At 61.3% G+C, this 115,343-nt stretch carries 91 protein-coding genes, 1 tRNA gene and 2 riboswitches (1 of these 94 running past the window's edge); of the genes, 65 read left to right on the top strand and 27 right to left on the bottom strand.

Annotated features, from left to right (window positions below):
- Positions 1 to 119: 119 nt before the first annotated feature.
- Positions 120 to 1,118, bottom strand: coding sequence for a YwiC-like family protein (locus bcor_RS04745; protein ID WP_158332630.1), 999 nt, complete (start codon positions 1,116 to 1,118; stop codon positions 120 to 122).
- Positions 1,119 to 1,243: 125 nt separating this feature from the next.
- Here bcor_RS04745 and bcor_RS04740 point away from each other — a divergent pair, with 125 nt between their 5' ends.
- From bcor_RS04740 to gmk, 10 genes are all read left to right on the top strand, one after another.
- A complete protein-coding gene (locus bcor_RS04740; protein WP_033497989.1) occupies positions 1,244 to 1,597 on the top strand; it encodes a DUF488 domain-containing protein in 354 nt (117 codons plus the stop codon).
- A gap of 343 nt (positions 1,598 to 1,940) precedes the next feature.
- Positions 1,941 to 2,312, top strand: a complete 372-nt coding sequence (gene rpsL, locus bcor_RS04735) for a 30S ribosomal protein S12 (protein WP_033490416.1) — start codon at positions 1,941 to 1,943, stop codon at positions 2,310 to 2,312.
- Positions 2,313 to 2,315: 3 nt separating this feature from the next.
- Positions 2,316 to 2,786: a 30S ribosomal protein S7 gene (rpsG, locus tag bcor_RS04730; RefSeq protein ID WP_033490414.1), complete on the top strand. Its 471-nt coding sequence runs from the start codon at positions 2,316 to 2,318 to the stop codon at positions 2,784 to 2,786.
- Between the two features lie 26 nt (positions 2,787 to 2,812).
- The gene (fusA, locus tag bcor_RS04725; RefSeq protein ID WP_033490412.1) at positions 2,813 to 4,939 is read left to right on the top strand and encodes an elongation factor G; all 2,127 of its coding nucleotides are present in this window, start codon (positions 2,813 to 2,815) and stop codon (positions 4,937 to 4,939) included.
- 191 nt (positions 4,940 to 5,130) lie between these two features.
- Entirely contained in the window at positions 5,131 to 6,330 is a 1,200-nt protein-coding gene (gene tuf / locus bcor_RS04720; protein ID WP_033490410.1) for an elongation factor Tu, read from the top strand.
- Positions 6,331 to 6,610: 280 nt separating this feature from the next.
- Positions 6,611 to 7,174 (top strand): elongation factor P, encoded by a 564-nt coding sequence (gene efp / locus bcor_RS04715; protein ID WP_033490946.1) that lies wholly within the window; start codon positions 6,611 to 6,613, stop codon positions 7,172 to 7,174.
- Positions 7,175 to 7,187: 13 nt separating this feature from the next.
- Entirely contained in the window at positions 7,188 to 7,883 is a 696-nt protein-coding gene (gene nusB, locus bcor_RS07665) for a transcription antitermination factor NusB (protein WP_081870355.1), read from the top strand.
- A 247-nt stretch (positions 7,884 to 8,130) separates the two neighbouring features.
- Positions 8,131 to 9,360: a glutamine-hydrolyzing carbamoyl-phosphate synthase small subunit gene (carA, locus tag bcor_RS04705; RefSeq protein ID WP_051875683.1), complete on the top strand. Its 1,230-nt coding sequence runs from the start codon at positions 8,131 to 8,133 to the stop codon at positions 9,358 to 9,360.
- The gene (carB, locus tag bcor_RS04700; RefSeq protein WP_033497990.1) at positions 9,353 to 12,733 is read left to right on the top strand and encodes a carbamoyl-phosphate synthase large subunit; all 3,381 of its coding nucleotides are present in this window, start codon (positions 9,353 to 9,355) and stop codon (positions 12,731 to 12,733) included. Before carA ends, carB begins: the two co-directional genes overlap by 8 nt.
- A 189-nt stretch (positions 12,734 to 12,922) precedes the next feature.
- Positions 12,923 to 13,564 carry a guanylate kinase gene (gene gmk, locus bcor_RS04695; protein WP_033497991.1) on the top strand — a complete coding sequence of 214 codons (642 nt, stop codon included), beginning with the start codon at positions 12,923 to 12,925 and terminating at the stop codon, positions 13,562 to 13,564.
- A gap of 145 nt (positions 13,565 to 13,709) precedes the next feature.
- On the opposite strand, the gene ilvD is transcribed toward gmk, so the two are convergent.
- A complete protein-coding gene (ilvD, locus tag bcor_RS04690; RefSeq protein WP_033497992.1) occupies positions 13,710 to 15,569 on the bottom strand; it encodes a dihydroxy-acid dehydratase in 1,860 nt (619 codons plus the stop codon).
- 166 nt (positions 15,570 to 15,735) lie between these two features.
- On the opposite strand from ilvD, the gene rpoZ reads away from it, so the two are divergent.
- From rpoZ to bcor_RS04640, 10 genes are all read left to right on the top strand, one after another.
- Positions 15,736 to 16,020, top strand: a complete 285-nt coding sequence (gene rpoZ, locus bcor_RS04685) for a DNA-directed RNA polymerase subunit omega (protein ID WP_033490402.1) — start codon at positions 15,736 to 15,738, stop codon at positions 16,018 to 16,020.
- Between the two features lie 98 nt (positions 16,021 to 16,118).
- Positions 16,119 to 17,339, top strand: coding sequence for a methionine adenosyltransferase (gene metK / locus bcor_RS04680; protein WP_033497994.1), 1,221 nt, complete (start codon positions 16,119 to 16,121; stop codon positions 17,337 to 17,339).
- 244 nt (positions 17,340 to 17,583) lie between these two features.
- Positions 17,584 to 19,887: a primosomal protein N' family DNA-binding protein gene (locus bcor_RS04675; protein WP_033497996.1), complete on the top strand. Its 2,304-nt coding sequence runs from the start codon at positions 17,584 to 17,586 to the stop codon at positions 19,885 to 19,887.
- 70 nt (positions 19,888 to 19,957) lie between these two features.
- Positions 19,958 to 20,662: an HAD family hydrolase gene (locus tag bcor_RS04670; RefSeq protein WP_033497998.1), complete on the top strand. Its 705-nt coding sequence runs from the start codon at positions 19,958 to 19,960 to the stop codon at positions 20,660 to 20,662.
- A gap of 72 nt (positions 20,663 to 20,734) precedes the next feature.
- Positions 20,735 to 21,706 carry a methionyl-tRNA formyltransferase gene (gene fmt / locus bcor_RS04665; RefSeq protein ID WP_033498084.1) on the top strand — a complete coding sequence of 324 codons (972 nt, stop codon included), beginning with the start codon at positions 20,735 to 20,737 and terminating at the stop codon, positions 21,704 to 21,706.
- A gap of 175 nt (positions 21,707 to 21,881) precedes the next feature.
- Positions 21,882 to 23,465: a proteasome ATPase gene (gene arc, locus bcor_RS04660; protein ID WP_420796646.1), complete on the top strand. Its 1,584-nt coding sequence runs from the start codon at positions 21,882 to 21,884 to the stop codon at positions 23,463 to 23,465.
- The gene (gene dop / locus bcor_RS04655; protein WP_033498000.1) at positions 23,462 to 25,057 is read left to right on the top strand and encodes a depupylase/deamidase Dop; all 1,596 of its coding nucleotides are present in this window, start codon (positions 23,462 to 23,464) and stop codon (positions 25,055 to 25,057) included. The genes arc and dop overlap by 4 nt, the downstream gene beginning before the upstream one ends.
- A 78-nt stretch (positions 25,058 to 25,135) precedes the next feature.
- Complete coding sequence (locus tag bcor_RS04650) at positions 25,136 to 25,972, top strand: inositol monophosphatase family protein (RefSeq protein ID WP_033498001.1); 837 nt, start codon at positions 25,136 to 25,138, stop codon at positions 25,970 to 25,972.
- Between the two features lie 79 nt (positions 25,973 to 26,051).
- Positions 26,052 to 26,249, top strand: a complete 198-nt coding sequence (locus tag bcor_RS04645) for a ubiquitin-like protein Pup (RefSeq protein ID WP_033498003.1) — start codon at positions 26,052 to 26,054, stop codon at positions 26,247 to 26,249.
- Between the two features lie 4 nt (positions 26,250 to 26,253).
- The gene (locus bcor_RS04640) at positions 26,254 to 27,675 is read left to right on the top strand and encodes a proteasome accessory factor PafA2 family protein (RefSeq protein ID WP_051875682.1); all 1,422 of its coding nucleotides are present in this window, start codon (positions 26,254 to 26,256) and stop codon (positions 27,673 to 27,675) included.
- Positions 27,676 to 27,829: 154 nt separating this feature from the next.
- On the opposite strand, the gene bcor_RS04635 is transcribed toward bcor_RS04640, so the two are convergent.
- From bcor_RS04635 to bcor_RS04580, 12 genes are all read right to left on the bottom strand, one after another.
- Positions 27,830 to 28,114: an HU family DNA-binding protein gene (locus tag bcor_RS04635; RefSeq protein ID WP_033490389.1), complete on the bottom strand. Its 285-nt coding sequence runs from the start codon at positions 28,112 to 28,114 to the stop codon at positions 27,830 to 27,832.
- Positions 28,115 to 28,344: 230 nt separating this feature from the next.
- On the bottom strand, positions 28,345 to 30,741 hold the full coding sequence (locus tag bcor_RS04630; protein WP_238548538.1) for a lysylphosphatidylglycerol synthase transmembrane domain-containing protein: 2,397 nt from the start codon (positions 30,739 to 30,741) through the stop codon (positions 28,345 to 28,347).
- Between the two features lie 74 nt (positions 30,742 to 30,815).
- Positions 30,816 to 32,261 carry an adenylosuccinate lyase gene (gene purB, locus bcor_RS04625; RefSeq protein WP_033498092.1) on the bottom strand — a complete coding sequence of 482 codons (1,446 nt, stop codon included), beginning with the start codon at positions 32,259 to 32,261 and terminating at the stop codon, positions 30,816 to 30,818.
- A 73-nt stretch (positions 32,262 to 32,334) separates the two neighbouring features.
- Positions 32,335 to 33,759, bottom strand: coding sequence for a PGAP1-like alpha/beta domain-containing protein (locus tag bcor_RS04620; RefSeq protein ID WP_051875680.1), 1,425 nt, complete (start codon positions 33,757 to 33,759; stop codon positions 32,335 to 32,337).
- Positions 33,756 to 33,977, bottom strand: a complete 222-nt coding sequence (locus bcor_RS04615; RefSeq protein WP_146208236.1) for a hypothetical protein — start codon at positions 33,975 to 33,977, stop codon at positions 33,756 to 33,758. The genes bcor_RS04620 and bcor_RS04615 overlap by 4 nt, the downstream gene beginning before the upstream one ends.
- 265 nt (positions 33,978 to 34,242) lie before the next feature.
- On the bottom strand, positions 34,243 to 34,818 hold the full coding sequence (locus bcor_RS04610) for a DUF6466 family protein (RefSeq protein WP_033490386.1): 576 nt from the start codon (positions 34,816 to 34,818) through the stop codon (positions 34,243 to 34,245).
- Entirely contained in the window at positions 34,815 to 35,855 is a 1,041-nt protein-coding gene (locus tag bcor_RS04605; protein ID WP_033498095.1) for a vWA domain-containing protein, read from the bottom strand. Before bcor_RS04605 ends, bcor_RS04610 begins: the two co-directional genes overlap by 4 nt.
- 5 nt (positions 35,856 to 35,860) lie before the next feature.
- Entirely contained in the window at positions 35,861 to 36,952 is a 1,092-nt protein-coding gene (locus tag bcor_RS04600; RefSeq protein WP_033490384.1) for a VWA domain-containing protein, read from the bottom strand.
- A complete protein-coding gene (locus tag bcor_RS04595; RefSeq protein ID WP_148303962.1) occupies positions 36,952 to 37,425 on the bottom strand; it encodes a hypothetical protein in 474 nt (157 codons plus the stop codon). The genes bcor_RS04600 and bcor_RS04595 overlap by 1 nt, the downstream gene beginning before the upstream one ends.
- Before the next feature lie 53 nt (positions 37,426 to 37,478).
- Positions 37,479 to 38,444, bottom strand: a complete 966-nt coding sequence (locus bcor_RS04590) for a DUF58 domain-containing protein (protein WP_033498007.1) — start codon at positions 38,442 to 38,444, stop codon at positions 37,479 to 37,481.
- Complete coding sequence (locus tag bcor_RS04585) at positions 38,441 to 39,514, bottom strand: AAA family ATPase (RefSeq protein WP_033490381.1); 1,074 nt, start codon at positions 39,512 to 39,514, stop codon at positions 38,441 to 38,443. Before bcor_RS04585 ends, bcor_RS04590 begins: the two co-directional genes overlap by 4 nt.
- Positions 39,515 to 39,590: 76 nt before the next feature.
- Entirely contained in the window at positions 39,591 to 40,379 is a 789-nt protein-coding gene (locus bcor_RS04580; protein ID WP_081870353.1) for a uracil-DNA glycosylase, read from the bottom strand.
- A 120-nt stretch (positions 40,380 to 40,499) separates the two neighbouring features.
- On the opposite strand from bcor_RS04580, the gene bcor_RS04575 reads away from it, so the two are divergent.
- From bcor_RS04575 to groL, 3 genes are all read left to right on the top strand, one after another.
- Positions 40,500 to 41,126 (top strand): LytR C-terminal domain-containing protein, encoded by a 627-nt coding sequence (locus bcor_RS04575; RefSeq protein WP_051875678.1) that lies wholly within the window; start codon positions 40,500 to 40,502, stop codon positions 41,124 to 41,126.
- Positions 41,127 to 41,304: 178 nt separating this feature from the next.
- On the top strand, positions 41,305 to 41,508 hold the full coding sequence (locus tag bcor_RS04570) for a cold-shock protein (protein WP_033490377.1): 204 nt from the start codon (positions 41,305 to 41,307) through the stop codon (positions 41,506 to 41,508).
- 271 nt (positions 41,509 to 41,779) lie between these two features.
- Positions 41,780 to 43,396, top strand: coding sequence for a chaperonin GroEL (gene groL, locus bcor_RS04565; protein WP_033490376.1), 1,617 nt, complete (start codon positions 41,780 to 41,782; stop codon positions 43,394 to 43,396).
- A gap of 140 nt (positions 43,397 to 43,536) precedes the next feature.
- On the opposite strand, the gene bcor_RS04560 is transcribed toward groL, so the two are convergent.
- Complete coding sequence (locus bcor_RS04560; protein WP_033498012.1) at positions 43,537 to 43,830, bottom strand: WXG100 family type VII secretion target; 294 nt, start codon at positions 43,828 to 43,830, stop codon at positions 43,537 to 43,539.
- A gap of 71 nt (positions 43,831 to 43,901) precedes the next feature.
- Here bcor_RS04560 and bcor_RS07265 point away from each other — a divergent pair, with 71 nt between their 5' ends.
- The 6 genes from bcor_RS07265 to bcor_RS04530 all read left to right on the top strand — a co-directional run bounded on the left by bcor_RS07265 (position 43,902) and on the right by bcor_RS04530 (position 51,983).
- On the top strand, positions 43,902 to 44,819 hold the full coding sequence (locus bcor_RS07265; RefSeq protein ID WP_051875677.1) for a TPM domain-containing protein: 918 nt from the start codon (positions 43,902 to 43,904) through the stop codon (positions 44,817 to 44,819).
- Positions 44,820 to 44,898: 79 nt separating this feature from the next.
- Positions 44,899 to 45,654 carry a response regulator transcription factor gene (locus tag bcor_RS04550; protein ID WP_033498014.1) on the top strand — a complete coding sequence of 252 codons (756 nt, stop codon included), beginning with the start codon at positions 44,899 to 44,901 and terminating at the stop codon, positions 45,652 to 45,654.
- An 18-nt stretch (positions 45,655 to 45,672) separates the two neighbouring features.
- Positions 45,673 to 47,643, top strand: a complete 1,971-nt coding sequence (locus bcor_RS04545) for a sensor histidine kinase (protein ID WP_081870352.1) — start codon at positions 45,673 to 45,675, stop codon at positions 47,641 to 47,643.
- 96 nt (positions 47,644 to 47,739) lie between these two features.
- On the top strand, positions 47,740 to 48,129 hold the full coding sequence (locus bcor_RS04540) for a cold-shock protein (protein ID WP_033498016.1): 390 nt from the start codon (positions 47,740 to 47,742) through the stop codon (positions 48,127 to 48,129).
- Between the two features lie 70 nt (positions 48,130 to 48,199).
- Entirely contained in the window at positions 48,200 to 49,201 is a 1,002-nt protein-coding gene (locus tag bcor_RS04535; RefSeq protein WP_033498018.1) for a DUF3027 domain-containing protein, read from the top strand.
- 136 nt (positions 49,202 to 49,337) lie between these two features.
- The gene (locus bcor_RS04530; protein ID WP_033490370.1) at positions 49,338 to 51,983 is read left to right on the top strand and encodes an ATP-dependent Clp protease ATP-binding subunit; all 2,646 of its coding nucleotides are present in this window, start codon (positions 49,338 to 49,340) and stop codon (positions 51,981 to 51,983) included.
- A 105-nt stretch (positions 51,984 to 52,088) separates the two neighbouring features.
- Here bcor_RS04530 and bcor_RS04525 read toward each other — a convergent pair whose 3' ends face one another.
- Positions 52,089 to 54,593 carry an energy-coupling factor transporter ATPase gene (locus tag bcor_RS04525; protein ID WP_051875676.1) on the bottom strand — a complete coding sequence of 835 codons (2,505 nt, stop codon included), beginning with the start codon at positions 54,591 to 54,593 and terminating at the stop codon, positions 52,089 to 52,091.
- Positions 54,594 to 54,643: 50 nt separating this feature from the next.
- Positions 54,644 to 55,276 (bottom strand): ECF transporter S component, encoded by a 633-nt coding sequence (locus bcor_RS04520; RefSeq protein ID WP_033498020.1) that lies wholly within the window; start codon positions 55,274 to 55,276, stop codon positions 54,644 to 54,646.
- Positions 55,261 to 55,395, bottom strand: a riboswitch (FMN riboswitch). It overlaps the preceding gene by 16 nt.
- Before the next feature lie 156 nt (positions 55,396 to 55,551).
- Here bcor_RS04520 and bcor_RS04515 point away from each other — a divergent pair.
- On the top strand, positions 55,552 to 56,550 hold the full coding sequence (locus tag bcor_RS04515; protein ID WP_033498022.1) for a glycosyltransferase: 999 nt from the start codon (positions 55,552 to 55,554) through the stop codon (positions 56,548 to 56,550).
- Between the two features lie 29 nt (positions 56,551 to 56,579).
- Here the strand turns inward: bcor_RS04515 and bcor_RS04510 are convergent, their stop codons facing one another.
- Both bcor_RS04510 and bcor_RS04505 read right to left on the bottom strand, forming a co-directional pair.
- Positions 56,580 to 57,350 (bottom strand): histidine phosphatase family protein, encoded by a 771-nt coding sequence (locus tag bcor_RS04510; protein ID WP_033498024.1) that lies wholly within the window; start codon positions 57,348 to 57,350, stop codon positions 56,580 to 56,582.
- Positions 57,351 to 57,405: 55 nt separating this feature from the next.
- Positions 57,406 to 58,185, bottom strand: coding sequence for a nitroreductase family protein (locus bcor_RS04505; protein ID WP_033498107.1), 780 nt, complete (start codon positions 58,183 to 58,185; stop codon positions 57,406 to 57,408).
- A 160-nt stretch (positions 58,186 to 58,345) separates the two neighbouring features.
- On the opposite strand from bcor_RS04505, the gene ppgK reads away from it, so the two are divergent.
- The 4 genes from ppgK to bcor_RS04485 all read left to right on the top strand — a co-directional run bounded on the left by ppgK (position 58,346) and on the right by bcor_RS04485 (position 64,212).
- Positions 58,346 to 59,116, top strand: a complete 771-nt coding sequence (gene ppgK, locus bcor_RS04500; RefSeq protein ID WP_033490366.1) for a polyphosphate--glucose phosphotransferase — start codon at positions 58,346 to 58,348, stop codon at positions 59,114 to 59,116.
- 26 nt (positions 59,117 to 59,142) lie between these two features.
- Positions 59,143 to 60,441, top strand: a complete 1,299-nt coding sequence (locus bcor_RS04495; RefSeq protein WP_033498109.1) for a pyridoxal phosphate-dependent aminotransferase — start codon at positions 59,143 to 59,145, stop codon at positions 60,439 to 60,441.
- A gap of 143 nt (positions 60,442 to 60,584) precedes the next feature.
- Positions 60,585 to 61,907: an MFS transporter gene (locus bcor_RS04490; protein WP_033498026.1), complete on the top strand. Its 1,323-nt coding sequence runs from the start codon at positions 60,585 to 60,587 to the stop codon at positions 61,905 to 61,907.
- 49 nt (positions 61,908 to 61,956) lie between these two features.
- Complete coding sequence (locus bcor_RS04485) at positions 61,957 to 64,212, top strand: exo-alpha-(1->6)-L-arabinopyranosidase (RefSeq protein ID WP_033498028.1); 2,256 nt, start codon at positions 61,957 to 61,959, stop codon at positions 64,210 to 64,212.
- 130 nt (positions 64,213 to 64,342) lie between these two features.
- Here the strand turns inward: bcor_RS04485 and bcor_RS04480 are convergent, their stop codons facing one another.
- Positions 64,343 to 66,169 (bottom strand): hypothetical protein, encoded by a 1,827-nt coding sequence (locus bcor_RS04480; RefSeq protein ID WP_148303960.1) that lies wholly within the window; start codon positions 66,167 to 66,169, stop codon positions 64,343 to 64,345.
- 150 nt (positions 66,170 to 66,319) lie between these two features.
- Here bcor_RS04480 and bcor_RS07500 point away from each other — a divergent pair, with 150 nt between their 5' ends.
- The 4 genes from bcor_RS07500 to bcor_RS04465 all read left to right on the top strand — a co-directional run bounded on the left by bcor_RS07500 (position 66,320) and on the right by bcor_RS04465 (position 74,073).
- Positions 66,320 to 66,625, top strand: coding sequence for a hypothetical protein (locus tag bcor_RS07500; protein WP_148303959.1), 306 nt, complete (start codon positions 66,320 to 66,322; stop codon positions 66,623 to 66,625).
- Positions 66,626 to 66,711: 86 nt separating this feature from the next.
- Entirely contained in the window at positions 66,712 to 70,224 is a 3,513-nt protein-coding gene (locus bcor_RS04475) for a tetratricopeptide repeat protein (RefSeq protein WP_179943873.1), read from the top strand.
- Positions 70,217 to 72,814, top strand: coding sequence for an NAD-dependent DNA ligase LigA (gene ligA / locus bcor_RS04470; protein ID WP_033498030.1), 2,598 nt, complete (start codon positions 70,217 to 70,219; stop codon positions 72,812 to 72,814). The genes bcor_RS04475 and ligA overlap by 8 nt, the downstream gene beginning before the upstream one ends.
- Before the next feature lie 71 nt (positions 72,815 to 72,885).
- Entirely contained in the window at positions 72,886 to 74,073 is a 1,188-nt protein-coding gene (locus tag bcor_RS04465) for an Mrp/NBP35 family ATP-binding protein (protein ID WP_081870416.1), read from the top strand.
- A gap of 121 nt (positions 74,074 to 74,194) precedes the next feature.
- Here bcor_RS04465 and bcor_RS04460 read toward each other — a convergent pair whose 3' ends face one another.
- The 5 genes from bcor_RS04460 to bcor_RS04440 form a co-directional block, all read right to left on the bottom strand.
- A complete protein-coding gene (locus bcor_RS04460) occupies positions 74,195 to 75,520 on the bottom strand; it encodes an MFS transporter (protein WP_033498032.1) in 1,326 nt (441 codons plus the stop codon).
- Positions 75,521 to 75,694: 174 nt separating this feature from the next.
- Positions 75,695 to 77,131: a type I glutamate--ammonia ligase gene (gene glnA, locus bcor_RS04455; protein WP_033490355.1), complete on the bottom strand. Its 1,437-nt coding sequence runs from the start codon at positions 77,129 to 77,131 to the stop codon at positions 75,695 to 75,697.
- Between the two features lie 190 nt (positions 77,132 to 77,321).
- Complete coding sequence (locus tag bcor_RS04450) at positions 77,322 to 78,053, bottom strand: DUF4191 domain-containing protein (RefSeq protein WP_033498034.1); 732 nt, start codon at positions 78,051 to 78,053, stop codon at positions 77,322 to 77,324.
- A 37-nt stretch (positions 78,054 to 78,090) separates the two neighbouring features.
- Entirely contained in the window at positions 78,091 to 79,578 is a 1,488-nt protein-coding gene (locus bcor_RS04445) for a dihydrolipoyl dehydrogenase family protein (RefSeq protein WP_081870349.1), read from the bottom strand.
- Positions 79,579 to 79,767: 189 nt separating this feature from the next.
- Positions 79,768 to 80,406 (bottom strand): DUF3043 domain-containing protein, encoded by a 639-nt coding sequence (locus tag bcor_RS04440; protein WP_033498036.1) that lies wholly within the window; start codon positions 80,404 to 80,406, stop codon positions 79,768 to 79,770.
- 53 nt (positions 80,407 to 80,459) lie between these two features.
- Here bcor_RS04440 and bcor_RS04435 point away from each other — a divergent pair, with 53 nt between their 5' ends.
- The 3 genes from bcor_RS04435 to bcor_RS04425 all read left to right on the top strand — a co-directional run bounded on the left by bcor_RS04435 (position 80,460) and on the right by bcor_RS04425 (position 85,305).
- Positions 80,460 to 81,827, top strand: coding sequence for a dipeptidase (locus bcor_RS04435; RefSeq protein ID WP_033498039.1), 1,368 nt, complete (start codon positions 80,460 to 80,462; stop codon positions 81,825 to 81,827).
- Between the two features lie 19 nt (positions 81,828 to 81,846).
- A riboswitch (TPP riboswitch) is annotated at positions 81,847 to 81,965 on the top strand.
- A gap of 50 nt (positions 81,966 to 82,015) precedes the next feature.
- On the top strand, positions 82,016 to 82,702 hold the full coding sequence (locus bcor_RS04430; RefSeq protein WP_081870348.1) for an ECF transporter S component: 687 nt from the start codon (positions 82,016 to 82,018) through the stop codon (positions 82,700 to 82,702).
- Positions 82,699 to 85,305: an ATP-binding cassette domain-containing protein gene (locus tag bcor_RS04425; RefSeq protein WP_148303958.1), complete on the top strand. Its 2,607-nt coding sequence runs from the start codon at positions 82,699 to 82,701 to the stop codon at positions 85,303 to 85,305. The genes bcor_RS04430 and bcor_RS04425 overlap by 4 nt, the downstream gene beginning before the upstream one ends.
- A 185-nt stretch (positions 85,306 to 85,490) precedes the next feature.
- Here bcor_RS04425 and bcor_RS04420 read toward each other — a convergent pair whose 3' ends face one another.
- Entirely contained in the window at positions 85,491 to 86,111 is a 621-nt protein-coding gene (locus tag bcor_RS04420; RefSeq protein ID WP_033490347.1) for a superoxide dismutase, read from the bottom strand.
- A 181-nt stretch (positions 86,112 to 86,292) separates the two neighbouring features.
- On the opposite strand from bcor_RS04420, the gene bcor_RS04415 reads away from it, so the two are divergent.
- From bcor_RS04415 to bcor_RS04300, 24 genes are all read left to right on the top strand, one after another.
- Complete coding sequence (locus bcor_RS04415; RefSeq protein ID WP_033498041.1) at positions 86,293 to 87,231, top strand: TrmH family RNA methyltransferase; 939 nt, start codon at positions 86,293 to 86,295, stop codon at positions 87,229 to 87,231.
- Between the two features lie 59 nt (positions 87,232 to 87,290).
- Complete coding sequence (gene pheS, locus bcor_RS04410) at positions 87,291 to 88,355, top strand: phenylalanine--tRNA ligase subunit alpha (RefSeq protein WP_033498119.1); 1,065 nt, start codon at positions 87,291 to 87,293, stop codon at positions 88,353 to 88,355.
- Positions 88,356 to 88,361: 6 nt separating this feature from the next.
- Positions 88,362 to 90,968: a phenylalanine--tRNA ligase subunit beta gene (gene pheT, locus bcor_RS04405; RefSeq protein ID WP_148303957.1), complete on the top strand. Its 2,607-nt coding sequence runs from the start codon at positions 88,362 to 88,364 to the stop codon at positions 90,966 to 90,968.
- Between the two features lie 24 nt (positions 90,969 to 90,992).
- A complete protein-coding gene (locus bcor_RS04400; RefSeq protein ID WP_051875674.1) occupies positions 90,993 to 91,634 on the top strand; it encodes an MFS transporter in 642 nt (213 codons plus the stop codon).
- Positions 91,635 to 91,825: 191 nt separating this feature from the next.
- The gene (argC, locus tag bcor_RS04395) at positions 91,826 to 92,902 is read left to right on the top strand and encodes an N-acetyl-gamma-glutamyl-phosphate reductase (RefSeq protein ID WP_033498043.1); all 1,077 of its coding nucleotides are present in this window, start codon (positions 91,826 to 91,828) and stop codon (positions 92,900 to 92,902) included.
- Positions 92,899 to 94,068 carry a bifunctional glutamate N-acetyltransferase/amino-acid acetyltransferase ArgJ gene (gene argJ, locus bcor_RS04390; protein WP_033498045.1) on the top strand — a complete coding sequence of 390 codons (1,170 nt, stop codon included), beginning with the start codon at positions 92,899 to 92,901 and terminating at the stop codon, positions 94,066 to 94,068. The genes argC and argJ overlap by 4 nt, the downstream gene beginning before the upstream one ends.
- Positions 94,069 to 94,118: 50 nt before the next feature.
- Positions 94,119 to 95,075, top strand: a complete 957-nt coding sequence (argB, locus tag bcor_RS04385; protein WP_033498046.1) for an acetylglutamate kinase — start codon at positions 94,119 to 94,121, stop codon at positions 95,073 to 95,075.
- Entirely contained in the window at positions 95,056 to 96,375 is a 1,320-nt protein-coding gene (locus bcor_RS04380) for an acetylornithine transaminase (RefSeq protein WP_081870347.1), read from the top strand. Before argB ends, bcor_RS04380 begins: the two co-directional genes overlap by 20 nt.
- 102 nt (positions 96,376 to 96,477) lie before the next feature.
- On the top strand, positions 96,478 to 97,455 hold the full coding sequence (gene argF, locus bcor_RS04375; protein WP_033498047.1) for an ornithine carbamoyltransferase: 978 nt from the start codon (positions 96,478 to 96,480) through the stop codon (positions 97,453 to 97,455).
- Positions 97,452 to 97,985, top strand: coding sequence for an arginine repressor (locus bcor_RS04370; protein WP_033490335.1), 534 nt, complete (start codon positions 97,452 to 97,454; stop codon positions 97,983 to 97,985). Before argF ends, bcor_RS04370 begins: the two co-directional genes overlap by 4 nt.
- 111 nt (positions 97,986 to 98,096) lie before the next feature.
- Positions 98,097 to 99,335 carry an argininosuccinate synthase gene (locus tag bcor_RS04365; protein ID WP_033490304.1) on the top strand — a complete coding sequence of 413 codons (1,239 nt, stop codon included), beginning with the start codon at positions 98,097 to 98,099 and terminating at the stop codon, positions 99,333 to 99,335.
- Between the two features lie 77 nt (positions 99,336 to 99,412).
- A complete protein-coding gene (argH, locus tag bcor_RS04360) occupies positions 99,413 to 100,903 on the top strand; it encodes an argininosuccinate lyase (RefSeq protein ID WP_051875673.1) in 1,491 nt (496 codons plus the stop codon).
- Positions 100,904 to 101,025: 122 nt separating this feature from the next.
- Positions 101,026 to 101,760, top strand: a complete 735-nt coding sequence (locus tag bcor_RS04355) for a GDSL-type esterase/lipase family protein (RefSeq protein WP_033498048.1) — start codon at positions 101,026 to 101,028, stop codon at positions 101,758 to 101,760.
- A gap of 133 nt (positions 101,761 to 101,893) precedes the next feature.
- On the top strand, positions 101,894 to 103,225 hold the full coding sequence (gene tyrS, locus bcor_RS04350) for a tyrosine--tRNA ligase (RefSeq protein WP_033498049.1): 1,332 nt from the start codon (positions 101,894 to 101,896) through the stop codon (positions 103,223 to 103,225).
- 15 nt (positions 103,226 to 103,240) lie between these two features.
- Positions 103,241 to 105,367, top strand: coding sequence for a tetratricopeptide repeat protein (locus tag bcor_RS07660; protein ID WP_051875672.1), 2,127 nt, complete (start codon positions 103,241 to 103,243; stop codon positions 105,365 to 105,367).
- Positions 105,368 to 105,370: 3 nt separating this feature from the next.
- Positions 105,371 to 106,447, top strand: coding sequence for an HAD-IIA family hydrolase (locus bcor_RS04340; RefSeq protein WP_033498051.1), 1,077 nt, complete (start codon positions 105,371 to 105,373; stop codon positions 106,445 to 106,447).
- Positions 106,448 to 106,451: 4 nt separating this feature from the next.
- On the top strand, positions 106,452 to 106,715 hold the full coding sequence (locus bcor_RS04335; protein WP_148303956.1) for a hypothetical protein: 264 nt from the start codon (positions 106,452 to 106,454) through the stop codon (positions 106,713 to 106,715).
- Between the two features lie 13 nt (positions 106,716 to 106,728).
- A complete protein-coding gene (locus bcor_RS04330) occupies positions 106,729 to 107,511 on the top strand; it encodes a TlyA family RNA methyltransferase (RefSeq protein WP_051875806.1) in 783 nt (260 codons plus the stop codon).
- A gap of 122 nt (positions 107,512 to 107,633) precedes the next feature.
- On the top strand, positions 107,634 to 108,662 hold the full coding sequence (locus tag bcor_RS04325) for a LacI family DNA-binding transcriptional regulator (RefSeq protein ID WP_033498055.1): 1,029 nt from the start codon (positions 107,634 to 107,636) through the stop codon (positions 108,660 to 108,662).
- Positions 108,663 to 108,800: 138 nt separating this feature from the next.
- Positions 108,801 to 110,117, top strand: coding sequence for an ABC transporter substrate-binding protein (locus bcor_RS04320; protein WP_033498057.1), 1,317 nt, complete (start codon positions 108,801 to 108,803; stop codon positions 110,115 to 110,117).
- Positions 110,118 to 110,277: 160 nt separating this feature from the next.
- Complete coding sequence (locus tag bcor_RS04315) at positions 110,278 to 111,246, top strand: carbohydrate ABC transporter permease (protein WP_045921369.1); 969 nt, start codon at positions 110,278 to 110,280, stop codon at positions 111,244 to 111,246.
- Positions 111,247 to 111,249: 3 nt separating this feature from the next.
- Positions 111,250 to 112,107: a carbohydrate ABC transporter permease gene (locus bcor_RS04310; protein WP_033490290.1), complete on the top strand. Its 858-nt coding sequence runs from the start codon at positions 111,250 to 111,252 to the stop codon at positions 112,105 to 112,107.
- A 1-nt stretch (position 112,108) separates the two neighbouring features.
- Positions 112,109 to 114,529, top strand: a complete 2,421-nt coding sequence (gene yicI / locus bcor_RS04305) for an alpha-xylosidase (protein ID WP_033498505.1) — start codon at positions 112,109 to 112,111, stop codon at positions 114,527 to 114,529.
- A gap of 124 nt (positions 114,530 to 114,653) precedes the next feature.
- Positions 114,654 to 114,730 (top strand) — tRNA-Arg (locus bcor_RS04300).
- 327 nt (positions 114,731 to 115,057) lie between these two features.
- Here bcor_RS04300 and bcor_RS04295 read toward each other — a convergent pair.
- Positions 115,058 to 115,343: the end of a hypothetical protein gene (locus bcor_RS04295; RefSeq protein WP_033498506.1), read on the bottom strand. The gene runs 293 nt beyond the window's last position; only the last 286 of its 579 coding nucleotides appear in the window; its start codon lies beyond the right edge, outside the window; the stop codon is at positions 115,058 to 115,060.

Here is a 115,343-nt window from a genome sequence, read left to right as displayed (position 1 = left end):
GGTGTGTTTGCCGTGAAGGAGCCATACAACAGTTCTACCCTCGCATGAGTATTTCGCCGGGGTAGGGGGGCGCGTCAAGGAAAAGTGGCACCACGGTGGGATGGGATGCCACCCTGGTATTAAAGGAACAGCCCCACTCCTTGAAGGGTGGATGTGATTGGCCCGGCAGTTCCGATGGTCACCAGGAAGACCACGAGACTGGCGATGCTCTCGACCATGCCTACCTGCTTGATGGGGATACGGTGCCTCCTGGCGATTGCAGGCAGTGCCGCGGCGCGAATCACCAGGATGAGCGCCGCGAATAGGGGCCAGAATCCGACTTCCGGCAGGACTAGCGCGGCACCGATTGTCAGCATCAGATTCCATACCACGGAGGCCACCGTGCACCATAGGTGCTTGCGCTCGCGAACCAGGGACTTCACATAAAGCACCGATCCGAACTCGGTATAGGCGAAGATAAGCGTAGCCACCAGACCAACCGGGGGAAATGCCTGTGCTGGGAAGAGTCCTTCGCTGAAGCAGTTGACGGCTGGATTCGGTGGGCAGCCGAAGTATACGTCAGGGGAGTGGGTCGCCTGTGACTGGGGGCCGGACCCGAGCGAGTAGGCAATCAGGCATAGTGTGCAGGCGGCGATGATGGATACCAGGTTGTTCCACCATGACCGCTCCACACGTCTCCAGGCGGCCAGGAAGGTCAGGGCCGCCAGGACCATATATAAAGGAACCCATCGCAAAAGACCGGGTGTGGTAACCAGCAGGGCAAGGCCGAAAACGGCGGTCACGGCTGCATAGGCGGCAACGGGAGGCAGGAAGCGCTTGGACATACGGGAGGTCAGCCACCGTGCGGTGGTGAATTCCGTGCAATAGCAGAGGACCCATGCAAGAAGCAGGAGGAGGTTACGCCAGGAGACGCCTCCCATGAGTGTTCCTGCCAGTGGCGGCATAAGAGCCATGGCCCAGGCACCAGGCTGGTTCGGAATCCACCGGCGGAGCGTATTCGAACGGGTGCCGCTTGGTTTCCGGTCGGACTGTGGGGGCTTGGCAATCGTAGTCCCTCCAACGGCACTCGCATGACTACTGTTGTCGCTTGCAGTGTCTTTTTCCGGTCCCTGGTTCATGGTCTCCACCATATGCCTTCGCGGGATTCCGAACAAGGAAAAGCCTCGCTAAACGCTTCCTTACGAACCGACTGCCACCTAGTCTGGAATCGTCATCAACCAGTCGATTCGGGAGGTGCACAGCAATGGGCGAGGTAAGAATCAAGCGGGTCTACGAAGAGTCGGACAAGGAGGATGGGGTCAGGATCCTGGTGGACCGTCTCTGGCCGCGAGGGGTCAGCAAAGAAGCCGCGGCCCTGGACGGCTGGCTCAAGGATGTGGCACCGAGCCCTGCCCTGCGTACATGGTGGAAGCATGATCCGAAGCGATTCCGGGAGTTCGCCGACCGATACCGTTCCGAGTTGGATGGGAATCCGGCAGTTGCCGACCTTCTGGCCATTGTCAGAGGGAATGACCGTACTTCACTGATTTATGCCGCCAAAGACCCTCTGGTCAACCATGCTTTGGTTCTGCGTGACTATCTCACCGGGATTTTATAGGACAAAGGGTTACCCAGGTCGTCCTGTATGTTTGACCGATACCATGCCGATTCAAGAGACAGCCGCGTAAACCGGCCGGGGACAAGGGGAGCGGGATTGTCCCACGTGATGGTATACTGATAACTTGTGTGTGCCGGCAGCATGCCTTATGTCACAGGTGTGTGGCCGGGATATCCCCAAGTCCGTGGATTGCAGACAGTAATGTCCTGCAGGAGGGCAAGGGGCCATCGGGCCGGTGGACAGTGGCTGATTTCTCCCGTCTGTTCGGGTGACTGTGGCTGCAGTGTGGCGGCCTCACAGAGGAACGAACAAGAGTGACACCTACTGAATCGGAGAGAATCAGTTGCCAACAATTGAACAGCTCGTCCGCAAAGGACGGAAGGCCAAGCCTCGCAAGTCGAAGACCTTGGCACTGAAGGGCAGCCCGCTGCGTCGTGGCGTCTGCACCCGTGTGTACACCACCACACCCAAGAAGCCGAATTCGGCACTGCGCAAGGTGGCCCGTGTCCGCCTGAGCTCCGGCGTTGAGGTCAGCGCCTACATTCCTGGTGAGGGTCACAACCTCCAGGAGCACTCCATCGTGCTGGTGCGCGGCGGTCGTGTGAAGGATCTGCCCGGCGTGCGTTACCACATCGTGCGCGGTGCGCTGGATACCCAGGGAGTCAAGGATCGCAAGCAGGGACGTTCCCTGTACGGAGCAAAGAAGGCCAAGTAAACCATGTCACGTAAAGGACCAGCCAAAAAGCATCAGCTCCTGCCCGATCCCATCTACGGTTCGACCGTGGTGGCCCAGCTGATCAACAAGATTCTGCTTGACGGCAAGAAGTCCATCGCCGAGGACATCGTCTACACGGCCCTGGAGCAGGTCAAGGAAAAGACCGACCAGGAGCCTGTGGCGGTGCTCAAGCGCGCCCTGGACAACATCCGTCCCAGCCTGGAGGTTCGCAGCCGTCGTGTCGGTGGCGCCACCTACCAGGTCCCCGTTGAGGTCAAGCCCAACCGTGCGAACACGCTCTCCCTGCGCTGGCTGACCGATTACAGCCGGGCCCGTCGTGAGAAGACCATGTCCGAGCGTCTTGCCAACGAGATTCTCGATGCTTCCAACGGTCTGGGCGCAGCGGTCAAGCGTCGCGAGGATACCCACAAGATGGCCGAGGCCAACAAGGCCTTCGCCCACTATCGCTGGTAATCAGAAGAGAGCGAGAACACAGGATTATGGCACAAGACGTGCTCACGGACCTGACCAAGGTCCGCAACATCGGCATCATGGCCCACATCGATGCCGGCAAGACAACGACGACGGAGCGTATCCTCTACTACACCGGCGTCAACTACAAGATCGGTGAGACCCACGACGGTGCCTCCACCATGGACTGGATGGACCAGGAGAAGGAACGTGGCATCACGATCACCTCCGCCGCCATCACGGCCTTCTGGAACCGTCAGTCGCACGACACCAAGGACACTTTCCAGATCAACATCATCGATACCCCCGGCCACGTGGACTTTACGGCCGAGGTGGAGCGCTCTCTGCGCGTCCTCGATGGTGCCGTCGCCGTCTTCGATGGCAAGGAGGGCGTCGAGCCCCAGTCCGAGACGGTCTGGCGTCAGGCCGACAAGTACGGCGTGCCCCGCATCTGCTTCATCAACAAGATGGACAAGCTGGGTGCCGACTTCTACTACTCGGTCGACACCATCAAGGACAAGCTGGGTGTCAAGCCCCTCGTCATGCAGCTCCCGATCGGTGCCGAGAACGATTTCCATGGCGTGGTCGACCTGATTCGCATGGTCGCCTACTACTGGAAGGACGAGGCCGATCTGGGTGCCAAGTACGACACCATCGACATCCCCGACGATCTCAAGGACAAGGCCGAGCAGTACCGGACCGAGCTCATTGAGGCCGTCGCCGAGTCCGACGAGGCGCTCCTGGAGAAGTACCTGGGTGGCGAAGAGATCTCCGAGGAGGAGATTCGCAAGGCCGTTCGTAAGATGACGATCGACCAGACCGCCTTCCCGGTCTTCTGCGGCTCCGCCTTCAAGGACAAGGGTGTGCAGCCCATGCTGGATGCCGTTGTCGACTTCCTGCCCAGCCCCGAGGACATTCCCGCCATCAAGGGCTACAAGGTTGGCGACGAGTCTGTTGAGATGGACCGCAAGCCCAGCGTGAACGAGCCCTTCTCGGCTCTGGCCTTCAAGGTTGCGACCCACCCCTTCTACGGCAAGCTGATCTATGTCCGGGTCTACTCCGGCAGGATCGCCCAGGGCGACACCATCCTGGATTCCACCAAGGGCAAGAAGGAACGCGTCGGCAAGCTCTTCCAGATGCACTCCAACAAGGAGAATCCGGTCGACGAGGCCATCGCCGGCAACATCTACGCCTTCGTCGGTCTCAAGAGCGTCACCACCGGTGACACCCTGTGCGACGAGAAGGAGCCGGTGGTGCTGGAGTCCATGACCTTCCCCGATCCCGTGATCGAGGTGGCCGTGGAGCCCAAGACCAAGGCCGACCAGGAGAAGATGGGCGTCGCCCTCCAGAAGCTCTCCGAGGAGGATCCCACCTTCCAGGTCAAGACCGATGAGGAGTCGGGCCAGACCCTGATTTCCGGCATGGGCGAGCTCCAGCTCGACATCCTGGTTGACCGCATGCGTCGTGAGTTCCATGTGGAGTGCAACGTGGGCAAGCCCCAGGTCGCCTACCGTGAGACCATCCGCAAGCCCGTCATGAACCAGGAGTACACCCACAAGAAGCAGACCGGTGGTTCCGGTCAGTTCGCAAAGGTGCTCATGAACTTCGAGCCCCTGGACACCACCGAGGGCGAAACCTACGTCTTCGACAACAAGGTCACCGGCGGCCACATCACCAAGGAGTTCATCCCCTCGGTTGATGCTGGCGTGCAGGAGGCCATGGAGTCGGGCGTTCTGGCAGGCTTCCCGGTTGTGGGCGTCAAGGCGACCCTGACCGATGGTCAGATCCACGAGGTCGACTCCTCGGAGATGGCCTTCAAGATCGCCGGATCCATGTGCTTCAAGGAGGCCGCTCCCAAGGCCAAGCCCGTGATCCTCGAACCCATCATGGCTGTCGAGGTCCGTACCCCCGAGGAGTACATGGGCGACGTCATGGGCGACATCAACTCCCGCCGTGGCTCCATCCAGTCCATGACCGACGCCACCGGCGTCAAGGTCATCGATGCCAAGGTGCCCCTGTCGGAGATGTTCGGGTACATCGGCGATCTCAGGTCCAAGACCCAGGGMCGCGCCATGTTCACCATGCAGATGGACTCCTATGCTGAGGTCCCCAAGGCCGTCAGCGACGAGATCATCAAGGCCCAGCGCGGCGAGTGATTCGTCAGGTCCGCCGACACGGCGGACCGCACCGTCAGGCGTTTTCTGTCACCAGTCAGCGCTACACTCTTGTAGCGCTGACTGGGCGGAGGGCATAACTGGCAAAGAACCCAATTACCCAGTAATATGTAGCGAGTGCTCTGTGCGTGGTTCGTGCAGGCAAACTACGAACGTCCAGGAGGACAAACACAATGGCAAAGGAAAAGTACGAGCGGACTAAGCCGCACGTTAACATCGGCACCATCGGCCACGTCGATCACGGTAAGACCACCCTGACCGCGGCCATCTCCAAGGTGCTGCACGAGGAGTTCCCTGATGTGAACCCCGAGTACGATTTCGCCGCAATCGATGCTGCTCCGGAGGAGAAGGAGCGCGGCATCACCATCAACATTGCGCACATCGAGTACCAGACCGAGAAGCGTCACTATGCCCACGTCGACTGCCCCGGCCACGCTGACTTCGTCAAGAACATGATCACCGGTGCCGCCCAGATGGATGGCGCCATCCTCGTGGTCGCCGCCACCGACGGCCCCATGGCACAGACCCGTGAGCACGTTCTGCTGGCCCGCCAGGTCGGCGTGCCGAAGATCCTGGTTGCACTGAACAAGTGCGACATGGTCGAGGACGACGAGCTGATCGAGCTGGTCGAGGAAGAGGTCCGCGACCTGCTCGACGAGAACGGCTTCGATCGTGATTGCCCCGTCATCCGCACCTCCGCCTACGGCGCCCTGCACGATGATGCCCCCGATCACGACAAGTGGGTTCAGACCGTCAAGGATCTGATGGATGCCGTCGACGACTACATCCCCACCCCTGTCCACGACCTGGACAAGCCCTTCCTGATGCCCGTCGAGGATGTCTTCACCATCTCCGGCCGTGGCACCGTGGTGACCGGCCGTGTCGAGCGCGGCAAGCTGCCCGTGAACTCCACCGTGGAGATCGTCGGCATCCGCGACACCCAGTCCACCACCGTCACCTCCATCGAGACCTTCCACAAGCAGATGGATGAGGCCGAGGCTGGCGACAACACCGGTCTGCTCCTGCGCGGCATCGGTCGCGAGGACGTCGAGCGTGGTCAGGTTCTGGCCGCCCCCGGCAGCGTGACCCCTCACCACAAGTTCGAGGGCGAGGTCTACGTGCTGACCAAGGACGAGGGTGGACGCCACTCGCCGTTCTTCTCCAACTACCGTCCTCAGTTCTACTTCCGCACCACCGACGTGACGGGTGTCATCACCCTGCCCGATGGTGTCGAGATGGTCCAGCCTGGCGATCACGCCACCTTCACCGTCGAGCTGATTCAGCCCGTCGCCATGGAGGAGGGTCTGACCTTCGCTGTTCGTGAAGGCGGCCACACCGTTGGTTCAGGTCGAGTGACCAAGATCATCGACTAGTAGCTGTACTCGGGCGGGATTGATTCCCATCCGAAACTGAAGGGTCCGGTGCGCTTCGGCGTTCCGGACCCTTTGCCTTGCTTAGCCGGTCGTACGCGGACTGCCGATAGGGGAGATTGCCCCGAAGGTTCGTGTGTTCATGCACCGTGGCATAATAGGCGAGGATTCAACGCGAGCAGGTCATCCCCATGGGAGGGCCGTTTGGGAGCTGGAGGAACGGGCCGAGCGTCGGCCCTTGCGGATTCCCGCCCCAGTCATTCATGAGATAGGTGGTATCAAGGTGGCACAGACTTCAAACGACATCAAGAACGGATCGGTCATCAACCTGGACGGCAAGCTCTGGACCGTCATCAAGTTCCAGCATGTCAAGCCCGGCAAGGGTCCGGCCTTCGTTCGCACGACCATCAAGGATGTTCTTTCGGGCAAGATCGTCGACCGTACCTTCAATGCCGGTATGAAGATGGAATTCGAGACGGTGGACAACAGGACCATGCAGTTCTCCTACCGTGATGGAGACGCTTTCGTCTTCATGGATATGAACACCTACGATCAGGTCAACATCCCCGCCAGCCTGGTCGGGGACCAGGAGAACTACCTGCTTGAGGGCACGGACTGCATCATCAGCTTCCATGACGGGAACCCCCTTTCCGTGGAATTGCCGGCCTCCGTGGTCCTGACCGTGACCGAGACGGAGCCTGGTGTGCAGGGCAACCGCTCCAATGCCGGTACCAAGCCCGCCACGGTCGAGACCGGAGCCGAAATCCAGGTTCCCCTCTTCGTCGGGCAGGGTGAGAAGGTCAAGGTGGATACCCGCGACGGTTCCTACCTGGGCCGCGAGAACTGAGCCGTACGAATAGATGGCACGTTCCACAGCCCGTAAGCGGGCGCTGAACACCCTGTACGAAGCGGATGAGAAGGGACAGGATATCCTGTCCCTGCTCGATGAGCGCATAGCCCATCCAGGGGCCCAGACACCCCTGCCCGATTACGCCATCCAGATTGTCCGCGGCGTTGCCGAGCACAAGAGGAGTATCGACGCCACCCTTGATCGTCACTCGACCAGGTGGCCCCTGGGCCGGATGCATGTCATCGACAGGAATCTCCTGCGTATCGCGGCCTGGGAGATGCTCTACAACCCTGAGGTGCCCGACAAGGTGGCGATAGACGAAGCGCTTTCCCTGGCGAAGAGCCTGTCGGACTCTGATGCCCCATCCTTCATACATGGCCTGCTCAGCGCGGTTCAGCAGGAAAAGGATGAGGAAGCCGAGCATGAGGAAGCCGAGACGGTCCGTCGCCAGGAGGCTTCCAGGATTGCCGACCTGGCACTTGCCGAGGCCGACAAGGCAGAACAGGAAACCTCCCGGATAGATGCCGAAGACACCCATGAGTCCGAACATCAGATTGATGGTTCGGCGGGTAAGGGTGATGGCTTCGACCCAGATGTTACGACGAACGAGGACGAGAACAATGGTCTTCAGGGTGAGGAAGTTTCCCTTGCCGATCTGACTTTGACCATGCCGGAAGAACTATATGGTGAGTCTTCCGACCAATAGACCATCGTGATGTGACATGGCTCGCCGATACTGAAAGCGCGGCGGCCTGGCGGATACAGCCGGGCCGTCGCGCGTTCCTGTTTGTATGACGTGTCTGCGGCCGTCCGTTTCGGCCCGTCAAATGGTGGGGAACCACAGCGGATGCGGAAGTGGAAAAGGATCTCTGCTGGGTGATTCGGATGCGTGGTTGTTATCCACGGGTCTGACTAGTGTGGTTTCGAATATCCACGGTAATCAAGGGGGTTCGGTGAACCTGAAGGACACCAACGCCATCACCTCCGATAGCCGTTTTTCCAATCGGGCCTTGCTCATCCTTGAGGATGGGGAAGTGTACCTGGGGAGAAGCTTCGGAGCGGTGGGCACTACCATAGGTGAAATTGTTTTCTCGACCGGGATGACGGGGTATCAGGAAACCCTGACGGATCCCAGCTATGCTCGGCAGATCGTCGTACAGACCTTCCCCCACATCGGCAATACCGGTGTCAACGACCAGGACGGGGAGTCGGACAGGATCTGGGTGGCTGGATACGCGGTCCGGGAACCCAGCCCCAACGTCAGCAACTGGCGGGCCCGGGGCAGTCTCCATGACCAACTGGTCGATCAGGGCATCGTCGGTATCAGTCACATAGACACTCGCCGGCTCGTGCGGCACTTGCGTTCTGCAGGTGTTATGCGGGCCGGCATTTTTTCAGGCCCGGACATCATGCTCAACGATGGCGGCATGCCCAGAACCATGCAGGAACTCCTCGATGAGGTCCGTTCGGCCCCCCAGATGAGTGGGTCCCACCTGACCGGCGAGGTCAGCACGGATGGATCCTATATCGTCGAACCGGTCGGAGACCATGAGGGGAAAGAGCCCGTCTGCACGGTGGCGGCGGTGGATTTGGGAATCAAGTCCATGACACCTTACCGGCTGGCTGAGCGTGGGTGCAGGGTCCACGTGCTTCCCGTAGATGCCACCATCGAGGAGATACGGGCCCTGGGGCCTGACGGGGTCTTCTTCTCCAACGGTCCAGGCGACCCTTCGACCGCAAACGAAGAGGTGTCGCTCCTCAGACAGGTCCTGGATGCCGGGCTGCCCTTCTTCGGGATCTGCCTCGGCAATCAGCTCCTGGGGCGTGCTCTGGGATTCGATACCTACAAGCTCAAATTCGGTCATCGTGGCATCAACCAGCCGGTCATGGACCTGACGACCGGCAAGGTGGAGATAACCGCCCACAACCACGGATTCGCCGTGGATGCCCCCAAGGGCGAGCCGGTTCCGGCCCCTTACGGAGACGGTCGTTATGGTCGCGTCCGCGTCTCTCACATCGACCTGAACGATGATGTGGTGGAAGGACTGGAGTGCCTTGACATTCCGGCCTTCTCGGTCCAATACCATCCGGAGGCGGCGGCTGGGCCGCACGATGCCTCCTACCTGTTCGACCGGTTTGTCGATCTGATGCGGAACGCCAAGGGAGGGAAGGCACATGCCTAAGCGGCAGGACATCCATTCGGTCATGGTCATCGGCTCCGGCCCCATTGTCATCGGTCAGGCTGCCGAATTCGATTACTCGGGAACCCAGGCTTGCCGGGTCCTCAGGGAGGAGGGAATCAGGGTAATCCTGGTCAACTCCAACCCAGCCACCATCATGACGGATCCCGAGATGGCCGATGCCACCTACATCGAGCCCATCTCCGTTCCCTTCCTGGAGCGCATCATCGCCAAGGAGAAGCCCGATGCCATCCTGCCCACGCTGGGCGGGCAGACGGCCCTGAACGCTGCTGAAGCCCTGGGCAAGGCCGGTGTGTTGGAGAAGTACGACGTTGAGCTGATCGGTGCCTCCCTTGAGGCCATCGACAGGGGAGAAGACAGGGAGCTCTTCAAGAAGGTCGTGGACGAGGCCGGTGCCGAGTCCGCCAGGTCCCGAATCATCCACACCCTGGATGAGGCTGATGCCGTGGCCGACGAACTCGGCTACCCCCTGGTGGTGCGTCCCTCCTTCACCATGGGTGGTCTGGGATCCGGCATCGCACATGACCAGGAGGAGCTTCACCGAATTGCCGGTGCAGGCATCCACTATTCGCCCACCGATGAGGTCCTGCTTGAGGAGGGCATCGAGGGGTGGAAGGAGTATGAGCTGGAGCTCATGCGCGACCGCAATGACAATGTGGTCGTGGTCTGCCCCATCGAGAACGTCGACCCGGTCGGTGTTCATACGGGTGACTCCATCACCGTGGCTCCTGCTTTCACCCTGACGGACCGCGAGTATCAGAAGATGCGTGACATCGGCATCGCCATCATCCGCGGTGTGGGTGTCGATACCGGTGGCTGCAACATCCAGTTCGCCGTCAATCCCGACAATGGGCGCATCATCGTCATCGAGATGAACCCCCGTGTTTCGCGGTCCTCGGCCCTGGCCTCCAAGGCGACCGGGTTCCCCATCGCCAAGATTGCGACCAAGTTGGCCCTGGGCTATACCCTGGACGAAATCGAGAACGACATCACCAGGTCGACCCCGGCCTCCTTCGAGCCGACCATCGACTACGTGGTGACCAAGATTCCGCGCTTTGCCTTCGAGAAGTTCCCCGGTGCAGACACCACCCTGACCACCTCCATGAAGTCTGTGGGCGAGGCCATGGCCCTGGCCGGCAACTTCCAGGAATCCCTGGGTAAGGCCATGCGGTCCATCGACAAGCGGCATATGACCTTCGACTGGGACGGTCCACGCCCCGACCAGGCCGAGGTGGACCGCCTCCTTGAGCTCATGCACACTCCCACGGAGCATCGCTATCTGCAGATCCAGCGGGCGCTCTGGGGTGGGGCCAGCATAGATCAGATATTCGAGGCCACCAAGATCGACCGCTGGTTCCTGGAGCAGTTCAGCCTGATCAACCAGCTCGCCATGGAGATCCGTGGCAGTGAGTTCCTCGATGATGATCTCCTGCGCCGGGCCAAGCAGGCAGGGCTGAGCGACCTGCAGATATCCCATCTGCGTGGTCTGGGAGACCAGGGGGAGTCCGTCATCCGCGAGTTGCGCGGTGCCTTCGGCATCCACCCGGTCTATAAGACCGTCGACACCTGCGCGGCCGAGTTCGATGCGGCGACCCCCTACTACTACTCCTGCTATGCCGATGAGTCCGAGCTGAGGCCCAGGGACCGTGAGGCGGTCATCATCCTGGGTTCCGGTCCGAACAGGATTGGACAGGGCATCGAATTCGACTACACCTGCGTCCACGCGGTCCAGGAGCTGGGCAAGGACTATGACACCATCATGGTCAATTGCAACCCCGAGACCGTCTCCACCGACTACGACATGTCCGACAGGCTCTACTTCGAGCCCCTGACCTTCGAGGATGTACTGGAGATATACCAGGCCGAAAAGAAGATGGGCCCGGTCAAGGGCGTCATCGTCCAGCTGGGCGGCCAGACCCCGCTCTCCCTGGCGGCCAGGCTGAAGGCTGCTGGTGTGCCCATCCTGGGCACCAGTCCCGAGTCGATCGACCTTGCGGAGAACCGCGAGCTCTTCGGCGAGGTTCTGAAGAAGGAACACCTGAACGCACCCAGGTATGGCACGGCCCTCTCCCTGGAGGAGGCCCAGGAAGCGGCCCATGGCATCGGATATCCGGTACTGGTCAGACCCTCCTATGTGCTGGGAGGCAGAGGCATGGAGATCGTCTATGACGATGCCCAGCTGGAGAAATATGTTGATAGGGCCCTACAGGAAGCCAAGGCCGATACGGTCGTCTCCGGCCGCCTGCCCTCGCCCCTCCTGATCGACAAGTTCCTTCAGGACGCCATCGAGGTTGACGTCGACGCCCTATATGACGGCAGCGATCTGTATATCGGCGGCATCATGGAGCACGTGGAGGAGGCCGGGGTCCATTCCGGTGATGCGGCTTGCACCCTGCCCCCGTCCACGCTCTCCGACGACCAGATCGAGCGACTTCGCCAGGCCACCAAGGCCATTGCCGAGGGCTGTGGGGTCCGGGGCCTGATCAACGTGCAGTACGCCTTCATGGCCAACACCCTCTACGTCATCGAGGCCAATCCCCGAGCCTCCCGCACCGTCCCCTTCGCTTCCAAGGCCACCGGCACCGCCCTGGCCAAGGCGGCGGCCCGGATCATGGTGGGGGAGACCATAGCGCAGCAGCGGGCCAACGGTCTCCTCCTACCCGTCCAGGACGGGGGTACGGTCCGGGTCGGGCAGCCGGTGGCGGTCAAGGAATCGGTCCTGCCCTTCAAGCGCTTCAGAACACCGGTCGGTAGGACGGTTGACATCCTCCTGGGGCCCGAGATGCGTTCCACCGGTGAGGTCATGGGCTTCGACAGGGACTTCCCCCACGCCTTCGCCAAGAGCCAGTCGGCTGCTTACGAGGGCGGTCTGCCCACCTCCGGGGTGGTCTTCCTCTCGGTCAATGATTCGGACAAACGCCAGCTGCCCATGCTGGCCGCCCGACTCCAGGAACAGGGCTTCACCATCTGCGCCACCGAGGGAACGGCATCCGTCCTGCGCAGGTACGGGATTGATGTGGCCGTGGTGGACAAGATCACCGCAGGTTCTGCCGACCAGGCATCCGGCCCCGGTGAGGATGATGGTGTCAGGCGCATGGGAGGAAACCCCGTACAGCTGATTGAGGAGGGGCGGATTGACATGATTCTCAACACCCCGAGTTCCAGGGATTCCCGCTCCGACGGTTATCTGATACGAGTCTCGGCCATCGCGGCGGATATTCCCCAGTTCACGACCATCACCGAGTTCTCTGCCGCCTTGATGGCCATCGATGCCGTCAAGACGGGCGACTACGAGGTGCTGAGCATCCAGGAACACGCCCAGCGTCTTTTGGAGCTGGAAGGTCTGGGCCGGTAGGCCGGAGCCTGGTCATAGGACCGGAACCGAACCGGTTGGTCGTCCTGCACCGATGAGGTAGGGGCAGGCCCGGATGATTGGTTTGCCACGGGGACCGGGAACGGATGGGCAGTGCCCCGATCCGTTCCCGGTCCCCGCTATTCTGGCTGTGTAGGTGCTCATCAGGGCCGTCTGCGGAAAGGAAGATTCATGTCAGCTAGCAGTGACGCCGTCAGGGAATCAGATCAAGGGATTCTCACCCAGGGCAAGGGGCGTAGGAGGCTGATTGTCCTGACCGGTCCGACGGCGGTCGGCAAGGGGACCGTAGAGGCGGCACTGCGCGCGGCACACCCGCAGATATGGGTTTCGGTCTCGGCCACGACCCGCGCACCCCGCCCGGGTGAGAGCAACGGTATTACCTACTGGTTCATGGATGAAGAGGAGTTCGCCCGGAAGGACAAGGCCGGCGAGTTCCTTGAAAGTGCCCTGGTGCATGGCATGTCGCACTACGCCACCCCGCTCAAGCCTGTTCTGGAGCATATGGAGGCAGGGGTGCCCACCGTTCTCGAAATCGACCTCCAGGGGGCGCAGCGGGTACGTCAACGCGCCGAGGAGCTGGGTCTGGATGTGGTCTATGTCTTCCTGGCCCCGCCCACCTTCGACGATCTGGTCATTCGACTGAACAAGCGGGGGACCGAAAACGAGGAGCAGCGTAAAAAGCGTCTGGAGACCGCCAAGGTCGAGCTGGCGGCAAAGGACCAGTTCGATGAGGTCGTCGTCAATGACTCCGTGGAGAAGGCCTCCGATGCGCTCTGGCAGATTATCAGTCGGGAGTATGACCTCCCGGCCTGATATGCGGTGATCCGCAGTCAGGGGCGCAAGGTTCCCGACCGTCTGCCCGGCCTGCGCGGTCCCCGCTCTCCGAGAGCGATATTGCAAGTGCCGCACTGGTTTCCGAATACCGGTGTGGCACTTGCAATATCGGGTTACTGTGCAATCACTCCAACCCGGAGAGCCTGTTAATCAGTTCGGGGTCCCTGGTGGCACCCTTGTCGGCGGACCTGGCGAAGGCCGCGTATGCCTTGAGGGCCAGGGAGACCTTCCTGTCGCGGTGGGCCACATAGCCGTCACCGGCCTCCACCTCCGCGCGTCGTTGGTTCATCTCCTCATCGGTCAGCTCCACGTCCACCCGCCGGTTGGGGATGTCTATGCTGATCATGTCACCGGTGCGGATCAGGGCGATGGGTCCCTTGTTCGCCGCCTCGGGGGCGATGTGCCCGATGGAAAGACCCGAGGAGCCGCCGGAGTACCGCCCGTCGGTCAGAAGCGCCACATCCTTGCCGATACCCTTGCCTTTGACGAAGGAGGTCGGGTAGAGCATCTCCTGCATACCGGGTCCACCCTTGGGACCCTCGTAGCGGATGACCAGGGCCTGGCCCTTCTTCAGGGTGCCGTTCAGAATGACTTCGACGGCCTGCTCCTGGGACTCCACCACCAGGGCCGGCCCGCGGAAGTTCCATATCTCCTTTGGAACACCGGCGGTCTTGACCACACACCCGTCGGGTGCCAGATTGCCCCGGAGAATGGCCAGACCACCCTCCGTTACCGCAGGGTGTTCCAGGTCGTGGATGGCTCCGTGGACCCTGTCCGTATCCAGATCGTCCCATTCCTTGGACTGGTTGAAGGGCTCGGGGGAGGTGATGTGCCCGGGTGCCGCGTGGTAGAGCTCCTTGGCCTCATCCAGGCAGGTGGGGCGCATGATGTCCCACTCTCCGAGTTTGGATTCCAGGTCGGGGTAGTCGATGGAATGGGTGTTCCTGTGCAGGGCGCCGCCCCGGTCGAGCTCGCCCAGGATGCCGCAGATGCCCCCGGCCCTGTGGACATCGGATATCTCCCAGTCGCCTGACGGCGATGCCTTGCAGATGCAGGGGACCGTATGGGAGATGCGCTCGATGTCGTCGAGGGTGAAGTCCACGTCGGCGGATTGGGCCGCGGCCAGAATGTGCAGGACCGTGTTGGTGGACCCTCCCATGGCCACATCCATGGTCATGGCGTTCTCGAAGGCCTCCTTGGTGGCGATGGCCCGGGGGAGTACCGATTCGTCGTCCTCCTGGTAGTACCGGTTGGCGATTTCGACCACCATCCTGCCGGCCTTTTCGAAGAGCATCTTCCTGGCTGTGTGGGAAGCCAGGGTGGTGCCGTTGCCGGGCAGGGCCAGGCCCATCGCCTCGGTCAGGCAGTTCATGGAATTGGCGGTGAACATCCCTGCACAGGAGCCGCATGTTGGGCAGACGGACTTCTCCAGGGCCAGGATCCCCTCGTCGTCGACGGCGTCGTCGGCCGAAGCGTACATGACGTCGATCAGGTCGGTGTTCTCCTTGACCGTTCCATCAGGCATGACCGTTCGGCCGGATTCCATGGGGCCTCCGGAGACGAAAACCGTTGGTATGTTAAGCCGCAGTGCCGCCATGAGCATGCCAGGAGTGATCTTGTCGCAGTTGGAGATGCAGATCAGGGCATCGGCACAGTGGGCGTTGACCGAGTACTCGACGGCGTCCGCGATGATGTCCCGGGAGGGAAGGGAGTACAACATGCCGGTGTGGCCCATGGCGATGCCGTCATCGACGGCTATGGTGTTGAACTCCCGGGGAATGCCACCCGCTGCCTGAACGGCCTTGGAGACCAGTCGGCCCACCTTGTTCAGGTGGACGTGGCCGGGAACGAACTCCGAGAAGGAATTGGCGATGGCCACGATGGGCTTGCCGAAGTCCTCACCCTTGACGCCGGCGGCACGATAGAGAGCACGGGCGCCCGCGAACTCACGTTCCTTCATCAACTTGGCTGATCTCATCTGCATATTCTTATTCAAGTGACCGGGCCAGGACCGTGCCGGAGCATGGCCGCATAGTGGAATACGGCAATCTTCGTCCGGATGTGAACACTCATTCCGAATATCCAACCTGAGCGGTAGAATCGTGACCGATTGAACGGTTGTTCATCCACTTGAATTGGAGTATGAACTTATGGCATTTGGCACCGAGCCCCATCCACAGGGATTTGCGAATCCTCCCATCGACGATCTGATGCAGCACGCCGATTCGAAGTACGCCCTGTCCATCTTTGCGGCCAAGCGCGCCCGCCAGATCAATTCCTACTTCACCCAGCTCAACGAGGGCCTGCTGCAGAACGTCGGCCCCCTGGTCGAATACCAGAACCAGGAAAAGCCCCTCTCCATCGCCTTCCGTGAGATCGATGAAGGACTGCTGGAGGAGACCCTGGGCGAGGATGATCTGAGCGAAGGCAACTGAGTCTGCCCTTATACACCGGTATATACGGGGAAGGCTCGGGAATCGAAGCGTCCCACGGCTGAGTCGGTCGTTCACGCAGAAAGCAAGAGGTGGTTGTAATGGCAGAGCGACGGTTGATTTCGGCTGAATCCGTGACGGAGGGGCATCCCGACAAGGTATGCGATCAGATTTCGGATGCCATCCTCGACGATCTGATAGCTCAGGACCCCCACTCCCATGTTGCTGTGGAGACTTCTGCCGCGACCGGGCTTTTCCTGATTTTCGGAGAGGTCTCCTCGCAGGGCTATACCGACATTCAGAGCCAGGTTCGTTCGGTCCTGCGTCGGATCGGATACACCTCCTCTGAAATTGGTCTGGACGCCGACTCCTGCGGTGTCACCGTATCCTTGAGTGAGCAGAGCCAGGAAATCAACCAGGGCGTGGCCCGTCTGAGCGGAACCCAGGAGAGCGCGGCCACCCGTGAGGAGCGGTACGAGTCCCAGGGGGCGGGCGATCAGGGCGTCATGTTCGGATACGCCTGCGACGAGACCGACACCTTGATGCCCCTCCCAATTTATCTGGCTCATAAACTGTCCTACCGCCTGTCCCAGGTTCGCAAGGAGGATATCGTCCCCCACCTACGTCCCGATGGGAAGACCCAGGTCACCATCGAATATGACGAGAACGACCGACCGGTTCGCGTCGACACGGTTCTCATCTCGACCCAGCACGACCCCGAGGTTGACCATGACTGGTTGCTGGACCAGCTTGTGGAGCATGTCATCACCCCTGTCCTTGACGAGGTGTGTGGTGATTCCATCGAACACCAGGGATACCGCATCCTGGTCAACCCTACCGGTTCCTTCATTCTGGGCGGCCCTGCCGCTGACGCTGGTCTGACCGGTCGCAAGATTATCGTCGATACCTATGGTGGGGCTGCCCATCATGGTGGCGGAGCCTTCTCGGGCAAGGATCCGAGCAAGGTCGACCGTTCCGCGGCCTATGCGGCTCGCTGGGTAGCCAAGAACATCGTTGCCGCCGGTCTGGCTCATCGCGTCGAGGTCCAGGTGGCCTACGCCATCGGGGTGGCTGATCCGGTGAGCGTCAACGTTGAGACATACGGCACCGAGGAGGGGGTGACCCGCGAGCGGATTCAGCAGGCCGTCCGCACGGTCTTCGACCTGAGGCCCGCCGCCATCATCGATGAGCTTGACCTCCTCCGTCCCATCTATTCAAAGACCGCGGCCTATGGGCACTTCGGACGTAACGATCCCGATTTCACCTGGGAGCGGACCGACAAGGTCGATGAACTCAAGGCCGCCGTCGGCATGGACAGGTAAGGACCACAAGGAATCCACGGACCACGATGCACTCCTGGAGGAACCTGGGGCGGTCGTGGTTCTTTCATATCAGGGTCTGGTGTAGTCGATGAGGGAGCGGGGGCAGGCCCTTCCCGGTAGGTGCCGATTCCGCATCAGGATTTTTGGAGGCACGAATAAGCGTCGGTGCGGATATCCTGGAGGCAGGCCGCCCACCGGGTCATGAACCCGGCATTATAAGAAGCACGTTAGGAGGTCGGAGCCGATGAGTGAGGCTGATGCCCAACAGCTTGTCCTGGATGGTCTTGCCCAGGGGAAGCCGCGCAAGCCACGCGTTGCAAGGCGCCGAACCCCTGCCGGCCAGGATCCGGTGGCCCAGGTGGTCCTGAACGTCCAGGCAACCCACTTGGGGGGCACCTTTGACTATCTCGTCGACCAGGATCAGGACAAGGGTGCACAACCTGGGTCCCTGGTCAGGGTCCGCTTTGGACGTCAACTGATCAACGGGGTGATCTGGGGGCGGCAGTCGACCAGTGAGGTTCCCGAGTCGTCCCTTCGCTACCTGGAGCGTGTCATCACCCCCCACGCCCTGGTCTCGGACTCCATGCGGGAAGACATCACCCTGATAGCGCGGGCCTATGGGGGTACAGAGGCCAATATCCTCCGCCTGGCCGTACCCCCCAGGGTGGCACGGATAGACAAGGAGCAGCAGCTGGTTCCAGGTCAGCCCAGGCTGGCCTCCGACACTGACTGGGTGGCTGGGCTGGACCGGGCTGCAACCGATGCAAGGGCCGACCTGAATCGGGATTACGACCGTCTTGAGGTGTTTGACCAGGCCCTGCAATCCGATGGGTTCTCCGCCTTCCTTGCCGATATAGGGCCGGGGCCAGGCCGCGCCGAACACCTGGCGGCCTGGTCCCTGGCCGCTGCCCTTTTGTCCGGGAGGTCGGCCGTTATGGTCCTGCCGGATATGCAGGTGGTTGAGCGCCTTTCCGCTGCCTTGCAGGCCTTGGGACTGGTGCCTTTCGGTCCTAGGACAGGAGGCGGTGGCGACCCCAGCGGGCCGGGTTGGGCAGGGGACTACACCATCCTGGATTCCTCCATGGCCCCGGCAGAACGATATCGGTCCTATCTGGCCCTGGCCTCCGGTCAGGTTCGATGCGTCATCGGGCTCCGTGCGGCCATGTATGCCCCGGTGGAAGGTCCGGCCCTGTTCGCGGTCATGGACGACGCGGCCTATCAGAGTGCCGATGGGATGATGCCCTATGCCAATGCCAGGGGGGTTCTGAGGCTCCGGGCCAAGTCCCATGGTGGCGTCTTCCTTGCCCTGGCGCGGTCAAGGAGCGTCCGTTCCCAGTGGGAGAGTACTCCGGAGGCCGAGGAGGTTGGCTCCGGCGTTACCGGACCGATTCGTTCTTTGGACTCTGCACACACCCCGGGTAGGGACCGTCTGCCCTGGATCAGATGGCTGAACAGGGAGGAACTGTCCCGTCTGGCCGACCCCACAATCGGTGCCAGGGTACCCCACACCGCAGTCGTCGCACTGCGGAAGGCCTTGGATGATGGTCCTGTCCTCTTGTCGATTCCCCAGGACGGATACAGCCAGGCCCTGAGTTGTGCCCGTTGCCACCACCAGGCTCGTTGCCCGCGCTGTACAGGACCACTCCGCTCCGACCGTGAATCTGCACCCCGTTGCGCCTGGTGTGGTGCAGCGGCCACCAACTGGAGTTGCCCGAACTGCGGTGGGGAGCGGCTGCGAGTGATCAGGGTCGGGGCGGCCGGAACAGCCCAGGAGCTGCGGATGCTCTTCCGTAACGTCCCCATTCTCATCTCTTCGCCGGGGCAACCCCGGGGGCCGGTCTTCGAGGTGGATCAGAAGCCCCGGTTGGTCATCGCCACACCAGGGGCCGAGCCGATTGTGATTCAGCGAGGTAGGGGTGACGGCGATGGTGATGCTGCCAGGCAGGACCCTCTCCCCGAGGCCCATCGGGCAGGATACGCCGCCGTCGCCATACTGGACGCGTGGACCAGCCTGTATGCACTGGGTGTGGATGCCCGTGTCGATACCCTGTCGTCCTGGATGCGTGCGGCCTCCCTTTGCCGGTCCCGCGACAGTGGGGGGCAGGTCCTCCTTCTGGGGGAGACGGACCCTCAGCTGGCCCAGGCCCTGGTTACATGGAGGAGCCCCCTCCTGGCCGGAGCCGAGCTGGAGGACAGGCGCATGACGGGAATGCCTCCGTCCTGCTCCCTGGCTACGGTCTGGGGCGGACGCAAGGCCGTTATGTGGATACTGGACCGTATCGGGGCGACCACGGGTGAACTGTCCCTGCTTCGGACCGAGGAGGGCGAGGTTCCATCCATGCTGGGCCCCGTACCGATTCCACCCCCGAAGACCCTTGCGGCCAGGCAGCTGGAGGGGACCCAGGATCGTGTCCGGGCCCTGGTCCGGGTCCCCTTGGAGAAGCGTGACTTCCTGGCCGATCGACTCAGGGAAGGGCTGTCGGAGTACTACGCCAAACGAGGACGTGAGGAATTGAAATTCCAGATGGATCCCAAGGATCTGACGTAGCGAATCCCGGGGTCTATGAGGCGTGCTTGCATGGGAAAGACGATGAGGTGCGAGGAAGGTGACGTGAACGATGATTGGATGGCCCGGAGAGGTTGAAGTGCCCACTGATGTCATCCTGGCCGATGACCAGGCGGAATCAGCCAAGGGCAGGCCCATCAGGCAGGTCATCTTCGACTTTGGCAACGTCCTGATCTACTGGAAGCCCGAAGCGGCCATGGTGTCCCGGTACGGCCCTGAGGCCATACGGGACATGCTGGATAACGACAAGTCCGGTTTCTTCGATGCCAACAACATGATGGACGGTGGCGCGCCATGCGCGCAGGCCCAAGCCTGGGTCCAGGAACACCATGGTGCCCCCTGGGATGAGATGTTCACCTATTACTGCGACAATTTCGTTGATTCGCTGACCGGTCCCGTTCCCGGTGCCAGGGTATTGGTCAAGGATCTCAAGGCCGCCGGGGTCGGGGTCTGGGGTCTGTCGAACTGGGGCACCGAACTCTTTCCCTACGCATGGGGGCAGTACCCCATTCTGCATGAGCTGGATGATCTGGTCGTATCCGGCCCCATCCATATGCGTAAGCCCCATCCGGATATCTATCTTCATGCCCTTGAGCGGTTCGGCATCAGGGCAGAGGATGCCCTCTTCGTGGACGACAAGGGGATGAATGTGGTTGCGGCCAACAAGGTGGGTATCAGGAGCGTCTGCTTCACGGATCCCTACAAGTTGCGGAACTTGCTGATTGAATCGGGGCTCGACATTCCCCGGGTCCGGTAAAAGGTACGGTTGTTCTCGCGGGCCGATTCGTATTTTCGGACGCGACAGGTTATGGAGGAGTGAATCCACATGGTGATGAGGTTATTGTTTGCGGGAACACCTGATGTGGCCCTGCCGTCCCTGAGGCTTCTGGCCGGCGACCCGGAGCACTTCCAGGTGATGGCCGTCCTGACCAGGCCCGATGCCCCCAAGGGGAGGGGCCGGAGATTGGAGCCGAGTCCGGTGAAGGCGGCGGCCTTGGAACTTGGCATCCCGGTCATCGAATCCGACCCCGGGGAGGCCGACTTCATCGACACGATCCAACGGACGGGAGCCGAGTATGCCGCCGTCGTGGCCTACGGGAAGATTCTGAAACGACCGGTTCTGGATGCCATGCCCGGTGGCTGGTACAACCTTCATTTCTCTCTCCTGCCCCAGTGGAGGGGCGCTGCCCCGGTCCAGCGTGCCATATGGTCCGGCGAGACGATTACCGGAGCCACGGTCTTCCGGCTGACTCCGGGCATGGACGAGGGGCCCATCCTTGCCCAGTCCACGGTCGAGATCGGGGCCCACGAGACGTCCGGGCAGCTCCTGGAGCGCCTGGCCGAGGATGGTTCCCATCTGCTTGGTGCGTCGCTGGAGGCCCTGGCCGAGGGACGGGCCCTTCCCATTGAACAACCCCAGGGTGCCTATGAGGTGGCGCGGAAGGTCACCAGCCAGGATGCCCATATCCGCTTTGATCGGCCCGTATTCGCCCCGGACCGGCAGATTCGGGCCTGCACCCCCAATCCCGGTGCCTGGTGCCGGATTCACGAGGATGGGGAAAGCGGCAACCGGATAACCCAGGTCCAGGTGATTGAGACCGCACCCGCCCAGCCGGACCAGCCGGGCCTGCCCGAGGACCTGAAACCCGGTCGTCTGGGAATGAGCAAGAAGCATATTTGGGTGGGGACCGCTTCGGCACCCCTGGAGCTGCTGCAGGTCAAAGCGGCCGGGAAGAAGGCCATGAAGGCCATCGACTGGGCCCGTGGTGCGCGGCTTGAGAAGGATGCCTTCTGCGACTGACGGGTTGCAGATGGGGATGAATCCCTGATGGGAGGCTGCTGCACCGGTATGCGGAACCAAAGGTCCGAGTGGGTCTCTGGTCCGGCTAGCATCTTGGGAGAGCACAGTCGGATTCACAATGGGGGCCGAGGAGGATACGGTGAGCAGACAGGACAGTGGGATTGCCGGTGACGCCCTGAAGGAGGACGGTTCATCACCCTCCGCTTCCGAGGGAGATGGTCCGGAAAATCGGGCCGCGGTCATGGATGCCCTCAGGGAGCGTAACCACGCCCTGGCCCAAGCCTTGAACCGGGCGGGTAAGGAACTGACCAAGGCCAAGACGCAGCTGGCCCAGATGGCGTCGCCTCCCTTGAACTTCGCCCTGGCGCTGGGAGTGGATTCGGTCTCGTTCGATGAGATGGGTGTCCAGCATGCCTCCCTGGAGGTGCTTTACGGGTCCCGGCGTATGGTCCTGGCCCTGGCACCGGGGGTGAGGGCCGACAGAATCAGACCCGGACAGACCCTGTTGCTTGACGAGAACATGGTGGTGGTACAGGTGCGTGACCAGGCGACCACCGGACCGCTGCGCCAGGTCAGCCGAATCATGGACTCCGGCATATTGGAGGTCAAGGATGCTTCGGGCGCCTCAAGCCTGGTCGGGCGTTCAGGTGCCCTGATGGATGCCGACCTGAGTGTGGGAAACCAGGTCATGGTCGACCCCGCAGGGCAGCTGGCCCTGTCGTTGGTCCCGGAGCAGGAGCAGGACGACCTGGTCCTGAAGGAGGTGCCGGATGTCACCTTCGCCGACATCGGTGGCCTGGACAGACAAATCGACCGGATTCGCGATGCCGTCCAGCTTCCCTTCCTTCACAAGGATCTTTTCCGCCGCTTTTCCCTCAACCCACCCAAGGGTCTTCTCCTTTACGGTCCTCCCGGGAATGGGAAGACCATGATCGCCAAGGCCGTGGCCAACAGTCTGTCCAAGGGGTCGGGCACGCCGGGTGTCTTCCTGTCGGTCAAGGGGCCGGAGCTGCTCAACAAGTTCGTAGGGGAGTCGGAACGGCTCATGCGACGGATTTTCGAACGGGCCCGTCAGCGGGCCGGTCAGGGCGGTCCCGTCATCGTTTTCATCGACGAGATGGATTCCCTCCTGCGTACCAGGGGATCGGGCATCTCATCGGACGTGGAGACGACGATTGTCCCCCAGTTCCTGGCCGAACTGGATGGGGTTGAAGCCCTGGATAATGTTATGGTCATCGGGGCCTCCAACAGGGTCGACATGATCGATCCCGCCGTGCTGAGGCCGGGTCGGCTGGATGTGAAGGTTCGTATTGACAGACCGGACAGGGATGCCGCGGCATCCATTCTTTCCCGATATGTGACGCCTGATCTTCCCTTGAAGCCTGAAGGGGGAGTGGGTGATCTGGTCCAGGTCCTGGTGCGCGATATCTATCGCGAGGATCAGGGGCGTAAGGTCTGTGACCTGCTCGACCAGGACGGTCGCTGGTACCCCTACTACATGAGCCAGCTGATTTCCGGGGCGGTCCTGCGCAACATCGTCGACAGGGCGAAGACCATGGCCGTCAAGGACTCCATCCGGCAGGACCGGGAGGTTACCCTCGATGCCGACCGATGCCTGCAGGCCGTTCAGGAGGAGTATCTGGATATGCTCGATTCCGTGGGTGACCAGAACCCGCAGCAGTGGGCTCGGACGGCCGGTCTATCCGTGGGGCGGGTGGCCGACATCCGTCTGATCGGCCGGACGGATACCGACTCATGAGGGTGGAGCGTGTGGTCGGCACGGAAACCGAATACGCCATCGCCGCCGAGGATGGATCACCGGCCAATCCCGTATCCCTTTCCATGGCGGTGGTCAGGGCCGCGGCCGATCCTGAACGCTCACACATTCACTGGGACTACGGCCGGGAGGACCCTGTCAACGATGCCCGTACCGGACGGCTGCCCAGGGCCATGGCCAGCCCCGGTATGCTGACGGATTCACCCCAGTCGGCCCTGATGAATGTGCTGGCCCCCAATGGCGGTCGCATCTACGTTGATCATGCCCATCCCGAGTACTCCTCTCCTGAGACCACCGATCCCTTCCAGGCCCTTGCCTATGACCGGGCCGGAGACCTTCTCATGTCCAGAGCGGCAAGATGCGCCGGTCGGGAGGGGGCCACGCATGGTGTGCGGCTCTATAAAAACAACGTGGATGGGAAGGGGGCCTGCTGGGGGACCCATGAGAACTACCTGATGGACCGATCCGTCCCCTTCAGCCGGGTGGTTGCGCTGATGACCATCCATTTCGTGACCCGCCAGATATACACCGGCTCCGGCAGGGTGGGCCTGGGGGTCGATGGTCGGGAACCCGGCTTCCAGATTGGGCAAAGGGCCGATTACCTCCAAACACGGGTCGGTCTGCAGACCACCTTCGACCGCCCAATCATCAATACCAGGGATGAATCACACAGTACCGCCTCCACCCGCAGGTTTCATGTCATCGCCGGGGACGCGAACCGGATGGATCTGCCCCAGGTCCTCAAGCTGGGGGCAACCAGCATGCTTCTGGGGCTCCTGGAAGATGCCGATGCCGCTGGATTCGACCTGGATGCCCTCCTGGGTCGACTGGCTCTGGACGACCCCGTGTCGTCTCTGAGGACCGTCTCGCGTGACCTCAGCCTCAATGCGCCGCTCGTCCTGGAGTCAGGCAGGCGGGAAACCGCCCTGCAGATTCAGCAGGACCTGTTCCAGGCGATCTGCCGGGTTGGGGTCATTCTCTACGGTGAGGACAGGGAGGGGAAACCCGCCTGGCCTGGTCAGGTCACAGGGCGGCTCATGAAGTTGTGGGAGGCGATTCTGGATGACCTGGACCGGGTCCGCAGGGCTGATGCCAACGAACGGCTGGGTATGTCCGACCAGGCGGGGCGTCTGGAGTGGCTCATGAAGTGGCAGCTCCTTGAGAGCCTGCGTCGTCGTCGCTCCATCCATGATTGGTCCGATCCCCGCCTGGCGGCCCTCGATATCGAGTGGGCCCGTCTGGATCCCGGTCACGACCTGCCCTCCAGACTGGGGTCGCGAATACAGCCCGTAACCTCCCAGCCGGCTGTCGAGGATGCGGCTGACATGGGTCCTGACGGTACCAGAGCCTGGTTCAGGTCGCGTATCCTGCATGACTGTCCGCATATCATCCGCTCCATGTCCTGGAGTCGGGTGGTTCTGGAAGATCCGGAAAACGATGAGGGTCGGCCGCTGATTGTGGATTTGACTGATCCGTCGGGTCGCACCAAGGCCGACTGCCCGGGGGTATTGGAACATTCTGGGGATATTGCCCGGTGGCTCCTCAAGGGGGAGGGTCGCGACCTATACTGCTGATATCGGAGGAGCGGGATCATGCTCGAGGACGTATCTGATTCGGATTCTCCCCCGGGCTACGTTGCGAAAGAGAGAGATATGGAATTGCGTGAATTGGCCATGCAGGTCGCAACCATAGCGGTCGAGGCAGGTCGTCATGCCCTCCAGGACCAGATCAACCCCCACGATCCGCGCAGCACTTCCGCCATCGACCGGGGAACCCAGTTCTCATCCGGTATCGATACCCGGCTGATTCGCTACTGTCGGACCAGGATTGCCGACCTGGAGCCCTTTGACGGATTCTGGGAGGAGGAGGCCGGTAACCGCAGGCCGGGTGGTCGCTACTGGTGCATCGGGCATATCGATGGGCCGGTCAACTATGTCAGGAACATGGCCGAATGGACCGTCACCGTCTCCCTCTTCGCAGTTGATGAGACGGGCCACGCCTCGCCCATCCTGGGTATCGTCCATGCCCCGGTGCTGGGACTGACCTATCTGGCGGCCAAGGGCCAGGGCGCGATACGTATCCGCCGGACCATCGTCGGGGATAAGCGGGAGAAAATCATTCCCTCCACCATGGACACCCTCAAGGGTTCCGTCGTCAGTTTCGGTATGTCATACTTCCCCAATGAGTCTGAGCAGGTGCTTCAGATTGTCTCCAGGATGGCCGGGAAACCGGCCGATATCAAGCGTGTGGGTCCGGTTTCCCTGGATCTGTGCAGGGTTGCGGACGGCAGCTACGACGCCTACTTCGAGCCTGCCCTCCATTCTTGGGACATCCCTGCCGTGTCAGCGGCCGCTGTGGTGGTCCGTGAGGCCAAGGGGACCCTCTGGCGCTGGGACGGCGGCCACGTACGCTGGGACGGCAGCAACGACGTTGTGGCCACCAATGGAATTATCGACAAGGAACTGGGTTCCTATCTGGTATTCGACTAGTCCCTGACGGATGACGGCGATATAAGGGATGGTGGTTGTGTCGGGATGTGCCCGGACACCGGAACAGGAGGACAGGATCATGCCACAGGAGTTCAGCCAACGTTCGTCTTCGGCCCAGGCGGATCAGGAGGGGATGGAAGAGGGAACCTTGTCCGGTCGTGCATCGGCCCATTCTCAGGACACCTCCTTGGATTCCGTGCTTGATGACATCGAATCCACCCTGGAAGACAACGCCGAGGAGTACGTCAAGGGGTTCGTGCAAAAGGGCGGGGAGTGAACTGATGGATCAGGCCCCGGGCATCGGGCACCGTCGTATTTTCGGCATCGAGACCGAGTACGGGGTCAGTCTGACCGGAGGAGATGGGGCCTGTAGTGCCGGGCAGGTGGCCATGGCCATGTTCCACCGCCTGGTGGAGCAGCACAGGTCGACCAATATCTATCTTTCGAATGGTGCCAGACTCTACCTGGACGTTGGCTCCCATCCCGAGTACGCCACGGCCGAGGCGCTGACCCCCATGGATGCCCTGGAGCAGGATTTGGCTGGGGAGCGGATCATGGCCGATCTGGCCCGTGAGGCATGTTCGGTCCTTGCCGACAGGTTGGGGCCAGGGGTCACAGTGCATGTGTTCAAGAACAACGTCGATGCCCAGGGGCATTCTTTCGGCTGCCATGAGAACTATCTCCTCCGTCGCCAGGTTCCCCTGGACGTGGTCAAGGAGCAGTTGGTGCCCTTCCTGGTCACCCGCCAGCTGTTCGCAGGGGCCGGGCGATTGGGGGAGGCCGGCTATCAGCTTAGCCAGCGTGCGGATTTCCTGGATGAGGCCGTATCCTCCGCTACGACGCGAGCCCGCCCCATGGTCAACACCCGCGATGAGCCCCATGCCGATCCTGACCGGTACAGACGCCTGCATGTCATTCTCGGGGATTCAAACCGTTCTCAGACGGTCACCTGGCTCAAGCTGGCCACCACGCACCTGGTCCTGAGTCTGATTGAAGAGGAGGTGCTGTCCGGACGGCCCCATGGCTTCGGGGCCTGTGCCCTGGCCAATCCGGGCGAGGCCATGAGGGCCACCAGCAGGAACATGACGGGAAGGGCCTCCCTGGACATGGAGGGCGGCAGGGTCATGTCGGCCCTCGATATCCAACGCCGGTACTGGGAGGGTTGCCGGGCCTATGTCGATGAGCTGGGCGACCAGGCCGACACCGTTCTTCCTATGGCCGATGAGGCCCTTGGCCTGTGGCGGTCAGCCCTGGATGCCCTGGATGATGGTCACTGGGAGGTCTTGGCCGGTTGGGTTGATTGGGCTGCCAAGCTCAGACTCCTCAATGCCGAAGCGGCTCGTGATGCGGATATCTTCAAGGCCAGGCGGCTGGATTTGGACTACCACGACGTAGCTGCCGGTCGGTCCTACGGGGCGCTGGTAGACCACGGGATGATGGACACCCTGGTGGACGTGAACCGGATAGGGGAGGCTGTGAGAAGGCCGCCACAGACCACCCGTGCCCGTCTACGTGGCGACTTCGTATCCAAGGCGGAGGAGACAGCCCTGTCGTGGTCCTGCGATTGGACCCACCTGGTCCTCAAGGGCACCCACAGGCACGAAGTGACCCTGATGGATCCGTTCGCCTGCGACCCAGACGAGTCATACAGGGCCTTGTCCGAGGAGTTGGACCGCGAACGGACAAGGCCGGACTCGGTCTAGGGTTCCTTGTTTGGGGCGTTCGTCCGGTTGAACGCGAGGTGAAAAGCAGGAGTGCCGCAAAGGGCCACTGGTGGACAGAAGGCCCCTGACATACAGAACGGGCCTGATCACCGTGGATCAGGCCCGTCGAAAAACCTATGAGGTTGTCAGCACATCACTTGTCGGAGACAGCCTTCTTCAGCAAGGAGCCGGCGGAAATACGAACGCCGTAGCTTGCCGGAATCTTGATGGTCTCGCCCGTGCGGGGGTTGCGGCCGGTGCGAGCGGCGCGCTTGACGCGCTCGGCGGAGAAGAGACCGGTGAGCTTCAGGCCCTCGCCGGACTTCATGGCCTCAACGAAAACGTCCTGGAAGGCGTTGACGGCTGCCTCGGCCTGGGCCTTGGTCAGGTTCGACTTCTGGGCGATCTTCGAAACGAGATCAGATTTGTTGTATGCCATAGAGCATCCTTCTTTCGGGGGGCTCCCCTTTTTTCCTGTATTCACGGAAAGCCCAACGGTCAATGACTGATATTAGCGCAGGTGAGAGTCAAGTACCTCATTTTTCGGGGGTTTCCCGCCAATTCTGCCTCATTTGGCCCTAAAATTCCATCTTTCGGACCTCTAGAGACCCCAAAAACGACGCCCAAAGGTCCGAATTCGGCTCAGGATAAGGTTGAAACCCCTATACATCAGATCAGATTATGGCGACCGAGCCACCGCATGGCCAGTGCACCGAGGGGGATGCGTAGCCAGTAGTTGGCGACGCGGAAGACCAGGGTCGCCGAAATGGCCACGCCTGAGGGCACCCCCGCAAGGCGGAATGCCGAGAAGAGGACCGCCTCGATGGCGCCCAGACCACCCGGTGTAGGTACCGCGGAACCAAGGGTGTTGGCCAGGAGGAAGACGAAGGTGGTCTCGAAGATGTTGGTCCTGCATCCGAAGGCCATCAATGCCGCCCAGAAGCTCATGCCCAGGGCCGCCGACTGGACGACGGACCCCGAGGCGGCCAGGGTGAGCTGACGGGGCTGGGTCAGAATGTCGAGCAGATGGCGGGCGTACGAGGCGACGATTGGCATGAGCTTGTCCATGATCAACCGCCTGGTATAGGGGATGGCCATGGCCAGGGCGGCCACGATGGCCACCACCCCGATGACGATGACCAGGGTGTTGGTGGGGATCATGCCTGAAAGGGTGTTCCTGCCGGTGAAGAGACCGATGACGATCAGGAGGACAAAAGTGGTGGCGAACTGAACCGCCACCACGGCGCTCATGATGGCCGTCGCCATGGTGTTGCCGTATCCGCTCTTGCGCAGGTACTGGAGGTTGACGAAGGCAGGGCCCACACCTGCGGGCATGGATACCGAGGTGAATGAGGAGGCCACCTGGGAAAGGAATATCCCCGGGATATTCCGCTTCTTTTTGTCGACCAGGACCCCGAGGGTGATGGCGCCGCCCACCCAGGAGAAGGACCCCAGCAGGAAGGAGAGCCCCGCCATCCAGGGATTGGCGTTCCTGACGGCCTGGATGACCTGCTGGAGATTGAACTGGGTGAAGATGACGACGACCGCGATGACCAGGAGGACCAGGGCGAGGAAGCTGCGCAGGCTGAATCTGGATAGGGTGACCTGGTCCGTGGTTTCGACCGACTCCGGCGGGGCTAAGGATCGCAGGCGGGCGCGCAGGTCCGACATGACCTGGCGGTTCCATCCGGGCAGGGCCTGGGTCTGGGATGGGATTGCCACCATCTGGATAAAGGGCATCAGGGCAATGAGGGTGTCCTTCCCCCAGGACTCCAATGCAATCCTGACTGTTTCCTCGACACCCAGTGAGGCGGCGATCAGGCTGAGGAGCTGGACCCTGTCCAGGGCGATGTTGGCCGAGGAACTGGCGCTGTCGCTGTTCTCCCAGCCCGCTATGACGGCATGGCCCTCATTGTCGGTCGCCAGGGTGTTCGGGGTGATGCGCCGATGGGTATACCCCCGGCTGTTGGCCCTGGCCAGGAAGTCCATGAGCTGACGGGCCTGGTCGGCATCCAAGAGGTCCGGCTCGATGGATGTCAGGTGGGTATCGTCATAAAACACCAGGATGGATGATTCGGCGCTTTCGGTCAATCCGTAAGGGTGAAGGGCGGATAGGTCAAGGTCGCGCAGTTCGAAGAGGACGGCCATATGGTGTTGCATGGAGTCCATAGCGGAACGGTCACGGCGCATGGAAACCCCGGAGAGCTTGATCCACTGCCACAGCTGCATCAGATAACCGGCGGTATGGAGCTGTCCATCCATGACCGAGACGGTGTACCTGGTTCCGCTCGCGTCCTTGGCCCGGTAGATGCGTGAGGCTTCGATCAGGTCGTCATTCAGGCAGGGGATGGGCTGTCCGTCCTTGTCCATCGTGGCATCAACACGGGTCAGTTCGGTCAGGTCGATGCCGATGGAGGCGACGGCCTGTGCCACGGCCTCCCCCCAGGCACCCTTGTTCTGGGTCCCGACGATGTAGCGGATGACCATGCCGGCTATCCTGCCCAGGAGCAGGGAGACGAGGACCCCGCTGACCGAATTCGAGGAAATGATGATCATGATGACGGCCACTGCATAGAGGGCGTTCCAGCCCCACTTGACCGTGCTTCGGAGGCGGCGAGGCCCGGCGGCGCTCAGAAAGGCCGCCAAGCCGGCATATATGTCGGGCAGAAGAACCGTTGAGCCGAAGGCGTTCTGGGGATTGAAGGATGCAATCAGAGTCGTATTGCGGGTGGAGACAATCAGATTGGAGATGATCAGGACCAGGCTGTACCCAACGAACATGGCCAGGGGTGCGGTAATGGACTGGAGCCACTCCCGGTTGACCAATAGGTGGATCAGAACCGCAAGGACCACGGTTACGGTCACGATCTGCTGGAGGAAGTTGGTGGGTACATCCATGAGCCAGTCCATGGCGTGACCGGCCTGGCGCATGTCCGACTCGACACCCGCGGCCGTTCCCCTCAAATAGACGGCGGCCAGGGTGACCAGCAGCCCCAGAATAAGTGATACCAGGGCACGAAGCAGATCCCCGGCATCATGGACCCGCTGTGGAGGGGTATCCACCACGACGGGGCTGTGTGTGGAAGAGGGTCGATCATTCCGGATTGTCTTCCGGTCTTGGTTGGGAACGTCGGTCATGGTCAGGCGCGGTCGAAGTCCACCAATGTCTCGGCGGCCCCGGTGTAGGAGGACGGGGTCAGCGTCTTGAGCCGTTCGGCCATGGCAGGCTCCAGGTCCAGTGTGTCGATGAAGTCCTCGACGTCCTTCTTGCCGATCTGATGGCCTCGCATCAGCTCCTTGACCCGTTCATAAGGGTCGTCCATGCCGTTCCGGCCGGCAAGACCCGCAGCCCGCATGGCGGTCTGGATGGGTTCGCCCAGGACCTCCCAGTTCTGGTTCAGCTCCTCCTGCATGGCCTTGATGTTGGGGTGGATGGCCGCCAGGCCCCCCTTCAGGTTGTCCAGGGCCAAGAGGCTGTATCCCAGGGCGGAACCGACGTTGCGTTGGGTGGTTGAGTCGGTCAGATCGCGTTGCCACCTGGTCTCGGTCAGCGTGGACGACAGGCTATCCAGAAGGGCGCAGGAGATCTCCAGATTGGCCTCGGCGTTCTCGAAGCGAATCGGGTTGACCTTGTGGGGCATGGTACTGGAACCCGTGGCACCCTTGACCGGCTCCTGGGCGAAGATGCCCCGGGAGATGTACATCCACACGTCAACGGCCAGGTTATGCAGAATCCGTCCGGTATGGCTGATGGCCGAGTACAGCTCGGCCTGCCAGTCGTGGGACTCGATCTGGGTGGTCAGGGGATTCCAGACCAGGCCCATGCGATTGGTGACGAACTCCTTGGAGAGCCGGACCCAATCCACATCGGGAGCAGCGGCCAGGTGGGCGCCGAAAGTGCCAGTGGCCCCGTTGAGCTTGCCTAGATAGTCCTGGTGCCGGATGTGGCCAAGTTGGCGGTTGAGCCGGTATACGTAGACGGCCATCTCCTTACCCAGGGTGGTGGGGGTTGCGGGCTGACCGTGGGTCAGTGCCAGCATGGGCAGTTCGCGATGTGTGACAGCCATTTCGGACAGACGGTCCACAATGGTCTGGGCCGCAGGGAGCCAGACCTGCTCCACTGCGCCACGGATGCACCGGGCGTAAGAGAGGTTGTTGATGTCTTCACTGGTGCAGGCGAAATGGACCAACGACTTCAATCGGGGCAATTGAGTATCGGCTCCCAGGCTTGCCTCGGCCTGTTCCAGACGCCGGTCCAGGTAGTATTCCACGGCCTTGACGTCATGATGGGTCTTCGCCTCGATCTGAGCCAATTCCATGATGCCCTGGCCATCGAAATCCTCGGGTATGGCGCGCAGGTAGGACTGTTCGTCATCGGTCAGAGGCTCAACGCCTGGCAGAACAGGGTGGTTGCCCTGCTCCGGATACCCGTTGGCCAGCAGAATCATCCACTCGACCTCCACCCGCAAGCGCTCGCGGTTCAGGGCCGGTTCGCTCAGATAATCCACCAAAGGTGAGGTCTGCATCCGGTATCGACCGTCGAGAGGACTGAGTGCAATGGCAGGCGTGATTCGGCTCAGGTTCATGACCTCCAGTCTAGGCGAAACCGCCAACCGAACGACATTCACCGCCGGGTTCGGAATGTTCGGCTCCACCTCTTCATCGATCGGCTGGCTGCCTCCCCTCATAGTAGGCGGTCTCCACCAGGTCGCCGCTGGTCGATTGGGCAAAGTGACGGTCCTGTTCGTTTGCCTTGGGCACGCCCTTGTTCAGGGCGTTCCGCCAGGCGGCCCTCTGGTAGTTCATGCCGTGTGTAGATTCCACGGCTTCTGAGGAAAACTCGACAGGTTGCCTGGCATGGGAGCCGTTTACAGAGGCCGGTGAGATGCCTTCGTCCCTCCCACGGACGGTCAGACGGTTGGTTGTATCGGTATTGTCCCGGGCATCCAGGCTGGAGACCAGCTCCTCCTTCATCTCCACGCTGGTGACCCAGGTTTGTGGTGCTATGGGATGGTTGGCGATGGGGGCGCCTGCCGTAACCACGTGTTCGAAGCGGTATTGGTCCGCCATGTCGCTGGACAGGGTGGCAGCCACTATTCCTCCCTGGGAGTGACCGACCAGACTGACCCGGTCTCCGGGTGCTATTCCGGACCTGCGCATGGCCTCCATCACCAGGCGGGTGGATGCGGCCTCCGCACGGGTGCTCGCTGTGTCACTCATGAGTTGGAGATTCTGACCCCATCCTATGGCTGAGTCACGATGGGAACTGGTTCCCGGTATGTAGACCACCCAGTGTGTGCTTCCATCCGTGTCCCTGTACTTTTGAACGGCGACGGTATCGTAGGCGAACCCCTTATCGCGTGAGCCGAGATTCTGTAGGTTCTCCAGGGCCTGGTCGATGCTGTGGGCGCTTCCCAACCCACCGCCGGTCGGACGGACCTGGGTCACCTCCAACCGGTGCTGGGACCCATGGGCGGCCAAACACGACCACTCCGCAATGCGGCCTATGGGGGCCGCCGAACGCGGAGCGATTCGACTGGACAGGTCACTGAGTGCTTCCTGGTGGAGGGAGCCCGTCTTTTTGAGGAATTCCGCCATGGTGATCATATGGCCTTCAAAGAGGGACAGTCCCAGATAACCGGCGATGGATATCCCCGCCGCAGTCAGCAGGTTTCCCACTGGTGTGGGCCAGGAGGGGGTCATGAGAAGGCCTCTCAGGAGCAAGGTTACGAATGACTCCGCTGAAGAGTAAAGGGAGTAGGCCTCGGTCAGGGCCGCAGCCTGGTCGGACAGGATGGTGGCCAGGGTCCGGCAATCGTCGCATCGGCAATCGCAGGTCCTGATGGCGCAGTCGAAGGGGAAGGCTGCGTGCCCTTGAATCAGGACCTGCCCTCCATCTAGGCAGGGACAGGTCTGAATCATCCTGTTTCGTTCCAGCTGCAATCCGGTCAGGTTCCATTCTCCCCGCAAGGACAGGAGGTTGCCGGACAACTGGTTGAGGCTGTCCGCCACGCGGGTCATTTGGTCGAGTTGGACCCGGGTATATCCGCTGGAACTGACCTGGGAGGATACCTGGCGACTCATGCTCGGGTCTCCTCCTCAAGGAGCCGCCTGGCCTGCACCAAGGAGAACAACTGGCCGTCGGCCATGTCGGAGGCTCTGACCAGACCTGCCCTGAACGCCTGGGCGGCCTCGCCTTCCCAGTCGATTGCGCCGGCCTGATCCATCAGGACTCGCGCATCACCCAGCACCCTTTCGGTCTGGTCGATGAGATTGGTCATCGTCTCGAAAGACCTGGCCACGATTCGATGACAGCTGCAGGAGAGCATACGGTCGACGCTTGGTCCGTCCGGTCCTGCAGCCGGTTGCATCGAAAAGGCGGGCGGTGTGAAAGAGGGGGAATCGATCATGGACCAATTCCACCAAGACGGACAGGATGGAGGAACTTCGGGGATAAATGTGGTCGAACGTGCGCAAGGAACCGGATATGCAAGTCGTGGTTCGGTTCAGCGCCAGCTAGTCAGGGGAGCAACAGGCCCGTCGACTGTGGTGCCTTGAAGTTCATGCTTACCACGGCTTGACTGTTTTCGGGTCTTCTTTCCCCTGACTGGTTTGGGGGCCTGTGGACGGATCCTGGACCTGCTGGTTCTGTCTCAGGATTTCGTCCACCTTGTCCTGCTGTTCCTGGGTGAGTCCTTGCTGCCCCTGGCCGTTCTGTTCCTGCAAGTCGGCGGCCTGCCCTTCCTCGCCCTTGGCGACCTCCTGACTGCGAATCTGCCTGGTCACCCTTCTGGTCAGTTTGTCACTGACGGCCTTGCTTTTGTGTATGGCCTGTCTGGTTCCCGGCAGGAGGATCGGACCCAAGGATTCCGCCTGATGGAAGAGCTTGTCGGTCTGGTCCTGGATGGCCTTGATCCTGTCAGGGTCCGCATCGGACCGGTTGGCTTCGGCAATGCTGGTGTTCAGGGACCGGGTGGCCTCATTGTAGGTACTGATGGCGTGGATGTTGGCCAGCCCCCAGACCGCCACCAGGGCCATGACCAGACCCAGGATGACCAGGATTATCCTGACACCCGGCAGGGGTTTCCTGTTTGCTGGTTTTGTTTCCATCCCCGCGGGCTGTTGCTGTTTTGCCGAACTCATAGGAGTCTCCTTGAGGTGCGGATCCAATCGGCCAGTTCCCAGATCAGGAGGGCGGCTTCCACCAAGGTCAGAGGCCAGACCAGTGGTGTGACATGCTGCCGGGTCTTGGTCACCGTGGTCACCCGATACCGCTTCGAGGCCTTGGCCGTGTTCCCGGAATCCAACGTTCGCCCCTGGCCGAGATGCTCGTATGAGCCGCTCATTTCGTCTGCCAAGGCCTTCAGGTTCTTTTCGTCCATGACGGAGATACCGGGCTGACCGGTCTGGGGGTCATTGACCCATTGATCCGCTTCGGTAGGTGGGTTCTCTTCATCGGTGCCCAGGGAGTCCGGGCTGACGGGGATCCGCCCGCCCTCGCTGGAGCCTGTTCCCAGCACGAAGGCATCGTCCAGATAGGCGCGCAAGGCCGAGAAGGAGCGTCTGGAGTGATTGCTTGTCTGCTCACCGTCGGTGATCAGATAGAGCAGTATGCGGTCATCCGGGTGGTGCTCACGGGTCTCCTTCATGGAGAGGACAAGCTGGTCCAGGGGGGCATCCAGGTTGGAGCCCGTCGATTGGGAGGTGGGCTCCGTCCGCAACCCCCGGGCCCAGTTTCCGACGGCCCTGTCATCCGGCGTCAGGGGAAGGTCCAGGGTGCCGGATGCCCCAAAGCGGAGAGCCGCGAAAGAGGCATCCGGATAGGCACTGGTCAGGTCGGCAACGGCGAGGCGCGCGGCTTCCAGACGTGAGATGCCGGTGTGATCCCCGTAGGCGGCATCCTTGACGGACATGGATCCTGTCACGTCGACCGCTATATATACATCGGTGGCGTTGACTGCCCGGTTGGTGGTCTGACTGACTGAGCTGGGTGTCAGAACCATAAGAGCCAGGACGAGCACCATGGCCGTTCGCCGCACCATCGACAGGGTGCCTGCGTCCGTATGGCCCCTGGTCCTGTGGTGGGCGATGGGGATGGATATTGCCAGGATCACGAGGACAGAGGCCAGTATTCCTCCACCCACCCATCCCAGGGAGGGGGACAGGGTCAGACCGTTCAGGATGTTCACCGCTTCAGCCTCCAGACCAGAATCAGGTATCCGCCCAGGGTCAGGCTCATGGCAAGGACCCACCAGCCGGGGGAGTCCACCTGACTCGATTGCCTGATGGTGCCCGGGTTGCCGCCATGGCGTTGTTCGATCTGCCTTACCAGTGAGTCGATGGAATCACCGTTCTGTTGAAGCAGGAATATGCCTTGGTGCGATTCGATCAGACGGCGCATCTCCTGGGTGCTGTCGTCCGAGATGCTCTCCTTGGGGCCCGAATAGAGGCCGTCCACGGCGATTCCGGTTCTTGAGGTCAGATTGAGGGCCTCCTCCAAGGTGTACGTCGGCTCTCCCGAGACCACGTTGTCGGTGGCCAGGACCACCGAGGCGGCGCGCCCCTTACCCTGTTGCTTACCTGCATCCTTGGTGGTGAAACCGGGAAGGAGGCTGGCGCAGCCGATGAGACCATCGCCGATCAGGGAGGTGGTGTCCTTGCGGTTCTGGGTTCCTTCCAGCCAATCGCTGACGTCCTGGTACTGCTGGTCGCTCATCTTGTCGATTTCGTCCTGGGATTGGACCCCTTTGAGGATGTCGTTGGCCCTGCGCAGTTCCTTGGTGACCATGTCGTAGTCGTCTGTCAGGGGGAAGACTGTGCGCGAGGTGGAATTGAAGATGCTCAGAGCGATTCGTTCCCCCCTGAACCTCCCGACCAGGTCCAGGTAGGATGCCAGGACCTGTTGGTCATATGGGAGGGTGGAACCGGAGACGTCCAGGCAGAGAACGATATCCCTGCTGTGACCGGTTTCCTGGGTCGCATCGACGGTTGAAGGACGTCCTGCCAGACCGATACCGGCCAGGAGGGTCAGAATCAGGAGCAGGCAGGCCAGACGACCCAGACTCCGCCACTGGCGGAAGAGCCCGACACCGGCCTCGGTATTCAGGTCATCGTCCAGGCTCCAGACCTCGATCCGTGCCTCTTCCTGCTTGTTGTTCCGTCCATGGACATCTCGCCTGGATTCGACCCAGAAGACCGCCAGGGCCACCACTATGGATACTGCCAGGACCAGGGCCATGATCCAGGGCCAGCGCCAGGTCACCTGACCGATGCTCATCAGCGCCACCTTTCGATCAGGGCCCGTACCCACTCGGCGGCCTGGTCCACGGAGACGGGGGAGGAGCCGCTCATTTCAGCCGGCGGAGCGAATTCCGGCGGATACAGAGCGTCGATGGTCTGACGGAGGAGGTCAAGCCCCTGTGACGTACTGCTGGTTCTGGGCTGGATTTTGATCTCTGTCAGGGTCTTCGCGCTCATATCCCGGCTCCATGCCTGGGAGGCGAACCGGCGGGCTATCCCCGCCAGATCCTTCAAGGTCTGATCCCGTGTTGACTTGCCGGCCTTGTAATCGGTGACGACCTGATCGATTCGGGCCAGGCAGTCCTCCTTGGGGCTGACCTGCACAAGGCTGCTCCTGGATTTTTCCTGTACCTGGCGGAATCGGGGGAGGAATATGGCCAGGGCAATCGTCAGAACGGCAAGGAAGATGCAGATCAGAGTAAGTCCGAGGAGCCATCCGGGCTGTTCCATGGAGGGAAGGGGTTCAAGTTTCTGAGCTGATATCGGTTGGTTCTGCATGGGTGTCACCGGCCCGTCCTCCCAAGTCCTGAAATCAAGCCGGGCCGTCCTGGGGGATTCCCCATGGAAGACGCGGGCAAGGCGACCGACAAAAGATGGATGAACTGATCGAACATGGTCTGACTGGATTCGGCCCTGACCAGTGTGGAACCACTCCGGGCCAGTTCTTGCTTCAGGGCGGCGGCCATGTATTCCCGGTGCACCGCCACCTCCTGCCCGGTACGCTCGGTCTGCAGGAAGGCCGGGACCTTTCGGCCGGTCTGGGCCTCATAGACCGGGCCCGGCCCGCCCTCCGCGCGTAGGGGGTTGAGGAGGCGTACGGAGACCAGGTTGAGCGGGTGGGTCTGGGCCAATCGGTGAATCATGTCCAGATGGTCCCCGTTCAGGGCGGTCTCGTCCGTGGCCAGGACCAGGAGGGAGTGCCTGTCCTGGAGCCTGTTGGCATAGTCCAGGAGAGCCTCGATGTTCCTGCCCGTGCTTTGGCGGTTCAGGAGGGTTCGGTCAAGGGTCTGCTCGAACTGGGCGAATCCTCCGTGGCAGGGTATACGGGTGATGGTGGAGCTGTCGGCCAGGACCAGGCTTACCTCGTCGGATCGTCTCAGCGAGAGTGCCGCAAACATGCAGAGCGCATTGGCTGCGACCTGTATCGCCTGCTCGCCACTGGGGCAGGTGCCGGTCATCTCCCGTCCGACGTCGAGGAGGAGCCAGACCTTGCTGGTCAGCTGTCGCTCCTTGTCGACCACCATGGGCCTGCCTATCTTGGCTGAGGATTTCCAGTCGATCAGCCGGGTTTCATCGCCGGGCTCATAGGCCCGGATTCCGGCCGTATCATACCCGTTTCCACGTAACCCCGAGGGGTGTTCCCCCTCGAGGATTCCCATGGCCTTGCGTACGGTGGGCAGGCTCAAGCTGGACCCCAGTGCTTCGATTCGCCGTCTGACCGGGTCCTGGTGTCCGCGGTCACCGATCATGGCACAGGCACCGTTTCCAGGATGGTGTCGATGATGTCATCGCTGCTGATTCCATCGGCCATGGCCTCGAAGGTAAGCAGGATGCGGTGGCGGAGGACCTGGTGGGCGAAGCCCTTCAGGTCCTCGGGAACGACAAAGTCGCGTCCGCTGATCAGGGCCTGGGCCTGTCCGATGCGGATCAGGGCGATTGATGCTCGGGGGCTGGCACCGAGGCGGACCTTTGAAGAGAGTCCCTGGATGGGCTTGGGGCCGCTGCCTCGACTGGTCGCCACCAGATCGACCGCGTACTGCATGATTGGCTCGGCCACGTGGACACGACGGGCGCTGCGACGGAGGAACTCCACGTCGGCGATGGTCAGCCTGCCCTGCTCGTCAGCCAGGGGCATGTCTGTTCCCCGGGAGGTCAGGAGCTGAAGCATCCGAGTTTCCTGGTCCTTGTCGGGGTAGGTCATGACGGCTTTCAGCATGAACCGGTCCATCTGGGCTTCAGGCAGGTTGTATGTGCCCTCCTCCTCGATGGGGTTCTGGGTGGCGATGACCATGAAAGGTTGGGGGAGGGCAATCCGCTGACCGCCGATGGTCGTGGCCCCTTCGGCCATGGCCTCCAGCATTGCCGACTGGGTCTTGGCGTTGGACCGGTTGATTTCGTCCAGCAGGACGAAATTGGCGTGGATGGGTCCCAGCTGGGTGGAGAAGCGCTGATTGGAGAAGTCGTAGACCTGGGTGCCCACCAGATCCGAGGGCATCAGGTCGGGTGTGCACTGGACCCGCTTGAAACTACCCGAGACCGAGGTTGCCAGGGTCTGGGCGGCCGTTGTCTTGGCTAGTCCGGGTACGGACTCGATCAGAATGTGACCCGAGGCGACCAGGGTGGCGATCATGGCCTCACGCAATCCCTCTTGCCCGACCAGGTTCTTGGCGAACCGGGTTCGAATCCGGTCAACCAGCTGCCGGGAGCGTTGCAGGTCGTCACCGCTTACCAGTGGTGTGGCCTGACGCGGTTGAGGCTGCGGCTGGGGTTTAGGCGATTGTTGTGTGCCTGCACTTGGTCTTGGTGGGAATAAAGACATAGGTGCCATGGTAACGGTCTTTCCTGACGAGGGTCGAAAAGCCGCATGGAAAGACTCCTGACCGGGCAGGGTTTGGTCAGGTCAGGGACCAGTCAATCGGACTGGTCCCCATGCTCTCAAGGGCTTGGTTGGCCTTGGAGAAGGGTTTGGATCCGAAGAACCCGTACCGTGCGGACATGGGGCTGGGATGGGGCGATTTGATGATGGCCGCCTTGGTCAGGAGGGGTTCCAGGCTTTGCGCCTGCCTGCCCCAGAGGATGGCCACAAGAGGAAGGGGTCGCCCCTGGGCATCCTGCCGGTCGTTCAGGGCCCTGATGGCCTCATCGGTGATTTCCTCCCAACCCTTGTTGCGGTGGCTGGCGGGTTTGCCCACCTGAACGGTCAGGCATCGGTTCAGGAGCATGACACCCCGTTGGGTCCAAGGGGTCAGATCTCCATTGGAGGGGGTGGGCAGACCCAGGTCGTCGGTCAGCTCCGTATAAATATTGCGCAGTGAACCGGGAATGGGACTGACTGCCGGGTCCACGCAGAAACTGAGGCCGACAGGATTGCCGGGGGTGGGGTAGGGGTCCTGGCCGACTATCAGAACCTTGATGGAGTCAAAGGGGATCGTGAATGCCCGGAGGATGTTCCTGCTTGCCGGCAGGTATCGGTGCCCCTGTGCCAATTCCTGGCGCAGGAAATCACCCATGTGGTGGATGTTCGGTTCCACGGGGGCCAGAGCCTTGGCCCAGCCCGGATCGACCAGCTCGCCCAGGGGCTTGCGGCGGGTGTTCCCCTGTCCTTCCTTGACGGCCTGGCGGGTATCTGGCGAACTGGGGGCCGGCTCGCCCGAAGGGGTTGGAGATGACTGGTCTGTGCTCATGTGGACACTATAACGCGCCTGGGAATCGTATGGACAGGTGGGGTATGCAGGGTCATGACCTGGCTGCTCGCTAAGCTTACATATAATAGTGCCGGTTTCAGGCGAGCAGAGGAGTGTTTCATGGCTAGCATTCAGGCGGGTCAGACCGACAAGTCCCCACAGGGTCAGGATGAATTCGACAATCCGCCCAAGGGGCCTGTGGGTGTGCATCGCGGTCCCAAGTCCCTGTGGATCAGGGCACTGCCATACCTGATTGTGGTTCTTCTTGCCGTCGTGTGCGGTGTGGGCGTCTGGGCGGGTGTCAGTGGATTCCTTCCCTGGCAGCAGCAGAAGCCTGCGTCGACCTCTCAGGCCATCAAGAAGCCCTCCATCAGCAGGAAATCGACCTCCACGCCGAGCGAGAAGACAGAGGAAACCACATCGGCCCCGTCTTCGCCGGTTCAGGAGCCTAGTCAGACACCCTCCACGCCGGCCCCGGTGATCGACAAGAACACCCGGGTGCTGATCGTCAATGGCACAGGTGTAAGCGGCTATGCGGGAGGCAAGCGCCAGATTCTGGTCAATGCCGGGTATGGTGCGGTCACTGCGAGCAACCCGACGGGGAGCCTGCCTGCGTCCGATGTGGTCTGGTACCAGAATGAGGCCGACAAGGCGACCGCTCAGGATGTGGCTGCCCAGCTCGGTATCGCCCAGGTCGAGCAGATGGCCGAGGCCGGAAGCCCCGTTGAGGTTGTACTGATGCACTAGACTGCCTGCCCTTGCTGTCCGCATGGTATCGGTTCTCCCTGGCGAGGATGTCTCACAGTTCGGTACGGCGTGTTTTGCTTTTCTTCCGAGGTTTGCCGTACAATAATTTTGCCGACCAGACAGATGCGGTCAGTCTCGTGTCTGCTGTGACGCGGCACCTATGTTAAGGAAGTTAGTTATGGCACAAGGCACTGTGAAATTCTTCAGCGCTGGCAAGGGTTACGGATTCATCAACCCCGACGATGGCGGGGAAGATGTCTTCGTCCACTATTCGGCTATTCAGTCGGATGGTTTCAAGACCCTTGATGAGGGAGATAAGGTCGAATATCAGGTTGAGCAGGGCCCGAAGGGCCTTCAGGCAACCGAGGTCGCCAAGATCTGATTGTCGTTCTGAATTCGTCTTTTTCATAAAGGCCCTGGTCTGACTGGGGTCTTTTTTTATGCCGATATTACGGTGGTGGATTCCGGTCGGAGAAGGTGCGTTTCTAGCCAGAAGCATATTTGACTATCCGTGTTGGCAGTCGGCGGGTTCGAGTGCTAATCTGCTGAATTAGCACTCGAGGTGTGGGAGTGATAACGAGGCAGCTGACGGTTTCGTCCATTCCGCATCGACGGTGGGTCATATACCTCAAGCCATTACGGAGGAAGCAACGATGGCAAAAATCATTGAGTATGACGAGGAAGCTCGTCAGGGAATGCTGGCCGGTCTGGACAAGCTGGCCGACACCGTCAAGGTCACCCTGGGACCCAAGGGCCGTAACGTGGTTCTGGACAAGTCCTACGGCGCACCGACAATCACCAACGATGGTGTCTCCATCGCCAAGGAGATCGACCTGGAGGATCCTTACGAGCGCATCGGCGCCGAGCTGGTCAAGGAAGTTGCCAAGAAGACCGATGACGTTGCAGGTGATGGCACCACCACCGCTACCGTTCTGGCCCAGTCCCTGGTCCACGAGGGTCTGAAGAACGTGGCAGCCGGATCCAACCCGATTGCCCTCCGTCGTGGCATCGAGAAGACCGCTGACGCCATCGTCAAGGAACTGATCGCCCAGTCCAAGGATGTCGAGACCAAGGACCAGATTGCGGCCACCGCGACCATTTCCGCCGGCGACCCCGAGATTGGTGCTGAGATTGCCGAGGCCCTCGACAAGGTGGGCCAGGATGGTGTGGTCACCGTCGAGGACAACAACCGCTTCGGTCTGGACCTGGAGTTCACCGAGGGTATGCGTTTCGACAAGGGGTACATCGCCCCCTACTTCGTCACCAACAATGACGAGCAGACGGCTGTTCTGGACGACCCCTACATTCTGCTGACCTCGGGTAAGGTCTCCAGCCAGCAGGACGTGGTGCACATCGCCGAGCTGGTCATGAAGACCGGCAAGCCCCTGCTGATTGTTGCCGAGGACGTCGATGGTGAGGCTCTGCCCACTCTGATCCTCAACAAGATCCGTGGAACCTTCAACTCCTGCGCTGTCAAGGCTCCCGGCTTTGGCGACCGTCGTAAGGCCATGCTGCAGGATATGGCCATCCTGACGGGCGCACAGGTCGTCTCCGAGGAGCTGGGTCTGAAGCTCGACTCCATCGATATGAGCGTCCTGGGCACCGCCAAGAAGGTCATCGTCTCCAAGGACGAGACCACCATCGTTTCCGGTGGCGGTTCCAAGGACGAGGTGTCCGCCCGCGTGGCCCAGATCCGTTCCGAGATTGAGAACACCGATTCCGATTACGACCGCGAGAAGCTCCAGGAGCGTCTGGCCAAGCTGGCCGGCGGTGTCGCCGTTATCAAGGTCGGTGCGGCAACCGAGGTTGAGGCCAAGGAGCGCAAGCACCGCATCGAAGATGCCGTCCGCAACGCCAAGGCCGCCATCGAGGAGGGCCTGCTGCCCGGCGGTGGTGTCGCTCTGGTCCAGGCTGCTGCCAAGGCCGAGAAGACCGTCAAGCTCGAGGGCGACGAGGCCACCGGTGCCTCCATCGTCTTCCGTGCCATCGAGGCTCCGATCAAGCAGATTGCCGAGAACAGCGGTGTCTCCGGTGACGTAGTCATCAACGAGGTCCGTTCCCTGCCTGCCGGACAGGGCTTCAACGCGGCCAACAACGAGTACCAGGATCTCCTGGAGGCCGGTGTCGCCGACCCCGTCAAGGTGACCCGTTCCGCCCTGCAGAACGCCGCTTCGATCGCCGGGCTCTTCCTGACCACCGAGGCCGTTGTCGCCAACAAGCCTGAGCCCCCGGCACCCGCTGCCCAGCCTCAGGCCGACATGGGCTACTGATAGTCCTGAGGACTTCTTGACCCTGACCTGAAGGCAGAGCCAAGAAGTCCGGGTTATCGTTACAAACAGACCGCCGTTTCCTCGCAAAAGGGAGCGGCGGTCTGTTGTATATCGTTGAGTTTCGCTAGGGGGTTGTCTTCTCAGGAGCCGGCAAAGAGCCGGGTGGCTTGGTCCTCGGTGTCTGCGTAGAGGCTGGATGCCTGGGTCAGAGCCGATTGAATCCCTTCAAGGGATTCCTCCATTTGCTGTTGGGAGGCTCTCCACTGCTCAGCCACCGCACTGAACTGAGTGGCAGCCCCGCCCCTCCAGACGTTCTGCAAGTTGCCCAGGTTCGTATACATACCTGACACTGCATCGCGTATGGAGCCAATCGATGAACTGACCGCTCCGGCTGCGGATTGCATCTCTTCCGAGTCGACTTGAAACTGAGACATGACTGTCCTTTCCATAGGTAAGTGGTGACACCTGCAAGACAACGCAAAGAAGAACCACTACTCTGTAACCTATGGCAGCTCAGCACGGAAATTATCTCTCACCCGTCCATGTGGTCGAACGTGGTATCAGCAACATCCTTGATTCACGCAGGGGGCAACCAGCTCGATTTGCTCGCCGCTTTGCCCTCCTTCTCGTCGTGGCCTTGCTCATCCTCCCGCTGGTCGGAGGGGTGGACGCCAGAGCCGAGGAAGGCCAGTCGGACTCAGGGGAAGGAACCATCTCGGAGCAGATAACCGATACCCAGAACCTCCTAGGCTCCGATGTCGGATCGATTACCGATGCCATCAAGTCGACGAAGGAGGAAACGGGGGTATCCGTTCGCCTTCTCTATCTGCCCAGCTTCTATCAGAAAATGAAGCCGGAGGATTGGGCCAAGCAGGTGCTGGCATCCATGAAACCGGCCCCCAACACGGTCCTCCTGGCCGTAGCGTCCCAGGACGGCAAGTTGGTCGTGGCCGTCTCCAACAACTCAGATGAGTGGCTGCGTGACCAGAAGACCGTCGATCAACTCTCCCAGGATGCCCTCGGTCCGATCAGCAAGGCCGGCAATCCCGACTGGGTCGGTTCGGCCAAGGCCCTGATGGATGGAATCTCACGAATCGATGCGCAGCGCAAGCAGCAGCGACAGGTCACCATCATCCTTGTTGTTCTCGCGGTTGTCGTGGTTCTGGGGGTTGGTGCATTCCTGCTGATTCGGAAGAGGCGGAAAAAGTCCGGGAGCGTCGTTGAAGCAAAGCGAGACGTTGATACGGGAAAGAAAGCTGCGAATGACGCGGGTAAAGAGACTGTGTCCAAGGCCGGAACTGAGCGTGATGGCGGGACCGACACCCTTGACGGCATGAAGAGCGTTGATGCCGGTGATTCGGCCGATGCCAGATTTGCGCCTCGCCGGGAGGACGAGGACAAAACCCGGCCCGGAGCCAAGTAGCCGGTCCGCTTCCACAGGTCTTGATGAGGTTTCAGCAGGTTTTCAGATAACCTTCAGGAAAGGGCGGCAATCTTAGGGCATGAGCAAACCAACCGAAGCACGCCTGGTCGTTGTAGATGACGAGCCTTCCATCAGGGATCTTCTGGTGGCCTCCCTCCACTTTGCTGGATTTGAGGTGACCACTGCGGCATCGGGTTCCGAAGCCATCGAGGTCATAGAGAAAACCAAGCCGGACCTGATTGTTCTGGACGTGATGTTGCCCGACATCGATGGTTTCACGGTTACCTCCCGCATTCGCCAGGAGGGGATTGACGCGCCGGTCCTCTTCCTCACCGCCCGGGACGACACCCAGGACAAGGTCATGGGGCTGACCGTGGGCGGGGACGACTACGTCACCAAGCCCTTCAGTCTGGAAGAGGTCGTTGCCAGGATCAAGGCCATCCTTCGCCGCACCAGGGAGCATGAGGAGGACGACCCCCTGATCAGGGTGGGAGATCTGGAGATCAATGAGGACTCCCACGATGTGACCCGCGCAGGTCAGCCCATCGGTCTGAGTCCCACCGAGTACAAGTTGCTGCGCTATCTGATGGACAACGAAGGAAGGGTCCTGAGCAAGGCGCAGATTCTGGATCATGTATGGCAGTATGACTGGGGCGGTGACGCAGCCATCGTCGAGTCCTACATCTCCTACCTGCGCAAGAAGGTGGACGGCATCAAGGTCAAGGATCAGGATGGTCGCCTCCGCAAGGTGACCCCGCTGATTGAAACCAAGCGCGGCATCGGCTATATGATTCGCAGTCCCAAGGATTCAACCTCGCCTCTGACAGGGGACTGAGGCCGAACGGCGGCAGGTATGAAGTCATCAACGTACAGAGCGCCCGTCAGACCCGAGGGCGGACAGCAGGGGCAGAGGCGACCACGCCATGATTCACTCCTGGCGGGCATACCCCTGAGTACCAAGTTGGTGGCCTCCATGCTGATTCTTCTCATCGTGGGTACGGTCGGCATCTCGGTGGCCATCTGCCAGATGGCCGATGATTACCTGATGAAGAAGACCGATACCCAGCTGATTCGTCAGGCCAACCTGGGCATTAGGAATGCCACACTTCTCAAGCAGGAGGACCTGAGCAAGAGTGGTCTCGGGCCAACCGATTACTTCCTGCAGATTCGTGACGACCAACTGCAGATCATCGCCGATGACCTCAACCCCATGCAGTTCAACGGGGTTGTTTCCCGGCCCAGGCTGCCTGCCAACGGCACCATGGGGTCGATACCCCTGGGGCAGCCGACCACGGTCCCCGCTTATGTAAAGGTGAATTCGAAGGCATCGCCGGATCGGGATTCCCTCAAACGGGCCGGGGCCTCATGGCGGGTCGTGACCATGCAGTGGAGACTGCACAGCGACCTGGAGGACTCCGATATCAGCGGGGTGCTCTACATCGGTCTGTCCATGAGCGACCAGAATGAGGCCCTTCATGCCCTAACCACCTTCTGCCTGGTCATGTCGGTGATTGTCGTTCTCCTCGGTGGGGTCGTGTCAGCCCTGCTCATCCAATCCACCCTGGTGCCTCTCAAACGTATAGAGAAGACGGCTGCCATGATTGCCGCGGGCAACCTGCACCAGCGCATTCCCAGCTTCCCCGAGAACACCGAAGTCGGATCCCTGGCCGCGTCCCTGAATGTCATGCTGGCCCGGATAGAGCAATCCTTCAATGAGCAGAAGCGGACCACCGAGAAGATGAAACGCTTCGTCTCCGATGCCAGCCACGAGCTGAGAACACCCCTGGCCGCCATCCATGGATATGCCGAACTGTATCGGATGCAGCGCGCCTACCCTGGGGCCCTGGAAAGGGCCGATGAATCGATCAGACATATCGAGGACTCCAGCAGCCGGATGACCGACCTGGTCTCCGACCTCCTCTCCCTGGCCAGACTGGACGAGGGTAGGGGTATCAATACCAACCTTCCGGTCGATATGACCGGCCTGGTGCGGGACTCGGTGGATGATCTGCATGCTCTGGACCCGGAGCGTCAGATCATCTGTGGAACCGTCACGGTGGTGACCGATACTCGCGAGGACCCGTCTTCGCCTCCCGCTCCCAAGGGGCGGGGATCAGCCAAGGGCAAGGGGCGCGTTCGCACAAAGCCGGTCGGTCGTGTCGGGGTGGTCACCTCTCTGTCCCTTCAGGAGGGTCCACTGCCGGGGGTTGAGGTTGTGGGAGATCCCAGTCGCCTGCGTCAGGTGGCGACCAACATCGTAGGGAACATCCATCGATACACACCCTCCGATTCGCCGGTCCAGGTATCGATGGGGCTCCTCAACGCGGCCATACCCCCTGAGGCCATGGCCAGGCTGGGGTCTGACGAAACAGGCATGGCGCATTTCCTCGATGCGGTGCAGGTGGCTCAGAACAGTCGTGTGGGCACTCCCTATCTGGTTCTGCGCTTCATCGACCATGGGCCGGGTGTGCCAGCGGAATCCAGGGCGAGGCTCTTCGAACGCTTTTATACGGCAGATCCCTCCCGCGCCAGGGAAAAGGGAGGGACCGGCCTGGGGCTGGCCATCGTCCAGTCCATCGTCAAGGCACATCGTGGGCTGATATGCGTGGAGGAGACCCCGGGTGGCGGGTTGACCTTCACCATGGTGATTCCGCAGGGCCAGGTTGAGTCTCTTCGGCAGACCCCGGGGTCGCCCGAGCCGGACAGGCCGGGACGACAGAGCCCGCACTCGCAGGAGTCGGTACGGACCTCTCAGGGGTTGAGGACTCATCCTGAGCCGCCGAAACAGCAGGTTGGGAGCTCGGGCTGTACGCCTTTGACGTGATGGCCCCACATGCACAGGGCATTGGGCTAGACTGGACAGGTATGCAGCAAGGCCGGTAAAACGGCTCGGAATCATCCAGTGAGGAAGTGCCAGACTATGCCCAGTGGGAAAGTGCGTTGGTTTGATGCCAATCGTGGGTTCGGTTTCATCACGGGCGATGAGGGTCAGGACGTTTTCCTTCCTGCCTCCGCCCTTCCTGCCGGCATCTCCACGGTTCGAAAAGGTGCCCGTGTGGACTTCTCTGTTGCCGAGGGGCGCAAGGGGCCCCAGGCCTTGGACCTGAAACTGGTGGGTTCCGCACCCTCGATCGTCAAGGCCACCCGGCCCGCCCCGGATGACATGGCCGCCATAGTCGAGGACCTGATCAAGCTGTTGGATTCCGCGGGCAATGGTCTGCGACGACATCATTATCCCGCCCCTGCGGAGTCGAAGAAGCTGGCCACCCTGCTCAGGGCGGTGGCGGACGACTTCGACGTACCTGCGTGAATCACGGCGGGGCAGGAAGAGACATGGGCCGGCCTGGTGCCGGGCCCATCAGAGTATGAAGGTGTGATACATGGCTGAAGTGGATTTTGACCCCGAGGAACTGGCCAGGAGCGTGGCTTTGAGTGTGGCCTCCAAGAGTTCCGAGGTGGGCGATTTCATCACCAGCACCATGCTTGAGGACGGTGTGTACGACTACCGGTTCGACTCCCATATCACCGGGTATGAGGGTTGGCAGTGGTCGGTGACCCTCTATCATGACCAGGATGCCGATACCTGGACCGTTGATGAGTCCTCCCTCATTCCCTCGGCCGAAGCCCTGCAACCGCCCAAGTGGATTCCCTGGAAGGATCGGCTGCTTCCCTCCGACCTGAGCGTGACCGATGCCATGGGGACCGACCCGGATGACCCGAGACTTGTCAAGGGATACGAGGCTCCCCAGGTCGAGGAGCCCTCTGACAGGGAGACGGAATCGGACCCTGAATCGAATCCGGGTCAGGAGACCGCTACCAAGAATGATGAGGGCGGGTCAGGTGCCGTTTTCCGCATCGACGATGAATCCGGCACCGGTCAGTCAGCGGCGGAAGATGAGCCGGATCTGGACGGTGAAGGCGATCCACAGACCTCTCAAGAGGATTTGGAAGAGGTCGTCGACGAGTTGATCCTGAGCCGCCGTCACGTCATGACCGCCGAGGCGCGAGCAGCGACAGCCAAGCGTTGGTATGAGGGGCAGCATGGCCCCAAGTCCCTGTCGACAAGGACGGCCAAGGGCAATGCCTGTGAAACCTGTGGGTTCCTGATTCCCCTCAAGGGGGAGCTGGGCACCATGTTTGCCGTCTGTGCCAATCGGTGGAGCCCCGATGACGGGCGGGTGGTGTCCCTGGACCATGGCTGTGGGGAACACTCGGAGATTCTGCCCCAGGAGGATACCCACCTATGGGTCCAGTCCGAGCCTGCCTTTGATGACCTTCATATTGATGTGGTCCGCCAGAAGCCCCGTGAGGAGCGGCCCGAGGTGGAGCTGATGGAGGAGCTGACCGCCGAAGAGGATGAGGCCGAGTCCGAACTGGAATAGGAATCCCTGGTTGGAACACCTGGGTTAAGGCCTGATATTCCAACGCTTTGCGTTGAGAGCGCAATCAGGGGCAGGTCGAGAATAAACGTCACCGCGAATCTGTAGAGTGAGGTACAGATCAAAGGGAAGGACAAGTATGTTCGAACGGTTTACCGACCGTGCGCGGCGGGTGATTGTGCTGGCGCAGGAAGAGGCCCGCACCCTTCAGCACAATTACATCGGCACCGAGCACCTCCTGCTGGGCCTGATCCGCGAGGGGGACGGTGTTGCCGCAAAGGCCCTGGCTTCCAAGGGTGTTGAACTGGAAGCGACCCGCAAGCAGGTCGAGGAAATGATCGGCAAGGGCAATGCCGCTCCCAATGGGCATATTCCCTTTACACCACATGCCAAGCAGGTTTTGGAGCTCTCACTCAGGGAGGCTCTGCAGCTGGGACACTCCTACATCGGTACCGAGCACATTCTGCTGGGCCTTATTCGAGAGGGCGAGGGCGTCGGCACCCAGGTCCTGATCAAGATGGGCGTGGACCTGGGAGACCTGCGGACAGCCACGATTGACATGATTCGCGGCAACCACGAGGGCGGGGAGTCCGGCAAGGGCGACCTGGCCAACGCTGGTGGGGTGCAGAACAAGGGCGGGCAGACCGGTTCCGCCATCCTTGACCAGTTTGGCCGAAACCTGACCCAGGAAGCCGCCGAAGGCAAACTTGACCCGGTCATTGGGCGTGCCAACGAGATAGAGCGGGTCATGGTGGTCCTGTCCAGGCGCACCAAGAACAACCCGGTCCTGATTGGCGAGCCCGGTGTGGGCAAGACGGCCGTGGTCGAAGGTCTCGCGCAGAAGATTCATGAGGGTGACGTTCCGGAGACCTTGAGGGGCAAGCAGGTATATTCTCTTGATCTCGGCTCCATGGTGGCCGGTTCCCGATACCGGGGTGATTTCGAAGAGCGGCTGAAGAAGGTCCTCAAGGAGATCAAGACCCGCGGCGACATCATCCTTTTCATCGACGAGATTCACACCATCGTCGGTGCCGGCTCCGCGGACGGTGCCCTGGGTGCCTCCGATATGCTCAAGCCCCTATTGGCCCGTGGCGAGCTTCAGACCATAGGTGCCACCACCACCGACGAGTACCGCAAGTACATCGAGAAGGACGCTGCCCTGGAGAGGCGGTTCCAGCCCATCCAGGTCTCCGAGCCGACCATCGCCCAGACCATTGAGATACTCAAGGGTCTGCGTGGTCGCTACGAGCACCACCACCACGTCACCATCACCGACAAGGCCCTGCAGTCGGCTGCGGAACTGTCCTCCAGGTATATCCAGGACCGTAACCTGCCCGACAAGGCCATCGACCTGATTGATGAGGCCGGTGCCCGGCTTCGTATCAAGCGTCTGACCGCACCGCCTGAGCTCAAGGAACTGGATGCCAAGGTCGATAAGGTCTCTGCCCAGAAGGACCAGGCCATAAAGGACCAGGACTTCGAAAAGGCCGCTGAACTGCGTGACAGCCAGGAAAAGCTTGAGGCCGAGCGCAAGGAGAAGGAGAAGGCCTGGCGCCAGGGCGAGTCCGATGTCAAGATGGTTGTGGATGAGGATGTCATCGCCGAGGTGGTCTCTTCGACCACAGGAATTCCGGTCTTCAAACTCACCCAGGCCGAGTCCAAGAAGCTTCTGGGCATGGAGAAGGAGCTCCACAAGCGGATCATCGGTCAGGATGAGGCCGTTTCCGCCCTGTCTCGCTCCATCCGCCGCACCCGAGTCGGCCTCAAGGATCCCAAGCGTCCCGCCGGTTCCTTCATCTTCGCCGGCCCGACCGGTGTGGGCAAAACCGAGCTGGCCAAGTCCCTCGCCCGGTTCCTCTTCGACGATGAGGACGCCTTGATTCGCGTCGACATGTCGGAGTTCTCGGAGAAGTACGCGGCTTCCAGGCTCTTCGGTGCCCCTCCGGGGTACGTCGGATACGAGGAGGGTGGCGAACTGACCGAGAAGGTCCGTCGCAAGCCCTTCTCCGTGGTCCTCTTCGATGAGATCGAAAAGGCCCACCCGGACATCTTCAACACCCTCCTCCAGGTCCTGGATGACGGGCACCTGACCGATGGGCAGGGACGGACGGTGGACTTCAAGAACACCATCATCATCCTGACCACCAACCTGGGTACCCGTGACATCGCCAAGGCGGCCAACACCGGCTTCAACGCTTCGGGCAACACCGAGACCTCATATCAGCGGATGAAGGACCAGGTGACCAGTGAGCTCAAGCAGCAGTTCAGGCCCGAGTTCCTGAACCGTCTGGACGATATCATCGTCTTCCAGCAGCTGACCGAGCCCCAGGTGCGCCAGATCGTGGATTTGGATGTCAACCAGCTCAATGACCGTCTCTTCGAGCGTCATATGTCGCTGGATCTGAGCGCCAAGGCCAAGGATCTTCTGGCGGAGAAGGGCTTCGACCCGCTCCTCGGTGCCCGGCCCCTGCGTCGTGTCATCCAGCGTGACATAGAGGATGCCATCTCTGAGAAGATCCTCATGGGCGAACTCAAAGACAATGAGTCGGTCCGTGTGGATGCCGAAGGCGAGGGTATCCTGGGCGAGTTCACCTTCAAGGGTGTGCCCTTCGAAGGTGGGGACGAGGATGCATCAGGGGAGCGGGAGCCAGAGCTGGTACGTGCTCAGGTTTCCACCTCGACCGAGGATGATTCGGACTCTGACCTTGCCCAGCCGGAACAGGCGGACAGTGAATCATCCGAGCTTCCGGGTTCCGGGTCTGATGGAACCCCTGCACAGGAGTGATATGAGTTCCCACTGAAACCGTGCTGTCATACGGCAGCAAGTAGATTGTAATCAGGAAGGGACGGAGCCGTAATGGTTCCGTCCCTTTTTTACGTGGCGCTTAACCTACCGACACACTGAAGCTTCGCAGGTGCCTGTCAGAGGAAAATCAGGACCACCAGGAGAGCGAGGTAGACGGCGACCAGAGTGATGAACCCGTAATCGATGCCACGCATCCGGGAGATCCGGTAGTGGGTGCGACCCCTTCCTCCATGGTAGGAGCGGGCATCCAGTGCCTGTCCCAGATTGTCTGCATGGCGCAGGGCCGGCGGCGAAGACCGGTATGATGATGGCGGCCATGGCCCGTGCCCGTCGGGAGGGGCTGCCGCTTTCGATGCTTCCACCTCTGGCGGCCTGGGCTTCACGGATGGACTGCATCTCCCGAACCAGCGTCGGGATGAACCGCAGAGCCAGGGAGAGGACCAGGGATATCTCGCTGGTATGGACTCCGAGCCTGCCCAGGGGCGAGAGGAGGGACTCGAAGGCGTCGGTCATCTGTGTCGGCGTTGTGGTCATGAGCAGGAGGGCCCCCAAAAGGAGGACAAGGCCAAACCGGCAGGTATATACCAGAGCGGCCCATAGCCCCTGGTCGGTGATGATCAACGGTCCCCATCGGGTCAGGGCGGTGCCGTCTCGGGTAACCAGGAGATTCAGCAGGGCAACCAGTACCAGGAGGGCCAGGAGTCCACTGACCGATTTCATCAGTTTCAGCGGCGATATTCGCGCCGCCATGATGATTGCCAGAGTGACCAACGCTCCCAGGATGAGCTGCGGCCCAGTGCCGATGAAGAAGGAGGTGACCATGAGCATCAGGAAGCAGACCACCTTGGCTCGGGGATCCAGGCGAGCAATCAGGGAAGACCCGTCCGCCTGGTCTTTTGCCTTGCTCTCGGATGCTGGTTCTTCGATTTGTTCGGTCCCGGAGTCCTCCTCGTGGTTTCCCGAAGAGCTGATATGGGCCCGTAGGTCGTGGTAATCCTTGAGAACCTTCCCCACGTTGCCGTGCGAGACCATGTGTCCCTGGTTCATGAGGAGGGCCTGGTCGGCCAGGCGGATGACCTCTTCTTCATCATGGGTGATGAGAATGATCGTCACACCCTCACCTTGGAGGCGCTCCAACACGGTCATGATGGTTTCGGACGCCTTGGGATCCAGACCGGCCGTCACCTCGTCCAGTACCAGAATCTTCGGAGATGTGGCCAGAACGCCAGCCAAGGCGACCAGGCGCTGCTGACCACCGGAAAGGTCGAAGGGGGAGCGGTCGGACAGCTCCTCCAATCCCAGCAGGGTGAGAACCTGTTTCACGCGTAGGGCGGTATCCCCCTTGTCGAAACCGAGATTGCCGGGGCCATAGGCCACATCCTGCGCCACGGTTTCGGCGAAGAGCTGGTGTTCGGGCTTCTGCATCACATATCCCACCCGCTGTCGCAGCATGCCGAGCCGACGGTTGCGGGCCCGTCGCGGGGTGTTTCCCCCAACGGTCAGCGGTATTCCCGCTACTGAGAGATCCCCCTCGGTCGGGCGAATCAGTGCACAGATCAACCGGGCAAGGGTTGATTTGCCGGAACCGTTGGGACCTAGTATGGCCAGGGTCCGCCCCTTTTCCAGTCTCAAATCGAGGTGATCCACCACCTGGCGTCTTCCCTCACCGAACCTGTAGGAAAGGCCCTTGGCCTCCACAGCGGGTTCCTCTTCGTCGGAGGTGTCGTGCCGGTGCTCGGTGCGCTGGCCCAAACCGACTCCGGATGTGTTGGCATCCCAATCGGCCGTATGCCTACCTGCCCCTGATGCGGGGGAGTCGGTGTTGAGTTGCCGGTACAGGGTGGGCAGCGCCTGGTCGGGAGGACCGTCGGCGATGATGCGACCCTGATCGAGGACAATCACCCTGCTGGCAGTGCCGGCCTCGTCGAGATGATGGGTGATGTGAACCACCGTCTTACCCTGCTCGGCCATGGTGGCCATGATGGTGGAGATTCTGCTTCGACCGGACGAGTCCAGCATGGCGCCCGGCTCGTCCATCACCAACATGTCAGGGTCCATGGCCAGGGCACCGGCAATGGAGACCCGCTGCTGCTGGCCGCCGGACATCCTGGTCGGGTCAGACCGTTCGCGGCCGGACAGATCGACCTCCTTGAGAGACCTCACGACGGACGCCTGCATGGCAGGTCGTGCCATGCCCTGATTCTCCGGTCCGAAGGCAACGTCATCCTCAGTGACGGTGGTGACTATCTGATCCTCCGGATTCTGGAACACCATCCCGATGCCTTCCCTGACCTGGCGGTAGGCATCGGTGTCCACCCGTTCGGCCCAGGGGCGGGCGGAGTCGAATACAACCTGCCCTCTCAGTTCGATGCGTCCCCGGTCAGGTGCCAGGGCGCCGGCCAGCAGGAGGGCAAGGGTTGACTTGCCTGACCCATTGGCTCCGACGACGGCAACCCGTTCTCCTCGATGGATGGTCAGGCTCACATGGTCGAGTACCCAGGTTCGACCCTGGTCATAGCTGAAAGAGACCTCGTCCAGGACGGCCAAGGGTTCGTCGTCCCGAATCGTCTGTACCGGTTTATAACTCACGGTTCGTCCAATCCCTGCTGATGAAGCTGTTCCTGAACTGTCGGGGATGTTCAGTGGTTGACCAGGACTGAGATGGGCTTGTAGATCAGGAAGGTGATGACCCCGTGGATTGCGAATTTCATCAGGTTGAAGGGCAGGAGGACGGGGATGATCATGCCCAGAACCTGCTGGAAGCTCATGTGGGCGTATATGGGGGTGATGATCACATTGCAGAGTATGGCGGCAGCCAGACCCGCCACCGATCCGATCAGAATGCCGATGACCGCGCCTTTTCGAGTGCGGATTCGCTTGTAGATGAAGGCCGCCGGCAGCCCCAGGGCCAGGGCGACGATGATGGCGATCAGGGCCCCGAAGGGATTACTGAAGATGTGGGGCACGAATCCGAGAGTGCCGACGACGGCGGCGGCCAAGGGGCCGAAAGCAAATCCTGCCACCAGGACCACGATTCCGGAAGGGTCATACTTCAGAAAGGGGGCAGCAGGGAAAATCGGAATGGAAACATAACTCAGGACGATGGTCAAGGCCACGAAGAGCGCGTATACAGCGATGCGCTTGGTTGACCAACGTCCTCCTCGTCCTGCCGTCGTTGAGTGGAATTCGAAGGACCCACCGAGATTCGCATCGTGGTGTTCCTGGTTTTCGGTATGCGAAGGCATGCTCATATAGAGCCTCGTTTCTTTCATCCGGACTGTAACCGTTGGCTTCGGACTCTCACCGATATCCACCGCTCGCGCGGGTCGCGGGCTCCCGGATTGCAACCGGATACCGCCAGTAAGGACTCTCACCTTCCCTGAAACTTGACGGTTTCAATCTAGCAGTGGGCCATATGGAGGTCAAACCTCTGTATCCAATGACACATCGGCCCAATACGGATCGATACCCACACTGCGGGGAGTACATCCTGCGGATGTTCCGCCGCGCTCGCCTGTTCGGTCTCCGGAGGTGCAACAATGGAGGCATGGAAAAAGTGATAGACAAGGTCGCCATGGTCGTCGTGACCTACAAACGGCAGGAACTCCTGTCCAATCTTTTCGAATCCATCCTCAGCCAGACCGTCGCCCCCTGGCGGATTGTTGTGGTGGACAATGAGAATTCAGACCGGACCCGGCAGATGGTTGAGGCATTCTCCGAGCAGATCGATCGACTCTGGGGGAAGACCGTCGTGGACGGTCAGGGCGGTGAGCACCGGCTGGTCTACCTTCCTCAGGAGCACAATGGTGGTGGTGCCGGTGGGTACTCGGCCGGTGTGGGCAAGGCCTACCGTCTTGGTGCACAGTGGTTCTGGGTCATGGATGACGATGTGGCCGTGGAACCTGAGGGGCTGGAGCGCCTGTCCAAGTGGACCGACCGTTTCCAGGTCATCCAGGGGTCCCGCCTGGACTACGACGGTGGACCCTTCTACTGGCAGTACCATTTCATCGTTCCCATGGGCATTCCGGACCCCGTTGCCCCGGCCGCCTTCGATTCATCGGGATACAGGCCGATGAACACCATGTGCTTTGAGGGTGCCCTCTTCTCGCGCACGGTGGTTGAGCAGATCGGACTGCCCGACCCCAGGTTCTTCATCTACTGGGATGACACGGTGTACGGGTATCTGGCCAGCAAGGTGACCAGGGCGGTACAGGTCAGTGACGTGGTCATGCGGCGGACCAGAAACATCGACAATTGGGACATGGGTGGTATCCGTCAGCTGAATTCCACCTCGGACATCAACCGCTATCACATCATGCGAAACCGCGGGTACATGGCCAGGTACTTCATGCTCCACGGTGACTACCGCCCTCTGGCTTTCGCCCTGGGAACCATGGCGACGGCCGCAAAAGAGGTCATCCGCCTCCTGGCCGTGGACCGGGGGCACCTCATGACCGGCATTCCCAAAATCATCCAGGGGTGGGTGGATTCGCGCAAGATCCTCCACGATCCGGATTGGAAGCCCATGGAGCCGCTCCAGAAGTAACCTGCCGGAGTCGGGGGAGAGCGGTTTGCCTACTCTTCCCCGCCGGCCTGGAAATACTCCATGGAGGCCAGCGGCCCGGCCAGGCTGAACCTGCCGTTGGCATAGGCGACCTTGGTGACCGAGGTGTTGGCCATGTCGGGTACGTCGATGTCGTCTCCCAGGGTGATCAGGAACTGTTGGAGGGACATGCCGGAGCTGACGACCAGCACGTTGCCTCCGCCGCGGGCCAGTGCATCCTCGCCGATGCCGGTCAGGGCCCTCTTCATGCGGGTCAGGACCTGCTCGGTGGTCTCGGCCCTGTCCTCCGGAGCCAGATCGGTGCCCAGCGGATTTTCCAGGTCCAGACGGTGGAAGGCGTCCTGCATGTAGGCCGATATCATCCGACCCTTGGCCTCGCGCAGCTGGTCGCGGCTCTCATACCCCATGTAGTTGCAGACGGTCGTCAGGGTCTCGATTTCGTCGCGGCCCTCATAGCTGCCGAAGTTGTCCTCGCGCAGGTCGGGATCCACCTGGATTCGAAGATCCTTCTGGCCGGAAGCGTCCAGGGCCTCGCGGGCTGTGTCGTAATGGCGGGTCAGATTGCCGGACCAGGCGGAAACAAAGTGTACTCCCCGTAGTCCCCGCCCGAACCGGCGGACACCCTCCCTGCCCTCCTTGGTCAGGGGGAAGTCGGACCACCCCTGCATCAGGCGCATGCTGTTTGCCGTGGTCCTGCCGTGCCGGGTCAGGAAGAGGGTCACCCGGCCAGTGGAATCGGGGTCAAGGTTGTTCGATACTGCTGATGATGCTCCATTGGTCATGGCGCACAACCCTACACGGTGGTCCTGCCACAATTCCCATGCAGGGGCTGGAGATTCAGGCCCTGATGAAGTGGCCTTCGTTGCCCCATACCCAGGTGCCACCACCGGCCCCGATCTGGAAGTTGAGCTTTGCTATGCCCAGGTCGACTGGCGAGCCGGTCTCCGCGGAATCATCCAGGCGGGCAACGGCATCGCCCGATTCCCGGTCCCAGGTGAAGAGGATGGGTTGACCATTCATGCTCGACGGAGCCTTGGCGGCCGCGTTCACCCCGGACTTGAACCAGTCCGGGGCCGAAGCCCTGTCTTCCTGGCTCATGGGGGCTGTCAGTTCCTCATAGGACTTGGATGGCCTGTGCCTGGCCTGGCGTTGACATAGCTGGTCGTAATCCTGATTTCCATAGTCCGCCTCTGTGGCCGAGTTGCCCAAGGTGATGCCCAGATAGAGATCCTGACTGGGTGTTACGCGGCAGTGCCGCTGAGCCGCCTCGCTGTCCCAGCTCCCGGCCACCCAACCGGTTCCCAGTCCGTACAGGGTGGCCGTCAGGACCAGACGCTGACCATAGAAACCCGCTTTTTCCATGCTCTCCAGGTCGCCCATAGGGCCGACCAGGGCCAGGTAGTTGGCGGCGTTGGCGAAGTGCCCGGAGGTATTGACTTCCGAGAATACGTCGGGTGCATCGGTCACCAGCTGGATATCCAGGCCGCTCAGCATGTTGATCGCGTTCAGGGTGCTGGATAGCTGCCGGATTGTGTCCATGTCGATGGGGGAGGGGTCGTAGTGCCTGGTGGTGATGCGTACATTCAGTGCGTCGATGAGCTGGGTGTGTTCTGTCATATTGCCCATTATCCACCTATATACTGCTCAATGAGGGTTAATGGTTCTACCTGCACCCGGGTGCAATCCATCGGGGTCGGGGGAATCAAGTCATGCTATGGGGTACAATTCCTACGTGCCGGTTCGTCATCCTAACTAGTCAGCACCTGAAGGAGCAGCAATGATTGATACAGCGCAGGCTTTTGGAGTGGATATCGGCGGATCCGGCATCAAGGCTGCCCCGGTTGATCTTACCGTTGGCGACTTTGCCGAGCCCCGCAAGAAGATTCTCACTCCGGAGCACTCCACCCCTGAGGCGGTGGGCGCGGTGGTCAAGCAGCTCCTGGACCAGTTCGAAGTCACTGATGATATCCCCGTGGGCGTGGCCTTCCCCGCCCCGGTCAAGCCCGGACAACCGCTGAACTTCATGGCCAACCTGGATCAGTCCTGGGTGGGTGCCGACGTGGAGGCCGTCTTCTCTGAGGCCTGCGGGAGGCCCATCACCGTGGTCAACGACGCGGATGCGGCTGGCCTTGCCGAGGTGCAGTACGGCGCCGCCAAGGGGCAGAAGGGTCTGGTCATTGCCACCACCCTGGGCACCGGCATCGGTACGGCACTTATATACAACGGTGTGCTTATTCCCAACAGCGAGCTGGGTCACCTGGATCTGGACGGTAAGGACGCCGAGAAGTATGCGGCCTCCTCGGTCCGTGACCGCAAGAAGCTCAGTTACAAGAAGTGGGCGAATCGCCTGACCAAGTACTACCGTCTGCTTGAGCACTACCTCAACCCCGACTTCTTCGTTGTGGGTGGCGGCGTGAGCAGGATGAGCGAGAAGTTCCTTCCCCACATCGAGATCGAAACGCCTATCGTGGCCGCCAAGCTGCGCAATCAGGCAGGCATCGTTGGTGCCGCATACCTGGCTGATCTCCAGCAGAAGCATCTGGGGTGACCTCGAGGGACGAAAACGACGGTGCGGTGCGTTTCTCCCATCGCACTGGTCCTGAGCATCCCAACCCCATAGCCCTGGCCGAAGCACGGTCCAGGGCTATGGGGATTCGCTTGGGAGGGCTCAACGACTCCAACCCGACAAGGTTCGGACTGTCTCCGGATTTCCTGCCGCAGACGTACCAGGCACAGCCCAGGGGCCCCCTCCAGGCCCGTATTGATCTGGCCTCCTTCCTTACTTCACACAGTTCGGGTGAGGCTTGCGGCAGAGACGGGTCAGCCGGATTGCCATCCGAACAACCCTGGGCAGCCCCGATATCATCGGTGGCGACGTATGCCGATTCAGGGCCTTTGAGGCTTTCATCTTCTCGTTCGAGTTCTCTCGAGCAGCTGCTTGTGAATCCCGACGATCTTTATCTGCTCTCCTCTACCTCCCAGGCTTATTCCTGGTTGATGAAGCTCCTGTGCGACCCCGGAGACATCATCCTGGAACCCCGGCCGGGATACCCGCTGATCGAGTCCATCGCCGGCCTCGAATGCGTGAGGACCTTGCCTTACCGTCTTTCCTATGACGGGTCTTGGGCCCTGGACCTGGCAAGCGTCAGGCAGGCTCTGGAGGGGCCTGCGGGGGAGAGGATTCGGGCCATTGTCCTCATCAACCCCAATAACCCCACCGGGTCGTATGTGCATCCTGAGGAACGTGGAGCCATCCTTGACCTCTGCAGTGAGCATGGGGTGGCCATCATCGCCGACGAGGTCTTCTATGACTATCCTCTGGATTCCTTGCCCGGACGGGCCCGGCTGGCGGGAGAGGACCGTGTTCTGACGTTTGCCTTGGATGGGTTCTCCAAGAGTCTGGCCGCTCCCCATGCCAAGGTAGGGTGGATTCAGGTTTCAGGGCCGGAAAGCCAGGTGGCCGAAGCCAAGCGTCGCCTGGATTTAATTGCCGATGACTACCTGCCCATGAGTCAACTGATTACCGACCGGATGGGGACCATGCTCGATGCCGTCCCCGTCCAGACGCGCCGCGTGGGCGATCGGATCCGAGGCAACCTGGACCAGGTGCGCGGCCTTCTGAGCGAGGGGGATTCGTGTATATCCCTGCTCAGGCCCGAGGCCGGATGGAACGTCCTCTTACGGTTCCCCGCCGTCATCGACGAGGATGAGCTGATTCTTCATCTGATTCGCTCTTACGGGTTGACCGGCCAGCCTGGGTACTTCTTCGACATGCCGAGCAACGGATATCTTGCTCTTTCTCTTCTTCCGAGAGCCGCGGAATTCCAACGAAATATCCAGGCAGTGAGTTCAGCTATCAGCAAATTGCTGTAAATGGTCTCGCCGGTTGTTGATTTCGCTCTCTCGATAGTGTGAGATTGAAGAGTTGACTATTTCCGAAAGGGGAAAGGCAAGTAAGGGCTCAAAGTTGAGCCATGATGATTGCAATGTAGCAAAATAACAAGGGGTATCGAATCATGCACAATTCAATACAAGGGGATGAGGATTTCCTGACACCGTCTGCTGATGCAGTGGTCGGTGCGACCATTGATCCGACACTGGCGCCGGATTCAGGTAGGAAACTCACCACCTCGGAGAAGGGTCGCTTCGCCGTCGGATTTGCCCTCATATCCATATTGTGGTCCACACCCTTCGCCATGGGATCCGGAGTGCTTCTACCTCAAATCTTCAACACGATTCCGGGAGTCAGTGCCGAGGCCGCCCTTGGCACCATGAACTCCATCGGCTGTGTTTTCGCCCTGATAGCGAATATCCTCTTCGGGGCCCTGTCTGACATGTCCCGGTTCAAACTGGGCAAGCGCACACCCTGGATTATTCTGGGCGGCATCATCGGAGCGGTCGGATTCTTCATCGTCTTCCAGTCCCATACCCTCTGGCCCATTATCGTGGGCTGGTGCATAGTCCAGGTCGGTATCAACTGCCTGATTGCGCCGGCTGTGGCCGTTCTCTCGGACAGGATTCCAGAAGCAACCAGGGCAACCTTCTCCTCCCTCTACGGTGCCAGCATGGTCGTGGGCACCCAGCTGGGCAACTTCATCGGCAGCTACTTCCTGAAGAATGCCTCCACCGGATTCGCCATCGGGATGGTCGTCTTCTTCTTCTCGGGCATCGTAACGGTTCTGGTCTGGCCGCGTGAGGCGTCGGCAGCCAGTAACAGGGCGGAACGCTCCTGGGCCGACGTAGCCAGGTCCTTCATTCCGCCGACCAAGAACTGCCGTGACTTCTACCTGGCCCTATTCGGCCGTCTCGCCTTCGTTCTTGGTTGCTATATGATCATCGGGTACCAGCTCTACATTTTGCAGAAGTACTGCAATATGAGTGATGACGTGGCCTCTTCGACCATGAAGGTTCTTGCCGTCATCACCACAATCACGACTATCCTGGCGGCAGCCGTATCCGGGCCGCTCTCGGACTACCTGCAACGACGCAAAATCATCGTGGCTGCCAGCAGTGTTGTCATCGCCGCAGGCATGCTCTTCCCGATCTTCATGCCTAACGCCATGGGCATGTACATCTACGGTGCTCTTGCCGGCCTGGGCAACGGTTGCTATATGTCAGTCGATCAGGCCTTGAACGTTGATGTGCTGCCCAACGGGGAAGAGGCAGGTAAGGACCTGGGCATCCTCAACCTGTCGAACACGATCGGGCAGGTGCTTGCTCCGGTCTGCACCACGGCCGTCATCGGCATCTTCGGCGGGTATCGGATGGTCTTCCCCGGAGCCATCATCTGCCTCCTCCTGGGTACCGTTTTCATCATGATGATTCGTAAGGTGAAATAAGCTGGGCACATCATCGCCGAACTGCCGCAGTCTGAAAGGAAGAACCACTATGACCACTGACAAGCATCTACAAGCCAAGGATCTGGATATCGAAAAGGAGGCCTCGCTGACCTCCGGCTCGGACGCCTGGCACCTGCAAGGAGTGCCGGACCAGGGCTATCCGGAGTACATGATCACGGATGGGCCCTACGGGTTGCGCAAGGCCACAGGATCGGATGTATACGGTTCCGTCCCCGCCACCTGCTTCCCGCCGACCGCCGGCCTGGCCTCATCCTGGAACCCGGATTTGACCTATCAGGTCGGGCAGGCCATGGGTGAGGAGTGCATCCAGGAGGAAGTGGCCGTTATCCTCGGCCCTGGCATCAACATCAAGCGCAGTCCGCTTGGGGGCCGCAACTTCGAGTACTATTCGGAGGACCCGGTCCTGGCCGGTCATCAGGCCGCAGGCCTGGTCGATGGGGTCCAATCCAAGGGCGTGGGCACCTCCTTGAAGCACTTCGCTGCCAACAACCAGGAGACCGATCGTCTCAGGGTCAGCTCCGACATCGATGAGCGCACCTTGCGCGAGATATACCTGCCCGCCTTCGAGTATGTAGTCAAGCACGCCAAACCCTGGACCATCATGTGCGCCTACAACAAGCTCAACGGGGTGTATGGATCGGAGAACCGCTGGTTGCTGACCGACGTGCTGCGCGGTGAGTGGGGTTATCAGGGTCTGGTCATGTCGGACTGGGGCGCCGTGCATGACAGGGCCGCGGCCCTTCGTGCCGGTCTCAACCTTGAGATGCCGCCATCCGCCAGCGACCATGAGGTTGTCGAGGCGGTCAGGGCCGGAAACCTGGATAAGGATCAGCTCGACAGGATGGCCCAAGGGGTTCTGGACCTCATCGAGAAGGCCAAGCCCGCCATGTCGCAGAAGGGCTACCAGTATGACGTGGAGGCCCATGACCAGGTGGCCCGCCAGGCCGCCCAGGAATCCATCGTCATGCTCAAGAACGAGGATGGTGTGCTTCCCCTGGCTCCGGGCGAAAAGGTCGCTCTGATCGGCGAATTCGCCCGCACCCCGCGCTACCAGGGTGGCGGTTCCTCCCACATCACCCCCACCAAGGTCACCACGGCCCTTGACTCCTTCAAGGAGGCGGGCATGGATGTGGACTTCGTTCCAGGGTTCACCCTGGATGAGGCTCCCCAGGATCAGTCTCTGACCGACCAGGCCGTCAAGGCCGCGGCGGATGCCGATAAGGTGGTTCTCTTCCTTGGCTTGCCCGAGGACGCCGAGTCCGAAGGGTTCGACCGCACTGATATTGATTTGCCGACCAAGCAGCTCGATCTTCTCAGGGCTGTGAGCCAGGTCAATGACCAGGTGGTTGTGGTCCTTTCCAACGGTTCGGTGGTCTCCGTAGTGGACTGGCTTCCCCAGGCCAAGGCGGTTCTGGAATCCTGGCTCCTGGGTCAGGCAGGCGGACAGGCCGTCGTTGACATTCTGACTGGTGGGGCCAACCCCTCCGGCAGGCTGCCGGAGACCATTCCCGTGCGTCTTGAGGACAATCCCTCCATCACCTCCTTCCCCGGCGAGGAGGGACACTCGCGCTATGGGGAGGGTATCTATGTGGGCTATCGCTACTACGACACCTTCAATAAGCCGGTTGCCTTCCCCTTCGGTTTCGGTCTTTCCTATTCGACCTTTGAAATTTCGGATGTCCGCGTGGAGAAGACCGGCCCCAATGCGGTCCGGGTCGACCTGACCGTGACCAATACCTCGGGTATCGATGGGGCTGAGACCGTCCAGGTCTATGTGGCTCCTTGCGCCTCCAAGGTGGGTCGCCCCTCCCACGAGCTCAAGTCCTTCGCCAAGGTCTTCCTCAAGGCGGGCGAATCCCAGGAAATCAGTTTGGACCTGGATGAGCGTGACTTCGCTTACTGGTCGACCGCCATGAATGAGTGGCATGTGGAGGCCGGCACCTATGGCATCGAGGTGGGTACCTCCTCCAGGGACCTGGTTTCCAAGCTGGACGTGGACCTTGACGGGGATGGGCTTTTTGTCAGGCTCAACTCCAATTCCACCATGGAGGAATGGCGTGAGGATCAGGTCGGTGGGCCGATCATGAAGTCCCACGTTGAGGGTGGAAAGGTTCCCCTTCCCAATGATCCCAATACGGCCAAGCTCTTCGACAGCATGCCGCTGGCTTCGGTCATCACCCTCTCCGGAGGGGATGGCAACAGCGTGGTCGCCGATATGATTACCGACTACCAGAAGGCAATCGAACAGCAAGGGCTGACCGGGGCTTCTAGGGGGAGCGAGTAAAGACCGGACAGATTCGGTTAACCGATAAGAGGTAGGGGCCGGCATCCATCCCATATGAGGTGGATGCCGGCCCCTCTGTATGCTTCACCATCCAGCACGGCAGCTCATGGAGCATGCCGTTCTCGTCGGGCTACAGGTAGGTGAACCAGACTTCGATGGTGGAGAATATCGAGGTCTCGAAATGGGAGAGGAGGACCAGAACATATCCGGTCATCAGCAGGACGGATACCAGGCAGGATAAGGTCAGAAGGAATGATACCGGTTTTCCGGCCGGTCCATCCGTCCGATCGGTGTACCCTGCCGTTCCGTTCAATTTCCTCAGGGTATCCTGACCAGACCGGTCGCAGGAGGATATGACCAGGACCGCCACCAGGGCCAGCAACCAGGCGAAATCAATCATGTACCGGTCGGAGAATCCACCCAGGTAGGCATCCATAACCATGACCAGAAGAGCCGAGGGAATGGACAGAAGGGTCAGCCCGTACAGGTTCCGGTCCTTCAGATTTCGGCGCACCTGGGTTGAGCAGAGGAGAATCAGGCAGACCGGAATTACCGGTGCGGTGACCAGGAGCCCTCCGATACCCGGTTCGGTGTAGTGCCATACATTCAGGGGAGCGGGTGAGATTCTCAGGAAGGGGAAGGAGCCCTTGGTGGACAGCGGCTGGAAGAGGTAATAACCGAAAAGTCGGGGGAGGCTGCCGAGGTGGGGATGATATTGGGTCAGGTCCACAACGGTCATCTGGTATCTGTTGCCGAAATCCAGGGCGGAACCGAACCGCCAGTGGTTGTACCAGAGTAGAGGGGCAGCAACGAGGAGCAGGGGAAGCAGGGCGGTGCCGAGCAGGGTGGCCGAAACAGCCGGTGAGGGACCGGCTCCTTCCCTGGCTGAAGAGGTGCCTGGCCGAGGGCGGAGGGAGCTCATCATATCCCTGATTTCATGGGAGAAGATGGGGATGGCCAGGAGCCCGGCCACTATGAAAGTGGGCCGGCATCCCAGGGTGGCCGCTATGCAGAGCGACCCCAGGAATACACGTGGCTTTGACAGTGTCCACCCAGGCTTCGGATCTCCCGGGGTATGGAGCCATCCGCCACCATCTGCCAGGGTCCACCTCCGGGTTCCTCCCCCCACCGAGTGGACCCTCCGGGCTCCGAGCCAGATCCATAGGCCGGTCATCACAAAGAGCAAACCTGCGGCAAAGGGCACCGTGTAGAAATTCTTCCTGCACCAGAGGTAGGCGATGTTCGACCCGGTCAGGATCGCTATCAGGGACAGGATGGTCGAGGCCAGACTGATACCCGGGAAGTGCCGGTCCAGGAGGCGGATGACCGCCAGGACCATCGCGACCGTGGCCAGAAGGGTCAGGATGGAGGCCGCGGCTGATGTGGGCAGGGCGTACCCGCCAGGATGGAAGAGGGAGGTCAGGGCCCGATAAGGCATGAAGAGGAGGATGGCGGGGAGGACACCGAAGTAGGAGTACCAGTGACCCTTCCAATAGACATAGTCCCAGTAAATGGGTTTCTGGTCCTGGGCCAACAGATTGTTCCTGGTGACGATGTCATAAGGGTTCTCGGCCGCGGCCAGGCCTGGTGCCTGGTCAAGATCCAACCAGGGGCGACCCTGGAGGAGGGCCTGGGCCACATGGTCGTATTGGTTGAAGTCGTAGGTGTAGGAATCTGGATTATGGAAGTCCCCGGGCACGAAGGTCGACAGGTCGTTCAGTATGGAGCAGATTGCCCAAACGGTCAGCGGAGCCAGGGCCAGGGTCAGGGCCAGCCGCTGTCCCCGCGATTTCGTATCCAGTGGTGTCCTCCAGAGGCGTGATCCGGGCAGGAAGGCCGCAACCAGGAGGATTAGGGCCGCCATGGCGATCAGGCGCACAGGATTGACGCTCAGAGGAACCCTGACGTCGGGAATCAAGGTCCTGATGGACAGGCGCGTTTCTGCCGGTTCTTCCACCCAGAGCCGCAATGCGGTCAGTGACCCTCCTGTCTGTGGTGGTTCGGCCGTGTTCCTCAGGTAAAGCGATCTGGCTGATCGGTACACCACCATTGCGTTGCTGCCTCTGGTCCACCCTGCCGAGGGGGAATACCTGGCATCCAGTCGGACATGGACCTGTCCGGGGACATGGCCTTCGTGGTGATTGCCGTCTTTTGCCTTGGACGTCTCTACTTTGACGAACTTCGACCCACGGGTGGGAGCGGGGATCTGAATCCAAGCCCCGGCAGGGTCCGTGACGATCAGACCCCCACCTGGAAGGGACTCCAGACCCGGACCGAGTTCGGGTTCGGTGTCTGCCTGCCGAGATGTTTCAGGGGTCTGCCCTCCCAGGGATTGCCAGTGGGACAGGTTGAATACCCCGACCTCCATGACCAGAACAAGGAGGATGCCCAGGCAGAGGGCAAGACGGCCTGATGCCCTCGGTCGAGGTATGGCGGGGGTTCGTTTCACCCCTTTATTCTATAAGCGACATGTCTGGATGAATTGGGACAATTGTGAACATGTCCAAGAGCGTGAACAAGTCTGACGGCCTGGGGGATTTTTCTAGGAAGGCGCGTTCCCTGTGGTCGACCCTGGCGGGGAAGGCCGAGGACTTCCTGGACGGGGATACGGCCGATCACGAGCAGCCGCTGAATGACCTTGTCAAAAAAGCGGCACAGGTTTATGCCCAGACAGGAAAGCGCCCTGATGACCAGTTCATGCACGATCTGCTGACTTCAACCAGCCACCAGTTGGGCCCCATGGTCAAGCGTCATCTTTTCCCCGAAATCCAAGGGGTGCCCGAGGGATTGACCCTGGGCTGGGTCCAGTGGCCCGGGACGCGGGGGAGGTTCTTCTCGCTCGGGGTCTTCACCGATCGTTCCCACTTCGCCCAGATCGCCTTGGCCGATGACCATGGCCGGGTCTTCGTCGGCCAGCAGAGGCAGATGGATGTACAGAACCAGCAGGCGGCCTTCATGCTGGGAAAGGAACAGGAGATCTCCCTGCCCTACGGACGCCGATTCGGTCGCCAGGAAGGTGACGGTCGGGTCCCCACCGTCCGCGCCATTCAAGGCGGCATCGTGGGAAGGGACCAGACCGGCAACCTCTGCTGGTTGGCTTCCTGGCTTCGGTATGACGGCCGGTACACCCTGGAACAGCTCCGACCCCAGCTACCGCCCGACCTCCGATTCAACCTGGAGTACCGGGACGCTGTGGCCATCTCCTTTTTTGCGGCCTACATGCTGCCCCATATCCAGGGGGGTTTCACTGGGTTCGGCTCCGGCAACATCTTCCACAGACTCAATCGAGAGGCTCCCATGGGGGCCATCCGCCGCAGCGTTCAGGACACGATCCGGGCCAGGTCTAGTGGTCAGCGCGTCTCGGGCCTGGAAGACCTCTTCTCCGACCTGATGCAGGAATCGGGTGCCCTGGGAGAGGTCCCCGGTCTGGAGGCCGTCCATGGGGCCGAGCCGCTCCACCTCTACGCCTCCTCATATTCAGGAGCCTACTTCCTGACCTGGGATACAGGGTTGGAATTTTCGGCCGCCCTTCGGGCCTTGCAGATTGAGGGGAACCTGAACCGATTCGCCTCTGTCAGTGCCTGGTTGGAACGCAACGCGGACCTGGGCATCTACCCTACCGAGGACACGGTGACCAGGGTTCAGGCCGCCCGGTTGGATCAGGCCCTCTTGGATGATCCGGCCATTGCCGCCCTGCTCAGGTCGGGCGACCTGGACCGGGACTTCGACCCCATCCACGATGATGGGCGGACCGCACTGAATGCCATCCTGTCCAAGGCGGCGGCCACGGCCGAGAAGGTCCGTCAGGAGGCCCCACGGGCCCTGCCCGTTCGGGCCGACCAGGGTGAGGTCACCTCGTCGGAGTGGGTCTACCGCCAGACCTTCTCCCTGTTGATGCGCAGTCTGCGTCTGCCCTTCCGCTTCGACGTCGAGTTCCGTTCGAACCTCGAAGAGGGGGAGGTGGCCATTGCCTTTACGTCGGCGGGGCGGGCCATGATGCCATCCAGCCGGTACGATGATGACCGCCATGCTTGGGTTGACCTGGACGATGACCAGAGGGCGGCCATGAGCGCTGACTACAACCTCAGGGTGGGACTGATTATGGCCGCCCTGGCCTTCGGAGTGGATCCCTCGGTGCGACAGGTCAGTCTTCAGATTGATTCGGTTGGTCTGGAAGAGGCTGTTGATGAGCAGAATTCCGCCATTCGCACCATGATGGGGCAGGCCTTGGAGGCCTTTGAGAGGATGCGGTCAGGCGATATGGGGACGACAGGGTCCAAGGCCGATCCCAAAGACGGTGACATTCACGGTGATCCAACTCATCCGATCGTCACCGATGCGGTATCACCCCAGGAGGAGGTCCCCGAGACCCCTGACCAATCCGAAACGGAACCGTCCGAGGATGAGGGAGGAACCGGAGATGATCGGTCTGGGCATGACGGCGGTCCGGTTGCCGAGGACTCGCCGAGCGATCGTCCGATCAATACGGAGGACGAGAGTGAGGTCAACCAGGAGTTCAAGGACCTGATCAAGGGGGTGGACCTGGATGAGGTGGCCTTCGCCATGCCTTCCAGCCAGAACCCCGCCCAGGATTCGGATGATGGTGCAGGTGTGGATGCCTCCGGCGACACGTCCGGCCGTCCTCGCAGCGAGGGCAACGAACAGAACCCGTTGAGTGCTCTGCAGAGCAATCCTACGGTACGCAACCTGGTCACCGTCACGTTCAGCAGGGAACTCTTCCTTTCCCGTGTCAGGCAGGCGGGGGTCACCGATCCCAAGGCCGTCTTCAGCTTCTTCGACGCTGCGATGGAGGTCACCCCCGCAGGTGGCCTGGCCCCGGTTGATGCGGATTTCGACATGCGGGACGATCGATTTTCACCCCGGGCCTCCCAGGAGGAACCCGAGTTCTCCGATACGGTCTTCACGCCCCAGGCCGCCGAGGTCCTCGGTGCCGACCATGCATCTGGCCTGTCCATCCAGCGGGCCGACCTCCTCCAGCATGCACTCGGTCTCTTCCATGCACTCAGTGGCAACCAGAACATGTCCTCAGCCGAAAAGGCCCAGGAAGCCACGCGAATCATCAAGGAGATCGCGGACCCGGAATTGGACCAGCTGGCCCCCCAGGTGGCTTCCGCAATGATAGACGAGACCAAGGTTCCGGATTTCGACTTCGCCCTTTCCTCCCAGCTCGACAAGGAGCGGATTCGGGCCAGGGACCTCCTCTTCTCGGGTGCCGCCCCCCAGGCCATTCAGGTGGAGCAGGATGCCATCGACCGTATGGACGCCTTCTTTTCGACCGATGGTCGCGTGCCGCGTTACTTCAATTCCTACGCGGAGCGGGTGGTCTATAACCGGCTCTTCGCCACGCCGGGGGAGCAGACTCTGCTGATTCCCGACAACCTCTTCTACGCCCACCTGGAGATCGCGGACGTCCTCTCCCAGCTCAAGGAGGACCAGGCGGCCCTGCAACATCTGAATGCCATGGTGGCGTATGCCCCCGCCTATCCACTCTCCCACCTGAAATTGGCAGTCATGCTGGCCAACCAGGAGGACTGGGACTCGGCCCGGGCGGCAACCCTGAACGCCCTGAGGGTGGCCCTGGACAGGGACGACGCCTCTTTCGCCTACTATCGTCTGGCCTACGCCGCCTGGATGCGCGACGAATTCGACGTGGCTGCCGCCGCCTATATCATGAGTGAGCATATCAGCCCTGACAGGATTTCCGCCCTGAAGGAGGAGCTGTCCGAACTGAGGAGTCGTGCCCAGTCCCCGTGCATGGTCCTGCCGGATGACTTCAGCTCCGCTCGGGCGGTGCTGTCCGAGCATGGGCTGCCGATATGGCCCCATACCGAGGTTGCGGGCATAGTGCGCGATGCGGCACGCAGCTGCGTTGATGGAGGCATGTTCGTTCCGGCCCGGACCCTTTCAATGGCGGCCGCGAGGATGAACGACGACGATAATGAGGGTGTTGACGTGGTACAGGCACAATTCATGAGGTCACTTAATGCGTAGCGAAGAAGACGAATATACGGGCGGTGGAACCGGGTACGAGGGTGCCTCGGAAGAGAGGCCGGCAATCGGGAGCGACCGCTGGATAGCATCACTGCAACCCGATGATGCCGATGCCATGCGGCTGGGTGAGCTGGATGCCGGTTCCCTGAGCGCTGAGGCTGCTCAACGCCTCTGGTCCAAGCTGGCGGCCTGGGTCGAGTCGGACCAGGTGGCCTATTACATCGATGATGCTCCGGTCTCTTCCGATGCGGCCTACGATGCCAGGATGCGCTGTCTCCAGGAATTGGAGTCAAGCTTCCCCAGTCTGGACACCCCCCAGTCTCCGACCCACCGGGTGGGCGGAACCTTCTCCAACGATTTCACCTCCGTTCGTCATCCCTCCCGGATGCTCAGCCTGGACGACGTATTCAGCATCAACGAACTCCGCCAGTGGTACGACGGAATCCGCAAGGATCTGGATTGGCCCGAAGACAAGGCCCTCGCCATGACCAGCGAGGTCAAGATCGACGGGCTGGCCCTGAACCTCCTCTACCACAATGGGGTTCTGGAGCAGGGGCTGACCCGGGGAGACGGGGTGACAGGAGAGGACATCACCCTGAACGTCCGAACCATTCAGACCATTCCGCAGAACCTGTCAGGGCCGGCCGAGGACATCCCCGAGTTTGTGGAGGTCCGTGGCGAGGTCTTCATGCGGTTCGACGATTTCCAGGCCCTGAATGAGCAGCAGGCGAAGGAGGGCAAACCTCCTTTTGCCAATCCGCGCAACGCCGCCGCCGGGTCGCTGCGGCAGAAGGACCCCCGCATTACGGCAACCCGCCGACTGAGCTTCTACGCCCATGGTATGGGCTCCCTGCGGTGGGGGGCGGCCCACCCCAAGGGGTCACATGATGAGGTCATCGACCAGTCCCAGGCCTATGGGCTCTACAGGCAGTGGGGGATTCCGATCTCCCCCCACAACAGGGTCGTTGCCTCCTTCGATCAGATTCTTGACATGATCGACTACTACGGACAGCACCGCAACGACATCGAGCATGCCCTGGACGGCATCGTGGTCAAGCTTCAGGACAGGGACCTTCAGCGCAGGCTGGGTACCACCTCCCGTGCACCCCGCTGGGCCGTCGCCTACAAGTATCCGCCCGAGGAAGTCAATACGAGACTTCTGGATATCACCGTCCAGGTGGGCAGGACCGGGCGAATCACCCCGGTGGCCATCCTGACCCCTGTCTCCGTGGCCGGTTCCACGGTCTCCCGAACCACCCTCCATAACGCCTCTGAGGTCAAGCGTAAGGGGATTCTGATTGGCGACACGGTCGTGGTCCGTAAGGCCGGTGACGTGATTCCCGAGCTGGTCGGTCCCGTCATGGAGGCCAGGAAGGGACGGGAAAAGGACCTGAAATCCTTCGTCATGCCCGAGACCTGCCCCAGCTGTGGGGCCCGCCTGGCCCCGGCCAAGGAGGGGGACGTGGATATCCGCTGCCCCAACGTGGAGTCATGCCCCGCCCAGCTGACTGAGCGTGTCATCCATATGGCCTCCCGGAAGGCGCTGGATATCGAGCACCTGGGGGAGCAGAGCGCCATCGCCCTGACCAACCCCGATGAGAACCGCCCTGACTCCGTCGATGTCTATGCTCCCGAATTGCGTGAGGTCCTGGTGGACCAGGGCGGGCAGGCGGCGCCCTATCAGCCCGCACCCGATCTGGAGCTTCCTCCCCGGCAGAGCCCGGTTCTGACCAGTGAGGCTGGCCTGTTCGACCTGAAGGTCGATGACCTGCGCCACGTATATGTCTGGCGTGAGGTTCCCCTGATGGAGCAGGTCGAGGTGGAGGGGAAGGATGGGCCTAGCACCAGCAAGCGTCGTGTCGGAGGCAGTGGTCTCTGGTACCGGGTGCCGGCCTTCTACAACCTCCCCAAGAGCGACCAGGCTGCCCAAGGTGACAGGGCCATGAACAGTCACGAGGTCCAGGCGGAGGATGCCGTCCTGGGCAAGGCCGGTGCAGAACCTTCCCGAACCACTTTGCAGATGCTTCAGGAAATCGACAAGGCCCGACATGCCGACCTGTGGCGGGTCCTGGTTGCCTTGTCCATACGGCACCTCGGCCCCACCTCGGCACGGGCCATAGCCACCCGCTTCCCCTCCCTGGATGCCATTGAGCATGCCGGGATCGATGAACTGTCGGAGCTGGACGGGGTCGGCCCCGAGATCGCCTCCTCCATAGTCGATTGGTTCTCCGGCGCCCGCCAGCCGGGTGACTGGCGTGGGAAGATTCTGGATGCCTGGAAAGCGGATGGTGTGGGGTCCCATGTGGAGCGCAGCACCAAGCCCCAGACCCTGAAGGGTATGACGGTTGTGGTGACCGGAAGTCTGGAGGACTTCTCCCGGGACTCGGCCAAGGAGGCCATAGTCGAGCGCGGGGGCAGGGCCTCGGGGTCGGTCAGCAAGAAGACCACCTATGTTGTGGTCGGGGACAGCCCCGGTTCCAAGGCGGAGAAGGCTGAGAGCCTTGGTGTGCCCATCCTTGACGAGGCGGCCTTCCACCGTCTCCTGGATACAGGCAGTCCCGATGGGCAGGCTGACCAGGCCGAGGGCTGACCAGGCTCTTCGCAATATCCGACCAGTCCCGCTCTGGAGGTGCGCCCTGGTCTCGGGCTATGGTGGGCGGCATGGGTCAAGAGCAGTTTAGAACGGAAAACGGTGGTAGCGGAGTGAACGACCAGACGGATTGGGAGGATTTCCCTCGCCGCATCAAGGGCGAGGTCTTCGAACGTCTAAGCAAGGTCATCGACCCCGAACTGGGCCGATCCATCACGGACCTGGGCATGATAACCGACATCGTGGTAGTACCACGCCGTGATACCACTGAGGCCGACTATGATGTGACGGTCAGGGTGGAGCTGACCATCAAGGGATGCCCCCTCTCCCAAACCATCACCAACCAGATCAACGGGGCTGTTTCCTCCTACCCCCGGGCCAGGCTGCACTCCCGGATTGATGTAGCATCCATGAGCAAGGAGAAACTGAATAACCTCGTTGCGGACCTCAAGGCGGCCAGGCGAAGCAACCCCTTCACCAAGCCGGGTATCAAGACCCGAATTTTCGCCATTGCCTCGGGGAAGGGCGGTGTGGGCAAGTCCTCGGTCACGGTCAACCTGGCAGCCACCCTGGCAGCTCTGGGGTACGACACCGCCGCCATTGATGCGGATATCTATGGGTTCTCGCTGCCCAACCTCTTCGGTGTGGACACCCAGCCCACGAATCTGAACGGGATGCTCATGCCTGTCACGGCTTGGGGGGTCAAGCTGATATCCATCGGCATGTTCGCAGGGTCCGACCGGGCTATCCTCTGGCGGGGTCCACGGCTGCAACGTTCCTTGGAACAGTTCCTCTCGGATGTCTGGTGGGGTGACCCGGATGTGCTCCTGCTGGACCTTGCCCCCGGGACCGGGGATATGGCGCTTTCGGTGGCCCAGGCCCTGCCCAACAGCGAGCTGGTGGTCGTCACCACCCCCCAGCCCAGTGCCTCTGATGTGGCGGTCAGGTCCGGTCTGGTGGCGCTTCAGGTGCCCACCAGGGTCCGTGGGGTCGTGGAGAACATGTCCTGGTACGACCATCAGGATGAACACCTGGAGATATTCGGCAGTGGCGGTGGGCAACGGGTCTCCGACCAACTGACCGAGGCCCTGGGGTACCAGGTCCCCCTCCTTGCCCAGCTGCCCCTGCAGCCAGAGGTTCGGACCGTGGGAGAATCCGGCCGGCCCGCCGTGCTCAAGCCGGATGGCTCACTGGATGATTCCGACCTGGCGCGCCGCTTTGTGGACCTGGCCAAGACCCTGATGTCCGCCACCTCCTGATGGATCGGGCGGCATGACGCCCGGTTGCAATCGGTTTGCAGTCCAGACCAGGAAGGTCTGCATGAGGTCTTCGACCGCCAGGCAAGGGGTATCGGAGACGAGTGAATATCGGGCTTATTGACTAAGCGCGACGTTCACCCGAGGGAATGAAGAGGAGCCAGGGCAGACTGACCACGATCAAGCCGATGGCGCACATGGCAAGGAGTGGTATGGTCTCATGGCCGGCCAGTATGTATGACGCAAACATGGGGCCGAAGATATAGCCTAGGGAAGCCGCCGTATTGAGCAGACCGAACATCCTGCCACTGTAGGCGGGCCCAGCCAGTTCTGCGGCAACCACGGGCTGGGATATCCCCATCATGACCTCGCCCAGTCCGAAGACGATGATACCCAGGGAGGCCACGGTCAGGGCTCCGAAGGTGGTGGTCAGTCTCAGGCCCAGAACGATGATGATCCAGGCGGCGGCCCAGAAAACCGGGACCGTGCGCAGGATTCGTACATGGTTGTGGTCCTTCAGCCTGGGGAGGAGGATGATGTTCAGGATGACCACCGAGAAGGTGTTGACCACATCGACCACGGAAAGCGACCACCGGGGGATGTGCTGATCGGATATGAGCGTGGTGACCAGGCCGGCGTCGAACTGGGAGTATCCGAAAAGGTCCATGAAGAAGCTCCCGCAGACCAGGAGTCCCATGGTCACCAGTACGTAGGTCAGGGACCTGGTCGAGCCGCCATAGGTGCCGCTTTGGGCAGTCTGGGCCGTGCTGCTGTCTTCTGTTCTCCCGGAGGCGGGGGAGTCCTTCCTGTCCTCTTCCTGGAATTCGACCTTGAGCCGGGCTGTCAGCGCGCGCAGGTCGTAGTGCCGTTCGATGATAAGAAGGGTCAGGCTGAGCAGGGCGAACCCCAGTGCGCGGCCGCCGAATCCCCACCGGTAGAGGTAGTCCTGGCCGCCTGCCGCCAGGAGTCCGCCGACCGCAGCTCCCAGGCCGATACCCAGGTTCACTTCAGCCTGGTTGATTCCGTAGACGATTCGATGCTGTTCACGTGTCGATATCTGCGTCAGGATGCTGGACCAGGAGGTCTGCATGCCCATCCCCAGACCGGAGACGAAGGCTCCGACGGCCCCCATCGTGAAGTCATGGGCCAGGGTGAAAATCAGTGGCCCTATCACGGAGAAGATCATCGCCGTGTGCATGGCCAGCCAGGAGGATCGACGGTCGGAGACCCAACCGATGATCGGGTTGGAAATCAGCGAGCCGATGGAGCTGATGGTGACCAGCAGGGCAGCCTCGCTCATGGTGGCTCCCAGCGAGTGGGTGGCGAAAAGGAGTTCGATGGGCATGACCAGGCCGATGCCGAAGGAACACATCAGGTCGACTATCAGCATGGTCCGGAGGTAGTCCGGAAGACTCATGAACTCGCGCACCCAGCGCACCGCCACCTCCATCGGTCATGGATTTCTTCTCACTTCAATCTCATCATTGGGGAGGGACCAGGTGTGTTGGGTCGCATCGCCTATGCGGAAAAACAAGCCCCCGACCGGGCGCCAAGGCGTCGGGCCGGGGGCTTGAACCCATACCGGAAGAACCGAGTCTTTATCGATTTGTCCGGGGCATAGGGGTCAGATATGGAAGTAGAGCTCGTACTCCAGGGGGGTGGGGGCCAGGCGGGCCTGGGCCAGCTCACCGCGCTTGAGGTCCAGCCAGGTCTCGATCAGATCGTCGGTGAAGACGTCTCCCTCACTCAGGAAGTCGTGGTCCTCTTCCAGGGCGTTCAGGGCCTCTTCCAGGGAACCGGGGACCTGCTTGATCTGGTCGTGCTCCTCCGGGGGCAGCTCGTAGAGATCCTTGTCCACGGGTGCCGGAGGCTCTGTGTGGTTGAGGATTCCGTCCAGTCCGGCCATGAGCTGGGCTGAGAATGCCAGGAAGGGATTGCAGGAGGGATCCGGTGCACGGAACTCGATGCGCTTGGCGGCGGGCGAGGTGCCGGCCAGCGGAATACGGATGGCGGCGGAGCGGTTCCTGGCCGAGTAGACCAGGTTGACCGGTGCCTCGTATCCGGGCACAAGACGCTTGTAGGAGTTCATCGAGGGGTTGGTGAAGGCCAGGACCGCGGAGGCGTGCTTGATCAGACCGCCCACATACCAACGGGCGATGTCGGAAAGGCCGCCGTAACCCTTCTCATCGTAGAAGAGCGGCTTGCCGTCCTTCCAGAGGGACTGGTGGCAGTGCATGCCCGTGCCGTTGTCGCCTGCAATGGGCTTGGGCATGAAGGTTGCAGCCTTGCCTGCCAGGGCAGCGGTCTCATGGACCACGTACTTGTACTTCATCAGGTCGTCGCCCGCATGCAGGAGGGTGTTGAAGCGGTAATTGATCTCCTGCTGTCCGGCACCGCCGACCTCGTGGTGGGAACGCTCCAGAATCAGGCCCACCTTCTGCAGGTTGGCAACCATGTCATCACGCAGATCCTGGTAGTGGTCGATGGGGGGAACGGGGAAATAGCCCTTCTTGATGCGGTTCTTGAAACCGATGTTGGGGGAGCCGTCCTCCTCGACATCCACCCCGGTATTCCAAGGGGCCTCGATGGTGTCCACCTCGTAGAAGGAGCGTTGCATGCTGTTCTCGAAGCGGACCTTGTCGAAGATGAAGAACTCGGCCTCGGGGGCGAAGGAAGCGGTGTCGGCGATTCCGGTCGACTTCAGGTAGGCCTCTGCCTTGGCTGCAATCTGCCTGGGGTCGCGTGAATAGGGCTCATCGGTCAGCGGGTCGACGATGGAGAAGGCAACATCCAGGGTCTTGTGCTTGCGGAACGGATCCAGGTAGGCGGTCTCCGGATCGGGGATCAGCTTCATATCCGACTCGTTGATGGCCTGGAATCCCTGTACGGAAGAGCCGTCGAAGGCCATGCCGTCCGTGAATGCGTCATTGAGGAACTCGCTTGCCGGGACGGTGAAGTGCTGCTGAACCCCGATCAAGTCGGTAAACCTGACGGAGACATACTCCACGCCCTCCTGGTTGATCAAAGCTTCGCAATCGGCCTTTGACTTCAGTTCTGTCACTGAACCGCTCCTTTCATGAGAACCGTTATGGTCATACAGTCTAAAAGACCCGAGTTTTCGCCAACCCGCAACTTAAGTTACAGAGTTGTTTCGTACTGCCGAGGCGGTAACACGGGTGTGAAGAGTCCTGATACGGAAAACCCCGACACTAAGCCTGGAGGTTCGGTGTCGGGGTGGAAGCATGGGCAGATCAGCGGCCGCGCATGGCCTTGCGGCTGACGTGGACCTTGGTGGGGTCGATGCCCTTCGGCATGCCCAAGGCGTTCTGCCGTTTCTGGAGGGTGATCAGACGCTCGTTGAGGATGGCCAGCTCGTCCGCAGTCATCTTGACCTTCTTCTTGATGACCTCTTTCTGGAGCCTGTCTAGGGGCACCTGGTTGGGACCCTGGCCGACGCTGATCTTGTAGATCGGGATGTCCGAACCCTTGGTGATGCGGCGAATCTTGTCCTCTTCGCGTTTCATGGCCTTGGTGACCCTGGCATAGTCGCCTTCGCCAACCAGATAGACACCGGTCCGACCGGTGCCGCGCCAGATGGCATCCTTGGTCTTGGCATCAATCCAGACGGGATCCTGGGGGAACCTGAACCCGGCCTTGGAGATGTTGCTCAGCACTGCGGCCGCAGCGCCGGGGCGACCCTCCATCTTGGCGTATCCCACCTTGTCGGAGCGCCTGGTCAGGGTCATGGTCCCCAGGAGAAGACCCACCATGATGCCCAGGAGGACGAACAGTATCCAGCTCAGCCAGCCGACATGGAAGATGAAGCAGACCGCAACAGCCACCACGATGGGCACCAGGACGGCCACCAGAAGGAACCAAGGCAGGGCCCTGTCCTCTGCATGGGTGAATTGGTAGATTTTCCAGATTTGGGAAAACGTGCCATTCTTCTTTTTCGGCTTCTTGGCCTTGTCCTCTTGTGCCATATGATCCTCACTCGGAAACGTTCACTGGTTGACCAGTCTACCGCAAGTTCAGGGGGCGCCCATCGGCTTTGAGCAGAGCCTCACCAATCGCCTCGCTAAAGGTCGGATGGGGGTGAATCAGGCCCGCCGCCCTGTCCAGTGGAACCCTGTTGCCCACCAGCTGCTGAACCTCGGCGATGTTCTCCGATGCCTGTGGGGAGACCATCTCCAGTCCCACCACGATTCGGGTGTCCAGATCGGAGGAGAGGCAGGCCGTAACCAGGCTCAAAGTGCCCTGATACCCGCTCATCCTCATTCGGGAATTGGCCTGCATGGGGTATATGGTCTCCTCCACCTGGTTCAGGGTGGGGTCGTCCTGTGCCTCCTGCTTGGTGTACCCCACGGCGGCCGCCTGGGGGGAGGAATAGACCACCCGGGGAATGGTGGATTCCTTGACGGGTTCGGGATCCAGACCTGCCGCGGCCTCGGCCAGCGTGATGCCCTGCTGGAAGGCCCGGTGGGCCAGATGGTTACCTGGGGTGATGTCACCCAAAGCCCAGACACGTTCCCGGCTGGTCCGGCCCTGGGAATCGGTCAGAATCTGCCCGGCATCATCGGTGTCGATTCCAAGTCCTTCCATCCAATCCTGGTCGGTCTGGGGATCCCTGCCGATGGCTGCCAGAACCAGGTCGGTCTCCAGGGAAGACGTCTCACCCCCACCTTGGGTGGGGCCATAGGTGACGGTCAGGGGTTTGTCGGGAGATGATTCGGTGATGGCCTGGCAGGTGGAATCGGTTATGACGTTGATGCCCTGCCGCTTCAGTTCACGCGTCATGACCAGTCCGGTACGGCGCCCCCAATGGGAGAGGACCCGGTCACGCCTGATCATCAGCGTCACCTCCGTTCCGGCCTGATGCCATATGGTGGCGAATTCCAAGGCCACATCCCCGGATCCGATGACCAGGGCCCGTTTGCGGAAGGGCTTGAGGCGAAGTGCCCGGTCGGAATCGATGACACGATCGCTGAACGGTATGCCGGGCAGGGCGCGCGAGCGGGAACCCATGGCCAGAACCGTGTCGCAGGTGGTCAACCGGCGGACAGTGCCGTCAGGGGTCCTGACCGCAACCAGTCCATCGCCGACGATGGAGCCCTCTCCTTGAATAAGGTCCACCTTTCGCTGGGACAGCAGCTGGGTAAGCCCACTGGTCATGGCTTCGACCATCTCATCCTGGTAGGCGGCCAGGCGTTGGTAGTCGATGCCTTTGGCCTGCATCTGGATTCCCATGGCTTCACCAAGGGAAGCCTGCTCCAGTACCTGTGTGGCCGTCAGTAGGGCCTTGGTGGGTATGCACCCCCGGTTCAGACAGGTCCCACCGGGTACGGGATCACGCTCGATCAGCGCGACCCGGGCGCCGAGCTCGGCCGAGCGCAGGGCCGCGGAGTATCCACCCGGTCCCGAGCCGATGATGATGACGTCATATTGACGTTTGGAACTGTCCAGGGGGTCCGACGAAGCGGGGTCAATGCCATCCTCTGTGTGTTTCATAGTTGCCCATGCTAGCGAAGAGAAGACGAGCAGGCTTGAGTGTTTGCACACTGTGAACGCTTCCCAACGTCCGATTTCGCTCCTTGATTCTTCCGAATCCGGTTGGGAAAAGGAAAGCCGCCCTGCCCCGGACGGGGAGGGCGGCAGTGCTTGCTTGCAGGGTCTCTTTCGCGACCGAAGATGTTGCTTTTACTTGGGCCAGTTGCCGCGCTTGGGAGAGGTCGGCTTGGGGACCCGCCAGCGTCGTACCATCATGGCCCGCTGCCAGGCATAGCTGGCCGAGCGGGAGCCTTTGGCCACGGAGCGTTCGCCGAACTTCTCGATCAGCTTCACCTTGAGCCTGTGCCACATCAGCCAGGTATCGATGATGCCGACGATGATGAAGGCGTAGACGACCACAATCAGCATCATGTAGATGCTGTTGGCGGTCACCGGATCGACCACGGAAGTGGCGAACATGGATGCAAACATCCCTACGAGCATGATGATGATGGCAGGGAAGGTCCATTCAAGCAGGTTGAACCGGGCATCCACGTAGTCGCGGATGTAGATTCGCCAGGGGAGCCGTTCCGACTTGGGCATGTGGGCGACATCGCCGGTCCTCATGGCCTCATACTGGGCATCCTCCCTGGCCCTGATGCGGGCCTTGGCGGCCTTACGGCTTGCCTTGCGGTCCTTGGGGACCAGAGGACGGAGAGTCTGGGCCTCTGCCACCTTGCGCTTGGGGGTCGGACGCCCCTTGCCGCCGGTACGGTCCTGAATCTCCTTGGTGTCCGATTCCTGGTCCTGTACCTTCTTGTCCTTGCCTTTGAAGGGGTTCCATGTCATGCGAACAGGTTACGGTGACGCCTAGACTCATCAGCATTTTCAGGAGGTAGGACATGACAGGTTTGGGCTTGGAAGAGATTCAGGGCCGGGTAGGGGCCGACTGGACCAGGATCATCGATCTGCTCAAGGGGAAAATAGCCCTGGGTTCGGTTTCCGCCAAGGGAATCACGGGGGAACACATGCGCAGCTCGGCTGAATTCGTGGCCGAGGAGCTGACGAAGGTGGGCATCGATGCCAGGGTGGTGCAGTCCACCAATGCGGATGGCACGCCTGGTGCCTTCGAAGTGGTCGGCTCCAGAATCGTCGACGAAACCGCTCCCACGGTCCTTCTCTATGCCCATCATGATGTTCAGCCCGTTCCCGACCCGACGGCCTGGGATACCGACCCCTTCACCGGTGTGGAACGCGACGGAAGGCTCTACGGACGTGGATCGGCCGATGACGGTGGCGGCATCGCCATCCACTCCGGTGCCCTGCACGCCCTGGGCGACGACCTCAAGGTCAATATCAAGGTCTTCATCGAAGGGGAGGAGGAGATGGGCTCGCCCAGCTTCATCCCCTTCATTGAAGCCCACAAGGAGGAGTTCGACTCCGACCTGATCATCGTGGCCGACTCCGGCAACTGGTCCGACCGGATTCCCAGCCTGACCACCTCACTGCGGGGCAATACGGATCTGGATGTCACAGTCAAGGTCCTGGAACACCCGGTCCATTCCGGGCAGTTCGGCGGTCCCATCCTGGACTCCAACACCCTGGCGGCCATGCTGATCGCCTCCATGTACAACGACAAGGGCGAGCTGGCGGTCCCCGGCCTTGAGGGAGGGCAGCCCGTGGGTGGGCTCCAGCGCGACCTGGATCCCGACCAGGTGCGTAAGGATGCCGGAGTGGTGGACTCCTACCGTCTGGCGGGCACCGACTCCCTGGCTTCCAGGCTCTGGACCAAGCCCTCTGCGTCGGTTATCGGATTCGATGCCCACCCTGTCGAAGGATCCTTCAATGTCCTGGCGGATCAGACCCGCTTCCGCATCTCGCTGAGAACAGCCCCCACCCAGCGTCCGGAGGAGGCTCAGAAGGCCCTGGTCGATTTCCTGCGCTCGCATGCCCCCCTGGGTGCCCAGGTCGAGTTCTCCTGTGGAGAGAACGGGATGGGATGGGCCATGGATCCCGACAGTCAGGTGGTCAGGAACGCCGAGGAGGCCATGCGCCAGGCCTTCGGATGCGACCCGGTCAACAAGGGCGAGGGTGGCTCAATCCCGTTCATACCGGAGCTCAAGCGTCTCTTCCCCAAGGCCCAGGTTCTGGTCACAGGGCCGGAGGATCCCAAGGGCAACGCCCACAGTCCGAATGAGTCCATCTCCCTCTATGGTCTGGAACGCAACATCGTCACTGAGGCGCTGCTCCTGGACAGCCTGGGGGATTGACCAAGGCTGGTCCTAAAGTAGGTGGTGACACGGGGGCCGCATGCTGCAGAGCAGCGTGTGGCTGAGAGGAGGCTCAGCCTCGACCGGACGAACGTTTACCGGGTAATGCCGGCGCACGGATGTCACTCAACCCGTGCCTTGAACAGGATGCGCACCCAAGGGTGTGCTTACGGAAAGGCACAGTAATCATGAACAGTCAGAATCAGACCCCATTCCAAGGCGAAGATGACAGATCCAGAGGTGACGGGGAAGTCACCCATATCAGGCACTCCAATCGTTGGCGGGTGGTCGATATCGCCGTGGCTTCGGTCATCGGTGTGGCCAGCGCATTCATCTACTGGGTGGTGGCCATCGTCACGTCGGTGCCTTGGTCTCTCCTCGATGGTGTTATCCCGGGCCTGGGCGGAATCCTCAATGGTCTGTATCTCTTTGCGGCCCCTCTCGCCATTCTCATCGTGCGTCGACCCGGAGCGGCCATCTATGCCGAGGTCGTCGCCGCCGTTCTGGAATCCCTCCTGGGCAGCCAATGGGTTCCGGTCGAAACCTTCCTGATAGGACTTCTCCAGGGTGCCATGGCCGAGCTGGTCTTCGCCCTGTGCCGGTATCGCCGCTGGAATCTGCCCACGGTCACCCTGTCGGGGATGGCTGCCGGGCTGGGCTGCTGGGTATACACCTTCTGCACCCATCTCCAAGCCATCAGTCTGACCGGTCCTTACGGTCTGATCTACCTGGTGGCCACCCTGGTCTCCGGTGCCCTCCTGGCGGGGGTTCTGGTCTGGTATCTCTATCTGGCCATAGCCAGGACCGGTGCCCTCGATCGCTTCGAGTCGGGCCGCCTGCCCAGGAGCGGAAGCCGTAAAGGAACCAAGGCGTGACCCGAGCCGATTCAGCACAGCCCGGGGATGGATCGGATCTGACCAGACCGGCAGGTCTGGACCTGGACCACTGGGGGTATCGTCACGCCTATCGGAGTCATTTCGCGGTCCGTGACCTCTCCCTGTCCATCCCTGCCGGGCAGCGTGTGCTCCTCCTGGGGGCCTCCGGCATAGGAAAGTCCACAATTCTAGAGGGCATCGCCGGGATTCTGGGTGACCAGGAAGGAGCCCTCAGAGTCCAGAACGCCGGTGCCGCTGGCGGTCAGCCCATCGAGGTGGAGGACGCCGATGGGGGAGTGACCAGGGGAAGGATACTGGTCGATGGCCAACCTGCTGGTGGGGTCGGCGGCCGCGTGGGGCTTGTTTTGCAGGATCCCGATGCTCAGGCCATCTTCCAGCGGCTTGGTGATAACGTCGCCTTCGGTCCCGAGAATATGGCGGTCCCCAGGGAGGAGATATGGCGGAGGGTCGACGAGTCCCTGTGTGCCGTGGGACTGCAGGACCTGCAACTGACCAGGTCCACCATGCATATCAGTGGTGGACAGATGCAGCGCCTGGCACTTGCCGGAGCCCTGGCCATGGAACCGGGTCTTCTGCTTCTTGACGAGCCCACGGCCAACCTGGATCCTGACGGGGTCCATCAGATTGTCGGAGCGGTTCGACAGGTTCTCGACCGCCGTCATTCCACAATGATTCTGGTGGAGCACCGGGCGCAGCCCTGGATGGAAATGATCGACAGGGTCATCGTGCTGGGGCTGGGCCCTGTGGAAGGTCAGGAAGGCAGGGCAGGAGGGGACGGTTTCCGTCGCACCATCGTTATGGCCGATGGCACGCCCGAGCAGGTCTTCTCCGACAGAAGCCTCGACCTGGCCGCTTTGGGGATATGGGTACCCGACCCCTATAAGGGGCCGGCGGACCAGGTGGACCGCATTTCGAGCCGGCCCCGGTTGGGTGAAGACCCGGGTTCCACCGCCGGCGACCCGATTCTGGAGACGGTCGATCTTGCCGTCGGGCGAGACGGCAGGGCCATCGCCTCCGGTATCAATCTGGCCTTTCATACGGGGGAGGTAACGGCCCTGGTCGGAGCCAACGGGGCTGGTAAATCAACCCTGTCCATGACTCTGGCAGGTCTTATGGAACCCGTCTCCGGTCGTGTGGTCGCCTCGGCCGAGCTGGTCGGAGGTGACGGTCCCGACCAGCCGATGGCGGACGGATCCGCTCCGTCGGCTTGGAAATCCACCGACCTGGCCTCACGTATCTCCTATGTCTTCCAGAATCCGGAGCATCAGTTCGCCCGGGGCTCTGTGCTTGAAGAGGTCATGGTGGCCCCGCTCAGAACCGGAGCCACCGAGGAAGAGGCCAGGGAACGGGCCCGAAGTCTTCTGAAGCGGTTCAACCTGAACCAATACGCCAGTGCCAATCCCTATACCCTCTCAGGGGGGGAGAAGCGCCGATTGACGGTGGCTGCCGCTCTGGCGGCGGCCCCCCGCGTGCTGATACTCGATGAACCGACCTTCGGGCAGGACAGGGTCACTTGGACCAGTATGGCCCAGTTGATCGATTCCCTGCGCGCCGACGGGATCTGCATCATCGTGGTCACTCATGATATGGACCTGGTCAAGGCCCTGGGTGCCCGTGTGGTACGCCTGGTGCCGGGCGAATCGGTCGGGAGGTCTTCGCAGGCAACGGTCTGTGCATCGGCGCGGCGGGAAGTCGGGCAAACACCGGTGACCGCTGCCGCACAGGCGAAGATCGCCCCTGAGGGTGGGCGGGACGTGCCGGATACGGTCGTCCTGCCGGTTGCGGCCATGAATCAACGCGACGAGCCTCCGAGAATGTCAAGCCGCTCGGCCTATATCGCCTCCATCAATCCGGCTTTTCGCCTGCTGGGGGCCTTCCTGACCGCCCTTCCCCTCCTGATCAGTCTGGATTGGGTCTCCGCCACGGTGGCTCTGGGACTTGAGCTGATTCTCCTCATGGCGGCCGGCTTCACCCCGTGGAGGATTGTCAGGTCCGCCTGGCCCATCTTCCTGGGAGCTCCGGGGTCGGCCCTGGCCATCATCCTGTATGGGAAGGCCGGAGGAGCCACGTACTGGACCTGGGGGATGATTCACGTCACCCAGCGTTCGGTGGACCTGGCCCTTGCCACTGCCCTGCGCATCCTCGCCATCGGAATACCCGCCATCATCACTGTCCTGGGCATTGATGCCACTGATCTGGCCGATGCCTTCAGTCAGGTTCTCCACCTGCCTGAGCGGTTCGTGTACGGGGGGTTGGCGGGGCTGCGACTCTTCTCGGTCCTGCGGGATGACTGGACCGCTCTTGCGGCTTCAAGGCGGAGCAGGGGGTTGGGTGATGAGAACAGGTTCAAGGCCTTCTTCCCGCAGGCCTTCGCCCTTCTGGTCCTGTCCATCAGGCGCTCGACCACCCTGGCTACGGCCATGGAAGCCAGAGGGTTCGGTGGACGTGTGGAACGCACCCATGCCCGGATTTCGAAAGTCAGCCTCAGGGATTGGTGCTACCTATCGATCTGCCTTGCCGTTCCGGTGGTGGCCCTGACCGTGGCCGGATTGACGGGTGCCATCTCCTACTTCGGCAATTGACGGTAGTCCGCTCCCCGTTCCGGCGGTGTCGATCCGGTAGTTCTCAGACTCCTGGACAGCACACATGAGCGGTCATATATGAAAAGAGATCCGGATACCGCTTCCGCCCGCCATACTCGGCGGTTCTGCGTAAGGGTATCCGGATCTCTTCCCTATTCACGCCCAGGGCGGCACGGGGAGGAAGGTTACTTGACCAGGTTGGTGTTCAGGTTGCGAACCTCGTCGAAGCGCTTGGAGGCATCCTCCCAGTTGACGATGTGCCACCAGGCCTTGACATAGTCTGCCCTGACATTCAGGTAATCCAGGTAGTAGGCGTGCTCCCAGAGATCCAGAAGAATCAGCGGGAAGATGGTGACGGGCAGGTTGCCCTGGTGGTCGTACATCTGCAGGGTGACCAGGCGCTCACCCAGGGAATCCCATGCCAGGACGGCCCAGCCGGAACCCTGGATGCCAGCGCACATGGACTCGAAGTACCGCTGGAAGCCCTCGAAGGAACCGAACTGGTCCTCGATGGCCGCTTTGAGTTCGCCTGTGGGTTCCTGTCCGATGGACGGGGCCATGTTCTTCCAGAAGATGGTGTGGTTCTTGTGACCGGCCAGGTTGAAGGCCAGATTCTTCTCCAGGAGGTTGGACTGTGCCACATTGCCGGACTCGGCAGCGTCGTGAATTTGTTCCAGTGCCTGGTTGGCACCGTTGACATACGCCTGATGGTGCTTGTCATGGTGGAGTTCCATGATCTTGCCGGACACGTAGGGCTCGAGGGCCGAATAGTCATAAGGTAGTTCAGGAAGTGTATATACGGGCATGGTGTCTCCTTACATTCGCCTCCGCAGGGCATCAACCCTTGATGGAAAACCCGAACGGCAGGCTCGGAATACCAAGTCGATTTGGCTTGTCTACTCAGACTATCCCCGGGGAAGCAGTGTGCCAAGGCATTTGCAGGGGTCAGTTCAGTGAACTTGATTACAGAGAGTTAGAGTGGTGGGTATGCCCCTGACAGAAACCCTGATGGATAACCCGCGTTCGCAGCGCATACGCCGGCTTGCCGAGCTCAAGGAAAGAAGGGCCCGGCAGCGTCATGAGCGCTTTTTGATCGAAGGACCGCAAAGCGTCCGGGAGGCAGTGGATTGCCGATCCGACCTGGTCACGGACCTCTATGTGCAGACCGGGGATGCATCGGGCCAGGGGGGTATCGGGTTTCTAAATCCGGTCGTGGCAGCCATTGCCGAGAATGCCCTGCAGCACGACAACATATACGTACACCCGGTAACGGAACGGGTCATGAAGGCTATCAGCACGGATGCCCAGGGGATTGTCGCCCAGGGTGATACCCGGGGGATGGCGGTCGACCCTGCCGATCTGATGGTGCCAGGCGATGACGGTGAGCGGTATGGTCAGGGAGGCCCGGACCTGATTGCCGCCTTCTGGCAGGTGCGTGACCCAGGCAATGCGGGGACCGTCATCAGAACGGCCGATGCAGCAGGTTGCAGGGCCCTGGTCCTGGTGGACGACTGTGTGGACCCCCTCAACCCAAAGGTGCTCAGGTCCACTGCCGGTTCGGCCTTCCACATTCCGATTCTGACCATGGGGACCGATGACTTCCTTGACTGGGTGCATGGCCGCGGAGATGGAATCACTGCTGCGGATGTCTACGGCACGCCTGATCGCAAGCCCACCGAGCTGCCGGACCTGCTGGCCCGGGAAGATGCGCAATCCGGATCCGGCAGCACGACCGGAGGGCCAGCCCGGGGCAGGGTCGTTCTATTCGGGAACGAGGCTCGCGGGCTGCCTCCGGAGCTTCTGCAGCAGGTGGATTCCATCGTTTCCATACCTATTTATGGCCGGGCGGAATCACTCAACCTGGCCACCTCGGCGGCGGTCCTTCTTTATGGCCTGGCCATGTCGAGTCGTATTGAAAGAATGTAAAGGTTATAAAGACCGATATAACACTGTTTTCAGGCTCTTACAAGGTGAAAGGTCCCAAGGTGGCAGAGGTAGAGTTCGACCCTACAGCAGTGACGGATGAGGTCAGCGAGGGTATTGGGAAGATACGGGAGGCCTCCGATCTGGAGGAGCTGAAGGCGCTCAGGTCCCGCTACTCGGGTGCCGACTCCGCCATGGTCAGGGCCAGCAAGGCCATCGGTGTCCTGCCCGCAGACCAGAAAAAGACGGCCGGGCAGCTCGTGGGCAAGCTCAAGGCCGATTTCGGTAGGGCCTACGGCCTCAAGGAAGGGCAGTTGCGCCAGGAGGAGGAGACCCGTCGTCTACGGGCCGAGCGGGTTGACATGACCCTTCCGGTCGAGCGCAAGCCCCAGGGCGCACGTCATCCCCTCTCCAAGCTGATGGAGGACGTGGAGGACTTCTTCGTCTCCATGGGCTGGCGCATCGCCCAGGGTCCTGAGCTGGAGGCCGAGTGGTACAACTTCGATGCCCTGAACTTCGGCCCCGATCACCCGGCCCGCCAGATGCAGGACACCTTCTATGTCAAGGGAAACCAGGCCAAGGACGCCGCCGGCTTCGTCGGGTCCAACATGGTCATGCGCACCCATACCTCCCCGGACCAGGCACGATCCCTGATCACCCGTGGCGTACCGCTCTATGTGGCCTGCACGGGCAGGGTCTTCCGCACCGATGAACTGGATGCCACCCATACCCCCGTCTTCCACCAGTGCGAGGCCCTTGCCGTCGATGAGCATCTGACCATGGCCGACCTCAAGGGAACCCTGGACAAGTTGGCCGTGGCCATGTTCGGCCCCGAGGCCCGGACGAGGCTGCGTCCCTCGTACTTCCCCTTCACCGAGCCCAGTGCCGAAATGGACCTCTGGTTCCCCGACAAGAAGGGTGGACCCGGATGGATTGAGTGGGGCGGCTGCGGTATGGTCAACCCCAATGTTCTGCGTTCCGCCGGTGTGGATCCCGAGAAGTACTCGGGGTTCGCCTTCGGCGTGGGTATGGAGCGGACCCTCCTGCTCCGCCATGACATCAACGACATGCACGACCTGGTCGAGGGTGACGTGCGGTTCAGCCAGCAGTTTGAGATGGGGGAGTGACCCGATATGCCGATGGTAGATATTGATTGGCTCAAGGAACATGTCGAGGTTCCCGGTGATCTGACCTATCCGCAACTGGCCAAGGACCTGGTCCGGGTTGGTCTTGAGGAGGAGGAGATCCACCAGTCCACGGTGACCGGACCCATCGTGGTCGGTTACGTGGTCGATGCCACCCCCGAACCCCAGAAGAATGGCAAGGTCATCAACTGGTGCCATGTCGACGTGGGTGAGACCTACAACGCCGTTGATGAAGACGGGAAGAAGGTTCCGCGGGGCATTGTCTGCGGTGCCCCCAACATGGCCGCCGGTGAAAAGGTCGTCGTGACCCTGCCGGGTGCGGTCCTTCCCGGTGATTTCAGGATCGAGCCGCGGAAGACGTATGGCCACATCTCGGATGGCATGTGTGCCTCGGAGCGTGAGTTGGGGCTCGGCTCGGACCACAACGGCATCATCCTCCTGCGGCAGTATGGGTTCACCGATCAGGAGTACGAGGACCTCAAACCGGGCGATGATGCCATGGCCCTGCTCCACATGGACAATCCGGTTCTGGAGATCAACATCACCCCCGACCGGGGTTATGCCTTCTCCTACCGTGGAGTGGCTCGAGAATATCATCACTCAACCGGTGCCGCCTATACGGATCCGGTCATGGAATTGAACAAGGCCCTGCCTCAGGCGGTCGACCAGGGTGACCAGGGAGCCGTCGAGGTGCGGATCGAGGATGACGGCCCCATTCACGGTGTGCCGGGATGCGACCGCTACTACGTTCGTACGGTCCAGGGCTACCGAGCCGGGTCCGCCACCCCCGCTTGGATGCGTAGGCGGTTGACCAGGGCCGGGATGCGCTCCATTTCACTTCCCGTGGATGTGACCAATTACGTCATGCTGGACCTGGGCCAGCCCCTGCACGCCTACGATGCGGACAAGATCGAAGGTCCTATTGTGGTTCGCAGGGCCAGGCAGGGAGAACGTCTGACCACCCTCGACGGCAAGGACCGTGAGCTGAGCACCGAGGACCTGCTGATTACCGATTCGCCCAAGGGCGAGGCCGGTTCCCGAATCCTTGGACTGGCCGGTGTCATGGGCGGTCTCTACGGAGAGGTGACCGACCAGACACAGAACATCCTGATCGAATCGGCCCACTTCGACCAGGTGACCATCGCCCGGTCGGCCCGTCGTCACAAGCTGCCCTCCGAGGCTTCCAAGCGCTTCGAACGTGGGGTGGACCCCCAGATGCAGCCTGCTGCTGCGCAGATGGCGGCCGGGCTTTTGCAGGAATTCGGAGGCGCCAGGATTGACGCCAGGCCCGTGGATGTGAATCGGACCGGTTCCGCGCCGGCGATTGATTTCGATCCTGCCCAGGTGGCCCGACTGACGGATCTGGATACGGACCGTGACCAGATCGCCGCCATTCTGGAAGATATCGGCTGCCGGGTCGAGTCTGTCGATGACCGGACCCTGTCCGTTACGCCGCCCTCATGGAGGCCCGACCTGGGCGAGGCATGCGACCTTGTTGAAGAGGTGGCCCGTCTGGTCGGTTATGACAGGATTCCGACCAACATCCCCTCTGCCAAGGTCACGGGTGAAGTGGGTCTGACGGGCCGTCAGCTCCGGAAGCGCTGGGTGGCCGATACCCTGGCTGAATATGGGCTGACCGAGGTACTGGACTATCCATTCGTCGGCAGGCAGGACCTGACGGCCTTCGGCTACGATCCCGACCAGGAGGAGGCGGTCAGTGTCGAACTGGCCAATCCCATGGCCGCTGACCGTCCATTCCTGAGGCGATTCCTCATGCTGCCCCTGGCCAATACCGTGGCCCGGAACCTGCGGCGGGGCAACACCAACGTCTCGCTCTTCGAGGTTGGATACACCTTCACCCGCGATCCCAAGGCTCCGGCTGTGCCGACCCTGCCTGGGGGCACCCGTCCCAGTGACGAGCAGCTGGCCGGTTTGGATGCCGGACTGCCAGTGCAGCGGTTGCACGTAGCCGCCTTGCTGACGGGTCTGGCCCAGGAGGATGGGTGGCTCAAGGACAGGCGCCAGGTGGACTGGACCGACGGTGTCGAATCGGCCCGCCGGGTCCTGGACCGTCTTGGTGCCCGGTACCACCTGGAGCAGCCGGATGCCGACCAGGTCCCCGTTCAGTGGCATCCTGGCCGTGCCGCGCAGGTGGTCCTTGATGATGGAACGCTCGTGGGCATGGTCGGAGAACTCCACCCGCATGTCATTGCGGCCCTGGACTTCCCCGATCACTCCGCGGCCTTCGAGCTGGATCTGGATGAGATCTTCGATCATCTGGACTTCGAGCCACTTCAGGCCAAGCCCATTTCGACCTTCCCGCCGGTCCGTCAGGACCTGGCCTTCACGGTCCCGGAATCGGTCACGGCCGATCAACTGACTTCCGCCATCAGAGAAGCCGCGGGGACTAGTCTTGAGTCCATTGAGCTCTTCGATGTCTTTACCGGCGACCAAATCGGTCAGGATGCCAAGTCCCTGGCCTTCGCGGTCACCTTCAGGGCTCCGGACAAGACCCTGACATCGGAGGACAGCGAGGCGCTGAGGGGTGCCATCGTGGCGAAAGCCTCGGAGCTTGGCGCGCAGTTGCGCGCCTGAGCCTGAACACGGATAAGAGGGGACATGATGGACATGGAAGACCAGCAGGGAAGCCAGAACTTCCGCGAAGCCGGTCAGACGGACCAGACCCAGCCCCAGTACGGGCAGCGTGTGGAGCCGGCATACGGCGCACGTGCCGACCAGTACCCGGGCTGGAACCCTTATGTCTTCGGGAAGCCCGACCCTGAACCCGATAAGTCCGAAAGCGGGTCTGCATCGGGTGCGGGTCGTCAGCCATCCGTCGGACAGGGGGTACCAGGGTATCCCACGATGAATGGCCAGGGCAATCCCGGGAATGGGCCCAGACATGTGGTCAACGGTATCGATCTTGATGATCCTGCCCAGAATCCCAGCTATGGTCATTGGGACCCGTACGCCATTATTTCCTTCGTGATGGCCCTGTTCCTGCCGGTTCCGCTGTTGTCGGCCGTCTTGGGGGGAATCTCCATATACCGGACGCGGGTTCTGCATATGAAGGGATTCGGTCTGGCTCTTGCCGCCATCATCCTCAACGTGCTGTACACCCTGGGTTGGCTGTGGATGGTTGTTTCCGGGGTTTCCGTGGATGATCTGACCAGGCAGATGCTTCAGTCGGCCATACCGTCCCTACCAGGTGATTCCGGTGGTACCGTCGGAACCGGCGGCGCAGACGGGGTGAGTGCCTGAAGGACCGGAGCCGTATCGGATACGGTGCGGCCTGAAGCAGGTTGTTCGTGATGATGAGGACCGTTCGAACGGAATGTTCGGGCGGTCCTTTCGCATGTCTGCGTGTGCGAGGGCGACACGCCGAACTGTATAAATATGCAATAACGTGCATGAATATGTAGTATGGTTGGTGGTCGGTGAGGGGAGCGGATATGAAGGAATACTCGGTGGCGGTGGCTGGAGCCACGGGCTATGCCGGAACCGAAGCGGTCCGGTTACTCTGTGGTCATCCTGCATTCAGGGTCGATACCCTGACCGGGGCATCCTCGGTGGGGGACTCCTTCGCATCCCACTCGCCCCATATCCCGGCCCTGGCTGATATGCCCATACAGGAGACCCGGGCCGACGTTCTCAACGGGCACGACATCATCATCATGGCCCTGCCGCACGGACGCTCAGGAGCCCTGGCCGAGGATTTGGATCCTGAAGTCCTGGTGGTGGATCTGGGGGCCGACCATCGACTGGAAAGCAGCGGTGACTGGAATGACTGCTATGGTGGCCCCTTCCATGATCACTGGTCATACGGCCTTCCTGAACTCATGCTCGGCGGAGGCGGGAAGCAGCGTGATCGTCTGGCCGGGACCCACCGGATTGCCGGCCCGGGATGCAACGTAACCGCAGTGACCCTGGCCATACAGCCTGCCGTATCGGCCGGGCTGGTTCGGACCGATGACCTGGTTGCCGATCTGGTTGTGGCCTATTCCGGAGCGGGGAAGACCCCGGGCAGGGTCGATCTTCTGGCCGCGCAGGCGCTTAATTCAGCCCATCCCTACGGGGTTGGCGGGGCGCATCGGCATATTCCCGAGATAATTCAGAACCTCAGGCATGCCGCAGGTTCCGATGGTGTCCGGACTGAATTCAAGCTAGGGTTCACTCCGATTCTGGTGCCCATGTCGCGGGGGATACTCGCCACGGTATCGGCCCCTCTGACCGAGAGGGGGTCATCCCTGTCGGAGGAGGAAGTCCGATCCATCTGGATTGAAGCCTATGCGGGAGAGCCCTTCGTCCAGCTCCTGCCTGAGGGGGTCCTGCCTTCGACGGCGGATGTGCTGGGATCCAATGCGGCCCAGATACAGGTTGTGCTGGATAAGCGGGCGCAACGACTGATCGCTTTTGCTTCCATTGACAACCTGACCCGGGGAACCGCCGGTCAAGCCTTGCAATCCATGAATCTGGCCCTGGGCCTACCTGAACAGACGGGATTGACGACCATAGGAGTGGCACCATGAGCGTGACGTATGCGGCAGGATTCCAGGCAGGGACCGCCAAGGCCCATCGGACAGGCGGGTCGGAACGGAAGAACCTGACCATGATTGTGAATCAGGGGCCCATGGATACGGCGGTGGGAGTCTTCACACCGAACCGTTTCCGGGCGGCACCGGTCATCTGGACCGAACACATCCTGACCGACGGCCATGCGGGGGCTGTGGTCATCAACTCGGGGAACGCCAATGCCTGCACAGGGCAGGAGGGGCTTGAACAGACCAGGAACACAGCCATCAGGGCTGCCGGCATGTTGGGGCTGGAACCGGAACAGGTGGCGATTTGCTCCACCGGCATCATCGGTCATCTGCTCCATTTGGATGCCATCCTTTCCGGAGTGGACCAGGCCCATGCCGACCTGGCCGGGGATGATCGGGCCGGCGCCGATGCAGCCAAGGCCATCATGACCACCGACACCACCAGCAAGACCGTCACCCTCGACGGGGCGGGCTACCGGCTGGGCGGCATGGTCAAGGGGTCGGGGATGATAGCTCCGCAGCTGGCCACGATGATCTGCCTGATTACCACCGACGCCGTCCTCGATCCAGGCCAGGCGCGGACCGCCCTCAGACGGGCCTGCGATACCAGCTTCAACCGGATAGACGTGGACGGGTGCATGTCCACCAACGACACCGTTCTCCTCATGGCATCCGGTGCTTCGGGCGTCCGGCCCGACAGGGAGGAGTTCCAGGCCCTTCTCGACCATGCTTGCTCCGACCTGGCCCGTCAGATTATCGGTGACGGAGAGGGTGCCCATCATCAGATACGTATCCGTGTCCAGGGGGCCGACGATGAGTATGGAGCCCTTGTCTGCGCCCGGGCTGTGGCGGGGTCCAACCTGCTGAAGTGTGCCGTTGCCGGAAACGATCCGAACTGGGGCAGGGTGGTCTCCTCCCTGGGTACCGTTCCCGAATCCGAGGCGGCCTACGATCCGGCGCGGGTCAGTGTGGACTTCAACGGCATCAGGGTATGTGACGGGGGCAAGCCGGGTCAGGACCCCGACCTGGTGGATCTGACCCTCCCCGAGGTCCACATCGATATCGACCTGCACCAGGGGTCGGCCCAGGCCGATGTGTGGACCGATGACCTGACACACGATTATGTTGCCATCAATGCCGACTACACCAGCTGATGGTGGAGGGCGGAACCTTGGGGACGATCACCGAATCGAAGGAGGGGGCGATGGGTGGACTGCCGGATTTGCAGACCGGAATCCATGCCGATCTGGATGATGACCGGAAGGCGGAGGTCCTGATAGAGGCCCTGCCCTGGCTGGAGGAGTTCAGTGGCCAGCGGATTGTTGTCAAATACGGCGGGAACGCCATGGTGGACGAGCACCTGAAACGGTGCTTCGCCCAGGACATGGTCTTCCTTCGCCAGGTAGGGATGCATCCCGTGGTTGTCCATGGAGGAGGCCCGCAGATTACCCGGATGCTTGACGCTCTGGGAATCGAATCCGTCTTCCGCGGTGGTCTGCGGGTCACCACCCCTGAGACCATGGAAGTGGTGCGGATGGTCCTTACCGGGCAGGTCTCTCGGGATCTGGTCGGTCTGATAAACACCCACGGTCCCCTTGCGGTGGGACTTTCCGGAGAGGATGCTTCCCTCTTTTCGGCCAGCCGGTGCCGGCCCCTGGTTGACGGTAAGCCCGTGGACGTGGGACTGGTCGGTGAGGTGGTTGGTGTGGATGCCTCCGCCGTAGAGGACCTGATTGAGGCCGGGAGAATTCCCGTGGTCTCTTCAGTGGCTCCCGATGAAAACGATCCCACCCAGGTACTGAACGTCAACGCCGATGCGGCGGCAGGTGCCCTGGCTTCGGCCCTGGGTGCGCGGAAGCTTGTCATCCTCACCAATGTGGAGGGGCTCTACCGGGAGTGGCCCAAGAAGGAATCCCTGGTCTCCAGCATCGGCACCGACTATCTTGAAGAGGTGATGGACCTGATGCAGGCCGGAATGAAGCCGAAACTTGAAGCCTGTGTCCAGGCGGTCCGGGGCGGGGTGGAGGAGGCCCACATCATTGACGGGCGCCGACCCCACTCCATTCTCAATGAGATTTTCACCAAGAACGGCATCGGGACCATGGTGGTTCCCGGCGACGGCATAAGAATGAGGGGGATCCATGACCACCGGGGCGAGTAAGGCCGGAACCGGGCAGACGGGGAAGGCCGCCTGTGCCTTGGTTGAAACCCCGGTCGGTCCCTGCAGCCGGGACTGGCTGGAGCGTTACGGCCATGCCCACATGAATGTCTTTGGCAGTCCGGCAAGGGTCATGGACCATGGTCAAGGTGTCCACATCTGGGACCTGGATGGGAATCGCTACCTGGATATGATGGCCGGGATCGCCGTCAACTCCGTGGGGTATGCCCACCCCGCCTGGAACAGGGCGTTGGAGGACCAGGCCTCCCGCATGGCCCATATCAGCAACTACTTCGCCTCCAGGCCGCAGATCGAGCTGGCCGAACGCCTCCTGGCCATATCCGGGGCGCCGGAGGGTTCCCATGTCTACTTCGCCAATTCGGGAACCGAGGCCAATGAGGCCGCACTCAAGATGGCCCGGCTCCATGGCGTCGGCATGCTGTCCGGGAAAGGCGGCGGGCCAGGCAGAATCGTCGCCCTGACCAGGGGATTCCACGGGCGCAGTATGGGGTCTCTGAGCGTCACCTGGAAACCGGGTATCCGGGAGCCATTCACCCCCCTGGTCCCAGGTGTGGAGTTCGTTCCTGCCGGAGACATCGATGCCATGGAGTCGGTTTTCGCGGACACGGCCGGAGGGCCGGTCGCAGCCGTCATCATGGAGCTGATCCAAGGTGAAGCCGGGGTCAGGCCACTTGACCCGGCTTATGTTTCCGCGGTGCGCAGCCTCTGCAATGACCACCAAGCCCTGATGATTGTTGACGAGGTCCAGACAGGCATGGGTAGAACCGGATACTGGTTCGCCTTCCAGGACCCGACCCTGTCCGGAGGAGTCAGACCGGACCTGGTGACCTTCGCCAAGGGGGTGGCGGGCGGTTTTCCCATGGGGGGTGTCATCGCCTTCGGGCAGGAGCTGTCCGATCTGCTCGCTCCGGGCCTGCATGGGTCCACCTTCGCCGGAAACCCCCTGGCCTCAGCACTGGGGTTGGCCACGCTCGATACGATTCGGAACGAGGGTCTTCTTGAGAATGCCCGGGCGGCCGGCAATCGGCTGCGTCAGGGAATGGCGGATACGGGGAACCCACTCTACGTCGGCACCCGGGGGAGGGGACTCTTGGATGCGGTCCAGCTGAGCCATCCCTGCTCTCATGCCCTGGCATCCTGGGCTCTTGACCACGGGCTGATTGTCAATGCCGTGGCTCCCGATGCCATACGCCTGGCACCGCCCCTGATCATCGGTCCGGGCGATATAGACCAGGCTGTCGGTATTCTGGCCCAGGTACCCGGTGATTTACCTGATGATTGATCGGTGCCGACCGGTATTTCAGGAAGGGCGGGCAGCGCCCGCCGTTCGCTGCAGGTGCATCAAGGCTAATGGAAACATGAGGAAAGGAAACGGAGGAAACCGATGGCAGACAGACTGAGGCACATGCTCAGGGACGACGATTTGAGCCATGACGAGCAGGCGGAGGTATTGAAACTGGGTCTGGCCTTCCGTCAGGACAGGTATCTGGCCCGCCCATTCGAAGGCCCCCAGGCCGTGGCCGTCATCTTCGACAAGCCCAGCACGCGTACCAGGTCCAGCTTCTCCGTTGGGGTTGCCGAGTTGGGTGGATACCCCCTGGTCATCGACAAGGACGGTTCCCAGCTGGGTAGGGGCGAACCTGTGGCGGATACGGCCCGGGTCCTGACCCGGATGACATCCGCCATCGTCTGGCGCACCTTCGGGCAGGATCGGGTGGAGACCATGGCGGCGGAATCCACCGTGCCCGTGGTCAACGCCTTGACCGATTCCTTCCATCCCTGCCAGATATTGGCCGACTTCCTGACCCTGGCCCAGCACCGGGGTGGGGTGGATGCCCTGCCATGGATGACCATTGCCTATCTGGGTGACGCTGCCAACAACATGTCCAACTCGTACTTGCTCGGTGGGGCGGTCGCCGGGATGCATGTCAGGGTGGCCGGTCCCAACGGTTTCCTGCCTGACCCGGGCATCGTCGAAGAGGCCAGCGCCCTGGCCGAGCAGAACGGGGGATCCGTCCTGGTCACCACCGACCCGGTCCAGGCTGTCGACCAGGCGGACTGCGTTTTCACCGATACCTGGGTGTCGATGGGGGAGGAGGACCAGGCCGCAACCAGGTCCAAGCCTTTCTGGGACTACCAGGTCAATGCCTCGCTGATGGACAAGGCCAAACCGGATGCCCTCTTCCAGCACTGCCTGCCGGCATATCGGGGCAAGGAGGTGACCGCCGATGTCATTGACGGCCCAAGATCCGTGGTCTGGGATGAGGCGGAGAACCGGCTCCATGCACAGAAAGCGCTCCTGACCTGGCTGGTGGCCCAGTCCACCGGGCGGATGGACCTGATTGAGGGGGTGTGCCGATGAGGCCGACTTCCAAGGTGGCCCGCCTGGATGCCATTCGGCAGGCTCTGGCCCGTACCCGTGTCAATTCCCAACAACAGTTGGCCGACATTCTTGAGGAGCAGCAGATCGATGTGACCCAGGCAACCCTGAGCCGTGATCTTGATGACCTGCATGCCACCAAACTGCGCTACCCCGACGGAACCATGGCCTATTGGATTCCCGACGCCACAGACCAGTCCGCCCTGGAGGCGGGGGTGCCGGTCGGAATCGATGCCGGATCGGAGAACAAGACCGACCTTTATCTCTCCAAGGTCCTGACCGGTCTGATTACTTCGGTGGTGCAGGCCAAGAACCTCCTGGTGGTCAGAACACCGGCGGGTGCGGCCCAGTATGCGGCCTCCGCCTTGGACCGGCAGCCTCTGGAGGGCATCCTGGGCACCATCGCAGGGGACGATACGGTACTGATCATCGCCGCGGATGAGGCCAGCGCCAAGAGTCGTGCAGACTGGCTTCTCTCCATCACCTCGGGTGAGGACTCTCCCTCCGCCTGAGAGAGGGCATCGGAGCAGTGACCGAGCCGCACGGCCGGCAGGTCGATGCAGGGAACCGTACGCGCAGAAGAATCGTCAAGCCAAACAAGCACCAAGGAAAGAAGCAGAGTCATGAGTGAGAAGAACCGCATTGTACTTGCCTATTCGGGCGGTCTGGACACCTCGGTGGCCATCCCCTACCTGAAGGAGCGCACCGGTAAGGACGTGGTGGCCGTCTCCTTGGATGTTGGTCAGGGCGGGGAGCGCCTCCAGACCATCAAGAAGCGGGCCCTGGACTGTGGGGCTGTGGAGTCCTACATCGTCGATGCCCGTGACGAGTTCGCCTCGGAGTACTGCATGATGGCCCTGAAGGCCAATGCCATGTATGAGGGCGTCTACCCGCTGGTATCCGCCATTTCCCGGCCCCTGATCACCAAGCACCTGGTCAGGGCCGCCCACCAGTTCGGGGCCGACACCATCGCCCACGGTTGCACCGGCAAGGGGAATGACCAGGTCCGTTTCGAGGTATCGATCATGTCGATAGACCCGACCATCAAGGCCATCAGCCCGATTCGGGATCTGGGGCTGATGCGAGATGTGGAGATTGCCTACGCCAAGGAGCACAACCTTCCCATTGAGCAGACCGAGAAGAGCCCCTACTCCATAGACCAGAACGTTTGGGGGCGGGCCATCGAAACCGGCTATCTGGAGGACCCCTGGAACGGTCCCACTAAGGACGTCTACTCATACACCGAGGATCCGGCCTTCCCTCCGGTCGAGGATGAGGTCACCATCGACTTCGAGAAGGGCATTCCGGTCAGGATTGACGGCAGGGAGGTGACCCCCCTTCAGGCCATTGAGGAGATGAACCGACGTGCAGGTGCCCAGGGTATCGGACGGGTCGATCTGATTGAGGACCGTCTGGTCGGTATCAAATCCCGGGAACTCTATGAGGCCCCGGGCGCCATCGCCCTGATTACCGCCCACCAGGAGTTGGAGAACTGTTGCCTCGAACGTGAGCAGCATCGGATCAAGCGCGACATCGACAAGCGGTGGGGAGAGCTTGTTTACGATGCGCAGTGGTTCTCGCCTGCAGTCAGGTCCCTGAACGCCTTCATCGAGGAGACCCAGGAGTACGTCAGCGGCCAGATTCGTATGATTCTGCACGGCGGGAGGGCTGTGGTGACCGGGCGTCGCTCCGACACCTCCCTGTACGACTACAGCCTTGCCACCTACGAATCCGGAGACAGCTTCGACCAGAACGCCTCCAACGGGTTCATCGAGATCTACGGTCTGCCCGACAGGGTCGCCGCCGCCAGGGACGTCCGCTTCGGCAAGGGTGTTGAGGTGCCGGGACAGGCCGTCGAGTAAAGGGACCCGGAACAGGAACAGGGGTGCGCTCGCAGGAGGGTGGTCATGGCTTGCGGGTGCAGGGAAGAGGAGAAGAGATGCAAGAGGCTAATCAGGACGTGAAGAGTCCCCAGGACCAGGGAATGGCCCTTTGGGGCGGGCGGTTCAGTTCCGGGCCTTCGCCGGAGCTTGCCAGACTCAGCAAGTCGACCCAGTTCGACTGGCGGCTGGCCGATGACGACCTGGCAGGTTCACGTGCCCATGCCAGGGCCTTGGCCGGAGCCGGTCTCCTCACCTCGGAAGAGTTGAAGACCATGGAGGAGGTACTGGACCGACTCCAGGATCAGGTTGATTCAGGAGCCTTCACCCCCAACGAGTCCGATGAAGACGAGGCCACAGCCCTTGAACGTGGTCTGATTGCCCTGGCAGGCGACCAGCTGGGTGGGAAACTGCGTGCCGGCCGCTCGCGGAACGACCAGATAGCGGCCCTGATTCGCATCTGGCTGCGCCGTCATGCCCGTATCGTGGCCGGGCAGATTCTGGCACTGGTCCGGGCTCTGATGGACCAGTGCCGAAAGGCCGGATCCACGGTCATGCCTGGACGGACCCATATGCAGCATGCCCAGCCCGTCCTCCTGTCACACCAACTCCTGGCACACGTCTGGCCCCTGATTCGCGACTTGGAACGACTGGTGGACTGGGATAAACGGGCTGATGCCAGTCCGTACGGGTCGGGTGCCCTGGCCGGAAACACCCTCGGCCTGGACCCCGAGGCCGTGGCACATGAGCTCGGATTCTCCAGGGTCAGTGCCAACTCCATCGACGGAACGTCCGCCAGGGACGTCGTGGCCGAGTTCTCCTTCATCGCAGCCATGGTTGGGGTGGATGTCTCCCGTCTGGCAGAGGAGGTCATCATCTGGAACACCCAGGAGTTCGCCTTCGTCCGCCTGGACGATGCCTACTCGACCGGTTCATCGATCATGCCGCAGAAAAAGAACCCCGACATCGCAGAGTTGGCCAGGGGGAAGGCCGGCCGTCTGATCGGTGATCTGACAGGTCTTATGGCCACCTTGAAGGGGCTGCCCACAGCCTATGCCCGGGACCTTCAGGAAGACAAGGAGGCGGTCTTCGACCAGGTCGATACCTTGGAGGTGCTCCTGCCGGCCTTCACGGGGATGATCGCCACCCTGACCTTCAACAAGAACAGGCTTGAGGACCAGGCTCCCACGGGGTTCGCCTTGGCCACCGACCTGGCCGAATGGCTGGTCAAGCAGGGCGTTCCCTTCAGGCATGCCCACGAACTCTCCGGGGCCTGCGTCAAGCTGGCAGAGGGGAGGGGCTGCGAGCTTTGGGATCTGACCGATCAGGACTTCATCCGGGAATTCCGGAACTACCTGCCGGACGACCAGGCTCCGAAGGTGCGCGAGGTTCTCTCCGCGGCTGGTTCCGTACAGGCCAGGAATGGTCGCGGTGGCACCTCGCCCGGACGTGTGGCGGAGCAGATGGAGGAGGCCGGGAAGCTCCTCGATGACCTTGAACAATTCGCCAGGTCGACTTCGGATGGCCCCGCCTACCATTCTCCCCGGTGAGTCTGGGCCTGTCGCCTGAGATACAATGCCATCTCGGTATATAAGGTGAGGCAGGCTCCGGCCATCTGTGTGGTCTGTGGGTCCGCTGATTCCTTGATTTTCAAGGGAAGGCAGTGGTAGGTATGAACCCGGTGGTGCTGGTCGAGGCCTGGTGGGCCAAGCATCATGTGAAGTTGGCGGCGGAACCGGCGGGGGAACGCCAAGGGATCTGTTCGGTGCCGGAGGGGTCGGATATCCACCATTCCGGGGCCGGTCCGCTGACCCTGGTCGCCATTGGAGACTCCATGGCGGTTGGATGTGGCGTTACGGATCAAAACCAGGGATTCATTCCCGCCATCGCACAGGCACTGGCATCACGTATGGGCAGATCGGTGCAATGGTCGGCTCACGGTCGGCTGGGGGCCACCATCCGGCGGGTGCGTTACCGGCTTCTTCCGGGCTTCACCGGCCATGCCGACCTTCTGGTGGTTTGCGCCGGTTCCAATGACATCATGGCCAATAGGTCCTGGGATGAATGGCGGACCGATCTGGACGCCACCCTCGAAGAGGCCAAGTCCAAGGGGAACCGGGTCCTGGTCCTCAGTTCGGGCCAGCTCTATCGCGATCCCGCCCTGGGCAGGGCCCTGCGGGCTGAGGTGGAGCGGCGGATCGACCGGCAGACCGCGATCAGCAAGGAGGTCTGTGCCCGGGCGGGTGTGACCTACGTGGATGCCACTCATGACGATGTCGGTACGGACCGGGAGGACTTCTGGGGTATCGATCACTTCCATCCTGGGCGTGAAGGCTATCGACGCATGGCTTATTGTGTGGTGGGCAAGTTGCCCGAGTCTTTCATAGATGAGCTCCGTGCCGCCTGATCGGACCTCCGACGTCCCGTCATGCTTTTGGGTGAAATATCAGGCCTGAAAGCGGGTCTCGGTGTCGCCCTCATTTGCAAGAATGGATAGGTTACGACTACATTCACGATAATTTGATAGGGAGTTGCCTCACATGGCGCAGGTCACTGATTTCAAGGAAGCGGGCTTCGACTCGCTCTTCGACGAGCTCAAGTGGCGCGGTCTCATAGCCCAGTGCACGGATGAGGTCGAGCTCAAGAAGACCCTGAGCGATGAATCGGTGACCTATTATTGCGGATTCGATCCGACCGCCCCCTCCCTTCACGTGGGCAATCTTGTCCAGCTGCTCAACATGCGTCACCTCCAAGCCGCAGGTCTCCATCCCATAGCCGTGGTCGGCGGTGCCACCGGGCTGATTGGCGATCCCCGCCAGTCGGGGGAGCGGACGCTGAACCCCAAGGAGACCGTTTCCGAGTGGACTGAGCGCCTGCGCAGGCAGATTGGCCGCTTCCTGGATACCGAGGGCGAGCAGGCTGTCCGTTTCGTCAACAACTTCGAGTGGACCGGGTCCATGAGCGTCATCGACTTCCTGCGTGACGTGGGCAAGAACTTCCGCATGGGGACCATGCTGGCCAAGGACACCGTGGCGCGCCGGCTCAACTCCGACGAGGGGATCTCCTTCACCGAGTTCAGTTACCAGGTTCTGCAGGGCAACGACTTCCTGGAGCTCTTCGATCGCTACCACTGCACCCTTCAGCTGGGTGGAAGCGACCAGTGGGGGAATTTGACCTCCGGGCTCGACCTGATCCGCAAGGTTCGTGGAGCCTCGGTTAATGTCATGACCAGCCCACTGATTACGGATTCCCAGGGCAAGAAGTTCGGCAAGTCCGAAGGGAACGCCGTCTGGTTGGACTCGACAATGTTCAGTCCCTACCGCTTCTATCAGTTCTGGTTCAACCAGTCCGACGACCAGGTGGTCAAGCTTCTGAAGACCTTCACCTTCCTCTCCAAGACCAGGATCGAGGAACTGGAACGTGAGGTGGCCGCCAATCCTGGAGCCCGAGAGGCCCAGAAGGTCCTGGCCTGGGAGGTCACCAGCTACGTACACGGCGATCATGCCGCCCAGGGGGCCATTGATGCCTCCGGTGCCCTCTTTGGCCGTGGAAAGACCCTGGAGGAGTTGGACGAAGATGTGCTCGACAGCGCCCTGGACGGCCTCAAGGTGGAGGGAGCCGACGGTAGTCGGGTCTTCGCCGCCGCTCAGGTTGGACAGCGCGTAGCGGAGGCCGGAGTTGGTGCAGGCCTTTTCAAATCGGTATCCGAGGCCCGGAAGACCATCAAGTCGGGTGGTCTCTACCTGAACAATCAGCGGGTGGAGGACCAGGACATGGTCCTGGACGAGAATGACTTTCTGCATGGGCGCTTTGCCCTGATTCGCAGAGGAAAGAAGGCCTTGGGCGCTCTCGAACGCCAGGCCGCCAAGTAGGAATAAAGGACACAGATGGCAGAAGAATACAATCGCTCCCGCAACGACCGGGGCCACTCCGACGGCCCTCGCTCGGGAGGTTTCCGCTCCGGCGGCCAGCACTCGGGCTACCGCGGCAAGGGCGGCTACAAGGGCCACGGGTCCTCGGATTCCAGGGGCGGCGGCTATCGCGGAGGTTCACGTTCAGGCGGGTTCCGTCACGGCAGGGATGACTTCCACGGCAATCGTGACCGGCAGGAGGGCCAGGGCGGTGACCGCAGGCGCGATGACCGGCAGGGTTCATACCGCCATAACGACCATGACCGTCGTGATGATCGGCGCTCCGGGTATGGTGACCGCCGGCAGGATGGTAACCGCCGTGGTGGCTACCAGGGTCGCCGCAACGACGGCAACGGTCATGGCGGATACGACCATCGCAGAGGGTACGACCGCCGCGATGGTGACGATCGTCGGGACTTCCGGAACAGGGATAATCGTGATGACCGTGGGGGCTACCGCTCCGACAACGGGGATCGCGACGGATACCGTGGCCGTTCCGGTGGTCGTGGCGGGTACGGCTCCAACCGTGGCGGCGGCTTCCATGACCGTCGACAGGGTCAGGATCGTGGGTATCAACGCCGAGACGATCGGCGTCAGGATGACAGGCGCCGTGAAGACGGGCATCAGGGCCAGGACCGCAGGTTCGAGCGTCGTGATGACCGGGGTGGATTCCGCAGGGACGACAACCGCGGATATTCACGGGGCAATGATCGCCGCAACGACCGCCGTGATGACAGGCATGGGAATGGCCGTACCTATGGTCGTAGGGATGACAACCACCAGCGTCGTGATGACCGTGGGTATCAGCGCCGCGACGATCGTTACGACAATCGCAGGTCCGGCGGCTACGGCGAGGGTCGCCGGGATCGAAACGACGATCGGCGCCGCGACAACGGCTTCGACCGCCATGGTGACCACAGGGACCAGCGCGGCTACAACAGGCGCGACGACCGTGGCGGCAACCGTGGCTATGATCGGAGAAACGATCGCGGCGACAACCGCAGGGGCTTCTATCAGCGGGACCGCCACGAAGGATATGACCAGGCCCGCCGCAATTCGGACGGAACCATCTCCTATCCCTCGCAGAATCCGTATACGGACCGCCGTCCGGGTGAGCCGAAAATGCCCAAGGGACTTGAGTGGTCCATGCTCTCCAAGGATGAACGTGAGCGCCTGCGCGGTCTGAGCAAGGAGCATGCCGAGAACATCGGCCTGCATGTCCTGGCTGCCTACGCTCTGGAGGAAAGCGACCCGGAGGGTGCGCTGGACCACGCCAAGTGGGCTGCCAGGCAGGCTTCCAGGATTGACCTGGCACGGGAGACCCTGGCCCTGGTGGCATACAGGCAGGGTGACTACAAGCTGGCCCTGAAGGAGTTCCGCACAGCCTATCGGATGAACGGGTATCAGGATTATCTCCCCTTCATAGCGGACTGCGAGCGGGGACTGGGCAATGCCCGCAAGGCCATTGAAGAAGCCACCTCGGAAGAGGCGCAGAGGCTGACGGGTGAGTCAAAGGTCGAGATGTTCCTGGTCTACGCCGGTGCCCTTGGCGATCTGGGTCTGTGGGACAAGGCCATTGAAACCGTTCAGGCACTGGTCAAGGCCAGAGGGCTGAGCGGGGACTACCGGATGCGTGCCGTCCAGGCTGAGCAGAATTTCCTGGATCAGGCCGGAAGGTCCGAAGATGCCTTGAAGCTTGAGCCTCTCCTGGAGAAACTCGAGGCACAGTATGCCGACGAGGAAGAGGACCCGGACGCTCCCCCCAAGGAGATTCTGATTGACTATGACCTGGAACATCTGGATGACTCGATGATGGAGGAACTCTCCATCGATCCAAGTGAAGGCGACTATCTGGATGAGCTGGATTCGCAGCGGTCCGGCACCTTCGTCTGGGGTCAGGATACCGTCCGACCAGAGGTCATCCCGGCCCAGGTCGGCTGGATCCCTTCGGTCATTGCCGGTCAGGGCAAGAAACAGAACGATGCAGAGCTTGACGGCAATCCTGAGCGCTTGGGCGCCACCCAGGCTCCTGTTGCCGATGAAGTCCTGGAAGATCAGGCCTCAGACAATGCAGGCCAAATGGACCAGACCTGGGAGGATTGATCGATGACCGCATTCCTGAAGGGTATTGAGACTTCGCTGTCCCGGACCTACCGTCTGGCCCTCTTGGACCTGGACGGTGTGGTCTACCGCGGTGCCAACCCCATCAGGAATGCGGCCACGGGTATATCCCAGGCCGAGTCGCAGGGGATGACCATTTCCTATACCACCAACAATGCGTCAAGGACCCCGAAAGTCGTAGCGGACCAGCTGCGTGGATTCGGGCTGGAGCTCGATGACCGTCAGATTGTCACTTCCTCCATTGTCGCCGCCAGGATGCTTCGCCATAACCTCCATGCGGGGGCCAAGGTCCTGGTCATCGGCGCAGACCATCTCCGCGAAGAGGTCAGGGCCAACGGGCTGGAAGTGGTGGGTGCGGCAAGCGACCATCCCGAAGCCGTGATTCAGGGTTGGAACCCGAAACAGAACTGGGAAGATCTGGCAGCAGCCGCTTATGCCGTCGGGCAGGGTGCCCGCTTCTTCGCGACCAACATGGACAGGACCATCCCCCGGGAGGGGGGTATAGCACCGGGGAACGGTGCCATGGTCGAAACGGTGGCAATCGCCAGTGGCAAGTCACCGGAGGCTTCGGCCGGCAAGCCCGAGTCCGCCATGTATGACGAGGCCCGACAGATGCTGGCCGATGGAGCCGAGCCGATTCCCGCCAAGGAGTGCCTACCGGTCGGTGACCGGTTGGATACCGATATCGAGGCGGCCAATCGGGGCGGGTATGATTCCCTGGTGGTTCTGACCGGCGTGGCCAGTGTCGAGTCCATCATCCTGGCTGAACCCAAATATCGTCCCACCTACATCAGCGCTGACCTCCTCGGGCTGGTCACGCCACATGCAACCCCCGAGAAGTCCGCCGACCAGATCTGGCATTGTGGGCGCGCCACGGCTGTTCTGAGGGGTGGAACCGTGGAACTGCACTCCTCCGAGGCACACGATGGTGTCGAGAGCACCTATGATCCCAGGACGGATCTGGACGCCGTTCGGGCCAGTGCCTGCGCCGTTTGGGAGTACATGGACCAGGGGCACGATGTGCACGACCTGCGTCTTCCCCAATTCAGAATCGGTGCCTGACCATATGGACAACCAGGGAACCGACCAGGGTGGCAGCAAGGCCAACCCCTTGAAAATGATGGCCCGAGCTGCTGGTGAAGCCGGACGGGTCGATGCCTCCTCATCGCAGGAGCCGACGGCCCGTGGGGAGAATGCTACGGGCATGAAGGAGCTTGTCGGGCGATTCCCCGAGTTGGACCACATTGATGACCTGGATCTTGAGGACCAGGTCAAGGCATATCAGAGTGCCCTTGCCGCACTCCAGAAGGAGTTGCATGGACAGGACTGATTCCCCCGAATCCATGGAAGACGCAGGGTCGGGTGCCCAGGTCGTAGAGCCGGGCCGTCTGGATCGTGTCATCCAGGATCTGGGCCTTGCGGATTCCCGCTCCAGGGCCCAAAGGTTGATTCAGGATGGATCGGTCCGCCTCTCGGGCACCGTTTGCACAAAGCCATCGACCAAGGTGAAGACAGGCGACCTGATCGAGGTCGACAAGGGGGCCGACTATGCCTCCCGTGGCGCCTATAAGTTGGCCGGTGCCTTTGAAGCCTTCGAACCCATGGGGCTACCGGGGCCGGAAGGCCGTCATTGTCTGGACATCGGTGCCTCAACCGGTGGTTTCACTGATCTCCTTCTACGCAGGGGGGCGAGCAGGGTGGTTGCCCTGGATGTGGGGCAGGACCAGCTGATTGACCGGATTGCCCGGGATTCCAGGGTCCTTGAGATGAGCGGCGTCAATATCCGCGATGTCGGACCTGACGATCTGCCCTACCGGCCGGACTATGTGGTCTCTGATGTCTCCTTCATCTCCCTGACCTATGTGATTCCCGTCCTGCCGGCCATCATTGCCCCGGATACCCACTGCATTCTCCTGATAAAGCCCCAGTTCGAAGTCGGCAGAACACTCCTCGGCCACCATGGCGTGGTCACCGAGGAGGACCGTCGTGTCCAGGCTGTGGAGCGTGTGACCAGGTGTGCCGAGGAGTCCGGCTTCGAGGTCAGGGGGCGGATACCGTCGCCCATTACCGGAGCACACGGCAATATCGAATACCTGCTCTGGCTTTCGAACGGTCCCAGGCCCTGATACGTCGGTAGCCTGATTGATTGATGGCCTGCCGCACACCCGGCTGAGGCGGGCCGGAAAGGTCACTGGTGACCAATGCTATATTGGTTCATGCCCAGTTTCCCCTTGTTGCAGGAGGTCACGTGGCCGGAATCAAAGACGTTGCCGCTCAAGCTGGAGTCTCCATCAGCACCGTTTCGTATGCTCTCTCAGGAAAGCGTCGGGTCAGCGACGAGACCAAGCTGAGGGTCCTGGAGGCTGTACGTCTTCTGGACTACCGCCCGAAGAAGGGGGCGGTCATGCTTCGGCAGGGGGCGCGGACCAGGTTGATCGCCCTGAGTTCCCCCATGCACAGCTATACCGATTACAGCAACTACGCCACCTTCTTCTTCGCCGTCGTGGCCAGGGCTCGCCGATATCACTACAATGTGGTCCTGCTGACGGATGAGAACGAGGAGGATGAGCTTCTGCGCATGTCGTACAGCGGCATGGTTGATGGGGTTCTCCTGCTGGACGTCAACACCGACGATGAACGGGTGGCGCATGCTCGGACCTCCATGGTGCCTTATGTTTCAATCGGTTGTGCCGAGAATCATGCCGATGTCGTTTCCGTGGACATGGACTTTGAGTCCATGGGCAGGATGGCCATGGATGAGTTCTACCGGTTGGGGCACAGGGAGGTGCTTTTTATCGGTGCCAGTGAGGAGAGCTACCGGTTCGGTTCCAACTTCCTCGTCAGGACAAGGGAGGCCATCGAGTCGCGCGCAAAGGTACTGGGGGTGCGCCTGGATTTCAGGTATTCCACCGGGGATGACGCCAGGCACGTAGAGGAGGTCATCGCTGAGGCATATAAAGCGACACCGGGGATTACTGCGATCATGGCCCAGACCAACATCAGCCATATGAATAACGTCATCGGCTCTTTATCCAGGCGCGGAAAGTCCATCCCCGGCGATGTATCGCTCCTGGCCCTGAGCACCTTCGGCAATGCGTCGGTTATGGAGCGGCCCATCGATGAAATCCCCATGCAGCCCAACAAGACGTGCTCGCGTGGGGTGGATATGCTCATGGATCGGCTTGAGGGGCGCAATCTGAGCCTTGGGTCCGTTGAACTGATTCCCTCGAATTACCTGCGGCGGGGGTCTGTCGGGCCTGTTTCCACGAGAGGATGAGCCTTTCGGCGGTCAAATAGAAGCACCTATCGAAAATTATCGAAATAGTCGGTCGATAATAGTGCAATGAATAAATTAAGTACTGGTTGTTCATGGCGGACGACCATCAAGCAAAGAGGCTGAAAGGAGAGGACTCCTATGAAGGTGTCTAAGAAAATCATGGCGGCGGCAACGGCTGTGGCAAGTCTCGTGGGACTCGCAACACTGTCTGGCTGCGGCGGCAGTGACAGCGCCCAGGAGGAGCACCCGGACTCCATCAAGATCTGGTACTACGAGGAGGACAACGGCTCCCAGGGCAAGGCCTGGAAGCAGGCCATAGCCGACTACGAGAAGAAGACCGGCGTGAAGGTCAACTTCGAAAAGAAGACCTTCGAACAGATCAGGCAGAACGCCAGCCAGATTCTGAACTCCGATGACGCCCCCGATGTCATGGAGTACAACAAGGGCAACGCCACGGCAGGTCTGCTGTCGAGCCAGGGGCTTCTGTCCAACCTCGATGATTACGTCACGAAGTACAACTGGGACAAGAAGATCACCGGTTCCCTGGCCGTGCCGGGCAAGTATGACGAAAAGGGAGTCATGGGGTCCGGCGACTGGTACGGCATCACCACCTATGGCGAAGAGGTGATGATGTACTACAACACGGAGATGTTCGACAAGTACGGCATCGCCATCCCCGGGACCATGGCCGAGTTGGAATCGGCCATGCAGAAGTTCAAGGAGAATGGCGTGACGCCCCTGTCCGAGGGTGTGGCCGAATATCCCCTTCAGCACCTGTGGTGGCAGCTGGTCCTGCAGAAGGCGGATTCCAAGCTGATTGACGCTTACCAGCGCTATGACGGCGAGGTCGACTGGGAAGGGCCTGCCATGACCTACGCCACCGAGACCATCAAGGACTGGGTCGACAAGGGGTACATCAGCAAGGACTCTACCGGTCTCAAGGCCGAGGATGCCGGGCAGAACTTCATGAAGGGCACCTATCCCATGTTCTTCTCCGGATCCTGGTGGTTCGGACGCTTCCAGAGTGATGTCCCCGACCTCAAGTGGCAGGTCGGTCTCTTCCCGGAGTCCAAGAAGATCCCTGGTGGATCCGGTAACATCTGGGTCATTCCCGAGCGTTCCAAGAAGAAGGACGCCGCCGCGGAGTTCATCAACATGACCCTGACCAAGGAAAACCAGAACCTGATGGGCAATGCCGGTGGTCTGCCCATTGCCGCCGACCCCGACAAGATCACCGATCCCAAGAGCAAGGAGCTGATAGCCGGGTTCAACGAGGTCATCAAGGATGATCGGCTGGGCTACTATCCCGATTGGCCCACGTCCACCCTGTACGACGAGCTGAACGCGGGCCTGCAGGAACTGGTTAACGGGACCAAGGCCCCCAAGGACGTGCTCAAGGAACTCCAGGGCAAGTACGACAAGGGTGTTGAAACGTCAGGTGTGAAGCAGCAGTAGTCGCTGGGCGGTTCAGACCAGCTGAACCGCCAACAAGAGTCTGGTTTATTCGCCGGACCATCCCGCAGCATTCGGCCGGAGGGCCTGCCTCCGCAAGGGAGCGGGTCCTCGGCCTTGCGGGCCAGTATCCGAGCAGCAATCGTGCAAGAGGAAGTGAGAAATGCGATCTCGAAAGAAAGGCGCGAAGTCGGCCCCCTCCAGGACCGACGAAGAGCGCGGGATGTCCCGGATACCGGGCAATCCGTCAAGCCGTTTCTGGTGGTACCTGATACCGGGCCTGGCGGTCCTGCTCTGGATCATCATCATTCCGGCCCTGTGGAACATCTATCTGAGCTTCACCAACTACCGCGGCATACGGCCGCCTCGCTGGATCGGACTCGACAACTGGTCCAGGCTGATGAGGGATGCCACCTTTTGGGCCTCCTTCCGAAATTCAATCTGGATGATTGTGGCCATGGTGGTCATTCCCATCCTGGTCGGCCTGGTTCTGGCCTCCCTGGTATTCGACGTGGTGCAGAAGCGCTTTGGGGCAAAGACCGCCTCGACCATGCGGGCTGTGTATTATTTCCCCCAGCTCCTGCCCATCTCCGTGGCGGCCCTGGTCATGGGGTGGATATTCCGGCCGGAGAACGGGGCGTTGAACGCGATTCTTGAGGGGGTGGGCCTGGGCCGTTTCCAGCACAATTGGCTGGGGTCTCCTGATACGGCGCTGATATTCCTCATGGTCATCATGATCTGGATCCAGCTGGGGTACCCGCTCGTTATCTTCATGTCGGGTCTGCAGAGGGTCGATCCGGAACTCTATGAGGCGGCCAGCCTGGATGGGGCCAACTGGTGGCAGAGGTTCAAAGTCATCACCCTGCCGGCCATCAAGCCCGAGATTTTCGTGGTCGCACTCACCTGCACCATCGCGGCCCTGAAGGTCTTCGCCCCTGTGTATATGCTGACCAAGGGTGGTCCTGGCGACAGCACCATCGTGCCTTCCTACTACTCCTACACCCAGTTCTTCCAATCCCAGCAGGTGGGGTACGGAGCGGCCATAGCCACGGCCCTGACGGTGGTCATCATCGTCATATCGATAGTCTTCACCAACCTTCAGCAGCGGGTTGAGAAAGAGGATGAGGAGTAAGCCATGAGTGCACATATCACCGTTCCCAAGGCAAGGAAGAACCGGACGGTAGGGGACTGGGTCATCCTGGCCCTGCTGATCGTCGGTGGACTGATCATGCTCTTCCCCTTCTTCATACTCCTCCTCAACGCCTTCAAGACCGCGGCGGATTACAACGCCTCGGGTCCGCTCTCATGGCCCAGTGAATTCAGTCTGGCCGGACTGGAGAAGTTCTGGACCAGGGTCAGGTTCCCCCAGAAGGTCTGGAACAGCATCTGGATCAGCGGTCTGGTGTCGGTCCTGGCGGTCGTCCTTTCAGTGCTGAACTCCTTTGCGCTCGGAATCGGCCGGGTCAAAGGGCGGCGCTGGATCGTCCTCCTGATCATGCTGGCCAACATGATGCCCCAGGAGGCCCTGCTCTACCCGCTCTACATCATGTTCAAGAGCATGGGGCTGTATAACTCCCAATGGGCCATAGTCATCATCTTCACCGTCATCCAGAGCGCCTTCGGCACCTATCTGCTCTCCTCGGTCTATGGAACCTTCCCCAAGGCCATCCTGGAGGCCGCGACCATCGATGGGGCCAGCAGGTGGAAGATCCTCAAGGACATCGTCTTCCCCATATCCACGCCTACACTGAGCGTCATGCTGGTCTTCTTCTTCATCTGGACATGGAACGAGTACATGATTCCCATGGCCTTCCTGATTGACAACTCCAAGCAGACCGTCCCCATTGCCATCGCCTCGCTGACCGGAGACAGGCTCATGGATGTGACCACCACGGCGGCGGCCTCCCTGATCAGCATCGTACCCACGCTGATCTTCTACCTCATATTCCAGCGCACCCTCTCCAGGGGTATTACGACAGGAGCAGTGAAATAAGATGAAATTCACCAATGGATACTGGCTGGCCAGGCCAGGGGTCGAAGCTCTGTACGCCCGTTTGCCATACGAACTGTCGGTGGGCGATGACGGCAAGAGCATGGATGTGCTGGCCACCACGAGGGTGATTCATGACCGGGCTGATACGCTCAATCTTCCCACCTTCCGAATTCATGCATCGTCACCGGCCGAGGGGGTCATACGTGTCCAGGCCTCGCACTGGAAGGGGAGCAGGGTCTGCCCGGGTTTCCCTGTCAATGAGCAGGAGGCGGATGGGGGGATCATAACCGCCAGCGCGCAGGGCCCCGGAGACGGGGAGATCGGTCAGGACGGGGCCACCGTCCGCCTGACCAGCGGCGACCTGAGCCTGACCATGACCAAGGGCGACTCCTTCGACATGACCTTCAGATGCGGCGAGAAGGAACTGACCCACGCCAGGGGCAAGTCCCTGGCCAGGTTCCTCCTTACCCCGGATGCTGCGGTGCCCACCCAGCCGGTGGGGGAGTTCGGCGTCTCGCCCACGGCCCATGCCTACGACGAGTCACCGGTCTTCACCTCCATCCAGCTCGGACTGGAGGTGGGGGAGCGGGTCTACGGCTTCGGAGAACGCTTCGGCCCGTATGTGAAGAACGGCCAGACCATCGACATCTGGAATGAGGACGGCGGCACTGCGAGTGAGCAGGGCTACAAGGACATCCCGTTCTACATGACGAGCAACGGGTATGGGGTCCTGGTCAACAACAGGGGGCATGTCTCCTTCGAGGTGGCCTCCGAAAACACGGAGACCGTCCAGTTCAGCGTCCCCGGTGAGGCCATCGACTTCTACCTGATTTCGGGGCCGGACCCCAAGCGGATCCTGGAACGGTACACCGCCCTGGTCGGCAGGCCCGCCGAGGTTCCGGCCTGGTCATACGGACTGTGGCTGACCACCTCGTTCACCACCAAGTATGACGAGCAGACGGTCACCTCCATGATCGACGGCATGGCCGAAAGGGACATACCGCTCAGCGTCTTCCACTATGACTGCTACTGGATGCGTGAGTTCCACTGGACGGACTTCCAGTGGGACAAACGCTTCTTCCCCGACATCGAGGGGACCCTGAGCCGTCTCCATGAGGACAAGGGATTGCACGTCTGCGCCTGGATCAACCCCTACATCGGGCAGGAGAGCATCCTGTTCGATGAGGGAGCGGACAAGGGCTACCTGGTGCGCAAGCCTGACGGTGACATCTGGCAGACGGACCTCTGGCAGGCCGGCATGGGACTGGTGGACTTCACCAACCCTGCCGCCCGCGACTGGTACAAGGGGAAGGTCAAGACCCTCCTCGCCCAGGGGGTCGACGCCATCAAGACCGATTTCGGCGAACGCATTCCCTCGGACGTGGTCTGGTTCGATGGATCGGACTCGGCCTCCATGCACAACTGGTACACCCAGCTCTACAACCAGACCGTCTTCGAGGCCATAGAAGAAGTGAAGGGCAAGGGGCAGGCCTGCCTGTATGCCAGGTCGGCGACCGTCGGCGGGCAGCAACAGCCGGTCCACTGGGGTGGCGACTGCGAGTCGACCTTCAACGGCATGGCCCAGACACTGCGGGCCGGGCTGTCCCTGGTCAGCTCGGGCTTCGGGTTCTGGAGTCACGATATCGGTGGCTTCGAAGGTGCCCATCCCGACCCGGCGGTCTACAAGCGCTGGATCGCCTTCGGTCTCCTGTCGTCCCACTCCCGCCTGCATGGTTCCACCGTCTACCGGGTGCCCTGGCTCTTTGACCAGGAGGATGAGCGGCGTGGTGTGGTCAATCCGCCCGAGCAGACCGCCGTCAGTGTGCTGAGGAAGTTCACCAGGTTGAAGATCTCACTCATGCCGTATCTCTACCAGCTCGGACTTGAGGCACATGAGGATGGGCAGCCCGTCATGCGGTCCATGTTCATGGAATTCCCCGAAGACAGGACCGCTCTGGACTGCGACAGGCAGTACATGCTGGGTTCCTCCCTCCTGGTGGCCCCGGTCTTCTCCTACTCCGGAGACGTGGAGTACTACCTGCCCAAGGGTGTGTGGACCAACTGGTTCACCGGTGAGCAGGAGGACTGCCGGCAGGCGGGTCACTGGATGAGCGGTCGGGAAGGCTTCGATACCGTACCGCTCTGGATCCGTGACGGAACCGTACTGGTTACCCGGCAGGGGCAAACCAGTACTGAATATGCCTACGGAACGGATGTCACCGTCTCCGTCTTCCTGGCTCAGGATGGCAAGGCCGAGGCCCGCGTTCGTGACGAGGTCGGCGATGATGTGGTCTTCACCGCTGAACGTAGCGGTGATCAAGTGACCATCGTCTCCTCCGATGGCCGCGACTTCACCGGATGCCTGGGCAGGGGAGAGGGTGTGCGCTCCCAGAACGGACAAGTGGTGCTGACTGTTGCATAACAGCCGACCGGGTGTCGCCGCAGTTCGATAAACAGAACTGCGGCGACACACCAGGCTGGACTGCAGTGCCAAATGCGGTAATATATATGAGTTGTCAAAAGCAAGAAGTTGTTTGAGATGACATGCGCCAGTAGCCCAATGGATTAGAGCAGCTGACTACGGATCAGCAGGTTGCAGGTTCGAATCCTGTCTGGCGCACCACGCGGAAGCCCTACGGCCACAACGGCTGTGGGGCTTCTCTCTTATCCAAACAGCCTCCCGATGGGGCGGAAATGTATACTATATGTATACTAAAGTGCATCGGAAAGTTCGGACACTCCCGGGCAAAGGAACAGCCCCGCCGGCTACTTCAAGGTCACGGTGGATGCGGCATCCCGCAGAGCGAGGCTGCTGCGCTGACACGGGCTTTGCCCCGCCTGCCCTCTTGGCGGGTGGTGTCTAGGTATGGAAAAGCCCCGCGGCGACGGGGCAGAAGATTGTTGGACCAGGACCCGGCCTCGAGCCTGCCGGGTGGTCGTCTGGACCCGATCAGCCGATCGGGTATTCCCATCCGGGGTTCTCTCCGTCGTACTCGTAGTAGAGGGACCCCTCCAGGGATGGCACGTCAAAGATGACCTTGCCTTGTGCCTTGGTTCCCCTGATAAGGGTCCCAGGCATCTGCTCAGCCGCAGGCAGGCACCCGTATGCGTGAAACGAGCCGGTATTCCCGCTCCACAGGGTGCCGTCCTTGTAGATGAACCTCCATGTCGCGGAAGATCCGATGCCCAACCAATCGGTGTCGGAGTCGTTGGACAGACTTGCCTGCATGTCCAGT

It is taken from the genome of Bifidobacterium coryneforme, assembly GCF_000737865.1.
Classification (GTDB): Bacteria; Actinomycetota; Actinomycetes; order Actinomycetales; family Bifidobacteriaceae; genus Bombiscardovia; species Bombiscardovia coryneformis.
Note: the sequence above shows the minus strand (reverse complement) of the source record. Positions and strands in the feature narration are given on the sequence as shown.

Bases quoted from the DNA above. Each gene is read 5' to 3' on its own strand.
- bcor_RS04745 (WP_158332630.1), bottom strand. From the start codon at position 1,118: ATGAACCAGGGACCGGAAAAAGACACTGCAAGCGACAACAGTAGTCAT.
- bcor_RS04540 (WP_033498016.1), top strand. From the start codon at position 47,740: ATGCCCAGTGGGAAAGTGCGTTGGTTTGATGCCAATCGTGGGTTCGGT.
- bcor_RS04550 (WP_033498014.1), top strand. From the start codon at position 44,899: ATGAGCAAACCAACCGAAGCACGCCTGGTCGTTGTAGATGACGAGCCT.
- bcor_RS04450 (WP_033498034.1), bottom strand. From the start codon at position 78,053: ATGGCACAAGAGGACAAGGCCAAGAAGCCGAAAAAGAAGAATGGCACG.
- bcor_RS04635 (WP_033490389.1), bottom strand. From the start codon at position 28,114: ATGGCATACAACAAATCTGATCTCGTTTCGAAGATCGCCCAGAAGTCG.
- bcor_RS04445 (WP_081870349.1), bottom strand. From the start codon at position 79,578: ATGAAACACACAGAGGATGGCATTGACCCCGCTTCGTCGGACCCCCTG.
- bcor_RS04400 (WP_051875674.1), top strand. From the start codon at position 90,993: ATGATGGACATGGAAGACCAGCAGGGAAGCCAGAACTTCCGCGAAGCC.
- bcor_RS04505 (WP_033498107.1), bottom strand. From the start codon at position 58,185: ATGACAGAACACACCCAGCTCATCGACGCACTGAATGTACGCATCACC.
- bcor_RS04485 (WP_033498028.1), top strand. From the start codon at position 61,957: ATGACCACTGACAAGCATCTACAAGCCAAGGATCTGGATATCGAAAAG.
- bcor_RS07265 (WP_051875677.1), top strand. From the start codon at position 43,902: ATGGCAGCTCAGCACGGAAATTATCTCTCACCCGTCCATGTGGTCGAA.
- bcor_RS04380 (WP_081870347.1), top strand. From the start codon at position 95,056: ATGACCACCGGGGCGAGTAAGGCCGGAACCGGGCAGACGGGGAAGGCC.
- bcor_RS04595 (WP_148303962.1), bottom strand. From the start codon at position 37,425: ATGGAACAGCCCGGATGGCTCCTCGGACTTACTCTGATCTGCATCTTC.
- bcor_RS04560 (WP_033498012.1), bottom strand. From the start codon at position 43,830: ATGTCTCAGTTTCAAGTCGACTCGGAAGAGATGCAATCCGCAGCCGGA.
- bcor_RS04440 (WP_033498036.1), bottom strand. From the start codon at position 80,406: ATGACATGGAACCCCTTCAAAGGCAAGGACAAGAAGGTACAGGACCAG.
- bcor_RS04675 (WP_033497996.1), top strand. From the start codon at position 17,584: ATGAGTGAGGCTGATGCCCAACAGCTTGTCCTGGATGGTCTTGCCCAG.
- bcor_RS04415 (WP_033498041.1), top strand. From the start codon at position 86,293: ATGCCCCTGACAGAAACCCTGATGGATAACCCGCGTTCGCAGCGCATA.
- rpoZ (WP_033490402.1), top strand. From the start codon at position 15,736: ATGGCATTTGGCACCGAGCCCCATCCACAGGGATTTGCGAATCCTCCC.
- bcor_RS04320 (WP_033498057.1), top strand. From the start codon at position 108,801: ATGAAGGTGTCTAAGAAAATCATGGCGGCGGCAACGGCTGTGGCAAGT.
- bcor_RS04645 (WP_033498003.1), top strand. From the start codon at position 26,052: ATGCCACAGGAGTTCAGCCAACGTTCGTCTTCGGCCCAGGCGGATCAG.
- bcor_RS04430 (WP_081870348.1), top strand. From the start codon at position 82,016: ATGAACAGTCAGAATCAGACCCCATTCCAAGGCGAAGATGACAGATCC.
- bcor_RS04465 (WP_081870416.1), top strand. From the start codon at position 72,886: ATGGGTCAAGAGCAGTTTAGAACGGAAAACGGTGGTAGCGGAGTGAAC.
- bcor_RS04740 (WP_033497989.1), top strand. From the start codon at position 1,244: ATGGGCGAGGTAAGAATCAAGCGGGTCTACGAAGAGTCGGACAAGGAG.
- groL (WP_033490376.1), top strand. From the start codon at position 41,780: ATGGCAAAAATCATTGAGTATGACGAGGAAGCTCGTCAGGGAATGCTG.
- argF (WP_033498047.1), top strand. From the start codon at position 96,478: ATGGCAGACAGACTGAGGCACATGCTCAGGGACGACGATTTGAGCCAT.
- dop (WP_033498000.1), top strand. From the start codon at position 23,462: ATGAGGGTGGAGCGTGTGGTCGGCACGGAAACCGAATACGCCATCGCC.
- bcor_RS04460 (WP_033498032.1), bottom strand. From the start codon at position 75,520: ATGGAGGTGGCGGTGCGCTGGGTGCGCGAGTTCATGAGTCTTCCGGAC.
- bcor_RS04515 (WP_033498022.1), top strand. From the start codon at position 55,552: ATGGAAAAAGTGATAGACAAGGTCGCCATGGTCGTCGTGACCTACAAA.
- metK (WP_033497994.1), top strand. From the start codon at position 16,119: ATGGCAGAGCGACGGTTGATTTCGGCTGAATCCGTGACGGAGGGGCAT.
- bcor_RS04315 (WP_045921369.1), top strand. From the start codon at position 110,278: ATGCGATCTCGAAAGAAAGGCGCGAAGTCGGCCCCCTCCAGGACCGAC.
- bcor_RS04535 (WP_033498018.1), top strand. From the start codon at position 48,200: ATGGCTGAAGTGGATTTTGACCCCGAGGAACTGGCCAGGAGCGTGGCT.
- bcor_RS04600 (WP_033490384.1), bottom strand. From the start codon at position 36,952: ATGAGCATCGGTCAGGTGACCTGGCGCTGGCCCTGGATCATGGCCCTG.
- argH (WP_051875673.1), top strand. From the start codon at position 99,413: ATGCAAGAGGCTAATCAGGACGTGAAGAGTCCCCAGGACCAGGGAATG.
- bcor_RS04490 (WP_033498026.1), top strand. From the start codon at position 60,585: ATGCACAATTCAATACAAGGGGATGAGGATTTCCTGACACCGTCTGCT.
- bcor_RS04580 (WP_081870353.1), bottom strand. From the start codon at position 40,379: ATGAGCACAGACCAGTCATCTCCAACCCCTTCGGGCGAGCCGGCCCCC.
- bcor_RS04610 (WP_033490386.1), bottom strand. From the start codon at position 34,818: ATGAGTTCGGCAAAACAGCAACAGCCCGCGGGGATGGAAACAAAACCA.
- nusB (WP_081870355.1), top strand. From the start codon at position 7,188: ATGGCACGTTCCACAGCCCGTAAGCGGGCGCTGAACACCCTGTACGAA.
- bcor_RS04475 (WP_179943873.1), top strand. From the start codon at position 66,712: ATGTCCAAGAGCGTGAACAAGTCTGACGGCCTGGGGGATTTTTCTAGG.
- bcor_RS04670 (WP_033497998.1), top strand. From the start codon at position 19,958: ATGATTGGATGGCCCGGAGAGGTTGAAGTGCCCACTGATGTCATCCTG.
- ppgK (WP_033490366.1), top strand. From the start codon at position 58,346: ATGATTGATACAGCGCAGGCTTTTGGAGTGGATATCGGCGGATCCGGC.
- bcor_RS07500 (WP_148303959.1), top strand. From the start codon at position 66,320: ATGGACCTGTCCGGGGACATGGCCTTCGTGGTGATTGCCGTCTTTTGC.
- purB (WP_033498092.1), bottom strand. From the start codon at position 32,261: ATGAACCTGAGCCGAATCACGCCTGCCATTGCACTCAGTCCTCTCGAC.
- yicI (WP_033498505.1), top strand. From the start codon at position 112,109: ATGAAATTCACCAATGGATACTGGCTGGCCAGGCCAGGGGTCGAAGCT.
- argJ (WP_033498045.1), top strand. From the start codon at position 92,899: ATGAGCGTGACGTATGCGGCAGGATTCCAGGCAGGGACCGCCAAGGCC.
- bcor_RS04620 (WP_051875680.1), bottom strand. From the start codon at position 33,759: ATGAGTCGCCAGGTATCCTCCCAGGTCAGTTCCAGCGGATATACCCGG.
- bcor_RS04330 (WP_051875806.1), top strand. From the start codon at position 106,729: ATGGAAGACGCAGGGTCGGGTGCCCAGGTCGTAGAGCCGGGCCGTCTG.
- argC (WP_033498043.1), top strand. From the start codon at position 91,826: ATGAAGGAATACTCGGTGGCGGTGGCTGGAGCCACGGGCTATGCCGGA.
- bcor_RS04575 (WP_051875678.1), top strand. From the start codon at position 40,500: ATGGCTAGCATTCAGGCGGGTCAGACCGACAAGTCCCCACAGGGTCAG.
- argB (WP_033498046.1), top strand. From the start codon at position 94,119: ATGGGTGGACTGCCGGATTTGCAGACCGGAATCCATGCCGATCTGGAT.
- bcor_RS04590 (WP_033498007.1), bottom strand. From the start codon at position 38,444: ATGATCGGTGACCGCGGACACCAGGACCCGGTCAGACGGCGAATCGAA.
- bcor_RS04420 (WP_033490347.1), bottom strand. From the start codon at position 86,111: ATGCCCGTATATACACTTCCTGAACTACCTTATGACTATTCGGCCCTC.
- bcor_RS04355 (WP_033498048.1), top strand. From the start codon at position 101,026: ATGAACCCGGTGGTGCTGGTCGAGGCCTGGTGGGCCAAGCATCATGTG.
- carB (WP_033497990.1), top strand. From the start codon at position 9,353: ATGCCTAAGCGGCAGGACATCCATTCGGTCATGGTCATCGGCTCCGGC.
- bcor_RS04310 (WP_033490290.1), top strand. From the start codon at position 111,250: ATGAGTGCACATATCACCGTTCCCAAGGCAAGGAAGAACCGGACGGTA.
- tuf (WP_033490410.1), top strand. From the start codon at position 5,131: ATGGCAAAGGAAAAGTACGAGCGGACTAAGCCGCACGTTAACATCGGC.
- bcor_RS04435 (WP_033498039.1), top strand. From the start codon at position 80,460: ATGACAGGTTTGGGCTTGGAAGAGATTCAGGGCCGGGTAGGGGCCGAC.
- bcor_RS04640 (WP_051875682.1), top strand. From the start codon at position 26,254: ATGGATCAGGCCCCGGGCATCGGGCACCGTCGTATTTTCGGCATCGAG.
- bcor_RS04585 (WP_033490381.1), bottom strand. From the start codon at position 39,514: ATGTCTTTATTCCCACCAAGACCAAGTGCAGGCACACAACAATCGCCT.
- ilvD (WP_033497992.1), bottom strand. From the start codon at position 15,569: ATGCAGATGAGATCAGCCAAGTTGATGAAGGAACGTGAGTTCGCGGGC.
- bcor_RS04365 (WP_033490304.1), top strand. From the start codon at position 98,097: ATGAGTGAGAAGAACCGCATTGTACTTGCCTATTCGGGCGGTCTGGAC.
- ligA (WP_033498030.1), top strand. From the start codon at position 70,217: ATGCGTAGCGAAGAAGACGAATATACGGGCGGTGGAACCGGGTACGAG.
- bcor_RS04520 (WP_033498020.1), bottom strand. From the start codon at position 55,276: ATGAAAGAAACGAGGCTCTATATGAGCATGCCTTCGCATACCGAAAAC.
- bcor_RS04650 (WP_033498001.1), top strand. From the start codon at position 25,136: ATGGAATTGCGTGAATTGGCCATGCAGGTCGCAACCATAGCGGTCGAG.
- tyrS (WP_033498049.1), top strand. From the start codon at position 101,894: ATGGCGCAGGTCACTGATTTCAAGGAAGCGGGCTTCGACTCGCTCTTC.
- bcor_RS04335 (WP_148303956.1), top strand. From the start codon at position 106,452: ATGGACAACCAGGGAACCGACCAGGGTGGCAGCAAGGCCAACCCCTTG.
- bcor_RS04545 (WP_081870352.1), top strand. From the start codon at position 45,673: ATGAAGTCATCAACGTACAGAGCGCCCGTCAGACCCGAGGGCGGACAG.
- bcor_RS04510 (WP_033498024.1), bottom strand. From the start codon at position 57,350: ATGACCAATGGAGCATCATCAGCAGTATCGAACAACCTTGACCCCGAT.
- bcor_RS04530 (WP_033490370.1), top strand. From the start codon at position 49,338: ATGTTCGAACGGTTTACCGACCGTGCGCGGCGGGTGATTGTGCTGGCG.
- rpsG (WP_033490414.1), top strand. From the start codon at position 2,316: ATGTCACGTAAAGGACCAGCCAAAAAGCATCAGCTCCTGCCCGATCCC.
- bcor_RS07660 (WP_051875672.1), top strand. From the start codon at position 103,241: ATGGCAGAAGAATACAATCGCTCCCGCAACGACCGGGGCCACTCCGAC.
- bcor_RS04370 (WP_033490335.1), top strand. From the start codon at position 97,452: ATGAGGCCGACTTCCAAGGTGGCCCGCCTGGATGCCATTCGGCAGGCT.
- gmk (WP_033497991.1), top strand. From the start codon at position 12,923: ATGTCAGCTAGCAGTGACGCCGTCAGGGAATCAGATCAAGGGATTCTC.
- bcor_RS04340 (WP_033498051.1), top strand. From the start codon at position 105,371: ATGACCGCATTCCTGAAGGGTATTGAGACTTCGCTGTCCCGGACCTAC.
- pheT (WP_148303957.1), top strand. From the start codon at position 88,362: ATGCCGATGGTAGATATTGATTGGCTCAAGGAACATGTCGAGGTTCCC.
- bcor_RS04570 (WP_033490377.1), top strand. From the start codon at position 41,305: ATGGCACAAGGCACTGTGAAATTCTTCAGCGCTGGCAAGGGTTACGGA.